At 57.9% G+C, this 115,343-nt stretch carries 98 protein-coding genes, 2 tRNA genes, 1 other RNA gene and 1 pseudogene (2 of these 102 cut by a window edge); 42 read left to right on the top strand and 60 right to left on the bottom strand.

What is annotated here, in order from left to right; genetic code table 11:
- From panC to NR164_RS17100, 6 genes are all read left to right on the top strand, one after another.
- Positions 1-707 carry the 3' portion of a pantoate--beta-alanine ligase gene (gene panC, locus NR164_RS17125; protein ID WP_046382048.1) on the top strand. It extends 145 nt beyond the left edge of the window, so 707 of the gene's 852 nt are visible here — the last part of the coding sequence; its start codon lies off the left edge, out of view; it ends in the stop codon at positions 705-707.
- A gap of 213 nt (positions 708-920) precedes the next feature.
- Positions 921-2,585: a glucose-6-phosphate isomerase gene (pgi, locus tag NR164_RS17120; protein ID WP_017847431.1), complete on the top strand. Its 1,665-nt coding sequence runs from the start codon at positions 921-923 to the stop codon at positions 2,583-2,585.
- Positions 2,586-2,690: 105 nt separating this feature from the next.
- The gene (acs, locus tag NR164_RS17115) at positions 2,691-4,628 is read left to right on the top strand and encodes an acetate--CoA ligase (protein WP_198864441.1); all 1,938 of its coding nucleotides are present in this window, start codon (positions 2,691-2,693) and stop codon (positions 4,626-4,628) included.
- A 16-nt stretch (positions 4,629-4,644) separates the two neighbouring features.
- Positions 4,645-5,514: an oxygenase MpaB family protein gene (locus NR164_RS17110; RefSeq protein ID WP_046382047.1), complete on the top strand. Its 870-nt coding sequence runs from the start codon at positions 4,645-4,647 to the stop codon at positions 5,512-5,514.
- 57 nt (positions 5,515-5,571) lie between these two features.
- Positions 5,572-6,588: a class I SAM-dependent rRNA methyltransferase gene (locus tag NR164_RS17105; protein WP_256823019.1), complete on the top strand. Its 1,017-nt coding sequence runs from the start codon at positions 5,572-5,574 to the stop codon at positions 6,586-6,588.
- An 88-nt stretch (positions 6,589-6,676) separates the two neighbouring features.
- Positions 6,677-9,610, top strand: coding sequence for a DUF748 domain-containing protein (locus tag NR164_RS17100; protein WP_256823018.1), 2,934 nt, complete (start codon positions 6,677-6,679; stop codon positions 9,608-9,610).
- Between the two features lie 192 nt (positions 9,611-9,802).
- Here the strand turns inward: NR164_RS17100 and NR164_RS17095 are convergent, their stop codons facing one another.
- The 16 genes from NR164_RS17095 to rlmE form a co-directional block, all read right to left on the bottom strand.
- Entirely contained in the window at positions 9,803-10,405 is a 603-nt protein-coding gene (locus tag NR164_RS17095; protein WP_017847426.1) for a BON domain-containing protein, read from the bottom strand.
- A gap of 295 nt (positions 10,406-10,700) precedes the next feature.
- Complete coding sequence (gene pnp, locus NR164_RS17090) at positions 10,701-12,806, bottom strand: polyribonucleotide nucleotidyltransferase (RefSeq protein WP_017847425.1); 2,106 nt, start codon at positions 12,804-12,806, stop codon at positions 10,701-10,703.
- Positions 12,807-13,001: 195 nt separating this feature from the next.
- Positions 13,002-13,271: a 30S ribosomal protein S15 gene (gene rpsO, locus NR164_RS17085; protein ID WP_003176135.1), complete on the bottom strand. Its 270-nt coding sequence runs from the start codon at positions 13,269-13,271 to the stop codon at positions 13,002-13,004.
- A 159-nt stretch (positions 13,272-13,430) separates the two neighbouring features.
- Positions 13,431-14,348 carry a tRNA pseudouridine(55) synthase TruB gene (gene truB, locus NR164_RS17080; RefSeq protein ID WP_014719950.1) on the bottom strand — a complete coding sequence of 306 codons (918 nt, stop codon included), beginning with the start codon at positions 14,346-14,348 and terminating at the stop codon, positions 13,431-13,433.
- A gap of 3 nt (positions 14,349-14,351) precedes the next feature.
- Positions 14,352-14,747, bottom strand: a complete 396-nt coding sequence (gene rbfA / locus NR164_RS17075; protein ID WP_017847424.1) for a 30S ribosome-binding factor RbfA — start codon at positions 14,745-14,747, stop codon at positions 14,352-14,354.
- Positions 14,748-14,906: 159 nt separating this feature from the next.
- Positions 14,907-17,435: a translation initiation factor IF-2 gene (infB, locus tag NR164_RS17070; protein ID WP_046382043.1), complete on the bottom strand. Its 2,529-nt coding sequence runs from the start codon at positions 17,433-17,435 to the stop codon at positions 14,907-14,909.
- A 27-nt stretch (positions 17,436-17,462) separates the two neighbouring features.
- A complete protein-coding gene (nusA, locus tag NR164_RS17065; protein WP_008057419.1) occupies positions 17,463-18,944 on the bottom strand; it encodes a transcription termination factor NusA in 1,482 nt (493 codons plus the stop codon).
- A gap of 47 nt (positions 18,945-18,991) precedes the next feature.
- Complete coding sequence (gene rimP, locus NR164_RS17060) at positions 18,992-19,450, bottom strand: ribosome maturation factor RimP (protein WP_026140087.1); 459 nt, start codon at positions 19,448-19,450, stop codon at positions 18,992-18,994.
- Positions 19,451-19,591: 141 nt separating this feature from the next.
- Positions 19,592-19,668, bottom strand: a tRNA-Met gene (locus NR164_RS17055).
- Between the two features lie 96 nt (positions 19,669-19,764).
- Positions 19,765-19,850: transfer RNA gene (locus tag NR164_RS17050), tRNA-Leu, on the bottom strand.
- Positions 19,851-19,872: 22 nt separating this feature from the next.
- Complete coding sequence (secG, locus tag NR164_RS17045; protein WP_010206600.1) at positions 19,873-20,256, bottom strand: preprotein translocase subunit SecG; 384 nt, start codon at positions 20,254-20,256, stop codon at positions 19,873-19,875.
- Between the two features lie 4 nt (positions 20,257-20,260).
- On the bottom strand, positions 20,261-21,016 hold the full coding sequence (tpiA, locus tag NR164_RS17040; RefSeq protein WP_046382042.1) for a triose-phosphate isomerase: 756 nt from the start codon (positions 21,014-21,016) through the stop codon (positions 20,261-20,263).
- 66 nt (positions 21,017-21,082) lie between these two features.
- Positions 21,083-22,420, bottom strand: a complete 1,338-nt coding sequence (glmM, locus tag NR164_RS17035) for a phosphoglucosamine mutase (RefSeq protein WP_017847420.1) — start codon at positions 22,418-22,420, stop codon at positions 21,083-21,085.
- Positions 22,421-22,436: 16 nt separating this feature from the next.
- Complete coding sequence (gene folP / locus NR164_RS17030) at positions 22,437-23,288, bottom strand: dihydropteroate synthase (RefSeq protein ID WP_026140085.1); 852 nt, start codon at positions 23,286-23,288, stop codon at positions 22,437-22,439.
- Positions 23,289-23,296: 8 nt separating this feature from the next.
- Positions 23,297-25,207, bottom strand: coding sequence for an ATP-dependent zinc metalloprotease FtsH (gene ftsH, locus NR164_RS17025; RefSeq protein WP_017847418.1), 1,911 nt, complete (start codon positions 25,205-25,207; stop codon positions 23,297-23,299).
- 200 nt (positions 25,208-25,407) lie between these two features.
- A complete protein-coding gene (rlmE, locus tag NR164_RS17020) occupies positions 25,408-26,058 on the bottom strand; it encodes a 23S rRNA (uridine(2552)-2'-O)-methyltransferase RlmE (RefSeq protein ID WP_017847417.1) in 651 nt (216 codons plus the stop codon).
- A gap of 105 nt (positions 26,059-26,163) precedes the next feature.
- On the opposite strand from rlmE, the gene NR164_RS17015 reads away from it, so the two are divergent.
- Positions 26,164-26,472, top strand: a complete 309-nt coding sequence (locus NR164_RS17015; protein ID WP_017139256.1) for a YhbY family RNA-binding protein — start codon at positions 26,164-26,166, stop codon at positions 26,470-26,472.
- Between the two features lie 9 nt (positions 26,473-26,481).
- Here NR164_RS17015 and NR164_RS17010 read toward each other — a convergent pair whose 3' ends face one another.
- From NR164_RS17010 to grpE, 8 genes are all read right to left on the bottom strand, one after another.
- On the bottom strand, positions 26,482-26,886 hold the full coding sequence (locus tag NR164_RS17010) for a hypothetical protein (protein ID WP_017847416.1): 405 nt from the start codon (positions 26,884-26,886) through the stop codon (positions 26,482-26,484).
- Positions 26,887-26,914: 28 nt separating this feature from the next.
- Positions 26,915-27,391 (bottom strand): transcription elongation factor GreA, encoded by a 477-nt coding sequence (gene greA / locus NR164_RS17005; protein ID WP_017847415.1) that lies wholly within the window; start codon positions 27,389-27,391, stop codon positions 26,915-26,917.
- Positions 27,388-30,609 (bottom strand): carbamoyl-phosphate synthase large subunit, encoded by a 3,222-nt coding sequence (carB, locus tag NR164_RS17000; protein WP_017847414.1) that lies wholly within the window; start codon positions 30,607-30,609, stop codon positions 27,388-27,390. Before carB ends, greA begins: the two co-directional genes overlap by 4 nt.
- Positions 30,610-30,714: 105 nt before the next feature.
- Entirely contained in the window at positions 30,715-31,851 is a 1,137-nt protein-coding gene (gene carA / locus NR164_RS16995; protein ID WP_046382040.1) for a glutamine-hydrolyzing carbamoyl-phosphate synthase small subunit, read from the bottom strand.
- 259 nt (positions 31,852-32,110) lie between these two features.
- Entirely contained in the window at positions 32,111-32,917 is an 807-nt protein-coding gene (gene dapB, locus NR164_RS16990) for a 4-hydroxy-tetrahydrodipicolinate reductase (RefSeq protein ID WP_026140082.1), read from the bottom strand.
- Between the two features lie 10 nt (positions 32,918-32,927).
- Entirely contained in the window at positions 32,928-34,052 is a 1,125-nt protein-coding gene (gene dnaJ / locus NR164_RS16985) for a molecular chaperone DnaJ (protein ID WP_057005459.1), read from the bottom strand.
- 316 nt (positions 34,053-34,368) lie between these two features.
- A complete protein-coding gene (gene dnaK / locus NR164_RS16980; protein ID WP_017847410.1) occupies positions 34,369-36,285 on the bottom strand; it encodes a molecular chaperone DnaK in 1,917 nt (638 codons plus the stop codon).
- Between the two features lie 102 nt (positions 36,286-36,387).
- Entirely contained in the window at positions 36,388-36,948 is a 561-nt protein-coding gene (gene grpE / locus NR164_RS16975) for a nucleotide exchange factor GrpE (protein WP_256823017.1), read from the bottom strand.
- A 254-nt stretch (positions 36,949-37,202) separates the two neighbouring features.
- Between grpE and recN the strand changes: the two genes are divergently transcribed.
- Positions 37,203-38,876 carry a DNA repair protein RecN gene (gene recN / locus NR164_RS16970; protein ID WP_046382039.1) on the top strand — a complete coding sequence of 558 codons (1,674 nt, stop codon included), beginning with the start codon at positions 37,203-37,205 and terminating at the stop codon, positions 38,874-38,876.
- Positions 38,877-38,966: 90 nt separating this feature from the next.
- On the opposite strand, the gene fur is transcribed toward recN, so the two are convergent.
- On the bottom strand, positions 38,967-39,371 hold the full coding sequence (gene fur, locus NR164_RS16965; protein WP_046385174.1) for a ferric iron uptake transcriptional regulator: 405 nt from the start codon (positions 39,369-39,371) through the stop codon (positions 38,967-38,969).
- Positions 39,372-39,469: 98 nt separating this feature from the next.
- Here fur and NR164_RS16960 point away from each other — a divergent pair, with 98 nt between their 5' ends.
- Complete coding sequence (locus NR164_RS16960) at positions 39,470-39,997, top strand: outer membrane protein assembly factor BamE (RefSeq protein ID WP_017847406.1); 528 nt, start codon at positions 39,470-39,472, stop codon at positions 39,995-39,997.
- Positions 39,998-40,060: 63 nt separating this feature from the next.
- On the opposite strand, the gene NR164_RS16955 is transcribed toward NR164_RS16960, so the two are convergent.
- Together NR164_RS16955 and NR164_RS16950 are read right to left on the bottom strand one after the other, a co-directional pair.
- The gene (locus NR164_RS16955; protein ID WP_046382037.1) at positions 40,061-40,363 is read right to left on the bottom strand and encodes an RnfH family protein; all 303 of its coding nucleotides are present in this window, start codon (positions 40,361-40,363) and stop codon (positions 40,061-40,063) included.
- Complete coding sequence (locus NR164_RS16950; RefSeq protein ID WP_017847404.1) at positions 40,356-40,790, bottom strand: type II toxin-antitoxin system RatA family toxin; 435 nt, start codon at positions 40,788-40,790, stop codon at positions 40,356-40,358. Before NR164_RS16950 ends, NR164_RS16955 begins: the two co-directional genes overlap by 8 nt.
- A gap of 168 nt (positions 40,791-40,958) precedes the next feature.
- On the opposite strand from NR164_RS16950, the gene smpB reads away from it, so the two are divergent.
- Entirely contained in the window at positions 40,959-41,441 is a 483-nt protein-coding gene (smpB, locus tag NR164_RS16945; RefSeq protein WP_017847403.1) for an SsrA-binding protein SmpB, read from the top strand.
- Positions 41,442-41,479: 38 nt separating this feature from the next.
- On the opposite strand, the gene NR164_RS16940 is transcribed toward smpB, so the two are convergent.
- Positions 41,480-42,247, bottom strand: a complete 768-nt coding sequence (locus tag NR164_RS16940; RefSeq protein WP_017847402.1) for an FCD domain-containing protein — start codon at positions 42,245-42,247, stop codon at positions 41,480-41,482.
- Between the two features lie 261 nt (positions 42,248-42,508).
- Between NR164_RS16940 and NR164_RS16935 the strand changes: the two genes are divergently transcribed.
- The 11 genes from NR164_RS16935 to NR164_RS16885 all read left to right on the top strand — a co-directional run bounded on the left by NR164_RS16935 (position 42,509) and on the right by NR164_RS16885 (position 54,490).
- A complete protein-coding gene (locus NR164_RS16935; protein WP_017847401.1) occupies positions 42,509-44,203 on the top strand; it encodes a lactate permease LctP family transporter in 1,695 nt (564 codons plus the stop codon).
- 136 nt (positions 44,204-44,339) lie between these two features.
- Positions 44,340-45,164 carry a (Fe-S)-binding protein gene (locus NR164_RS16930; RefSeq protein WP_046382035.1) on the top strand — a complete coding sequence of 275 codons (825 nt, stop codon included), beginning with the start codon at positions 44,340-44,342 and terminating at the stop codon, positions 45,162-45,164.
- A complete protein-coding gene (locus NR164_RS16925; protein WP_017847399.1) occupies positions 45,161-46,612 on the top strand; it encodes a LutB/LldF family L-lactate oxidation iron-sulfur protein in 1,452 nt (483 codons plus the stop codon). The genes NR164_RS16930 and NR164_RS16925 overlap by 4 nt, the downstream gene beginning before the upstream one ends.
- Positions 46,612-47,283 carry a lactate utilization protein gene (locus tag NR164_RS16920; protein WP_046487594.1) on the top strand — a complete coding sequence of 224 codons (672 nt, stop codon included), beginning with the start codon at positions 46,612-46,614 and terminating at the stop codon, positions 47,281-47,283. Before NR164_RS16925 ends, NR164_RS16920 begins: the two co-directional genes overlap by 1 nt.
- On the top strand, positions 47,280-50,090 hold the full coding sequence (locus NR164_RS16915) for an FAD-binding and (Fe-S)-binding domain-containing protein (protein ID WP_256823016.1): 2,811 nt from the start codon (positions 47,280-47,282) through the stop codon (positions 50,088-50,090). Before NR164_RS16920 ends, NR164_RS16915 begins: the two co-directional genes overlap by 4 nt.
- Before the next feature lie 137 nt (positions 50,091-50,227).
- Positions 50,228-50,512 (top strand): hypothetical protein, encoded by a 285-nt coding sequence (locus tag NR164_RS16910; RefSeq protein ID WP_046382031.1) that lies wholly within the window; start codon positions 50,228-50,230, stop codon positions 50,510-50,512.
- 102 nt (positions 50,513-50,614) lie between these two features.
- Positions 50,615-51,008, top strand: a transfer-messenger RNA (tmRNA) gene (gene ssrA, locus NR164_RS16905).
- Positions 51,009-51,181: 173 nt separating this feature from the next.
- Complete coding sequence (locus tag NR164_RS16900; RefSeq protein WP_256823015.1) at positions 51,182-52,387, top strand: integrase arm-type DNA-binding domain-containing protein; 1,206 nt, start codon at positions 51,182-51,184, stop codon at positions 52,385-52,387.
- 462 nt (positions 52,388-52,849) lie between these two features.
- Positions 52,850-53,065, top strand: coding sequence for an AlpA family transcriptional regulator (locus NR164_RS16895; protein WP_212623003.1), 216 nt, complete (start codon positions 52,850-52,852; stop codon positions 53,063-53,065).
- Positions 53,065-54,120, top strand: a complete 1,056-nt coding sequence (locus NR164_RS16890) for an AAA family ATPase (RefSeq protein ID WP_212623004.1) — start codon at positions 53,065-53,067, stop codon at positions 54,118-54,120. The genes NR164_RS16895 and NR164_RS16890 overlap by 1 nt, the downstream gene beginning before the upstream one ends.
- Before the next feature lie 148 nt (positions 54,121-54,268).
- Positions 54,269-54,490 (top strand): hypothetical protein, encoded by a 222-nt coding sequence (locus NR164_RS16885; protein ID WP_212623005.1) that lies wholly within the window; start codon positions 54,269-54,271, stop codon positions 54,488-54,490.
- 6 nt (positions 54,491-54,496) lie between these two features.
- On the opposite strand, the gene NR164_RS16880 is transcribed toward NR164_RS16885, so the two are convergent.
- The 3 genes from NR164_RS16880 to NR164_RS16870 form a co-directional block, all read right to left on the bottom strand.
- Positions 54,497-58,294: a hypothetical protein gene (locus NR164_RS16880; protein WP_212623006.1), complete on the bottom strand. Its 3,798-nt coding sequence runs from the start codon at positions 58,292-58,294 to the stop codon at positions 54,497-54,499.
- Between the two features lie 98 nt (positions 58,295-58,392).
- Positions 58,393-59,226 carry a hypothetical protein gene (locus tag NR164_RS16875; protein WP_256823014.1) on the bottom strand — a complete coding sequence of 278 codons (834 nt, stop codon included), beginning with the start codon at positions 59,224-59,226 and terminating at the stop codon, positions 58,393-58,395.
- A gap of 128 nt (positions 59,227-59,354) precedes the next feature.
- Positions 59,355-59,930, bottom strand: a complete 576-nt coding sequence (locus tag NR164_RS16870; protein ID WP_212623008.1) for a recombinase family protein — start codon at positions 59,928-59,930, stop codon at positions 59,355-59,357.
- A gap of 226 nt (positions 59,931-60,156) precedes the next feature.
- Between NR164_RS16870 and NR164_RS16865 the strand changes: the two genes are divergently transcribed.
- Complete coding sequence (locus tag NR164_RS16865; RefSeq protein WP_212623009.1) at positions 60,157-61,125, top strand: integrase; 969 nt, start codon at positions 60,157-60,159, stop codon at positions 61,123-61,125.
- Between the two features lie 541 nt (positions 61,126-61,666).
- On the top strand, positions 61,667-62,032 hold the full coding sequence (locus tag NR164_RS16860; protein WP_042926707.1) for a hypothetical protein: 366 nt from the start codon (positions 61,667-61,669) through the stop codon (positions 62,030-62,032).
- Positions 62,033-62,412: 380 nt separating this feature from the next.
- Here the strand turns inward: NR164_RS16860 and mobI are convergent, their stop codons facing one another.
- Positions 62,413-62,874 carry a conjugative transfer protein MobI(A/C) gene (gene mobI / locus NR164_RS16855; RefSeq protein ID WP_034074007.1) on the bottom strand — a complete coding sequence of 154 codons (462 nt, stop codon included), beginning with the start codon at positions 62,872-62,874 and terminating at the stop codon, positions 62,413-62,415.
- Positions 62,875-63,270: 396 nt separating this feature from the next.
- On the bottom strand, positions 63,271-64,581 hold the full coding sequence (locus tag NR164_RS16850; RefSeq protein WP_256823013.1) for a hypothetical protein: 1,311 nt from the start codon (positions 64,579-64,581) through the stop codon (positions 63,271-63,273).
- Between the two features lie 246 nt (positions 64,582-64,827).
- Between NR164_RS16850 and NR164_RS16845 the strand changes: the two genes are divergently transcribed.
- From NR164_RS16845 to NR164_RS16830, 4 genes and pseudogenes are all read left to right on the top strand, one after another.
- Positions 64,828-65,805, top strand: coding sequence for a hypothetical protein (locus NR164_RS16845; protein ID WP_212623011.1), 978 nt, complete (start codon positions 64,828-64,830; stop codon positions 65,803-65,805).
- Positions 65,802-66,929 (top strand): hypothetical protein, encoded by a 1,128-nt coding sequence (locus NR164_RS16840; protein ID WP_048512733.1) that lies wholly within the window; start codon positions 65,802-65,804, stop codon positions 66,927-66,929. The genes NR164_RS16845 and NR164_RS16840 overlap by 4 nt, the downstream gene beginning before the upstream one ends.
- Positions 66,930-67,018: 89 nt before the next feature.
- Complete coding sequence (locus tag NR164_RS16835; RefSeq protein ID WP_212623012.1) at positions 67,019-67,606, top strand: hypothetical protein; 588 nt, start codon at positions 67,019-67,021, stop codon at positions 67,604-67,606.
- Between the two features lie 425 nt (positions 67,607-68,031).
- Positions 68,032-68,151, top strand: a pseudogene (locus NR164_RS16830) (IS5/IS1182 family transposase); the annotation flags it as partial.
- Positions 68,152-68,321: 170 nt separating this feature from the next.
- Here NR164_RS16830 and NR164_RS16825 read toward each other — a convergent pair.
- The 5 genes from NR164_RS16825 to NR164_RS16805 all read right to left on the bottom strand — a co-directional run bounded on the left by NR164_RS16825 (position 68,322) and on the right by NR164_RS16805 (position 72,460).
- A complete protein-coding gene (locus NR164_RS16825) occupies positions 68,322-70,235 on the bottom strand; it encodes a caspase family protein (protein ID WP_212623013.1) in 1,914 nt (637 codons plus the stop codon).
- Between the two features lie 24 nt (positions 70,236-70,259).
- Positions 70,260-70,550, bottom strand: a complete 291-nt coding sequence (locus NR164_RS16820; RefSeq protein WP_212623014.1) for a hypothetical protein — start codon at positions 70,548-70,550, stop codon at positions 70,260-70,262.
- Complete coding sequence (locus NR164_RS16815) at positions 70,547-71,353, bottom strand: radical SAM protein (RefSeq protein ID WP_249122287.1); 807 nt, start codon at positions 71,351-71,353, stop codon at positions 70,547-70,549. Before NR164_RS16815 ends, NR164_RS16820 begins: the two co-directional genes overlap by 4 nt.
- A gap of 62 nt (positions 71,354-71,415) precedes the next feature.
- On the bottom strand, positions 71,416-72,096 hold the full coding sequence (locus NR164_RS16810; protein WP_212623016.1) for a hypothetical protein: 681 nt from the start codon (positions 72,094-72,096) through the stop codon (positions 71,416-71,418).
- Complete coding sequence (locus NR164_RS16805) at positions 72,089-72,460, bottom strand: hypothetical protein (RefSeq protein WP_256823012.1); 372 nt, start codon at positions 72,458-72,460, stop codon at positions 72,089-72,091. The genes NR164_RS16810 and NR164_RS16805 overlap by 8 nt, the downstream gene beginning before the upstream one ends.
- Before the next feature lie 1,536 nt (positions 72,461-73,996).
- Between NR164_RS16805 and NR164_RS16800 the strand changes: the two genes are divergently transcribed.
- The 6 genes from NR164_RS16800 (at position 73,997) to NR164_RS16775 (ending at position 79,458) form a co-directional block, all read left to right on the top strand.
- Entirely contained in the window at positions 73,997-75,253 is a 1,257-nt protein-coding gene (locus NR164_RS16800) for an integrase domain-containing protein (RefSeq protein WP_014336554.1), read from the top strand.
- A gap of 1,011 nt (positions 75,254-76,264) precedes the next feature.
- The gene (locus NR164_RS16795; RefSeq protein WP_014336553.1) at positions 76,265-77,665 is read left to right on the top strand and encodes a YfjI family protein; all 1,401 of its coding nucleotides are present in this window, start codon (positions 76,265-76,267) and stop codon (positions 77,663-77,665) included.
- Complete coding sequence (locus NR164_RS16790) at positions 77,649-78,008, top strand: hypothetical protein (protein ID WP_041475724.1); 360 nt, start codon at positions 77,649-77,651, stop codon at positions 78,006-78,008. The genes NR164_RS16795 and NR164_RS16790 overlap by 17 nt, the downstream gene beginning before the upstream one ends.
- Positions 77,986-78,966, top strand: a complete 981-nt coding sequence (locus tag NR164_RS16785; protein ID WP_041476248.1) for an integrase domain-containing protein — start codon at positions 77,986-77,988, stop codon at positions 78,964-78,966. Before NR164_RS16790 ends, NR164_RS16785 begins: the two co-directional genes overlap by 23 nt.
- Positions 78,963-79,280 (top strand): hypothetical protein, encoded by a 318-nt coding sequence (locus NR164_RS16780; RefSeq protein WP_041475723.1) that lies wholly within the window; start codon positions 78,963-78,965, stop codon positions 79,278-79,280. Before NR164_RS16785 ends, NR164_RS16780 begins: the two co-directional genes overlap by 4 nt.
- Complete coding sequence (locus NR164_RS16775; protein WP_148272441.1) at positions 79,249-79,458, top strand: hypothetical protein; 210 nt, start codon at positions 79,249-79,251, stop codon at positions 79,456-79,458. Before NR164_RS16780 ends, NR164_RS16775 begins: the two co-directional genes overlap by 32 nt.
- Before the next feature lie 159 nt (positions 79,459-79,617).
- Here NR164_RS16775 and NR164_RS16770 read toward each other — a convergent pair whose 3' ends face one another.
- The 13 genes from NR164_RS16770 to NR164_RS16710 all read right to left on the bottom strand — a co-directional run bounded on the left by NR164_RS16770 (position 79,618) and on the right by NR164_RS16710 (position 93,148).
- A complete protein-coding gene (locus tag NR164_RS16770; RefSeq protein ID WP_041476247.1) occupies positions 79,618-80,778 on the bottom strand; it encodes a S9 family peptidase in 1,161 nt (386 codons plus the stop codon).
- 25 nt (positions 80,779-80,803) lie between these two features.
- Positions 80,804-81,778, bottom strand: coding sequence for a VOC family protein (locus tag NR164_RS16765; protein WP_014336550.1), 975 nt, complete (start codon positions 81,776-81,778; stop codon positions 80,804-80,806).
- A 137-nt stretch (positions 81,779-81,915) separates the two neighbouring features.
- On the bottom strand, positions 81,916-82,659 hold the full coding sequence (locus tag NR164_RS16760; RefSeq protein ID WP_256823010.1) for an SDR family NAD(P)-dependent oxidoreductase: 744 nt from the start codon (positions 82,657-82,659) through the stop codon (positions 81,916-81,918).
- 14 nt (positions 82,660-82,673) lie between these two features.
- Positions 82,674-84,116, bottom strand: a complete 1,443-nt coding sequence (locus NR164_RS16755) for a carbohydrate porin (RefSeq protein ID WP_256823009.1) — start codon at positions 84,114-84,116, stop codon at positions 82,674-82,676.
- Positions 84,117-84,206: 90 nt separating this feature from the next.
- The gene (locus NR164_RS16750) at positions 84,207-85,436 is read right to left on the bottom strand and encodes an MFS transporter (RefSeq protein ID WP_256823008.1); all 1,230 of its coding nucleotides are present in this window, start codon (positions 85,434-85,436) and stop codon (positions 84,207-84,209) included.
- 127 nt (positions 85,437-85,563) lie between these two features.
- Positions 85,564-86,499, bottom strand: coding sequence for an NAD-dependent epimerase/dehydratase family protein (locus NR164_RS16745; protein ID WP_256823007.1), 936 nt, complete (start codon positions 86,497-86,499; stop codon positions 85,564-85,566).
- A gap of 1 nt (position 86,500) precedes the next feature.
- Positions 86,501-87,493: a fumarylacetoacetate hydrolase family protein gene (locus NR164_RS16740; RefSeq protein WP_256823006.1), complete on the bottom strand. Its 993-nt coding sequence runs from the start codon at positions 87,491-87,493 to the stop codon at positions 86,501-86,503.
- Entirely contained in the window at positions 87,490-87,921 is a 432-nt protein-coding gene (locus tag NR164_RS16735) for a VOC family protein (RefSeq protein WP_256823005.1), read from the bottom strand. The genes NR164_RS16740 and NR164_RS16735 overlap by 4 nt, the downstream gene beginning before the upstream one ends.
- Before the next feature lie 10 nt (positions 87,922-87,931).
- Complete coding sequence (locus tag NR164_RS16730) at positions 87,932-88,684, bottom strand: SDR family NAD(P)-dependent oxidoreductase (protein WP_256823004.1); 753 nt, start codon at positions 88,682-88,684, stop codon at positions 87,932-87,934.
- Positions 88,684-89,967, bottom strand: coding sequence for a histidinol dehydrogenase (hisD, locus tag NR164_RS16725; protein WP_256823003.1), 1,284 nt, complete (start codon positions 89,965-89,967; stop codon positions 88,684-88,686). Before hisD ends, NR164_RS16730 begins: the two co-directional genes overlap by 1 nt.
- Positions 89,968-89,995: 28 nt before the next feature.
- Positions 89,996-91,012: an SMP-30/gluconolactonase/LRE family protein gene (locus NR164_RS16720; RefSeq protein WP_014336541.1), complete on the bottom strand. Its 1,017-nt coding sequence runs from the start codon at positions 91,010-91,012 to the stop codon at positions 89,996-89,998.
- Between the two features lie 15 nt (positions 91,013-91,027).
- Entirely contained in the window at positions 91,028-92,155 is a 1,128-nt protein-coding gene (locus NR164_RS16715; RefSeq protein ID WP_256823002.1) for an FAD-dependent oxidoreductase, read from the bottom strand.
- Positions 92,156-92,368: 213 nt separating this feature from the next.
- Complete coding sequence (locus NR164_RS16710) at positions 92,369-93,148, bottom strand: SDR family NAD(P)-dependent oxidoreductase (protein ID WP_256823001.1); 780 nt, start codon at positions 93,146-93,148, stop codon at positions 92,369-92,371.
- Between the two features lie 196 nt (positions 93,149-93,344).
- Between NR164_RS16710 and NR164_RS16705 the strand changes: the two genes are divergently transcribed.
- The gene (locus tag NR164_RS16705) at positions 93,345-94,256 is read left to right on the top strand and encodes a LysR family transcriptional regulator (RefSeq protein ID WP_014336538.1); all 912 of its coding nucleotides are present in this window, start codon (positions 93,345-93,347) and stop codon (positions 94,254-94,256) included.
- A gap of 37 nt (positions 94,257-94,293) precedes the next feature.
- Here the strand turns inward: NR164_RS16705 and NR164_RS16700 are convergent, their stop codons facing one another.
- Positions 94,294-94,734, bottom strand: a complete 441-nt coding sequence (locus NR164_RS16700; RefSeq protein ID WP_014336537.1) for a helix-turn-helix domain-containing protein — start codon at positions 94,732-94,734, stop codon at positions 94,294-94,296.
- Between the two features lie 164 nt (positions 94,735-94,898).
- On the opposite strand from NR164_RS16700, the gene NR164_RS16695 reads away from it, so the two are divergent.
- Together NR164_RS16695 and NR164_RS16690 are read left to right on the top strand one after the other, a co-directional pair.
- On the top strand, positions 94,899-96,482 hold the full coding sequence (locus NR164_RS16695) for an NAD(P)/FAD-dependent oxidoreductase (RefSeq protein ID WP_256823000.1): 1,584 nt from the start codon (positions 94,899-94,901) through the stop codon (positions 96,480-96,482).
- A gap of 2 nt (positions 96,483-96,484) precedes the next feature.
- Positions 96,485-96,709, top strand: coding sequence for a hypothetical protein (locus NR164_RS16690; RefSeq protein ID WP_041475722.1), 225 nt, complete (start codon positions 96,485-96,487; stop codon positions 96,707-96,709).
- Between the two features lie 735 nt (positions 96,710-97,444).
- Here NR164_RS16690 and NR164_RS16685 read toward each other — a convergent pair.
- Positions 97,445-98,365: a LysR family transcriptional regulator gene (locus tag NR164_RS16685; RefSeq protein ID WP_256822999.1), complete on the bottom strand. Its 921-nt coding sequence runs from the start codon at positions 98,363-98,365 to the stop codon at positions 97,445-97,447.
- Positions 98,366-98,524: 159 nt separating this feature from the next.
- Here NR164_RS16685 and NR164_RS16680 point away from each other — a divergent pair, with 159 nt between their 5' ends.
- Together NR164_RS16680 and NR164_RS16675 are read left to right on the top strand one after the other, a co-directional pair.
- Entirely contained in the window at positions 98,525-99,835 is a 1,311-nt protein-coding gene (locus NR164_RS16680) for an MFS transporter (protein WP_079444731.1), read from the top strand.
- A gap of 68 nt (positions 99,836-99,903) precedes the next feature.
- Positions 99,904-101,088: a M20 aminoacylase family protein gene (locus NR164_RS16675; protein ID WP_057005087.1), complete on the top strand. Its 1,185-nt coding sequence runs from the start codon at positions 99,904-99,906 to the stop codon at positions 101,086-101,088.
- A gap of 156 nt (positions 101,089-101,244) precedes the next feature.
- Here the strand turns inward: NR164_RS16675 and NR164_RS16670 are convergent, their stop codons facing one another.
- Positions 101,245-102,450, bottom strand: a complete 1,206-nt coding sequence (locus tag NR164_RS16670; RefSeq protein WP_256822998.1) for an MFS transporter — start codon at positions 102,448-102,450, stop codon at positions 101,245-101,247.
- 110 nt (positions 102,451-102,560) lie between these two features.
- Here NR164_RS16670 and NR164_RS16665 point away from each other — a divergent pair, with 110 nt between their 5' ends.
- Complete coding sequence (locus NR164_RS16665) at positions 102,561-103,187, top strand: TetR/AcrR family transcriptional regulator (RefSeq protein WP_057005089.1); 627 nt, start codon at positions 102,561-102,563, stop codon at positions 103,185-103,187.
- Between the two features lie 65 nt (positions 103,188-103,252).
- Here the strand turns inward: NR164_RS16665 and NR164_RS16660 are convergent, their stop codons facing one another.
- Both NR164_RS16660 and NR164_RS16655 read right to left on the bottom strand, forming a co-directional pair.
- On the bottom strand, positions 103,253-104,098 hold the full coding sequence (locus NR164_RS16660; protein WP_256822997.1) for an MBL fold metallo-hydrolase: 846 nt from the start codon (positions 104,096-104,098) through the stop codon (positions 103,253-103,255).
- Positions 104,099-104,144: 46 nt separating this feature from the next.
- On the bottom strand, positions 104,145-105,338 hold the full coding sequence (locus NR164_RS16655) for an MFS transporter (protein ID WP_241561592.1): 1,194 nt from the start codon (positions 105,336-105,338) through the stop codon (positions 104,145-104,147).
- A 495-nt stretch (positions 105,339-105,833) separates the two neighbouring features.
- Here NR164_RS16655 and NR164_RS16650 point away from each other — a divergent pair, with 495 nt between their 5' ends.
- Positions 105,834-106,790, top strand: a complete 957-nt coding sequence (locus tag NR164_RS16650) for a LysR substrate-binding domain-containing protein (RefSeq protein WP_126588640.1) — start codon at positions 105,834-105,836, stop codon at positions 106,788-106,790.
- A 141-nt stretch (positions 106,791-106,931) separates the two neighbouring features.
- Here the strand turns inward: NR164_RS16650 and NR164_RS16645 are convergent, their stop codons facing one another.
- Both NR164_RS16645 and NR164_RS16640 read right to left on the bottom strand, forming a co-directional pair.
- Complete coding sequence (locus NR164_RS16645) at positions 106,932-108,296, bottom strand: glycosyltransferase family 39 protein (protein ID WP_256822996.1); 1,365 nt, start codon at positions 108,294-108,296, stop codon at positions 106,932-106,934.
- A 398-nt stretch (positions 108,297-108,694) separates the two neighbouring features.
- Positions 108,695-109,351 (bottom strand): VOC family protein, encoded by a 657-nt coding sequence (locus NR164_RS16640; RefSeq protein WP_256822995.1) that lies wholly within the window; start codon positions 109,349-109,351, stop codon positions 108,695-108,697.
- A gap of 422 nt (positions 109,352-109,773) precedes the next feature.
- Here NR164_RS16640 and NR164_RS16635 point away from each other — a divergent pair, with 422 nt between their 5' ends.
- Positions 109,774-110,613 (top strand): hypothetical protein, encoded by an 840-nt coding sequence (locus tag NR164_RS16635; protein ID WP_256822994.1) that lies wholly within the window; start codon positions 109,774-109,776, stop codon positions 110,611-110,613.
- Positions 110,614-110,941: 328 nt separating this feature from the next.
- Here NR164_RS16635 and NR164_RS16630 read toward each other — a convergent pair whose 3' ends face one another.
- On the bottom strand, positions 110,942-112,636 hold the full coding sequence (locus NR164_RS16630) for an AIPR family protein (RefSeq protein ID WP_256822993.1): 1,695 nt from the start codon (positions 112,634-112,636) through the stop codon (positions 110,942-110,944).
- An 868-nt stretch (positions 112,637-113,504) separates the two neighbouring features.
- Positions 113,505-114,422: a LysR family transcriptional regulator gene (locus NR164_RS16625; protein ID WP_256822992.1), complete on the bottom strand. Its 918-nt coding sequence runs from the start codon at positions 114,420-114,422 to the stop codon at positions 113,505-113,507.
- Between the two features lie 101 nt (positions 114,423-114,523).
- On the opposite strand from NR164_RS16625, the gene ilvD reads away from it, so the two are divergent.
- Positions 114,524-115,343, top strand: partial view of a dihydroxy-acid dehydratase gene (ilvD, locus tag NR164_RS16620; protein ID WP_046382018.1) — the start only. 1,112 nt of this gene lie beyond the right edge of the window; only the first 820 of its 1,932 coding nucleotides appear in the window; its start codon is at positions 114,524-114,526; the stop codon falls past the right edge of the window.

Genomic DNA, 115,343 nt, shown 5'->3' with positions numbered 1-115,343 from the left:
ATTTCGTGGTCGCGAGCATCTTCGTCAACCCGCTGCAATTTGGCGCCGGCGAAGACCTGGACAAGTACCCGCGCACCCTCGCCGCCGACCAGGAAAAACTCCTGCAAGCCGGCTGCAACCTGTTGTTCGCGCCAAGCGTCGAGGAAATGTACCCCAGCGGCATGACCGGCCAGACCCGCGTCAGCGTGCCGCAATTGTCCGAAGGCCTGTGCGGCGCCAGCCGTCCTGGGCACTTTGAAGGTGTGGCCACGGTGGTCAACAAGCTGTTCAACATGGTCCAGCCGGATATGGCCGTGTTTGGCCAGAAGGACTACCAGCAACTGGCCGTGATTCGCGCCATGGTCCATGACCTGAACATGCCGATCCAGATCATCGGTGAACCGACCGTGCGCGCCGAGGATGGCCTCGCGCTGTCATCGCGCAACGGTTACCTCACCGCCGAGCAGCGGGCCGTCGCGCCGACGTTGTACCGCAGCCTGAGTCAGATTGCCGCCGCCATCAAAGGCGGCGACCGCGACTTCGCCAAACTGCGTGCCGAACAGGTTCAGCAGATCGAAGCCGCCGGCATGCGCGTGGATTACCTCGAAGTGCGCCAAGGCGTCCACCTGCGCCCGGCCACGGCCGAGGATCGCGATGTAGTGATCCTGGTCGCGGCCTACCTGGGCGCGACACGCCTGATCGACAACCTGCATCTGACCCTCGACTGACCCCCTGCCCGTTACCCAGCCTGATGCGCCGGTATAAAAAAGTACCGGCCACAGCGCAGACAAAGCCAAGACATATCGACACGCTAGGTTTAATGTATTCGCCCTGCGCTATGGTTAGCGCTGTCCGGAACCCATTGCTTGATGAAAGACTGGATGTTTCGGGCTTTGAAGTGTCCTAAAGGCAGTCCCCGTAATAAAAGGAAACCCGCAGCGATGGCGTACTACCGCACCCCTCATGACGTTACCGCTCTGCCCGCCTGGCGAGCGCTCAATCAACATCGCCAAGCCATGCAGGATTTCAGCATGCGCGACGCGTTCAATGCCGATCCTCAGCGTTTTTCCCAATTCACCTTGAGCAGCTGCGGGCTTTTCCTCGATTACTCGAAAAACCTGATCACCAGCGAAACCCGCAACCTGCTCGTGGACCTGGCCAAGGAAGTCGACCTTAAAGCCGCGATCGACGCGCTGTATGCCGGCGAGCCGGTGAACTCGTCCGAGGGTCGCCCTGCCCTGCACACCGCCCTGCGCCGCCCAGTGGGCGACAAGTTGTCGGTCAACGGCGTGAACATCATGCCGGACGTACACAAGGTGTTGAACCAGATCACTGACCTCGTGGGCCGCATCCACGACGGCCTGTGGCGCGGCTACACCGAGAAGCCGATCACCGACGTGGTGAACATCGGCATCGGTGGCTCGTTCCTCGGCCCGGAGCTGGTCTCCGAAGCGTTGCTGTCCTACGCCCACAAAGGCGTGCGCTGCCACTACCTGGCGAACATCGACGGCAGCGAGTTCCACGAGCTGACCATGAAGCTGCGCGCCGAGACCACGCTGTTCATCGTCTCGTCGAAATCCTTCAACACCCTCGAAACCCTGAAAAACGCCCAGGCCGCCCGCGCCTGGTACCTGGCCCAGGGCGGCTCGGAAGCCGAGCTGTATCGCCACTTCATCGCCGTATCGAGCAACAACGCGGCCGCCGTGGCCTTCGGTATCCGCGAAGAAAACATCTTCCCGATGTGGGACTGGGTCGGCGGCCGTTACTCGCTGTGGTCGGCCATCGGCCTGCCCATCGCCCTGGCCATCGGTATGTCGAACTTCAAGGAACTGCTGTCCGGTGCCTACACCATGGACCAGCATTTCCAGAACGCGCCGTTCGAACAGAACATGCCGGTGCTGCTCGGCCTGCTGGGTGTGTGGTACGGCAACTTCTGGGGCGCGCAGAGCCATGCGATCCTGCCCTACGACCACTACCTGCGTAACATCACCAAACACTTGCAACAGCTGGACATGGAATCCAACGGCAAGAGCGTGCGCCAGGACGGTACACCGGTGTCCACCGATACCGGCCCGGTGATCTGGGGCGGCGTGGGCTGCAACGGTCAGCACGCGTACCACCAGTTGCTGCACCAGGGCACCCAACTGATCCCGGCCGACTTTATCGTGCCGATCGTCAGCTTCAACCCGGTCTCCGACCACCATCAGTGGCTGTACGCCAACTGCCTGTCCCAGAGCCAGGCGCTGATGCTCGGCAAGACCCGCAGCGAAGCCGAAGCCGAGCTGCGCGACAAGGGCCTGCCGGAAGCCGACGTGCAGAAGCTGGCCCCGCACAAGGTGATCCCGGGCAACCGTCCGAGCAACACCCTGGTGGTCGAGCGCATCAGCCCGCGGCGCCTGGGCGCACTGGTCGCGATGTATGAACACAAAGTGTTCGTGCAAAGCGTGATCTGGGGCATCAACGCCTTCGACCAATGGGGCGTGGAGCTGGGCAAGGAACTGGGCAAGGGCGTCTACAACCGCCTGACCGGCGCCGAAGAAAGCCTGGCCGACGATGCGTCGACCCAGGGCCTGATCAACTACTTCCGCGGTCGTCACCGCGGCTGAAGTCGGTCACACAGGGCCGGCGTCCATTCGGACGTCGGCCTTGAACCCGCCCCCGACTGGGTGCATCTTTATGACTTGTCGCAAAAACAAGAATAAGGATCGCTCATGTTCGATATCAGCATGTTTCCCATCGCCGATGCCGTCCGCCGGGCTGCGCAACTGAGTCAAGAGGACTATCAGCGCCTCTATCGCCAATCCATCGAACAGCCGGACACGTTCTGGGCCGAACAGGCCAGGCGCTTTCTCGACTGGACCACGCCCTGGCACACCGTCAATACCTCGGACATCCAGACCGGCGCCACCCAATGGTTTGCCGGCGGCCAATTGAACGTCAGCTACAACTGCATCGACCGCCACCTGGCGCAACGCGCCGAGCAACCGGCCTTCATCTGGGAGGGCGATGATCCGACAGCGTCTTCCACCATCACCTACCGCCAACTGCATCAAAACGTCAGCCGCCTGGCCAATGTGCTGAAAAGCCGTGGCGTGAAAAAAGGCGACCGGGTGTGCATCTACATGCCGATGATTCCGCAAGCGGCCTACGCCATGCTCGCCTGTACGCGGATTGGGGCGGTGCATTCGGTGGTGTTTGGCGGTTTTTCACCCGACGCCCTGCGCGACCGTATTCTCGACGCCGACTGCCGCACGGTGATCACCGCCGATGAAGGCGTGCGCGGCGGCAAGCCGGTGGCGTTGAAACAAAATGTCGACAAGGCCCTGGCCAGTTGCCCGAACGTCAGCACCGTGCTGGTGGTAGCGCGCACCGGGGCCGCCGTGAACTGGAGCGAAGGCCGCGACCTCAACTATCAACAGGCCGTGGATGCCGCCAGCGATGACTGCCCACCCGAGCCGATGGGCGCCGAAGACCCGCTGTTTATCCTCTACACCTCCGGCAGCACCGGCAAACCCAAGGGCGTGCTGCACACCACCGGCGGCTACCTGCTGCAAGCCGCGATGACCTTCAAGTACGTGCTCGACTACCGCGACGGCGAAGTGTTCTGGTGTACCGCCGATGTGGGTTGGGTCACCGGCCACAGCTACATCGTGTACGGCCCGCTGGCCAATGGCGCCACCTCGCTGATGTTCGAAGGCGTACCCAGCTACCCGAGCAGCTCGCGCTTCTGGCAGGTCATCGACAAGCACCAGGTCAATATCTTCTATACCGCGCCGACGGCCCTGCGCGCATTGATGCGCGAGGGCCACGCTCCGTTGGAGAACACCTCCCGCGCCAGCCTGCGCCTGCTCGGCAGCGTCGGTGAGCCGATCAATCCGGAAGCCTGGGACTGGTACTTCAACGCCGTCGGCGAACAACGCTGCCCGATTGTCGATACCTGGTGGCAGACCGAAACCGGCGGCATCATGCTCAGCCCGCTGGTCAGCGCCCAGCGCATCAAGCCCGGCTGCGCGACCCAACCGATGTTCGGCGTGCTGCCGGTGCTGCTCGATGAGCACGGCAAGGAAATCAACGGCCCGGGCAGCGGCGTGCTGGCGATCAAATCCAGCTGGCCGGGGCAGATCCGCAGTGTCTATGGCGACCCGCAGCGCATGATCGACACCTATTTCAAACCCTACCCCGGTTATTACTTCACCGGCGATGGCGCGCGGCGTGACGAAGACGGCGACTACTGGATCACCGGGCGCATCGACGATGTGATCAACGTCTCCGGCCACCGTATCGGCACCGCCGAGGTGGAAAGTGCCCTGGTGTTGCATGACTGGGTCGCCGAGGCTGCGGTGGTGGGCTATCCCCATGACGTCAAAGGCCAGGGCATCTATGCGTTCGTCACGCCGATGAATGGCGTGGAGCCCAGCGATACACTGAAAAAACATCTGCTCGAACTGGTCAGCAAGGAAATCGGCAGCTTTGCCAAACCGGAACTGATCCAATGGGCCCCGGCCTTGCCGAAAACCCGCTCGGGTAAGATCATGCGACGCATTTTGCGCAAAATAGCCTGCAACGAGTTGGACAGCCTCGGAGATACCTCCACCCTGGCCGATCCCAGCGTGGTCGCCGGCCTGATCGACAAACGCCTGAACCGATAGGAACCCGCGCGTCGCCATGGAATTTATCCGCAGCCGTATCGAAACCCAGTTGATGAGCCTCACCGGCTTGTCGCTGGGCCAGTTGGACCTGGAAAACCCCAAGGGCGACCCCGGCCTGTTCGGCCCGGACTCGGTCAGTTGGCAAGTGCATGGCGATTTCAGCAGCATGCTCATCGGCGGCATCAGCGCCTTGATGCTGCAAGCCTTGCACCCATTGGCGCTGGCTGGCGTGTGGGACCATTCGAACTTTCGCCAGGACATGCTCGGGCGCCTGCGCCGCACATCGCAGTTCATTTCCGGCACCACCTTCGGCTCGCGCAAAGACGCCGACTGGCTGATCGAGAAAGTACGCACCATTCACCTGCAGGTTGTCGGCCATGCGCCCGACGGCCGCGCCTACGCGGCCAGCGACCCGCAGTTGCTGACCTGGGTGCATGTGGCGGAGGTCAGCAGCTTCCTCGCCGCGCACGTGCGTTATCGCAACCCGCAGCTGTCGGGGCGCGATCAGGATCGTTACTACAACGAAATCGCCCTGGTCGCCGAACGCCTGGGCGCGCGGAATGTGCCGCGCTCACGCGAAGAAATTGCGGATTATCTGGCGCGTATCCGTCCACAATTGTTGTGCGACGCGCGCAGCCGCGAAGTGCTGCGCCTGCTGCTCGAAGCCCCGGCGCCCAGCACCCTGGCCAAACCCTTTGGCGCCCTGATGATGCAGGCCGGGATCGACCTGCTGCCGGCCTGGGCCGCCGACATGCTGGGGCAACACCCGAGCCCGCTGCAACGCCAGCTGGTGCGTGCCGGGGTCAAGCGCAGCGCGCCGGTGCTGCGTTGGGCGATGCGCAATGGCTCGGTGCAGCGCGCGCATCGGCGGATGGGGTTGATGTAGGCGACGCTCCATAACTGCTAAACTCCGCGCCCACATTTACCCAGCAAGGCGCGCTCCATGTCTCCCCTGAACCAGGCGCTGCGCGCCGCCCTCGATCATCGTCAAGGCCTGATCAGCGAGTTGCATGCCCAAGGTACCGACTGTTACCGGTTGTTCCACGGCAGCCAGGAAGGCGCCGGTGGCCTGACCATCGACCGCTATGGCCCGCAATTGCTGGTGCAGAGCTTCCACCAACCGCTGGAAAGCGCAGACCTGCTGGACCTGCATCAACTGATCAGCCAGTACATGGGCCTGGAATTGCTGCTGGTGTACAACGACCGTTCCCGTGGCAACTCGCGGATCGACCGCGAAGACACGGTCTACCGCGCCACACCACAAGCGCTGCAGGACCTGGTCGGCCACGAATGGGGCCTCAATTACCGCGTGCGCGGGCGCCATGCCGGGCAAGACCCGTTGCTGTTCCTCGACCTGCGCAACACCCGCGGCTGGGTCAAGACACACAGTGCCGGCAAAAGCGTACTGAACCTGTTCGCCTACACCTGTGGCGTGGGCCTGAGCGCCGCGGCCGGCGGTGCCCGTGACGTGTGCAACCTGGATTTTGCCGAAGGCAACCTGGCGGTCGGCCGCGAAAACGGCCTGCTCAACCCGCAACTGGCACCCATGACGTTCGTGCAATCCGATTATTTCCCGGCGATTCGCCAGCTGGCCGGCCTGCCGATCACCCAGCGGCGCGGGCAGAAACTGCCGAGCTATCCACGCCTGGAACCGCGTCAATATGACCTGGTGTTGCTTGACCCGCCGGCCTGGGCCAAGAGCGCCTTCGGCACCGTCGACCTGTTGCGCGACTATCAAAGCCTGCTCAAGCCGGCGCTGTTGGCAACCGCCGATGACGGCGTGCTGATCTGTTGCAACAACCTGGCAAAAGTGAGCATGGACGATTGGCGTGAGCAGGTGCTACGTTGCGCCGAGAAAGCCGGGCGTCCGGTGCACGACTGGCAAATCATGCCTCCTGGCGCCGACTTTCCGTCGCAAGACCAGCAACCTCCATTGAAGACTCTGATCCTGCAGTTATAGGAATTTTCTGAAAGAGGGTGGCTCTTCGGAACCGAAAACCCGTGCCATACTCCAAGGCACTCCTGTTCGACATAGATGGCGCCGCCCCATGCCCAAAGGATTGATTCGCGCCACTGGCGCCTTGTTGACTGCCGTTGCCCTGTACAGCTTGCTGGGCTTTTTGATTTTGCCCGGCATTGCCCTTCGCATAGCCAACCAACAGCTGGCCAACTACGCCACGGTGCCGGCCCGCATCGAGCGTATCGAGCTCAACCCGTTCAGCCTGGAAGTGACGCTGTGGGGCCTCAAGATCGGCGATCCCGGCAAGGAACAAGTGGGTTTCGAGCGGCTCTACGCCAACCTGCAGCTCGACAGCCTGTGGACCCGCGCCCTGCACCTGGCCGATGTGCAACTCGACAAACCCAAGACCGAGTTGCTGTTCGACAAGTCCGGCCAGTTGAACCTGGCGCAGTTGTTCAAACTGCCACCCAGCGAACCGACACCGGCAGACCCCAACGCCAAACCGTTCCCGTTGCGGATCGAGCGGATCAAGCTGGCGGGCGGTTATCTGCACTTTGAAGACCTGCGCCCCAGCGAGCCAATCGAGTTCCTCTACGACAAACTCGACTTCGAGCTGAAAAACCTCAGCACCCTGCCGGAAGACAATGCCGACATGACCCTGGTCGCCGCCGGCCCGGAAGGCGGGCAGATCGACTGGAAGGGTAACGTCAGCCTAGTGCCGATCACGTCCAAAGGCACCCTGAAAATCACCGATGGCAAGATGAAAGCCTGGTGGCCCTATGTGCGCGACGCCCTGCCCCTGGTCCTCGAAAACGGCGTGCTCAACTTCAGCACGGACTACACGTTCAGCCTGGCCAAAGAAACCGAACTGAACCTGACCAACACCGCCGCCAGCATCGCGCCGTTCGCCATCAAGGCGCCGGATGGCCGGCCATTGGTGCGCCTGGAGCGCCTGGACGTCAGCGAAACCACGATCGACCTGGCCAAGCAGCAGGTGGTGGTCGGCAAGATCCGCAGCAACAAGCTGGAAACCTGGGCCGCCCGCGAAGCCGATGGCCAACTGGACTGGCAGAAACTGTTCGCCAGCCAGCCGGGCAAGCCGGCCAAGGCGCCGGAAGCGGCCAGCGCGCCAGCAGCTGCCGACTCGCCCAAAGCCGCGCCCGCAGCGCCGAGCAAGCCTTGGCAAGTGCTGCTCAAGGATGTGCAACTGCGCAACTATCAGGTCCACCTGGCCGACCGCCAGGCCAAACCTGCGGTCGCGTTGGAACTCGGCCCGCTGAACGTCGATGTGCAGAACTTCGACAGCCTCAACGGCAGCCCCTTCACCCTCAAGGTCGACACCGGCCTGGGCAAGCAAGGCAAGATCCAGGCAACCGGCGAGGTCAACCTCAACCCGATCAGCGCCAAGCTGAAAGTGAACACCCAGGACATCGACCTGCGGGTCGCACAGTCCTATATCAGCCCGTTCATCCGCCTGGAACTGCGTAGCGGCATGCTCGGCAGCAACCTCGATGTGAACCTCAAAAGCACCGAGCCGCTGGCCCTACAGATCACCGGCCGGGCGCAGGTCGATCAGTTGCACACCCTCGACACCCTCAAGACCCGCGACTTCCTCAAATGGCAGCGCCTGGTGCTGGAAGGGCTGAACTACCAGCATGGCGACAGCCTGTCGATCGACAAGATCAACCTGCAACAGCCCTATGTGCGCTTCATGATCAACGATGATCGCACCACCAACGTCGACGACCTGCTGATTCCACAGCCGGCCGACAGCGGCGCCAAGTCGGCGGCCAAGCCGGCCGCAAGCAAAGAAAAGCCGCTGGGTATTCATATCGGGCAGATCGCGATCAACGACGGTTCGGCCAACTTCGCCGACTTCAGCCTCACGCCCAACTTTGCCACCGCGATCCAACAGCTCAACGGGCAGATCGGCACCATTGACAGCCGCCAGGCCAAACCGGCAGCTGTCGACATCAAGGGCAAGGTGGATCGCTATGCACCGGTGACCATCAAAGGCAGCGTGAACCCGTTTGATCCGATGGCGGCACTGGATATCGCCACCAGCTTCAAACGTGTCGAGCTGACGACCCTGACGCCCTACTCGGGTAAGTTCGCCGGTTTCCGGATTCGCAAGGGTCGCCTCAACCTCGACCTGCATTACGTGATCACCAAAGGCCAACTGAAGGCCGAGAACAAAGTGGTGGTCGAGCAACTGCAACTGGGTGAGAAAGTCGACAGTGCCGATGCGGTAGACCTGCCGATTCGCCTGGCGATCGCCCTGCTCAAGGACTCTGACGGCAAGATCTCGATTGAACTGCCCATCAGCGGCGACTTGAACAACCCGCAATTCAGCGTGATGCCGATCGTCTGGCAGACCCTGCGCAACCTGGTGGTGCGCGCGGCAACGGCGCCGTTCAAGTTTATCGGTGGGCTGGTGAGCGGCGGCGGTTCGGAAGACCTCGGCAATGTCTCGTTCGCCGCAGGCTCCAGCGAACTGAACAAAGACGCCGAGGGCGCCCTGAACACCTTGGCCAAGGCCCTCAAAGAACGCCCTACCCTGCGCCTGGAAATCGAAGGCACGGCAGCGGCCGACAGTGACGGCAAGTTCCTCGCCGAGCAGCGTCTGGAGCGCGAATACCAATATAACTATTACAAGATCCTGCAGCGCCGTGGCGACAAGGTTCCGGCCCAGGCGTCCTTGCTGCAAGTACCGGAAAAGGAAAAAGCCCCCTTGCTCGAAGGTATCTACCGCACCCGCCTGAAACAACAACCACCGGCGGAGTGGAAAAACCTGAGCGACGATGAACGCACGGCCAAACTCAAGGGCGGCGTGATCACGTTCTGGAGCAGCAGCGACGTGCTGTTGCGCCAGCTCGGTCAGGACCGCGCAAGCACCATCAAGGACTACCTGGTCGACAAAGGGCAGCTGGAAGATGACCGGGTGTACTTCGTCGACGCCAAACTGGGCCAGGCCGAGAAGGATGGCCGGGTGGTAACGCAGATGCATCTGGACGCCGAATGACCCCACGCGCCAGCGCAAGCTGGCGCCCACTTCGAAAGCATTCCTGGCCGGAATAGAACAGGCCCCGACACATGTGCCGGGGCCTGTAATGACCACATCCCTATGGTCGGTCGCATGAACCCGTGAGGTGCATTGAGTGGATATCTAACTCACTCGTTGCCGCCGCCGCCTAGTTCAGCGATTGGTTGGGCGTTACTCTGCTTTCAGGCCATCGGCCGATACAGCTTTCACGCCTTTGATTTTCTTGGTGATGTTCACCGCGGTAGTTTTCTGCGCTTCGGTCACTGCGACGGAAGAAGACAGGGAAACCACACCCTTGTTGGTTTCGACTTTGATGTCGGTACCCGGAATGCCTTTCTCGGTAACCAGGTCAGCCTTCACCTTGGTAGTGATCCAAGTGTCCGAAGCGGCTTCTTTGGATGTGTCGATGTTGTCGGCTTTTACCGCACCGCCAGCCAGCAGGCCGTCAGCGGATACAGCGGTCACACCCTTGATGCGCTTGGTGATGGCGACAGCGGTAGCTTTCTGCGAGTCAGAGATGGCAACGGTCGAAGACAGGGAAACCACACCTTTGTTGGTCTCAACCTTGATGTCCGAACCTGGAATGCCCTTTTCGGTCAGCAGGTCAGCTTTGACTTTGGTGGTGATCCAAGTGTCCGAGGTGGACTCTTTGGCTTTGGTCATTTCGCCAGCTGCCAGCGTCATCGGCGCCTGCGCGGTTTGAGCGAAGGCAACGTTGGCCATGGCCAGGGTCAGGGCGGTAGCAGTTGCGGTAGCGAGAGCGAACTTCTTCATACGAGTAACTCCTGTTTTATTAAAAGTCTGCAGTGTGTGAACCTTGATGCTGCAGCATTAACAGGACTATTGCAGGCACTGTGCCAAGTCGAACCCTTCAAATAAACCCTTTAAAAACAATGAGTTATAGATTGAGCGAATTTTCGGATTCGTGCAATTTGCATGAAGCAGAGCGTGCCTGCATGCAAGTTGCGGCTTTTGGCTGTGATTAAGCGTCTGATTTTTCGGCATTTTCCTGCACGCATAAAAAAAGGACTCCGAAGAGTCCTTTTTTCAGCGTGAAGCCTGCGGGTATTTAAGCGCCCGAAGCCTTGGCTGCTGCCACGTCTTTGATGGACAGCTTGATACGGCCGCGGTTGTCCACGTCCAGTACCAGCACTTCCACTTCCTGGCCTTCTTTCAGAATGTCGGTCACTTTCTCAACACGAGCGTCGCTCAGCATGGAGATGTGAACCAGACCGTCTTTGCCCGGCAGGATGTTGACGAATGCGCCGAAGTCGACGATGCGCTCAACTTTACCGACGTAGATCTTGCCGATCTCGGCTTCGGCAGTGATGCCCAGAACGCGCTGACGCGCCGCTTCTGCAGCTTCCTTGGTTTCGCCGAAGATCTTGATCGAGCCGTCGTCTTCGATATCGATCGAAGCCTTGGTCTCTTCACAGATCGCACGAATGGTCGCGCCGCCTTTACCGATGACATCACGGATTTTGTCGGTGTCGATTTTCATCGCGATCATGGTCGGAGCATTTTCCGACAGTTCGGTGCGGGACTGACCAATGATCTGGTTCATCTGACCGAGGATGTTCAGGCGCGCTTCCAGGGCTTGGCCCAGAGCGATTTCCATGATCTCTTCGGTGATGCCTTTGATCTTGATGTCCATCTGCAGCGCGGTAACACCTTTAGCGGTACCGGCTACTTTGAAGTCCATGTCGCCCAGGTGGTCTTCGTCACCCAGGATGTCGGTCAGGACGGCGAACTTCTCGCCTTCTTTGACCAGGCCCATAGCGATACCGGCAACCGGCGCCTTCATCGGCACACCAGCGTCCATCAGTGCCAGGGAAGCACCGCAGACCGAAGCCATGGAGCTGGAACCGTTGGACTCGGTGATTTCCGACACCACACGGATGGTGTACGGGAACACGTCGGCGGCTGGCAGCATGGCCTGAACCGAACGACGGGCCAGACGGCCGTGACCGATTTCGCGGCGACCGGCGCCACCCATGCGACCACATTCGCCCACCGAGAACGGCGGGAAGTTGTAGTGCAGCATGAACGGGTCTTTTTTCTCGCCTTCCAGGGTGTCCAGCAGCTGTGCGTCGCGGGCAGTACCCAGGGTCGCAACGACCAGGGCCTGGGTTTCGCCACGGGTGAACAGCGCGGAACCGTGAGTCTTCGGCAGAACACCGACTTCGATGTTCAGCGGACGCACGGTGCGGGTGTCGCGACCGTCGATACGTGGCTTGCCGTTAACGATGTTTTCGCGAACGGTGCGGTATTCGATTTCGCCGAATGCTGCTTTGACGTCGCTGGCAGAAGGCTGGCCTTCTTCACCGGACAACTTGGCAACGACCTGATCCTTCAGCTCGCCCAGGCGAGCGTAACGGTCGGCCTTGACGGTGATGGTGTAGGCCTGGGAGATCGCTTCGCCGAACTCGGCACGGATCGCGCCCAGCAGTTCGGTGGCTTCGGCTTGCGGAGCCCAGGCCCAGGTTGGCTTGGCGGCTTCGGCAGCGAGTTCTTTGACGGCGTTGATCACAACCTGGAACTCGTCGTGAGCGAACAGTACCGCGCCCAGCATCTGGTCTTCGGTCAGCTCTTTGGCTTCCGATTCAACCATCAGTACGGCTTCCGAGGTACCGGCAACGACCATGTCCAGGCTCGAGGCTTTCAGTTGCTCGTAAGTCGGGTTCAGCAGGTAGCCGGTGCTTTCGTGGAAAGCCACGCGCGCAGCGCCGATCGGGCCATCGAAAGGAATGCCGGAGATAGCCAGGGCAGCCGAGGTACCGATCATCGCAGCGATGTCCGGATCGGTCTTTTTGCTGGTGGAGACGACGGTGCAGACAACCTGCACTTCGTTCATGAAGCCTTCTGGGAACAGCGGACGGATCGGACGGTCGATCAGTCGGGAAGTCAGGGTTTCTTTCTCGGAAGGACGGCCTTCGCGCTTGAAGAAACCGCCAGGGATCTTACCGGCAGCGTAAGTCTTTTCCTGGTAGTGAACAGACAGAGGGAAGAAGCCTTTGCTTGGGTCTGCGGTCTTGGCGCCTACAACGGTCACCAGTACGGTAACGTCGTCGTCAACGGTAACCAGCACTGCGCCGGAGGCTTGACGGGCGATACGGCCTGTCTCGAGGGTAACGGTCGACTGACCGAACTGAAATTTTTTGATAACCGGGTTCACGGTGTCCTACCTTCTTTGTGGCTCTTGGGGAACTTGTCTTCTTGCGAAATTCTTGGGCAATGTCGGGAATCGGCCCAACCCTTGTCCAGGGGTAAAACGTGTATCCAGATAAAACTTGAGGCTGGAAGCCTGCCATGGGCCAGCGGGAATCCCACTGACACACGGCAAACAACCAACCTCTAGCGCAATCGCTTATTAGCGACGCAGACCCAGGCGACCGATCAGAGCCTGATAACGACCCAGATCCTTGCCTTTCAGGTAGTCCAGCAGCTTACGGCGCTGGTTTACCATGCGGATCAGACCACGACGGGAGTGGTGATCTTTACCGTTGGCCTTGAAGTGACCTTGCAGTTTGTTGATGTTGTGGGTCAGCAGTGCAACTTGCACTTCTGGCGAACCAGTGTCACCAACAGCTTGCTGATAGTCAGCTACGATTTGTGCTTTTTCTTGAACGTCGAGAGCCATGAGGCAATCCTTTTTTCAGGAAACCACCCAAAGGGCAGTTTCAACAGGCCAGGGACAAATCCCTGTATCTAAAAATGAGTAGTGACCGTGCCTGTTAACAGCCACCCTCGTTCCAGCTTGCGTAAAGGCTGATACGCTTTTACCACAAACTGGTTTCGGTCATTCTGACCGAATCAGTCGACGCGGCGCGATGCGCCCGTCTTCGCTCACTTCACCGATACCGATAAAGCGACCGTTATGATCCTGTACCCGCACCATGCCGAATTTCGGCGCGTCCGGGGCACGTACCGGCTGGCCGTTGAGCCAGTAGAACGCGCTGTGCTCCGAGAAGTGCAGCAATGGCCAATCGAGCAAACCGCTGTCCGATGGCATCAAGAAGCGATCGACCGCTTCATTGCCGCCTTCGGCGTGTACCGCTTCCAACTCTTCCAGCGTCACCGTCTGGGCCAGGCTGAAAGGGCCGGCCTGGGTGCGTCGCAGTTCTGCGACATACGCGCCGCAACCGAGCTTTTCACCGATATCTTCCACCAGGGTACGGATATAGGTGCCTTTGCTGCAGTCCACGGCCAGGCGTGCGGTGTCGCCTTCACAGGCGAGCAATTCCAAGCGCGCAATAGTAACAGAACGCGGTTCGCGCTCCACTACTTCACCCGCACGAGCCAGCTTGTAAAGTGGTTGCCCATCGCGCTTGAGCGCCGAGTACATCGGCGGTATCTGACTGATTTGCCCACGAAAAGCGGGTAAAGCAGCCTCGATATCAGCACGACCAACGGTCACGTCGCGAACCTGCAAAACATCACCCTCGGCATCGGCCGTGGTGGTGGTCTTGCCCAGTTGCATCAGGGTTTCGTAACCCTTGTCGGAATCGAGCAGGTATTGCGAGAACTTGGTGGCCTCGCCAAAGCACAACGGCAACACGCCGGTGGCCAGGGGGTCGAGGCTGCCGGTGTGCCCGGCTTTCTCGGCATTGAGCAGCCAGCGGACCTTCTGCAAGGCGGCATTGGAGGTAAAGCCAATGGGCTTGTCGAGCAGAATGATGCCGCTGACGTTGCGACGGATACGTTTGACCTGAGCCACCGCTTACTCCTTGGCGTCTTCAGGTGTGGACGGATGCTGATTATCCTCAGCCACGGCGCGCTCGATCAGTGCCGACAGGTGCGCGCCACGCACGACGCTTTCGTCGTAGTGGAAGTGCAACTGAGGCACGCTGCGCAGCTTCATTTCGCGGGCCAACTGCATGCGCAGGAAACCTGCGGCCGAGTTGAGCACCTTGATGCTTTGCGCGATTTCTTCGCTGCTGTCCTCACCCATCACGGTGATGAAGATTTTTGCGTGACCTACGTCACGGCTCACTTCAACGGCGGTGATGGTGACCAGGCCAACACGAGGATCTTTGACTTCGCGACGGATCAGTTGGGCCAGCTCGCGCTGCATCTGATCGCCGATACGTTGGGTACGGCTGTATTCTTTTGCCATGTCTTGTTACCTGTTACTGCCACACGGTGAAACCCGTGGGGTCTGAAAGCGGCAAACGCCCGGCCTGACAAAAGCCAGACCGGGCGTTGCGTTTAGAGTCCGGACGTTGCGCGGGGCATTTGCATGCCCACACGCGGCGTGGCTCCTGAAGTGCGCGAGTTAGAGGCTGCGAGCAACCTGAACCTTCTCGAAGACTTCGATCTTGTCGCCAACCTTGACGTCGTTGTAGCTCTTGACGCCGATACCGCATTCCATGCCGGCACGTACTTCGGAAGCGTCATCCTTGAAGCGGCGCAGGGATTCCAGCTCGCCTTCGAAGATAACGATGTCTTCACGCAGTACACGGATCGGACGGTTACGGTGAACGGTGCCTTCGATAACCATGCAGCCGGCGATCGCGCCGAATTTCGGCGAGCGGAACACGTCACGCACCTCGGCGATACCCAGGATGTTCTCCCGGACGTCGCTGCCAAGCATGCCGGTGAGGGCTTTCTTGACGTCTTCGATGATGTCGTAGATGACGTTGTAGTAACGCATGTCCAGGCCTTCCTGCTCGACGATCTTGCGAGCGCCAGCATCGGCACGCACGTTGAAGCCGAACAGTACAGCGTTGGAAGCCAGTGCCAGGTTGGCGTCGGACTCGGTGATACCACCGACACCGCCACCGACCACACGCACTTGCACTTCGTCGTTACCCAGGCCGTTCAAGGCGCCGTTCAACGCTTCAAGGGAACCACGGACGTCAGATTTGAGGACGATGTTAAGCGTCTTCTTCTCTTCCTGGCCCATGTTCTCGAAGATGTTTTCCAGCTTGCCGGCGTGAGCACGGGCCAACTTGACTTCGCGGAACTTGCCTTGACGGAACAGAGCCACTTCACGGGCTTTCTTCTCGTCGGCAACCACGCTCATCTCGTCGCCAGCGTCCGGGGTACCGTCCAGGCCGAGAATCTCGACAGGGATGGACGGACCGGCTTCCTTGATGGACTTGCCGTTCTCGTCGAGCATGGCACGTACACGGCCATAGTTCGAACCGACCAGCACCATGTCGCCTTGGCGCAGGGTACCGTCTTGAACCAGAACGGTCGCCACCGGGCCACGGCCCTTGTCGAGGCGGGACTCAACCACAACACCACGGCCAGGAGCCGATGGCGTAGCGGTCAGTTCCAGGACTTCGGCTTGCAACAGAACAGCTTCGAGCAGCTCGTCAACGCCAGTACCGACTTTCGCCGAAACCGGTACGAATGGAGTGTCGCCACCCCATTCTTCGGAAGTCACGCCGTGAACCGACAGTTCGCTACGGATGCGATCGAGATCGGCGCCCGGCTTGTCGATTTTGTTCACCGCAACCACCAACGGTACGCCAGCTGCCTTGGCATGCTGAACGGCTTCGATGGTTTGTGGCATCACGCCGTCGTCTGCTGCAACGACCAGGATCACGATGTCGGTCGCCTTGGCACCACGGGCACGCATCGCGGTAAACGCGGCGTGACCAGGGGTGTCGAGGAACGTCACCATGCCGCGATCGGTTTCAACGTGGTAGGCGCCGATGTGCTGGGTAATACCGCCAGCCTCGCCTGCCGCAACCTTGGCACGACGGATGTAGTCGAGCAGGGAAGTCTTACCGTGGTCAACGTGGCCCATTACGGTCACGACCGGCGCACGGGAAACGGCTTCACCTTCGAACTTCAGGGACTCGGCCAGGGAATCTTCCAGGGCGGTGTCGCTGACCAGGGTCACTTTGTGGCCCAGCTCTTCAGCAACCAGTTGAGCAGTTTCCTGATCCAGTACCTGGTTGATGGTGGCCGGAGTGCCCAGCTTGAACATGAACTTGATGATTTCAGCTGCCTTGACCGACATCTGCTGGGCGAGATCGCCCACAGTGATGGTCTCGCCGATCTTCACTTCACGCACGACAGGGCCGGTTGGGCTCTGGAAACCGTGGGCGTTGCGTTTTTTCAGCTTGGCCTTGCCGCGACCACCACGACGGAAGCTGTCGCTTTCTTCGTCGGTGGTACGTGGGGCAACGCGTGGCGCAGGCGCTTTCTCTTTGACCGAAGCACGATGCGGAGCGTTTTTGCGCTCACCATCACCGCCGCCACCGCGACGACTGTTATCGTCGGCACGTGGTTTGTCCGGACGACGAGGTTCGTCGCGTTTACGCGCATCAGCAGCAGGTGCTGGTGCGGCGGCCACCGGAGCGGCCTCACGCACAGCTTCTACAGGCGCGGCAGCAGGAGCAGCGACCGCATCAGTGGCAGCAGGTTGCGCAGCAGCAGGCTGGCGACGCGCTTCTTCTTCGGCGCGACGCTTGGCTTCTTCTTCAGCCTTCTGACGAGCAGCATTTTCTACTGCGCGACGTTCTTCCAGTTCGCGTTTGCGCTCGGCTTCGATTTCTTCCGGGCTGCGCTGTACGAAGACTTTCTTCTTGCGTACTTCAACGCTGATGCTCTTGCTACCAGCAACACGCAGGGTGCTGGTGGTTTTGCGCTGCAATGTAATCTTGCGCGGTTCTTCCACTTTCGCCTTGTGGCTGCTCTTCAAGTGAGTCAGCAAAGACTGCTTCTCACTATCGCTCACACCTTCATCGGCGGCGGTGTGCGGCAGACCTGCCTCACGCATCTGCTGCAACAGGCGCTCTACCGGTGTTTTGACCTCATCGGCCAGTTGTTTCACCGTGACTTGCGTCATGCACTTCTCTCCTCAGGCCGCGCCTAATTACTCGAACCAATGGGCTCGGGCGGCCATGATCAACTTGCCGGCACGATCATCGTCAATGCCGTCGATGTCGAGCAGATCGTCAATAGACTGCTCGGCCAGGTCTTCGCGGGTAATTACGCCGCGCACCGCCAGTTCCATCGCCAAATCCTTGTCCATACCCTCAAGCGAGAGCAGGTCTTCGGCCGGATGGGCGTCTGCCAGCTTTTCCTCAGTAGCGATGGCTTTAGTCAACAAACGATCCTTGGCCCGAGCGCGAAGCTCGTTGACGGTGTCTTCGTCAAAGCCATCGATGTTGAGCATTTCTTCCAACGGTACGTAGGCAATCTCTTCCAGGCTGGTGAAGCCTTCATCTACCAGCACCTGCGCCAGGTCTTCGTCGACTTCCAGCTCGTCGATGAAGTTGCGCAGGATGTCACCGGTTTCAGCTTGCTGCTTAGCCTGGATGTCCGATTCGGTCATCACGTTCAGGGTCCAGCCGGTCAGTTGGCTGGCCAGACGCACGTTCTGACCACCACGACCAATGGCCTGAGCCAGATTGTCTGCGCCAACGGCGATGTCCATGGCATGGGCATCTTCGTCAACGATAATTGCCGCCACTTCAGCCGGCGACATGGCGTTGATCACGAACTGCGCCGGGTTATCGTCCCACAGGACGATATCCACACGCTCACCGCCCAACTCGCCCGACACTGCCTGGACGCGCGAACCGCGCATACCAATGCAAGCGCCCTGCGGGTCGATGCGTTTGTCCTTGGAACGGACCGCGATCTTGGCGCGCGAACCCGGGTCGCGGGACGCAGCCATGACTTCGATCAGGCCTTCGGCGATTTCCGGCACTTCGATGCGGAACAGTTCAATCAGCATTTCCGGCGCGGTACGCGACAGGATCAACTGAGGACCGCGGTTCTCGGTGCGGATTTCCTTGAGCAGCGCACGCAGACGCACGCCGACACGGAAGGTTTCGCGAGAAATGATGTCTTCGCGGGCCAGCAACGCTTCGGCGTTGTTGCCCAGGTCGACGATCACGTTGTCGCGGGTAACTTTTTTCACGGTGCCGGAGATGATTTCACCCAGGCGCTCGCGATAGGCGTCAACGACTTGAGCGCGCTCGGCCTCGCGAACCTTCTGCACAATGACCTGCTTGGCAGTTTGTGCAGCAATACGGCCGAACTCGATCGATTCGATCTTTTCTTCGACAACATCACCGACCTTGGCGCCAGGGTGCGTTTCAGCGACCTTGCTCGGCCAGGTTTCGATGGCCGGATCATCAAGATCGGCTTCTTCAACGACCGTCCAGCGACGGAAAGTTTCATAGGCACCGGTGTGGCGGTTGATTTCCACACGCAGATCAACTTCGTCTTCAAAACGCTTTTTGGTCGCAGTGGCCAGGGCCAGCTCCAGCGCTTCAAAAATCACGTTTGCCGGTACGCCCTTTTCATTGGATACCGACTCAACAACCAGCAGTACTTCTTTGCTCATCGTACGCCTCGCCTTTCGCAAGCCATTGGATCCGCGGGATCCGCGTCTCAGTCAAAACTGGGAATAATGTTGGCCTTGTCGATCATATCGATCGGCAACAGGAACTCATGGTCTTCTACTTGCACCACGACATCCTGCTCTTCTACACCGCGCAGAAGGCCCTGAAAATTGCGTCGCCCTTCAAAGGGAGATCGCAGCTTGATTTTCACTTGTCCACCGGCAAATTTTGCAAACTGCTCGAGAGTGAACAGTGGGCGTTCCATGCCAGGCGAGGAAACTTCGAGGGTGTACTCAACGGCGATTGGATCTTCAACATCCAGGACACCACTGATCTGACGGCTGACAATGGCACAATCGTCCACCAGCACGCCGCCCTCTTTATCAATATAAACGCGCAACATTGAGTGGCGACCTTGAGCCGAAAACTCAATACCCCAGCATTCATAGCCCAGGGCCACGACCACCGGGGCCAGCAAGGCCTGCAACTCTTCTAGCTTGCTCGACACCTGAACCCCCTCGTGCATGTATGTGCATGCTGTGCAAAATAAAAAAATGGGCGAAACGCCCATCCTTGAAACGCCGTCGAATAGCGGCGTTGAAAGTGTCCAGCTAACAAAAAGCCCCTTAATAAGGGGCTCCGCTAAAACTGGTTGCGGGGGCCGGATTTGAACCGACGACCTTCGGGTTATGAGCCCGACGAGCTACCAGACTGCTCCACCCCGCGACAAAGCTGGGGCGGAAGTATACGACCGATCCCTTACAGGGTCAATGTAACCTTCCACCTACAAGAAAGCCCGCAACAGCGGGCTCTCCTGATAATTGGTACCGAGAAGGGGACTCGAACCCCTACACCCTATGGGCACAACCACCTCAAGGTTGCGTGTCTACCAATTCCACCACCTCGGCAATACAGCGTTTACAACCCTTCTTACTTCTGCTCTTGAGCTGGAGGCACGTCAGTCGCTGGAGTAGCCGACTTTTGCTCTTGAAGCACCGGGACATCATCAGAAGCCGGTTTTGCTTTTGGTACTTCCAACACTGCTGGGTTTGGCAAACCTACTTGAGTCAGCACATGAGCTTTCTCTTTAGCAAAGTAACCTAACCCTAAGCTGGTTATGAAGAAACCTGCGGCAAGTATAGCAGTAAACTTACTAAGAAAGGTAGAGGAACCTTGGCTTCCGAACACAGTATTTGAAGCACCTGCACCGAAAGACGCACCAGCATCCGCACCTTTACCCTGTTGCAACAAAACCAGGGCAACTACGCCCAGGGCAGCCAACAGATGAAAAACGACTACGACTGTTTCCAGCATTTTTTCAGTTTCCCGCGGCGCGACAAATCGCACCGAACTCATCTGCATTCAGGGAAGCTCCACCAATGAGCCCCCCATCGATATCCGGCATGCCGAACAGTTCGACCGCATTGGCCGCCTTCACGCTGCCGCCGTATAGAAGCCGCACACCTTGTGCGACCTCAGAATTCTCTGCCGCCAACTGCGCGCGGATAGCTGCATGCACATCCTGCGCCTGTTGCGGTGTTGCAGTCAGCCCGGTGCCAATGGCCCAGACCGGCTCGTAAGCGATGACTGCCTTCGCAAACGCACCAACACCCAGCTCCTCGATGATGCTGCCCAGCTGACGCGAGACAACTTCAAGAGTCTTGCCCGATTCGCGCTGTTCAAGGGTCTCCCCTATGCACAACACCGGAATCAAGCCACAAGCCTGTGCCGCTGCGAACTTGCGATTGAGTGTCCCATCCCGTTCGCCCATCAACTGACGGCGCTCGGAGTGCCCGACAAGCACGTAGGAACAACCCGCATCAACCAACTGACTTGGCGAAATCTCACCTGTCAGCGCACCTTGCATGGGTTCCATTGCGCAATTTTGCGCGCCGACCTGAATCGACTTACCTTTCAAGCCATCAACCACTTGGTTGATATGCAAGCAAGATGGAAAAACCGCGACATCAACACCGCTCGGCAAGGCCAAGTGACGAAGGCCATTGATCAGCTCAGCGACACTGGCGCGGGTACCGTGCATCTTCCAGTTACCAGCTACCATAGTGCGACGCATGCTGTACCTCGTCGGTCAAAGTGGGCGCAGATGTTACCCAACCACACCATCACTGGCAAGCCGAATTCAGGAGCAAACTTCAGTTACTAGTTTTGCCAGGTCTTCGGCATGCCCGCGAACCAGGGTTTCGTCCTCACCTTCGACCATGACGCGCACCAGCGGCTCTGTGCCGGACTTGCGCAGCAACACGCGCCCACGCCCCGCCATTGCCAGGGTCACGCGCTCGCAGGCCGCTTTGACAGCCGGGTGTTCGATCGGGTTGTCGCCACCGGCAAAGCGCACATTGAGCAGCACTTGCGGGCACTTGCGCAGGGCTTGACGCGCCTGGGCCAGGCTTTCCTGGCGACGGCGCAACGCCAACAGCACCTGCAGCGCGGCGATGATCGCGTCGCCCGTGGTGGTGTGCTGGAAGCACACGACATGCCCGGAGTTCTCGCCACCGATCTGCCAATTGCGCTCCAGCAGTTCGGCAATCACATAACGATCCCCGACATTGGCACGCACAAAAGGAATGCCCAGCTCGCCCAGTGCCAACTCCAGCCCGAGATTGCTCATCAGCGTACCGACGACACCACCCTGCAAGCGGTTACGCTCATGCAGGTCGCGGGCAATGATGAACATCAAGTCATCGCCATCAACCACGGCGCCGGTGTGATCCACCATCAGCACGCGGTCACCGTCGCCATCAAAGGCAATACCCAGGTCGGCATGCTCGGCCAGGACGGCAGCCTGCAATTGCTCCATATGCGTGGAGCCGCAGTTTTCGTTGATGTTCAACCCGTTTGGCTGGGCCGACAGCACCGTCACTTCCGCACCCAGCTCCTTGAATACGCTCGGCGCCACTTTATAGGTCGCACCATGGGCACAGTCGACGACGATCTTCAGCCCGGCGAAATTGGTGCTGCTTGGCACACTGCTCTTACAGAATTCGATATAACGGCCAGAGGCGTCGTTGATCCGCGACACCTTGCCCAGCTTGCTGGACTCGACCACCGTCATCGGCGCATCCAGCAGCTCTTCGATCATCAGCTCGATCTCATCCGGCAGCTTGGTGCCCTGCCCCGAGAAGAACTTGATGCCGTTGTCATCATGAGGATTGTGCGAAGCACTGATCACAATGCCAGCTTCGGCATGGAAGGTACGCGTCAGGTAAGCGATCGCCGGGGTCGGCATCGGGCCCAGCAGCATTACATCGGCACCGGCGGCGGACAAACCGGCCTCCAGCGCAGACTCAAACATATAGCCTGAGATACGCGTGTCCTTACCCACCAGGATGCGACACGCGCCCATGCTGCGGAACGCCATGCCTGCCGCCCAACCCAGCTTGAGCATGAAATCGGGGGTAATCGGAAACTCGCCGACCCGACCACGGATACCGTCGGTGCCAAAGTATTTCTTTGTCATAAGTGCTCCATCATTCTTATTCGGCCGATTCTACTGCGGCAATCATGCGGACAACATCCACGGTCTCAGCGACATCATGCACACGCAAGATACGCGCACCCTTGGTCACAGCAAGTGCCGCCAGCGCCAACCCACCATAAAGCCGCTCGCCCACCGGGCGATTCAGCGCCAGACCTATCATGCTCTTGCGCGAAACGCCGACCAACAAAGGTCGACCCAGGGCATGCAAGGCTTCCATATGCTTGAACAGACTTAGATTGTGCTGCAGGGTCTTGGCGAAACCAAACCCCGGATCGAGGATGATCTTGTCGGCAGCGATCCCTACGGCGGCGCATTGAGCAATGCGATCAGCCAGGAACCCGCTCACTTCGCCAACCAGATCATCGTAGTGCGGATTGTCCTGCATGGTGCCGGGCTCGCCCAGCATATGCATCAGGCACACCGGCAGGCCGGTCGCCGCGGCGGCGTCCAGCGCGCCATCACGCTGCAACGAACGCACATCATTGATCAGCCCCGCACCCAGGCGCGCCGTTTCGCGCATCACCGCCGGGGTCGACGTATCCACGGAAATGATCACATCCAGCTCGCGAGCGATGCGCTCGACGATCGGCGCCACCCGCTCCAGTTCCTCCACGGGAGAAACCACGCGAGCACCAGGCCGGGTCGACTCGCCGCCGACATCGATCAAGGTCGCACCCGCCGCCACCATCGCCTCGGCGTGACGCAACGCAGCATCGAGCTGATTGAAGCGACCACCATCGGAAAAGGAATCGGGGGTTACATTAAGAATGCCCATGACATGCGTATGGGCCAAATCAAGAACCCGGCTGCCGCAAGGCAACCGGGTGGAGGACGACGCAAAAGTCATTTCAAACCTTAGTGGTCAGCTGCAGGACCGCCGATCGGGTTTTCAGGGCGTTCGTTCTGAACCACTGGCGGCGTGCCAGAGGTGCCCGAACCACCTTCCCAATCGCGAGGTTCACGCGGTGTACGGCCCGCCATGATGTCGTCGATCTGATCGGCATCAATGGTTTCGTACTTCATCAGCGCATCCGCCATGGCATCCAGCTTGTCGCGGTTGTCGGTGAGGATCTGCTTGGCCGTGCCGTAGCACTGGTCAATGATGCTGCGCACTTCGGAGTCGATCAGCTTGGCTGTCTCACCGGAGAAGCTGGCACTTTGACCGCCACCGCCACGTCCCAGGAACACTTCGCCTTCTTCCTCGGCGTACATCAAAGGACCGAGTTTTTCCGACAGACCCCACTTGGTCACCATGTTCCGCGCAATCTGGCTGGCACGCATGATGTCGTTGGAAGCACCGGTGGTGACACCGTCGAAGCCCAGGGTCATCTCTTCAGCAATCCGGCCGCCGTACAGCGAGCAGATCTGACTGATCAACGCACGCTTGGAGAGGCTGTAGCGATCCTCTTCCGGCAGGAACATGGTCACACCCAGCGCCCGACCACGAGGAATGATCGACACTTTGTAGACCGGGTCATGCTCAGGCACGACGCGCCCCACGATAGCGTGACCGGCTTCGTGATAAGCGGTGTTCTGCTTCTCTTTCTCGGACATGACCATGGATTTGCGCTCGGCGCCCATCATGATCTTGTCTTTGGCCAGTTCGAACTCTTTCATTTCCACGATGCGCTTGCCGGTACGGGCCGCAAACAGCGAAGCCTCGTTCACCAGGTTGGCCAGGTCGGCACCGGAGAAGCCAGGCGTACCGCGGGCAATCACGGCCGGAGCGACGTCGTCGCCCATAGGCACTTTACGCATGTGGACTTTCAGGATCTGTTCACGACCACGGATATCCGGCAAGCCCACCACAACCTGACGGTCGAAACGACCTGGACGCAGCAATGCAGGGTCCAACACATCCGGACGGTTGGTTGCGGCAATGACGATGATGCCGTCATTCATTTCAAAACCGTCCATCTCCACCAGCAACTGGTTGAGGGTCTGCTCACGTTCATCGTGACCACCGCCCATGCCAGCACCACGATGGCGACCAACGGCGTCGATTTCATCGATGAAGATGATGCATGGCGCGTGCTTCTTGGCCTGCTCGAACATGTCGCGAACACGGCTGGCACCGACGCCGACGAACATTTCGACGAAGTCCGAACCGGAAATGGTGAAGAACGGCACCTTGGCTTCACCGGCAATCGCCTTGGCCAGCAAGGTTTTACCGGTACCCGGCGGGCCGACCATCAGCACACCGCGTGGAATGCGGCCACCCAGGCGCTGGAACTTGCCCGGATCACGCAGGAACTCGACCAGCTCACCCACTTCTTCCTTGGCTTCGTCGCAACCGGCGACGTCAGCCAGGGTGGTCTTCACCTGGTCTTCGGAGAGCAGGCGCGCCTTGCTCTTGCCGAAACTCATCGGCCCGCCCTTGCCTCCTGCACCGCCTTGCATCTGGCGCATGAAGAACATGAACACGGCGATGATCACCAGGATCGGGAAGCTTGCCACCAGGAGTTGAGTCCAGATGCTCTGCTGCTCAGGCAGCTTGCCTTCGACAATCACGTGGTTATCCACCAGGTCGCCGATCAGACCGTTGTCCTGGATTGCCGGACGAATGGTCTTGAAGCCGTCGCCATCGTTGCGCTTGCCGGTAATCACGTAGCCATCAACCGCTACGCGCTCGACCTTGCCATCCTTAACTTGCTGGATGAAGTCGGAATAGTTGAGGGTCTGCGGCTCGTTAGGGCTGGAGAAGTTGTTCATCACCGTCACCAGGACAGCCGCGATGATCAACCACAGGATCAGATTCTTTGCCATATCGTTCAATTAACTACCCTCTGAAGCAAGCTCCGCTACTGGCGCGCGCTTCGCATGATATTCACCGGCCTAACTTACTACATTACCTACAACTCTGGCAGGCGCCGTCTGTAACCCTTTGTGAAACTTTGACTACACAATATTCGTAAAGCTTCGTGACGAAAGCGATATAAAAAAACCTATCGACTCCCCTCAAACCTTCAAAGGCGCTCATCACTCGCTGCACCTTCGATACCGCGGAACCCCCGCGCCAGCAGATATTGCTCGCGAGACCGGTCCCGTGAGGAGTCCGGTTTACGCATCTGCACCTTATCGAACAGCTTGCGGATGTTCTTGTGGTACTCGTCGAAACCTTCGCCCTGGAAGACCTTGACCAGGAAATCACCACCCGGACGCAATACCCGCCCCGCCAGATCCAGCGCCAACTCGCACAGGAACATGGCTCGCGGCATATCAACAGCCGGTAATCCACTCATATTGGGGGCCATGTCGGAAATCACAAGGTCCACCTGCGAATTTCCCACAGCCTGCAGGATCTCAGCTAACACCGCGTCCTGGGTAAAGTCACCATGGACGAAGGTCACATCCGGGATGCTGTCCATCTCCAGGATGTCGGAAGCGATCAACCGGCCTTGCCCGCCAATCAGACGACTGGCCACCTGGGACCAGCCACCCGGGGCGGCGCCCAGGTCGATCACGCTCATGCCGGGACGGAACAGTTTGTCCTTGTCCTGAAGCTCCAGCAGCTTGTAGCTGGCCCGGGAACGGTAGCCGTCCTTTTGCGCCTTTTTGACGTAAGGGTCGTTGAAATGCTCTTGCAGCCACTTAAGGCTAGTTTTGGAACGGGCCACGGGCCACCTCGAAAATAAAACGGGTCGTGATTAACTGGGCGGTCCCGGACTCGCTCGGGTAAACTGGCCGCCGCTTTTTACAAGATCAGACGCAGGGGTCAGATTATGCCGCTCACTCAAGAGCAGAAGAAACAGTACAAATCCATTGGCCACCATCTGAAACCAGTTTTGATCGTGGCCGACAACGGTTTGACTGAAGGTGTGTTAGCCGAACTTGAACGCGCATTGGGCGATCACGAACTGATCAAGATCAAGGTCAACATCCTTGACCGCGAAGCGCGCCTGGCCGCCATTGCAGAACTGTGCAAGGTTGGCAAGGCAGACCTGGTTCAGGTCATCGGCAAGATGGCACTGCTGTATCGCAAGAACTTCAGCGTCAACAAGCAACTGTCGAACGTTCATCGCTTCAAATGACAACAAGGGTCACGGGCGTGCTTCGCGCGCCCCGCCACTCCACCCAGGCGCCGGTTGCATCACCAGCACCAAGCCGGAAAACCCTAGCACAAGATAGCTGAATAGCTGCCAGCGCAACGCTTCCGGCAGCCACACATGCACGATGCAATACATTGCACATGCATACAGCGCCATCAACAGCAGTTGGCCGCGAATATCCCGCCACAAACTCCCCAAGCCTTCGGCCTTGATCAGCACCAGCGCCTGAAGCGTCACGCACGCCGCCGCAAAACCCACCAGCAGCGCACTCAGTAATCCATCGATCTCATCGATCAACAACGGCGCCAGGCCAATCAGGCCCAACGCCGGTAACACGCCAATATGCAACAACCACAGGCCGCCCACCCACAGCATCTGGGCAAACTGCCAAAGCATGGCGCCCGCACGAAGCGGGCGCCGCCTTTCAGACATGGCGAACTTCAACAATCTCGTACTCGATCACGCCACCGGGCGTTTTCACAACCACCACATCACCCTCTTCCTTGGCAATCAAGGCACGGGCGAGTGGCGAACCGACGGAGATCTTGCCGAGTTTGAAGTCAGCTTCGTCTTCACCGACGATGTGGTACACCACGCTTTCGTCGGTTTCGACATTGGCGATTTCCACCGTGGTGCCGAAAATCACTTTGCCGGTGTGCGGGATGGTCGTGACGTCGATGATGACCGCATTCTGCATACGGCCTTCGATGTCACGGATCCGCGCCTCGACCATACCCTGCTGCTCGCGGGCAGCGTGGTATTCGGCGTTTTCCTTCAAGTCACCCAGCTCGCGGGCCGTACCGATGTCCTGGCTCAGCTTTGGACGTACGACCTTGGTCAGATGGGCGTGCTCCTCTTCCAGGGCCTTGGCGCCCCGAACGGTCATTGGGTATTTGATCATGCCTTCAATCCTGCGTGTAGATCCTGCAAGCGACGCACGGTCTTTTCCGGACCGAACTTGAGCGCTTCGCAGATAGCTTCGCCAGCAGCAATGGTCGTGGTGCAGTAGATCTTGTGCTGCAAGGCATTACGACGAATGGAGTAAGAATCCGCAATCGACTGACGACCCTCAGTGGTGTTGATGATCAGAGTGACTTCGTCATTCTTGATCATATCGACCACATGCGGACGGCCTTCCGTCACCTTGTTCACGCGACGCACTTTCAGACCCGCCGCTTCAATCAGCCTGGCGGTCCCGGCGGTGGCCACGATCTCGAAGCCCAAGTTGATCAGATCACGGGCCACGCCTGCAACCAGTGGCTTGTCATCGTCGCGCACGCTGATGAAAGCAGTACCGCCGGTCGGCAGCACTTCGCTGGCGCCCATCTGGGCCTTGGCGAACGCTTCACCGAAGGTATCGCCCACGCCCATCACTTCACCGGTGGACTTCATCTCTGGGCCCAGGATCGGGTCCACGCCAGGGAATTTGGCGAATGGGAACACCGCCTCTTTCACACTGTAGAAGTTCGGAATGATTTCCTTGGTGAAGCCGATTTCCTTCAGGGTCTTACCGGCCATCACGCGGGCAGCGATCATGGCCAGGGACACACCGATGCACTTGGACACGAACGGCACGGTACGCGAGGCGCGCGGGTTGACTTCAATGACGTAGATGTCTTCGCCTTGCAGCGCCAACTGTACGTTCATCAGGCCGACCACACCCAGTTCCAGGGCCATTTTCTTGACCTGTTCGCGCATCTCGTCCTGGATGTGCAGCGGCAGCGAGTAAGGCGGCAGCGAGCACGCGGAGTCACCGGAGTGAACGCCCGCCTGTTCGATGTGCTGCATGATTGCGCCGATGACCACGTCAGTACCGTCGCAAACCGCATCCACGTCCATCTCGATGGCGCAGTTGAGGAAGTGGTCCAGCAGCACCGGGCTGTCGTTGGACACTTTCACCGCATCACGCAGGTAACGCTTGAGTTCTTCTTCTTCGTAGACGATTTCCATCGCCCGGCCGCCCAGTACGTAGGACGGACGCACCACCAGCGGGTAGCCGATCTTGCTGGCCGCACGCAGGGCTTCGTCTTCGCTGCGCACGGTAGCGTTCGGCGGCTGACGCAGGTTCAGGCGCTCGACCATTTGCTGGAAGCGCTCACGGTCTTCGGCACGGTCGATGGCGTCTGGGCTGGTGCCGATGATCGGCACGCCAGCGGCTTCCAGGGCACGGGCCAGTTTCAGCGGGGTTTGGCCGCCGTACTGGACGATCACGCCTTTAGGCTTCTCGACGCGCACGATTTCCAGCACGTCTTCCAGGGTGACCGGCTCGAAGTACAGGCGGTCGGAAGTGTCGTAGTCGGTGGAAACGGTTTCCGGGTTGCAGTTGACCATGATGGTCTCGTACCCGTCTTCGCGCAGGGCGAGGGCGGCGTGTACGCAGCAGTAGTCGAACTCGATGCCCTGGCCGATACGGTTCGGACCGCCACCCAGGATCATGATCTTGTCGCGACCCGACGGCGCAGCTTCGCACTCTTCCTCGTAGGTGGAGTACAGGTAGGCGGTGTCGGTGGAAAACTCGGCGGCGCAGGTGTCAACGCGCTTGTAGACCGGGAAGATGTCCAACTTGTGGCGATGAGTGCGCAGGTTTTTCTCAGTCACACCCAGCAACTTGGCCAGGCGCTGGTCGGAGAAACCTTTGCGCTTGAGGCGGAACATGGTGTCGCGGTCGATGCTGGCCAGACCCAGGGTCTTGACCTTCTCTTCTTCCTTGATCAGATCTTCGATCTGCACCAGGAACCACGGATCGATCATGTTCATGCCGAAGATGTCTTCGACGGTCATGCCGGCGCGGAATGCGTCAGCGACGTACCAGATACGCTCGGCACCCGGCACGGTCAGCTCGCGCTTGAGCACGCTCATGCTTTCCGGATTGCTCAGGTCGAGCTTCTCGTCCAGGCCGCAAACACCGACTTCGAGGCCGCGCAGGGCTTTCTGCAGGGATTCCTGGAAGGTCCGGCCAATGGCCATGACTTCGCCGACCGACTTCATCTGAGTGGTCAGGCGCGCGTCAGCCTTGGGGAACTTCTCGAAGGCGAAACGTGGCAGCTTGGTCACGACGTAGTCGATGGACGGCTCGAAGGACGCCGGGGTCTTGCCGCCGGTAATGTCGTTCGACAGTTCGTCCAGGGTGTAACCCACAGCCAGCTTGGCCGCGACCTTGGCGATCGGGAAACCGGTGGCTTTCGAGGCCAGGGCCGACGAACGGGACACACGCGGGTTCATCTCGATCACGACCATGCGGCCGGTGTTCGGGCAGATACCGAACTGCACGTTGGAACCGCCAGTCTCCACGCCGATCTCGCGCAGTACCGCCAGGGAGGCGTCACGCAGGATCTGGTATTCCTTGTCGGTCAGGGTCTGTGCCGGAGCAACGGTGATCGAGTCACCGGTGTGCACGCCCATCGGGTCGAAGTTCTCGATGGAGCAGACGATGATGCAGTTGTCCTTTTTATCGCGGACAACCTCCATCTCATATTCTTTCCAGCCGATCAGGGATTCGTCGATCAGCAGCTCTTTGGTCGGCGACAGGTCCAGGCCGCGGGCGCAGATTTCTTCGAACTCTTCACGGTTGTACGCAATACCGCCACCAGTGCCGCCCATGGTGAAGGACGGACGGATGATGCACGGGAAGCCCAGGGTCTCGAGGACCGCATTGGCTTCTTCCATGCTGTGGGCGATACCGGAACGCGGGCACGCCAGGCCGATGGACTTCATCGCCTTGTCGAAGCGCGAACGGTCTTCGGCCTTGTCGATGGTGTCGGCGTTGGCACCGATCATCTCAACGCCGAATTTTTCCAGGATGCCTTCGCGCTCCAGGTCGAGGGCGCAGTTCAGGGCGGTCTGGCCGCCCATGGTCGGCAGCAGTGCGTCCGGACGCTCTTTCTCGATGATCTTGGCAACGGTCTGCCACTTGATCGGCTCGATGTAGGTGGCGTCGGCCATGGCCGGGTCGGTCATGATGGTGGCCGGGTTGGAGTTCACCAGGATGACGCGGTAACCCTCCTCGCGCAGGGCTTTACAGGCCTGGGCGCCGGAGTAGTCGAATTCGCAGGCCTGGCCGATCACGATCGGGCCAGCGCCGAGAATCAGGATGCTTTTTATGTCTGTACGTTTTGGCATGGGTTTGTCACTCAAATCCGCAGGTCAGTCGGCAAGCCGTCTTGAACAATCTTTGAAGAGCCTGCGGGGGCCACCGACAGTCGGGGCCGCCCGCAGGCCGCTCAGTCAGCGTCGCTTGGCCATCTCATTGATGAAACGGTCGAACAGCGGCGCTACGTCGTTCGGGCCCGGGCTGGCTTCAGGGTGGCCCTGGAAGCTGAACGCGCTCTTGTCGGTGCGCTCGATGCCTTGCAGGGAACCGTCGAACAGCGACTTGTGGGTCGCACGGACGTTGGCCGGCAAGGTCGTTTCATCCACCGCAAAACCGTGGTTCTGGCTGGTGATCATCACTACGCCGGTGTCCAGGTCCTGTACAGGGTGGTTCGCGCCGTGGTGGCCGTGCCCCATTTTCAGGGTCTTGGCGCCGGAGGCCAGAGCGAGCAGCTGGTGGCCCAGGCAGATACCGAACACCGGGATCTCGGTCTCCAGCACGTCCTTGATCGCCTTGATGGCGTAGTCACATGGCTCAGGGTCACCCGGGCCGTTGGACAGGAACACGCCGTCCGGCTGCAACGCCAGGACGTCGCTGGCAGGGGTTTGCGCCGGCACCACGGTCACGCGGCAACCGCGCTCGACCAGCATGCGCAGGATGTTGTACTTGATGCCGTAGTCGTAAGCCACTACGTGGTAGGGCAGATCAGCGGCGTCGATGGTCTCGTGGCTGTCGGTCTTCAAGTCCCAGACAGTGGAGCGCCAATCGTACTGTTCCTGGGTGCTGACGACTTTCGCCAGGTCCATGCCCTTCAGGCCAGGGAAGCCTTGCGCCGCAGCAATTGCCGCAGCCTCGGAGATATTCTCACCGACCATGATGCAGCCGTTCTGCGAGCCTTTTTCACGCAGGATGCGTGTCAGGCGGCGCGTATCGATACCGGCGATCGCCACAACGTTGTTGGCTTTCAGGTAATCGGACAGCGACATCGTGCTACGCCAGTTGCTCGCAACCAGTGGCAGGTCACGAATCACCAGGCCCGCGGACCAGACGCGATTGGACTCGACGTCTTGCGGCGTAGTACCGGTGTTGCCGATGTGCGGATAAGTCAGGGTAACGATCTGTTGGGCGTAGGAAGGATCGGTAAGGATTTCCTGATAGCCGGTCATGGCAGTGTTAAACACCACCTCTCCAACGGTTTGACCGTCGGCTCCAATGGCTTCGCCGCGAAAAATGCTGCCATCAGCAAGGGCGAGTATGGCTGGCTTAGTCAAGAAGACCTCCCGTAAATAAAGCCTGAAAGGGCGATCGCAGGTTGTAAAAAAGCGGAGTGACGTATGGACACGTCACCCCGCTTCTTCACTGAATTATTCTGCGCGCTTTTAGTGGACACACTAAAGCTGTAGCTTACAGAAAAAGGCTGTTTTGGTCCACCGCTAATGAGCCTTAAAGGCAGGAGAATGCGACAGGACGTCGCTTAGCGGGTAAAAACGGGGCCTTAGGATAATCCCGAGGCCCCATTTTAGCTACTGATTAGTGCAGATCCAGCACATCGCGCATGTCATACAGACCCGGCGCACGCCCATCCAGCCACAGCGCGGCACGCACCGCACCCTTGGCGAATGTCATGCGGCTGGAGGCTTTGTGCGTGATTTCCAGGCGCTCGCCTTCAGTGGCGAACAGCACGGTGTGATCACCGACGACATCGCCACCACGAACGGTGGCAAAACCAATGGTGTCACGCGCACGCGCGCCGGTATGACCTTCACGCCCGTACACCGCCACCTTCGACAAGTCGCGCCCCAGGGCATCGGCGATAGCCTCACCCATGCGCAACGCGGTTCCCGACGGCGCATCGATCTTGTGGCGATGATGGGTCTCGATGATTTCGATATCCGCCTCATCGCCCAGCACGCGCGCCGCCAGATCCAGCAGCTTGAGCGACAGGTTCACGCCCACGCTGAAGTTGGCGGCAAACACGATGGGAATATCCTTGCCCGCCTCGACCAGCAACTGTTTCTGCTCAGCGCTCAAGCCGGTGGTGCCGATCACCATGGCCTTGCCCGCCTTGCGGCAGAACGCCAGGTTTTTCAGCATCACGTCCGGCAGCGTAAAGTCGATCAGCACGTCGAACTCGTCCGCCACCTGCTCCAGGTTGCCGGACAACGACACGCCGATACGCCCCAGCGAAGCCAGCTCACCGGCATCGGCGCCGATCAGCGTACTGCCTGGGCGAACGATCGCCGCGGTCAGGCCGGAGGCCGGCGAGCGCTGCTGTACCGCTTCGATCAGGGTTTTACCCATGCGCCCGGCAGCGCCCATTACGGCTATACGTCGCATACTCAATTCCTTACAAGTCGCCGAAGAAGCGCTTCACGCCATCGAAGAAGCCCGTGGTTTTCGGCGAGTGGGAGTCGTCACCCTCCAGCGAACTGCGGAACTCTTCGAGCAACTCGCGTTGGCGACGACCCAGGTTGACCGGCGTTTCCACCGTGACACGGCACATCAGGTCGCCCGCACCGCCACCACGCACCGGCGCCACGCCTTTGCCACGGATACGGAACTGCTTGCCGGTCTGCGTCCCCTCAGGGATCTTGAGCTTGACCCGACCATCCAGGGTCGGAATCTCCAGCTCGCCGCCCAGGGCCGCATCGACGAAGCTGATCGGCACTTCGCAGAACAGGTGCTTGCCGTCGCGCTGGAAGATCGAGTGCTCGCGCACATTGATCACCACATACAGGTCACCCGTCGGGCCACCCTGAGTCCCCGCCTCGCCTTCGCCCGACAGGCGAATGCGGTCACCGGTATCCACGCCCGCCGGCACTTTGACCGACAGGGTTTTGTACTCTTCGACACGCCCTTCACCGTGGCAGGAATCGCACGGGTCAGAAATGATCTTGCCTTGGCCTTGGCACCGCGGGCAGGTTTGCTGCACCGAGAAGAAGCCCTGCTGCATGCGGACCTGACCGATACCACCGCAGGTCGGGCAAGTGATCGGCGAGGAGCCTTTCTTGGCCCCCGAACCGTCGCACGGCTTGCAGTTGACCAGCGTCGGCACGCGGATATTGACGCTGGTGCCGCGCACGGCTTCTTCCAGGTTCAGTTCCAGGGTGTAGCGCAGGTCGCTGCCGCGCTGGGCACCGCCACGCTGACCACCGCGGCCACCACCGAAGAAGTCGCTGAACACATCGCCGAAAATATCGGAGAAGTTCTGGCCGCCGAAGCCGGCACCGCCGCCACCCATGCTCGGGTCGACGCCGGCGTGACCGTACTGGTCGTAGGCCGCACGCTTGTTGGGATCACACAGGCATTCGTAGGCCTCGTTGGCCTCTTTGAACATTTCTTCGGATTCTTTGTTATCCGGATTACGGTCCGGGTGGTGCTTCATCGCCAGGCGACGGTAAGCCTTCTTCAGGTCCGCCTCGCTGGAACCGCGCTCCACACCCAATACTTCGTAATAGTCACGCTTTGCCATAAGTCTTTGCACTCTTAAGGACGTTCAGCCAGACCCTCCTGAGCCTTGCCGAACTCGTTGAGCCCCAATACAGGCCCGGACCCAACTCACGTCAATTCAACGATCCTGGTCATAACAGCTTTCAGCCAGGGACCCGGCCAAAAACGCGGTGACTGTCGCCGGAAAGCAGGAGCATTCCCGATCACACCGCCAGCATCCGAGCCTTGTCGCATGCTGTAAAAATTCGCATACCCCAGACACGCCAACGCGGGAGCAAGCTCCCGCGCGGCGACATCCTACCAGTCACCGCTTGATAGCGGTCAACCGGCCAAGCAGATTACTTCTGCTCTTTGACTTCTTCGAACTCGGCATCGACAACGTCATCGTGCTTGGCTTCAGGCTCTGCCTGATGCGCGGCACCGTCAGCTGGCTGACCTTGCTCGGCGTACATTTTCTGAGCAACCGGCGCGGAGACCTTCGACAGTTCCTCAACCTTGGCTTCGATGGCCGCCTTGTCGTCGCCTTTAACTGCGGCTTCCAGGGCAACCAAGGCCGCTTCGATTGCGGTCTTCTCTTCGGCAGTCACTTTGTCGCCAGCTTCAGCGATCATTTTGCGCGTCGAGTGAACCAGTGCGTCGCCCTGGTTACGGGCAGCCGCCAACTCTTCGAACTTCTTGTCAGCCTCGGCATTGGTTTCCGCATCACGAATCATCTGCTGAATTTCTTCATCAGACAGACCGGAGTTGGCCTTGATGGTGATCTTCTGCTCTTTGCCAGTAGCCTTGTCTTTGGCGCCTACGTGCAAGATGCCGTTGGCGTCGATGTCGAAGGTCACTTCGATTTGTGGCACGCCACGTGGTGCTGGTGGAATCTCGGCCAGGTCGAACTTGCCCAGGGACTTGTTCTGCGCCGCTTGCTTACGCTCACCTTGCAGCACGTGAATGGTCACGGCGCCCTGGTTGTCATCGGCCGTCGAGAACACTTGCGATTTCTTGGTAGGAATCGTGGTGTTTTTCTCGATCAGCGCAGTCATCACGCCACCCATGGTTTCGATACCCAGGGTCAGCGGGCTGACGTCCAGCAGCAATACGTCTTTCACGTCGCCGGCCAGTACCGCACCCTGGATGGCAGCACCCATGGCAACAGCTTCGTCCGGGTTCACGTCTTTACGTGCTTCTTTGCCGAAGAACTCGGTCACCAACTTCTGAACCAGTGGCATACGGGTCTGACCGCCGACCAGGATCACGTCGTTGATCGCACTCACTTCGATGCCGGAGTCTTTCAGCGCGATGCGGCAAGGTTCGATGGTGCGCTGAACCAGGTCTTCAACCAGCGCTTCCAGCTTGGCGCGCGAAATCTTCACGTTCAAGTGCTTAGGACCGGTAGCGTCTGCAGTGATGTACGGCAGGTTAACGTCGGTCGACTGAGCCGAAGACAGCTCGATCTTGGCTTTCTCGGCAGCTTCTTTCAGACGCTGCATGGCCAGCGGGTCACCCTTGAGGTTCATGCCGCTTTCTTTCTTGAACTCGTCAACGAGGTAGTCGATCAGACGGATGTCGAAGTCTTCACCACCCAGGAAGGTGTCGCCGTTGGTGGCCAACACTTCGAACTGGTGCTCGCCGTCAACTTCCGCGATTTCGATCACGGACACGTCGAAGGTACCGCCACCCAGGTCATAAACGATGACAGTGTGGTCGCCCTTGGCTTTGTCCATGCCGTAGGCCAGAGCGGCTGCGGTTGGTTCGTTGATGATACGTTTTACGTCCAGGCCCGCGATGCGGCCGGCGTCTTTGGTCGCCTGGCGCTGGCTGTCGTTGAAGTAGGCCGGAACGGTGATCACCGCTTCAGTCACCGCTTCACCGAGGTAGTCTTCGGCGGTTTTCTTCATCTTTTTCAAGATTTCAGCCGAGATCTGTGGCGGCGACATTTTCTGGCCGTTCACTTCAACCCAGGCGTCACCGTTGTCAGCCTTGGCGATTTTGTAAGGGACCATCTTGATGTCTTTCTGTACGACTTCTTCCTCGAACTTACGCCCGATCAGACGCTTCACCGCGTACAGGGTGTTGTGCGGGTTGGTCACCGCCTGACGCTTGGCCGACTGACCGACGAGGATTTCGCCGTCGTTGGCGTAAGCAATGATCGACGGCGTAGTACGCGCGCCTTCGGCGTTTTCGATGACTTTTGCAACGCCGTTTTCCAGCACGGAGACGCAGGAGTTGGTGGTCCCCAGGTCGATACCGATAATTTTGCCCATGATTTACTCTCCCGAAACTTGAATTTGGATGCCGCAGCAGTGGTGGCTAACTGCGGTAGCACTTAAACGCTTGACTTATAAATGGGGGCCTTGCGGCGTATTTCAAGCCTGCTCATCAATCGAAGGTGAAACCGGTGCAGGCGCCTTGCTGACCACGACCATTGCTGGACGCAGCAGGCGACCGTTGAGCTGGTATCCCTTCTGGAATACTTTCAACACGCTGTTTGGCTCAAGGTCATGACTTTCCTGCATCGCCATGGCCTGGTGATGCTCGGCATTGAACGGCTCGCCGCCTTGCGGATCGACAGCCTCCAACTGATAACGCTTCAGGGTGTCCTGGAACATTTTCAGGGTCAGCTCGATACCTTCACGCATCGGGCGGATGTTTTCGTCGTCCGGGTTGGACAACTCAAGGCCGCGCTCCAGGCTGTCGATGATCGGCAAAAGATCACCGGCGAATTTTTCCAGCGCGAACTTGTGGGCCTTTTCTACATCCTGCTCGGCACGGCGGCGGACGTTCTGCAGATCGGCGGCAACACGCAAAGATTGATCCTGCGCAGCGGCCAATTGCTCTTCGAGCACTTGCACACGAGTCGCCGGCTCATCACCGGCAGCCGAATTGGCGTCTGGAGTTTGCGTATCCTGCGTCTGTTCGTCAGCCATAGATTTCTCCTTTCAAAATCATGCGCGAACTCAACTCGCGCTTCTGTTCCGGTATATGGGGCCACAATTTCCAGGTTCAAGGGTGCGGGCGTCACCAAAAGTCTTTCATCTGATCCAGATCAATTCCGACCCATTCATTCCTCTTCGCACTAAAAAAAACATCGAAGCAAGCAAATCGAGCTAAGCGCCAGGATTGTCAGCCCGGAACAAAACACTGTATAAATAACCAGACCTAAAGCCTGGGAGCGGCCGTCATGCTCGTGCACCTGTCCGTACATAACTACGCCATCGTTGAACATCTGGATCTCGAACTGGATCGCGGGATGAGCGTAATCACAGGCGAAACCGGCGCCGGCAAGTCGATCATGCTCGACGCCCTCGGCCTGACCCTGGGCGACCGCGCCGACAGTGGCGTGGTACGCCCCGGCGCAGACAAGGCCGACATCCTGGCGACCTTCGACCTGGCGGACATCCCCGAAGCCGAAGCCTGGCTTGCCGAGCGCGACCTTAATAATGAAGGGCCGTGCATCCTGCGCCGGGTCATCACCGCCGAAGGCCGCTCCCGTGGCTACATCAACGGCACGCCCTGCCCGCTGGGTGACTTGAAGGCCCTGGGCGAGCTGCTGATCGATATCCACAGCCAGCACGAACACCAATCCCTGCTCAAAACCGATACCCATCGCCGCCTGCTCGATGAATACGCCGGCGCCACCGACCTCGCCCGCCAGGTCCAGCTCGCCGCCCAACGTTGGCGCCAGACCCGCCTGGAACTGGAGCGCCTCTCCAATTCCGGCGACGAGCAACGCGCACGCCACCAATTGCTCAGCTATCAACTCGAAGAGCTCGAAAGCCTTGGCCTCGGCGAAAGCGAGCTGGAACAGCTTGAGCAGGAACACAAGAACCTCACCAACGCCGAAACCCTGCTGGGTATTTGCCGCCAGGTGGTGGAGCAATGCAGCGAGAGCGACTCGGGCAATGTGCTCAATGCACTGACCGTCAGCCTCAATCGGCTGTCCAGCGTGAACAATGCGTCCGGCTCGCTGAATGAAGCCACGACCTTGCTGACCAGTGCGCAAATCCAGGTAGAAGAAGCCGTAGGCGAACTGAACCGCTTCCTCGATCACTTCGACGCCGACCCGGCACGCCTGCAGGAAATAGAAGAACGCCTGGACACCATCTACACCCTGGCGCGCAAACATCGGATCCAGCCGACTGAAGTGGCAACGATGCAGCAGAAGCTGCTGGATGAAATCGAAACCCTGAACGCGAATGACGAGTCCATTGAGCGCCTGGGCGACGAACTGGCTTCTTTCGCCCGCCATTACCAAGAGAAGGCCCGCGAACTGAGCGATCTGCGCCATCAAGCCGCCACGAGCCTGGCCAGCGCGGTCGAGCAGGAAATCCAGCGCCTCGGCATGCCCGGCGGCCGCTTCACCATCGAACTGCACAGCAATACCAGCGCCGAACTGCAGCCCCACGGCCTGGAACAGGTAGAACTGCTGGTCAGCGCCAACCCAGGGCAGCCGCTCAAAGCGCTGGCAAAAGTCGCCTCCGGGGGCGAACTATCGCGGATCAGCCTGGCGATTCAGGTGATCACCGCCCAAACCTCACGGGTTCCGACGCTGGTCTTTGACGAGGTAGACGTTGGCATTGGTGGCCCGACCGCAGAAATTGTCGGCCAACTGCTGCGTCGCCTGGGGGATCGCGGCCAGGTGCTGACGGTTACCCACTTACCGCAAGTAGCCGCCCAAGGGCATCAGCATTTGTTTGTACACAAAGTACGCGGCAGCGATGCGACGCACACGGCGGTGTCCAAGCTGAACAAGTCGGAACGCGTGGAGGAAGTCGCGCGCATGCTCGGCGGCATCGACCTGACCAAGGAGTCCCTGGCCCACGCGAAGAAAATGGTGGTGGCAGCGAAGGCCTGACCGAACCGGCAATTTTCTCTCTTGTAGAAAGCACGAAGGCGACCCAGGGGTCGCCTTCAATCGTTCCGCAGAGCGAATCTGCGTCGATTTTTACTTTTTCTTACGTACGTAAAGAACCAAATTGTGGTCCGACAACTCGTAGCCATGCTCCTCGGCAATTGCCTTCTGCAACCGCTCGATTTCCGGGTTGGTGAATTCGATAACCTCACCAGTGTCCACGTCGACCATGTGGTCGTGATGACCACCATCAGCCAATTCGAACACTGCGTGACCGCCGTCGAAATTATGACGAACCACCAGCCCCGCGGCTTCAAACTGGGTCAGCACGCGGTAAACCGTGGCCAGGCCAACGTCCTCATTGGACTCCATCAGCGCCTTGTAAACATCCTCGGCACTCATGTGGCGCTGCTCAGCAGAATCGAGCATTTGTAGAATCTTGACGCGTGGCAGAGTCACTTTAAGACCGGCTTTGCGTAGTTCGCTATTTTCAACCATGGTTAGCTTTCTCGCGGATGCTGCTTCGCAGCTTCTCTTAATACGGGTATGATCGGCGTTTACGTTGTCCCAGCCAAGATAGTGGAAGTCGCCCACCGATGCAAAACACCAAGCTCTTGCTAACCAGTTTCACCTTTGTGGGACTGCTCGCACTCGCCGGTTGTTCATTCCCCGGGGTTTACAAAATCGACATCCAGCAGGGCAATGTCGTCACGCAGGACATGATAGACCAGTTACGCCCGGGAATGACCCGACGGCAAGTACGGTTTATTATGGGTAACCCCCTGCTGACTGACACTTTCCATGCCGATCGCTGGGATTATCTCTACAGCATCCAGCCTGGGGGCGGTGAACGCCAACAGGAACGCGTCAGCGTCATCTTTAATGGCAATGATCAACTGGTCAGTCTGTCCGGCGACTTCATGCCCGGCGTAAGCCGCGATGACGCCTTGCTGGGCAAGGATAACGGCACCAACGTGACTGCGCCTGCGCAGGAAGCCGAGAAGCCGAAATCCGAAGTACCGGCCAAGCCTGGCTCATTGCTCGACAAGATCCAGAAAGACGTCGACCGCGTACAAACAGTTCCAGTCCCGACGCCACAGCCTCTGGACACCAGCCCGCAGTAAGTTTGCGACGCTCGATAAAAAGCCCGGCATGCCGGGCTTTTTGTTGCCTGCAGATTCGCCGACCTATGAACGCTGTTGCTTGGCCAACGCCGCCTTGGCCGCACGCAGCCGCCGCACTTCTTTGGGGTCGGCCAGCAGCGGGCGGTAGATCTCGATACGATCACCTGACTGCACGGTGCAGGTATCGGGGTCGACCACTGCCTTACCGAATACCCCCAACGGGCAATCAGCAAGGTTCACCTCAGGAAAGTGCGTAGCAATCCCCGACGCCTGCACCGCAGCCCGCAGGCTCGTACCCGCTGGCACCGCGACCGCCACCAACACCTGGCGATCCACGCCGGCATACACCACTTCAATCTCAACCATGCAGTTGCTTGGCTCGCTGACAGAATGCGTCGACCAGGGTATTGGCCGCCTGATTGAACAAAGGCCCCAACGTCGCCCGCACAATGGGCCCCGCATAATCGAAGGACAGATCCAGGCTGATCTTGCAGGCTTTCTCGGTCAACGCCTTGAACACCCAGACACCATGCAATTGGGTAAACGGCCCTTCCTGCAGATTCATTTCAATGGACTTGCCCGGCACCAGGACATTGCGTGTCACAAAGTGCTGGCTGAGCCCCCCCTTGGCCACCCCGACACTGGCAACCATGTGCTCATCACCGCCTTCCAGCACCTCGGCGGTCGAGCACCAAGGCAGGAATTCCGGGTAACGCGCCACGTCGTTGACCAGGTCATAAAGCACCTGGGCCGGATAGGGCAGCAGGGCCGAACGTTGAATATGCGTCGTCATGTGAGCGTTATTTCCACAGCTGAGCGGCAAACATCGCGAAAGAACAACCCGATCCGCGAGAGAAAAAAACCAAAGAACTGCCGGTATTGTCCGGGATTCGTCCAACACGCTCAAGCACGCAGGTTGACCGTAGCCGACACGCTCGCAACGCCCTATAATGCCGCCCCTATGGCTAAACAAAAGAAACACCCCACAGGGACCATCGCGCAGAATAAAAAAGCGCGACACGATTACTTCATCGAACATCGGTTCGAGGCTGGTCTGGTCCTGGCCGGCTGGGAAGTAAAAAGTCTGCGTGCCAGCAAGCTGCAACTGGTCGACAGCTATGTGCTGCTCAAGGATGGCGAGGCATGGCTGCTCGGCAGTCATATCACCCCGCTGACCACCGCGAGCACGCACGTGATTGCCGACCCGGTACGCACACGCAAGCTGCTGCTCAATGCCCGCGAACTGGACAAGCTCGCCGCCGCCGTACAGCAGAAAGGCTATGCCTGCGTCTGCCTGTCCTGGTATTGGAGCAAGCATCTGGTCAAGTGCGAGATCGCACTGGGCAAAGGCAAGAAGGAATACGACAAGCGTGACACCGAGCGCGAGCGCGATTCCGACCGTGAACTGCATCGCGCCGTGCGCAACAAGGGCAAGGAAGAATAATCCTTGCGCCGCTGTAGCCTAGGGCGCTTCGCCCCTGGCTACATGCCCTTGCGCCGCGCCGCCCGGGCCACGCGCTGAACTTCCTGACGTACCTCCTCCAACACCTCCTGCACATACAACAGGTGACGTGTTGAGACTTCCCGCGCTTGCTCGGCCCGCCCCTCGATGATCGCCAGGTACAAGTCCCGGTGCTGACTGATCAGCATATCGCGGGTTTCCGTGCGCTGCTGGTACATGCCGCCAATGTTGGTCACCACGTTCCGCTTGAGCAGGTCGAACAACCCGCGGATGGTGTGCAACAGCACAGCATTGTGGCTGGCCTCGGCAATGGCCAAGTGAAACCGCGCATCCGCGGCCCCCTCCTCTGCGCGGCTGACCTTATCGTCGCGCGCGTAACAATCCTGTAGCGCTTCAAAGGCCGCCGTCAGCCGCTCACGGTCGACTTCGGTAGCGCGCAATGCCGCGTAATAGGCACAGGACGCTTCGAGGGTTTGGCGAAACTCCAGCAAATCACGCTGAGCCTCGGGATTGTTTTCCAGCAGGTGCAACAACGGATCGCTGAACGTCGAGCCCAACGAATCAGACACATAATTGCCACCGCCCTGGCGACTGACCAGCAACCCCTTGGCCGCCAGTTTCTGGATCGCCTCACGCAGCGAGGGGCGCGAAACGCCGAACTTTTCAGCCAACGCGCGCTCGGCCGGCAAGCGCTCGCCCGATTTCAGCGTGCCCTCAAGGATCATGCCCTCAAGCTGCTCGACAATATCGTCAGACAAACGGCGCTGACGCACCTGATCAAACCCCATAACTCTCTCTCCACGATCCCGACCACTCGCCGGGGCCTCTATTCTGGCCTATCGCAACGCTTGCAGCACCCATCAGAACATCTTCGATTGATGCGATCAGAGCGCCCGCCCTCCCGCCTAAGACCAAAGTTTCGCAGGCGGCAAATTGACACATCCCTGCCTAGGCTTTTACTCTAGCCAACAGCGGCTGTAAATTGGTATTACCAATTATCCAAGCCGACTAAAATGTGCCTGACCAACAACAATTAGGGGCCACCCCATATGCAAACCTGGCAACAGCTCTACAGCCCGCTCGGCAGCCTCGGCCTGTCCGCACTGGCCGCCGTTATTCCAATCGTATTTTTCTTCCTGGCTCTGGCCGTGTTTCGCCTTAAAGGCCACGTCGCCGGCAGCATCACGCTGGCGCTGTCGATCCTGGTGGCGATCTTTGCCTTCCAGATGCCGGTGGACATGGCACTGGCCGCTGCCGGCTATGGCTTTGCCTACGGCCTGTGGCCCATCGCCTGGATCATCGTCGCTGCGGTATTTCTCTACAAACTGACGGTCAAGAGCGGCCAGTTCGAGATCATCCGCAGCTCGGTACTGTCGATCACCGACGACCAACGCCTGCAGGTCCTGCTGATCGGCTTCTGCTTCGGCGCCTTCCTGGAAGGTGCCGCCGGCTTTGGTGCTCCCGTGGCGATTACCGCCGCGCTGCTGGTCGGCCTGGGCTTCAACCCGCTGTACGCCGCCGGCCTGTGCCTGATCGCCAACACCGCGCCCGTCGCCTTCGGTGCCCTCGGGATTCCGATCATCGTCGCCGGGCAAGTGACCGGCATCGACGCGTTCAAGATCGGCGCCATGACTGGTCGCCAATTGCCACTGCTGTCGCTGTTCGTTCCGTTCTGGCTGGTGTTCATGATGGACGGCCTGCGCGGCGTGCGCGAAACCTGGCCGGCCGCCTTGGTGGCAGGCTTGAGCTTTGCCATCACCCAATACTTCACCTCCAACTTCATCGGCCCGGAACTGCCGGACATCACCTCGGCCCTGGCCAGCCTGGTTTCCTTGACTCTGTTCCTGAAAATCTGGCAACCCAAGCGCACCGCCGGCGCGCAGATTGCCGGTGCGACCTCCAGCGCAACGATCACCGCCAGCGCCGGCGGCTTCGGCCTGCCACGCAGCACTGTCGCTTCGCCCTACAGCCTGGGGCGAATCTTCAAAGCCTGGTCGCCGTTCCTGATCCTGACCGTGCTGGTGACCATCTGGACCCTCAAGCCCTTCAAGGCGATGTTCGCCGCAGGCGGCTCGATGTACAGCTGGGTGTTCAACTTTGCGATCCCGCACCTGGACCAACTGGTGGTCAAGGTTGCGCCTATCGTGACCAACCCGACGGCCATCCCCGCGGTATTCAAACTGGACCCGATTTCAGCGACCGGCACTGCGATTTTCTTTTCCGCGCTGATCTCGATGCTGGTATTGAAGATCGACATCAAAACTGGTCTTACCACTTTAAAAGAGACCTTCTACGAACTGCGCTGGCCGATCCTGTCCATCGGCATGGTGCTGGCGTTCGCGTTCGTCACCAACTACTCGGGCATGTCCTCGACCATGGCATTGGTCCTGGCCGGCACCGGCGCAGCCTTCCCGTTCTTCTCGCCGTTCCTCGGCTGGCTGGGGGTTTTCCTGACAGGCTCCGACACCTCGTCCAACGCCCTGTTCAGCTCGTTGCAAGCCACCACCGCCCACCAGATCGGTGTCAACGACGTCCTGCTGGTCGCGGCAAACACCAGCGGCGGCGTGACCGGCAAGATGATTTCGCCGCAATCGATCGCTGTGGCCTGCGCCGCTACCGGCCTGGTCGGCAAGGAATCCGACCTGTTCCGCTTCACCCTCAAGCACAGCCTGTTTTTCGCCACCATCGTCGGGCTGATCACACTGGCCCAGGCCTACTGGTTCACCGGCATGCTGGTGCATTGAGACCACAGGTAATCACGCAATAACCGACGCCGAACCGCGATTTCGGCGTCAGCTCTCCACAACCCTTCTGCCGGGCCGCTGAACACGCTGCGGCCCTGACGGACGGACAACCGGGACCACCCGGAGAACGCGCCTGATGAGCGAGCTTTTTTACAACGCCGTGCCGAATGCCACCCGTGTCGCGCCGCCTCTGGCCGAGCCACGCGAATACCCCCACGAAAAACCGCAGAAGGTCTACCTGTTCGGCACCTGCGTGGTCGATCTGTTTTATCCCGAAGCCGGCATGGACGCGATCCACCTGCTGGAACGCGAAGGGATCTGCGTGGATTATCCCCAAGGGCAAAGCTGCTGCGGGCAACCGGCCTACACCTCGGGCTATACCGACCAGGCCCGACAAGTGGCACGCGCGCAACTGGCGCTGTTCGCCGGTGACTACCCGGTGGTGGTGCCATCCGGCTCCTGTGCCGGCATGTTACGTGAGCACTACGCCGACCTCTTCAAGGACGAACCCGACACCCTCAAACAAGTGCAGGCCCTCGCGGCCCGGACTTATGAGTTGGCGGAGTTCCTGTTGTTCGTGTGCAAGGTGCAACTCAACGACAGCGGGGCGCCGGTCAAGGTCGCTCTGCACACGTCGTGCTCCGCGCGTCGGGAAATGAACACCCACCTTCACGGCCGCGAACTGCTGGCCCAATTGCGCAATGTCGAACGCGTCGACCACAGCCACGAAAGCGAATGCTGTGGCTTTGGTGGGACGTTCAGCGTGCGTATGCCGGACATTTCCGGCGCAATGGTGGCCGACAAGACCCGAGCCTTGCAGGACTCCGGCGCCCATCAAGTACTGAGTGCTGATTGCGGTTGCCTGATGAACATCAATGGCGCTCTGGAGAAACAACAGGCGGCCTTACGCGGGCAACACCTGGCCAGCTTTCTCTGGCAACGCACCGGGGGTGAACGATGAACGCCGCGCTGATTCCCACCGTCGAGGTGTCGGAAGACTTCCGCACCCGCGCCCACCAGGCACTGGGCGACGCGCAACTGCGAAACAACTTTCGCAATGCCATGGATTCCCTGATGAGCAAACGGGCGGCGTCTTTCAGCGACGCCCACGAACGCGAACACCTGCGCGCCCTCGGTAACGCGGTGCGCGCCCGCGCCCTGTCGAAGCTGCCCGACCTGCTCGAACAACTGGAAGCCAACCTGACCCGAAACGGCGTGACCGTGCATTGGGCAGAAACGGTTGAAGAGGCCAATGCGATCGTGCTGTCGATCATCCGCCGGCGCGAAGCCACGCAGGTGATCAAAGGCAAATCCATGGTCAGCGAAGAGATGGAGATGAACCACGTACTCGCCGCCCAAGGCATCGAATGCCTTGAGTCGGACATGGGTGAGTTTATTGTTCAACTCGACCATGAGAAGCCGTCCCACATCATCATGCCGGCGATCCACAAGAACGCCAGCCAGGTCGCGTCGCTGTTCCACGAAAAACTCGGCGTGGAGTACACCAAGGATGTCGACCAGTTGATTCAGATTGGTCGCCGCGTGCTGCGGGAAAAGTTCTTCGAAGCGGATATCGGCGTCTCCGGCGTCAACTTCGCCGTGGCCGAAACCGGCACGCTGCTGCTGGTGGAAAACGAAGGCAACGGGCGTATGTCGACCACAGTGCCACCCGTGCATATCGCCGTGACCGGCATCGAGAAGGTCGTGGAAAACCTGCGCGACGTGGTGCCGTTACTGTCGCTGCTGACCCGCTCCGCGCTCGGCCAGCCGATCACCACCTACGTCAATATGATCTCCGGCCCGCGCAAGGCCGATGAGCTCGACGGCCCCGAAGAAGTCCACCTGGTGCTGCTGGACAATGGACGCAGCCAGGCGTTTGCCGACAGCGAATTGCGTCAGACGCTCAACTGCATTCGCTGCGGCGCCTGTATGAATCATTGCCCGGTGTATACCCGAATCGGTGGCCACACCTACGGCGAGGTCTACCCCGGCCCAATCGGAAAAATCATCACACCGCATATGGTCGGCCTGGCAAAAGTACCGGACCATCCCAGTGCGTCTTCGTTGTGCGGTGCTTGTGGAGAAGTGTGTCCGGTAAAAATTCCGATCCCGGCCTTGCTGCGCCGTCTGCGGGAAGAGAACGTAAAAGCGCCGGATAGCCCACACCCCGTGATGCGCGGCCAAGGCAGCAAGTATTCGCGCCAGGAGCGGTTCATCTGGAACGCCTGGGCCAAGCTCCACAGCTCACCGACGCTGTACCGCCTGTTCACATTCGCCGCCACGCGCCTGCGCGCCCTCGTACCGAACAACGTCGGGCCATGGACGCAAAACCATAGCGCACCTAAACCCGCCGCCCGTTCGCTGCATGACCTGGCACGCGAGCATTTGGCCAAACAGGGAGCGCGTTGATGAGCGCCAAGCAAAATATCCTCGGCAAATTGCGCCACAGCCTGACGGGCACAACACCAGTGCCCGACAACTTCGATGAGACCCTGGTCACACAGATCTACACCTACCCGCCAGAGCAGCGCATCGCACAATTGCGCAAGCTGATGGAGGCGGTGCATACCGAGATCCACCTGACCCGCGGCGCCGAATGGCCAGCTTTACTCGCGCAGCTGCTGCAAAAACGCGAGCTGCCCAGCCTGCTCATCGCGCCGACAACCGAGCATGGGCGGCGCATCACCGAGCACTGGTCGAACCATCCGCAATTGCCGCAGCTCAAAGCCTACGACCGCCCTGTGGAAGAATGGAAAGCCGAGCTGTTTAATGACACACCGGCCAGCCTGACCACGACCCTCGGCGCCATCGCCGCCACCGGTAGCCTGATTCTGTGGCCCACGCGGGAAGAACCGCGACTGATGAGCCTGGTGCCGCCGGTACACTTTGCACTGCTCAAGGCCAGCGAGATTTACGACAACTTTTATCAGGTCCAGCAGCAATTCGCCTGGGCCCAAGGCATGCCCACCAATGCCCTGCTGGTGTCCGGCCCGTCGAAGACCGCTGACATCGAACAAGTTCTGGCTTATGGCGCCCACGGTCCGAAGGACCTGGTGGTGCTGATCCTGGAGGACCAATGAGTCTGCCTGCCGCTTTCCTTGCTGACGTCGCACAGCTGATCCCGAAAATTCGTCGCTTCGACGACCCACTTTCCACCTTGGCATTTGGCACAGACGCCAGTTTTTACCGACTGATCCCACAGCTGGTGATTCGCGTCGAGTCGGAAGACGAAGTCGTGGCGCTGCTGAAACTGGCCCAGCGCGATCATGTTCCGGTGACCTTCCGCGCAGCGGGCACCAGCTTGTCCGGGCAGGCCATCAGCGATTCGGTGCTGATCGTACTGGGGGACAACTGGAACGGCCGCGAAATTCGTGGGCAAGGCACGCAGATCCGCCTGCAACCCGGCGTGATCGGTGCCCAGGCCAACGCCTGGCTGGCGCCATTCGGGCGCAAGATCGGGCCGGATCCGGCGTCGATCAACGCCTGCAAAATCGGCGGCATCGTCGCCAACAATGCCAGCGGCATGTGCTGCGGTACGGCGCAAAACACCTACCACACCCTGGCCGGGATTCGCCTGGTGCTGGCCGACGGCAGCCGCCTGGACACCGAAGATGCCGCCAGCGTCGCGGCATTTCGTCAGCAGCACGGCGCGCTGCTTGAACGCCTGGCCACACTCGGGCGGGAGACGCGGGCAAACGCTGAACTGGCCGCCAAAATCCGCCACAAATACCGTCTGAAAAATACCACCGGCCTGTCACTCAACGCCCTGGTGGATTTCGATGAGCCGCTGGATATCCTCAGCCACCTGCTGGTGGGCTCCGAAGGCACCCTGGGCTTTATCAGCGCAGTGACTTACGACACCGTCATCGACCACCCGAACAAAGCCTCGGCGCTGATCGTATTCCCCGATGTCGAGACCTGCTGCAATGCGGTGACCGTCCTGAAAACCCAACCGGTCTCAGCGGTTGAGCTGCTCGACCGACGCAGCATGCGTTCGGTGCAGGACAAACCCGGCATGCCCGCCTTCGTACAACATCTATCGGAAAATGCCTGCGCACTGTTGATCGAATCCCGTGCGGCATCGCCCTCTTTGCTCCAGGAGCAACTGGCGCTGATCATGGCGTCCCTGGCGGCGTTCCCGGTGGAAAAACAGGTCGACTTCACCGAAGACCCGGTGGAAAACGCCCGCCTGTGGGCGATCCGCAAAGACACCTTCCCCGCCGTCGGCGCCGTGCGCAAAACCGGCACTACGGTGATCATCGAAGACGTGACGTTCCCGGTCGAGCAGTTGGCCATCGGCGTTAATCGTTTGATCGAGCTGTTCGACAAACACCACTACGACGAAGCCATCCTTTTCGGACACGCTCTGGAAGGCAATCTGCACTTTGTGTTCACCCAAGGCTTCAACAGCAGCGAAGAAGTCGCACGCTACCAAGCGTTCATGGACGACGTCGCCCAACTGGTGGCCGTAGAGTTTGGCGGCTCACTGAAAGCCGAGCATGGCACCGGCCGCAACATGGCGCCGTTCGTCGAGCTGGAATGGGGCAGCGACGCCTATCAACTGATGTGGCAACTCAAACGCCTGCTCGACCCCAACGGTATTCTCAACCCGGACGTGGTGCTCAGCGAAGATCCGCAGATCCACCTTAAACACCTCAAGCCGCTGCCTGCCGCCGACGAGCTTGTGGATAAGTGTATCGAGTGCGGTTTCTGCGAGCCGGTATGCCCGTCGAAAGGCCTGACCTTGAGCCCGCGCCAGCGCATCGTGATCTGGCGCGATATCCAGGCGAAGAAACGCGCCGGCATCGACACCACTGAACTGGAAACGGCCTACCACTACCAGGGCATCGACACCTGCGCCGCCACCGGGTTATGCGCCCAGCGCTGCCCTGTGGGAATCAACACCGGCGACTTGGTGAAAAAACTCCGGGCCCGCGACGCCGACCATACGAAAACCGCCGAATGGTTGGCCACCCACTTCGCCACTGCGCTACAAGGCGCGCGCCTTACCCTGCACGTCGCCAACGGCGCACGCATGCTGTTGGGCGCGCCGCGCCTGGCCAAGTTGTCGGCCACAGTGAGCAAGTTGTCCAAGGGACAAATCCCACAATGGACCAACGCCATGCCGCAACCGGAAAAAGCCATTCGCTTCAGTCCGGCGGTGACCGATGAGCGGCCACGCGTGGTCTACCTCGCGGCATGCGTCTCACGCGCCATGGGCCCGGCGGCTGGCGATAAAGAGCAAACGTCGCTGTACGACAAAACCCGCGGCCTGCTGGAAAAAGCCGGCTACCAAGTCGTCTTCCCCGACAACCAGGACAACCTGTGCTGCGGCCAGCCTTTCGCCTCCAAGGGCTATGCCGAACAGGCCGAACACAAACGCCAGGAACTGATCGGCGCCTTGCTCCACGCCAGCCGCGGCGGCCTCGACCCGATCTACTGCGACACCAGCCCCTGCACCCTGCGCCTGGTGCAAGACCTGGGCGAAACACGCCTGGACCTGTACGACCCGGTACGATTTATCCGCACACACCTGATGGACCGCCTCGACTTCATACCGCAGGAAGCACCGATCGCTGTACACGTCACTTGCAGCACCCAGCACCTCGGGGAAAGCCAGGCCCTGATCGACCTGGCCCGCCGCTGCGCGAAAACCGTGGTGATCCCGGAAGGCATCCACTGCTGTGGTTTTGCCGGCGACAAAGGCTTCACCACCCCGGAACTCAACGCCCACTCCCTGCGCTCACTGAAAGACGCCGTGCAATATTGCAGCGAAGGCATCTCCACCAGCCGCACCTGCGAGATCGGCCTGAGCCAGCATGGCGGCATCGATTACCACGGGCTGGTCTACCTCGTGGACCGCGTAACCCGACCGAGGGCGCACTAATCCTGCACAAAAACAGAACCCCTGCGCGGCGACGTAGTCATCTGCATAGGCCTCGGCGATCGAGGCTCATCAGTGATGTCGCTGGCAGCCCTTGAACGCCAGCAGCGTCGAGCCCTTTTTCGCAAGGAGATACCCTTATGAAGCATTCCGCTCTTGCTGGCGTGTTCATTACCGCTGCGATGCTGGCCTCACCGGCGTTTGCCGCCGGAAAAACCGACCAGCTTTGTCAGATTAATCTCGACAAAATCAACAACGGCAAAGCCCTGCTCGCCACCGACACCACTGGCAAAAGCGGCGAAATCGACACCGCCGTGTCTCAAGCCAAAGCCGCCCAAGCAGCAGGTGATGACAAGAGGTGCATAGAGATCACGTCCAAAGCCCTGCAAGACCTACAGAACAGCGACAAAGGCGCCAATCAGTAACACCTCGACGCTCATGGCCAACCTTCGGGTTGGCCTTCTGTGACCGTTTGGCGTACACTGCACAGGCTTGTCACTCACTAAGAAACAACGAGTTACAAGCACGGGGCCGTTTAGGATTCGACGCCGGTCGCGAAACTTTAGGTGCATGCCGAGTTGGTAACAGAACTCGTAAATCCACTGTTGCAACTTTCTATAGTTGCCAATGACGAAACCTACGGGGAATACGCTCTCGCTGCGTAAGCAGCCTTAGCCCTTCCCTCCTGGTACCTTCGGGTCCAGCAATCATCAGGGGATGTCTGTAAACCCAAAATGATTGTCATATAGAACAGAATCGCCGTGCAGTACGTTGTGGACGAAGCGGCTAAAACTTACACAACTCGCCCAAAGCACCCTGCCCGTCGGGTCGCTGAGGGTTAACTTAATAGACACGGCTACGCATGTAGTACCGACAGCGGAGTACTGGCGGACGGGGGTTCAAATCCCCCCGGCTCCACCATTTAGTCTTCCCAGGAAGACCCAGAAAAGCCGTAAAGCCTAGAGAAATCAAAGCTTTACGGCTTTTTTCTTGCCCGCGTTTTCCCACCTGATCCCAGGGCATCCCACAGTTGACGGGGGCATATATGGGGGCATAAAACGCTCATCAGCTCGCTCGGAGAGGATGTGCCCCCAATGCCCCTGAAAGACACCAACTGCCGCAACGCCAAGCCCCAAGACAAGCCGTACCGCTTGTATGACGAACAGGGCTTGTACCTAGAAGTACAGCCCAATGGAGGACGTTACTGGCGCTTAAAGTACCGTTTTCTGGGAAAGGAAAAACGCCTAGCTCTTGGTGTTTATCCAGAGGTCGGCTTGCAGGAGGCCCGACGCAAACGTGACGATGCTCGTGTCCAGCTTGCAGGCGGCCAAGACCCTTCGCTGCAACGGCGTATGGCCAAGGTAGTCAGCCAGCTCGATCACCAACACACCTTTGAATCGGTCGCAAAGCAATGGCTCACTATTCGCGAGTCAACCTGGGATCCGGAGTACACCCGCACGGTGCGGCAGCGCCTTGAGCTCAATGCCTACCCCTGGCTGGGAAAACTCCCGATCAGCAGCATCAGCACGCCCATGCTGGTCGAGAACCTCCAGCGCATCATCAAGCGCGGTGCTCGCGAGACGGCGCGTCGTGTAGCCCAAATCTACAAACAGATTTTCGAGTTCGCCGAAGCTGCCGGAATCACCCCACCCAACCAGATTGGTAACCTCTCTCGTACACTCCCAGCCAAGCGGGTGAAACACTTTGCCGCCGTGACCGATCCTGAAAAACTCGGTGCACTGCTCAAAGCACTGGATAGCTACACGGGAACACTGCCAGTTTGTTGTGCACTCAAACTGGCCCCGTTGCTGTTCTGCAGGCCCGGTGACCTGCGCCACATGGAGTGGTCGGAGGTCAATCTGGACGCGGGCGAGTGGTTGATTCCCGGCCACAAGATGAAAGGGCTCACTGCTACCAAACAGGATCGGCCGGATCATTTGGTTCCTCTCAGCCAACAGGCAGTCGCGGTTCTGCGCGAGCTGAAACCACTCACCGGCAGACATCGATACGCCTTCCCCTCGGCACGAGGAGGCGACCGGCCGATGTCCAACAATGCCGTACTAAGTGCGTTACGCCGCATGGACATCAGCGGCGACGAAATGACAGGGCACGGCTTTCGTGCGACAGCGAGAACCATAGGTGCGGAGGTGCTGGGGTTTCGTCCCGATCTCTTGGAGCATCAGCTTGCTCATACGGTAAAAAATCCGCTGGGACGTGCATACGATCGAACCACCTTCTTGCCGGAGCGCCATGAAATGATGCAGATCTGGGCCGACTATTTGGACTCGATAAAGAGCTGAATGCTCTGTCAACTGTGTCCTTGGTCGGGCCAGTACCTACCCAACCAAGGAGAGGAACATGCGAGTTGCTATCGAACATACTCGCATGTTAAAAATCGTCCGTCCCTAGCGATCCCTATTGATCCGCAACGGTCCGCCACGTCGCCCTGGTAACGACGTTAAAAACTTTCGCCTCGTTCGCATTCGCTGAACGGGCCGCATCAACTGCAATCGGTTGATTTGCGCATCTGGCATGAACGCCCTCAGTCCGTTCTGCCCCTAGAAGCCTCACGGCCCTAGAATTTCTGTAGCCCACAACGACCTCCGACGCTACCGAACATTAATCTCGGAAACGCGCATATACCTATGCGTGTGGCAAATGCCCGTGCTCGCTATATAGCCAGCCGATATCCGTCTTTTACCCTTTTTAGCAGTAGTGCCGGAGGGCGCTACCTCACGCTTCAGGACCTAGGACTCAAACCTATGGCAATGCACGTTAGCAACTTTGACGACGTCAGCGACGATGACAAAATTCTTCGTTTACGCGATGTCGAGTCAATCGTCGGCCTAAAACGCTCAACAATCTATCGCAAAATATCGGAGGGCCATTTCCCGCGCCAACGCCTTTTGTGCGGCTCCAGCGTCGGCTGGCGGAACAGTGAAATCCAGGCTTGGATTCGGCAAAGGGAGGCGCTGTAATGCAGCGCCGAACACCTCAACAGCCGGGCTGGATGGTAGAACTCACAGCGGCAGTAGATATTCCAGTGGAAAAAATCCAGTGGATATGGCCAGGCTGGTTGCCAAGGGCAAAGCTATCCATTCTTGCCGGCGCAGGTGGATGCGGTAAAACCACGCTTGCGATATCGCTGGCCGCCACGCTCAGTAGAGGTGGTGACTGGCCAGACGGCAGCAAATGTGAGGTCGCAGGCAACATCGTAATCTGGAGCGGCGAGGATGGTATAGCTGACACGATCATTCCTCGCCTTACGGCTGCAGATGCCGACCTAACCCGCGTGCACATCATCGAGGGGCTCAGTGATCAGCGTGGGAACAGGCGACAGTTTGATCCTGCAGCCAACTTTACCCTTTTAAATGAGGCAGCCGCACGGATTGACGGCGTTTCATTGCTGATTTTCGACCCACTGATCAATCTCATCCGTGGGGACATGCACCGAGCCAACGAAGTTCGGCAGGGACTACAGATGGTGGTGGATTTTGCCGAACAGCATTGCTGCTCCGTGCTCGGTATATCTCACCTCAGCAAAAGCGCCTCTCAGTCCTCTGTAGCTGATCGAGTCATCGGCAGCCAGGCATTCTCAGCACTTGCTCGCACGGTACTGGTGGCCGGGAAAGCTAATAACTCTGAAGCTCGGGTGCTTGTCCGGGCCAAGTCGAACGTTTCGATCGATATAGGGGGGATAGAGTATTTCGTTAAGCCCATCGTGATAGGCGAGCAGCTGGAAACAACCTGCATCCGGTGGGGAGAGGCCGTCGAAGGAAGCGCTGAAACTATTTTGGCGGATATCGAGCGAACGGGTGGAGCGAGACCAGTATCAGCGACTCAAGAAGCTTGCAGCTTTCTTGAAGCCACGCTGCAAGCAGGCCCTGTCTCGATCACTGCGCTGCAGTCTTTAGCTGAGGAGTCATGCATCTCTTGGGCATCAATACGTAGAGCGCAGAAACAGCTAGGTATCCGCTCATGCAAGGTGGGCATGCAAGGCGGATGGGTATGGGAGCTGCCCACCGCCCTCTGAAGGTGCTCACCTCCCCCCGAAGATGCTCAATACTAGTGTTGAGCACCTTCGTTTTATTGAGCGCCTTCGCCTCACGACCAGGGAAATCCTAATATGGACGCAGCCCGAGAATGCGCAGTCGTAACAAAGAGCGAAGCGGCTAGCGGTGGTGAAAGCCGCTTTGCCGAATGGGCGTAAGCAGTCGTCGTCATTGCGCATGCGGCAAACGAAGTCAGAACTCGAGATCGCGATCGCTGGCGGCGACCATGCCCTGCTGACGCTCGACGCCATTCGCGCAGAGGCGACGACGCTCAAGGCGCAGGAATATTCGATGACGCGCGCGTTCGGCGACGGAGGTGACGGCGACCTGTACAGCTTGTTCCAGTTCTGAACGACGTCACTCAAAACTTTCCTCGCCCTCGCGGTCGCGGCTGCGCTCATGATCGATACGCCGGTCTAGCTCGGGGAGGATGGCATCCACCCATTGCCGGACATCGGCATACGGGCTTTCGCGGAACGTCAACACCTGAGCCTTGCGACGGGCAAGGATGTCGGCAAGCGAGCCGCTCCAGCTCCGAGGATGGAGACGAGTCCAGAAATCGCCGAGAAAGGCGCGCTTGTCCGGCGCATAATTGAGCATATCGAGAAACAGCGGCGAGATGCCGTTATCCTCCTCGTCGTCGATCTTTCGCCTGAACATCGAGATGGCACGGCCGAGCAACGTATAGCGCGTCGCCGCATCCTGGTCCGCCCATTGGCGCAGGACCGCCGGGTCCATGTTCTCGACCGGTGTGCCGAAGCTGAAGTCCGCATCGAACAGCCGGTGGTTTCGCGATGTCATCTCAGGTAGGAGGAACATATCGAGCCCCGCAGCGGGGTGGGTCTCAAACAGCGCCTTCAGCACATGGCTCAAATCATGACGGGAAAGATAGCAGACCTCCATCGCGCCGCGGATATTTGCACAGACATCGCGAGCCGTCGCTTCACCGTCGCTCCCCGTACAGCAAACCCGAATGATCGTGTGCAGGCCATAGTCGCGCAAAGTGCCCTTCTTGCTGAAATCGGTGCGGCGCAGCAGGTTGCGGCCGAGCGCGATCAACGTCGGATTGCGCTGCCGGCCGGCTTCGCGGTCGCGATAGAAGTGCATGTGCAGGATATCGAGCGCGATCTCGACCCCGTCCGGCAGATCCGCAATATCGAGCAGCAGGAGAGCTAATGCCTCCGGCGGTGAATCGCCAACGGTGCCGTTGGCGATGCTCATGAAGTCGAAGGACTGAAGTGCCCCTTTCTCGATCGCGCGTCGCAGCCGCGCGATTCCTGCCTCGTCGATCCCAATCCGCGCCTGAAGATAAGGAAGCGAGCGGGCCAGTGCCGGGTTCTCGATCGCGGCTTCCAAGCTGGTTTCGGCAAAGCCAGTGTCACGCTGATGCGCTTCGTAGATGAACCCGCCGAGCACAGTCGCATTGCGGCTCTTAGACTCCGCCGCCTCGAAATGACCGACCAGATCGCGCCAGATCTCGGCAAGGTCACTCGCACCTTCGGCGAGGCCGCGTCCGCACTCGAGCGCGCGCTGGGCATGGGGTTCGACCATCAGCTCGGTCAGGAATTCGGCGCGCGTCTCGGAATCGTGCGCCAATTGCCGGCCGACATCCTGAGCCATTTGGGCGGCCCTGTGCCACGGCTTCATCACATCCCCATCGTCCGGCTCGCCGTCCGCAACTTCCCAGCCGCCAATGCTACGATTGAGCACGACCGCGCGCGCCTGATGGAGGAGGTCGGACGGCTTGAGCCGTTGGATGATCGCCTCGAGCCGCTTTCGCACTGGCTCGGGCATCGCGTTGCCTTCGAAGCGGAGGCAGGTGCGGAATGCGATCCAGCCCTCGATCCAGGGCTTCACCTTGACGAACGTGCTCGCCGCGCGATCCAAGGCGTCGTGGCAGGCGCCAAAATGCCAAAGGTCGCGCACACTGCCGGCAAGCGTGATACGCGCGTCATTCAGGACTGACGACAGCTCGACGGCGAGATCGATAGCGCTGTCGTACCAATCCCACACGTCCTTGTTCAGCTTCGGACGCCATCCCCAGTCGCGCGACCGTGCTCCGAAATCGAAGCTGCTCGACGAGGTGAAATTGTGCGCGGTCAGAAGCGCGTCAAGCGCGACGGATGCACAGCGGCGCTTGTCTGCATCACCGGATTTCGCCAGCAGACGCACTAACGCGCGCCGTTGCTCGGGTGGAGTCTGGGTCCCGGATAGATACAGGTGGAAGAGCTCGGCAAACGCGTCGCGGGCGGAGTTTTGATTTTGGTCGGCAGGCTCGGCGGCGAGGAAGCGGGCGAGCAGCGTCGCGGCGGTCTCGAACATGTGCTGCTCATAGCCGAGCGTCTTGATGAGGCGGATCCATTGCCACCGGGTCGGCTCGTTCGACGACAGCAATGTTGCCCCGTTGGGACCATCCAGTTCGTGTTCGATTTTCGCCAGCACCGCCTCTGGCGCAACTGGGGCGATATTGGTCAGGATCTCGAGGCCTTCTTTGCCACGCGTCACGAGGTCCCCGAGCGGCCCATCGCTTCGCAGCCAGCGCGCGACCGCTGCCTGAGCCTCTGGGCTATCATGAAGATAGCCCAGACGGCGGGAGAGCGACGTCTGCATGCGTGGCGTCAGCGAGGCGCTGAACCGTTCGAAGTCCGACGGCGGTATCCGTTGGAGCGCGAATGTGGCAAGCGGGTTCGCAATCGCGTGTGGGAGGATCGCCTTCCAGCGGCCGCGCACTTGTGCGATGCCGCGTCGGCGAAGCTCCGCAAGTGCGGCGTAAAGCGTCGCCGCGCTCACCGATCGCAGGCCGCCGATGCGCGCGAGTTCGCCATCGGATGAGGTGTCCTCGCCGTTGACCGAATAGAGCAACGACAACTCTTCCGCCGCATTCAATAAATTCTGATCGGGCTGATTGCGCTGCTGGAAGATTCGCTCGAACAGCTCGCGGCTCTTGAGCTTGCCCAGTGTCTCACCCTTACCGAGCGTTTCTGCCAGCGCGCGTGCCACGCGGAAGTTGCCATCGCTGAAGTCAGCGATGGTTCGCCGGTCGATCTCGGACACGTCCGGGAAGGATCGCTCGAGCCATTCTGCGACCAGGTCGGGCGAGGCGGACTGCAGCCGGAAGACTTCGGTTCGCTCGGGCTCGTCGTCGCGAACATCATATTCGACGGTGAGAAGGCTGACGGTGCTCGTGCTTTCCGAGCAGATGCGAGTGAGCTCGGTGTGAGTGGCCGGATTGCAATTATCGACTATAAGGATGGCTCGTTGCCCGCGCAGAACGAGCTGTCGTGCCATGTCGTGCGCGGTGGGATGGGTTTCGGCCGAATAGTCGGTATAGATTGCGAGGCTCGGATCGAGCGGCTCCTCACCAACCTCGCTCTCGAACAGCGCCTGGACCAAACGCGTCTTGCCCAAGCCGGACATGCCGATCAACCGGATACATTGCTTCGGGGTGCGAAGCGCGGCGCGAAGACCCTTGATACCTTCGGCGATCGTCAGTTGCTCGCGTTCACGCGAGCGTTCATCGGTCAGGCAAGCCTTGTCGTTGGATAGATAGGAAGTATCCTCGGCAACGTGCGTTCCGGTCCATCCCCCGATGCTGCTCCAGCCCGACAGACCGAGGCCGACGCGGTTGCGGACCCAGGCGGCGATGCCCGGATATTCGTTGACCCAGGTCGCGATGCGATCGCGGTCGTAGAAGTCGGTATGGAGATCACTGGCTTCGGGAAGATCGTGCAGCGCGGCGCGCATCGCCGAACGCCGATCTGCAAGCGGCTTATCTGCGACAGACCCCTGCGAACTGACGATGATGTAGGCGCCGGATTCTGCGGCGAGCTCGCAGATGACCTGCCGCAGCTTCCCGTCGACGCCACCCTTGGGCTTCGGCCGCATCTCGCCTTCGATGGCGCCTGCTGGCATGTCCGGCTTCTTCACCTGAAAGCCGGTGCATGACCGCGGCACGAAGTCGGGGTTTGCAATCGGCGCGGGACACTGCACGCGCACATCGAGTCCGCCATCCGCAGCGTCCTGATTGCCGCCTGCGGTGACCGCCGACAGGGGACAGCCCTGTTTTCGCAGCTCCGCCAGTGCAAGACGGGCGACGAGGGTGCGCAAATCGGCATCGCCCAGATTGGTGATATCGGCACCTGTTACTTCGAGCATTTTCCCCGGCCTTCCTAGGTAGATTCAGTCAATGATCGCGTAGATAGAGCCTGTCGTGATTTACAGGCTCACCGCCAGCCATGCAGTTCAGCTAAAAACTACTTCCCAATGAAATAGAGATTGCCGTTCTTGTTGTAAATCGCGGCAGGTCGGAAGTCCTTAGGCCAATTCCGTCCAGGATAGTATGCATACATCCATTCGGGCAGGTGGCGAGCAATACCCGCCAGCGCATCCATGCCGTCCTTATCAGCTCTGTTAGCGTCAGCAAATAGTTCGCCTGAGGGATCGGTCAGGAAAATCGGGCCGTAGGCTTTCTCGGCCGAAATGAATGCTGGCGCAACGCTCGCCGGAGCGTCGAACGGCGTAGGGTTCCCAGCAGCCAAATCTGCAAGCCTGTCGTATTTCTTGCCTGATCCGTCAGCGTACTTAGCCGGCTCATGACGCAACTTTGAGATTTTTCCACCAAAGTATTTTTCTCTCGCATCAAGCCAGGCCGACCTGACCAACGCAGATGCCTCCTTTGGGTTAGACGCGAGTTCCTCAGGCACCCACGCAGCAACCTGGTAGTGATAGACAGGGCCAGCACTGCCACCACCCAGCAAGAATAACCCGACGCCAAGAGAGGCTGCGCCTCCGCTGCTAAAACCAGTTGGAGGCGACACGTATCCCAAACCCGCCGTTGCTAAACCTCCAGAGCTTCCCGAAGATCGCGGCGCGCTCAGGTTATCTACTTCATTCCCGACCATTACCCTTGGAATATCGCGCTGACCATCGATGCGCATGGCTTCCAGAACCAACATGGCATCGGACCATTTTTCGCGAGGAACATCTTTAGGTTCTGGCAACGTGACCTTCGGGGTACTGGAGCAACCCACCAACGCAACCAACAGCAAGGTACCAACGCATCCCTTCACAGAAAAAAGCACCGACATGAAAACTCCCTATTTTTATTCAGTGGTAGTCCGGCACACGTAGAACGCCGGAGACATCCTTCACTTGCCTGCCAGGTCATAGCGCCCAAAATTATCTGAGCAACTTCAGCGGAAAATACCAGCACCACTTAAACGACCGCAGATGATTTCGGCGAACCGACGTAGCGGTAAAGCGTTGTTCGAGAAACGCCATACCGTCGGGCAACATCGGTCACCTGTATCTCAGGATCTCTGAGAAGAGCTCGTATCTCACGCACCTGACGATCATCCAGCGCAGGCTTGCGTCCACCTTTTCTCCCACGGGCACGAGCCGCAGCCAGTCCTGCACGAGTTCGTTCTCGAATGAGGTTGCGCTCAAACTCAGCCAGGGCAGCGAACACGTGAAAGATCAGCTTGCCGGCAGCGCTGGTGGTTTCGATTCGTTCGGCTATGGATTCGAAGGCCACCCCTTCCTGCTCCAAGCTACTGACAATCCCAACCAAGTCAGGCAAAGAGCGACCGAGGCGGTCCAGTCGCCAGACAACCAGAGTGTCACCGTTACGCAGAGCTTTAAGGCAATGCCCCAGCTCCGGCCTGTCCGCCGACTTGCCGCTCATGGTCTCCTCGTAGACTGTTGAGCACCCAGCCAGAGCAAGTGCATCTCGCTGCAGGTCGAGGTTCTGATCATCAGTCGACACTCGGGCATATCCAATCCGCTTTCCCATACGTTTTTCTCTCACTGATTTCGGTACGGGAAAAGTGACAGGAAAGCGGTAAATCCCAAGTCCAAAAGATCAGCTGGAATATGTGTGCCGTAAACGACCGTTTACGGGACGGATGCGCTCGTCAATTTCAGACGCTGAAAGCGACCGAAAACGAACCCCAGAATATTTTTCCTCGCTCAACATTTCCTTCAGCAGCTCAGCACCTGAGCTGAATGGAGGAATGACCATGAAGCAGAGTTTCCACGGACATTTTGATCGGGACTTGACCAAGGCCGGCTCGGCAATTCTCAGGGAGGCAGTCCGACGCGGGCTTCTCAGTCAGCACGAGGCCATGATCCACGAACAGCAATGGGCGCAGTTTAGTGTTTATGCCAACGAGTCTCATGAGGTAGATATCCTGGAATTCGTCAATAAAAAATTGGTGAGGGAGTACGGGGAAGAGCTATATATCCAGGCATACCAAGGAAATCTCCCGCTGGAAAGCGTGTCAGGCCTGCTTGAGACTGTATATGCAGTGATGGGCTTCGCAACTAATGGGCGCTGGAAAGGCGCAGCGGCTAACGTCGGTAGCCGTCTTGGCTTTCCAAGCCATGCACGGATTACCGTACCGCGCAGTCTTGACCGAACTAAGTTTGAAGCCGCGATGGTGGATATTCAGGCTCTCTACTCAGAGCAGCTAGCAACATTAATCAGGTCAGTTCGATACCTTGGCATGTCATTGCTTGAGGCTTTTTTCTTCAACGCAGAAGATGCTCACAAGGACGCCGAAGAAGAAAGCATCTTTTATGTGTTCAGCAAAGATAAACATGAGCATCGGATCATTAATATTTCTGCCCCTGAGCAAATTGTAATTTTGGAGAAGGCCGCGGCATTTCAAAAACTTCAGGGCAGCAGTCACGCGACACCAGCAGCTTGGCGTACATGGAAATTAAAGAACCTACCTGCCGCGCAAGAGCTTTTACTTTCTCACGGACTAAATATTGATGATTGTCGCGCGGCATATGCCTGCGAGCTCTACCGGCGATTGTCTGGTCACCACGCCCCGATTCTAGAGGGAAAAGCTCCCCACGATGAGGATCTGGAGGCCCGGAATCACGTCGCCTACGAGCTCGGGATTATGCGTGTCTGGGAAACTGATGCGTACGTCGGTGCCCGAGCCAACCTGAGGAAGGAAGCCGCCGGTACCAATCGCTAAGCCATCACACAGCAGATTTGGGTTTAGATCAGACGCCCTTAACCTTGGCAGACCTCGAAACAAAGGAGTCAGGGTATGGATCGTTTTGAATTGCTTGTATATGCCGTGCTTGCCGTCATCAGTGCGCTGACGATCGCAGGTGTAATTGGCTATATGGTCGCAGCGTACCTGGACAAGAAGCACAGCGACGATTGAGCCTTCAGCGGAGCGACCAGATACCTGCAACAAACTGCCCGCTGCCCCTTGGCAGCGGGCGCTTACCCAATCCATCGACAAGCCCCCTACCGCGGCGATACGCAGTATTTCCTCAAGCCTATGAGGTCATGGGATGACTTCGGAAGGGCTGTTAATCTCCGCACCAAAGCGAAAGTGACCGGAGCGCCGAGGCGTTTAGATCAGCGACATGCACGCCCTCCGTGTGGCGAGCTAGCTTGCCGAGTACGCTAAAACCCGTGCGCGGACTCATGGGCAGCATCTCATCTTGGGTTTTCCGAAAGCTACCGGAGAGTGTTTAGCGACCTCATCTAACCGGAGCAGCACCATGGAATTTCGTCACCTTGGTAACGGGCAGTACTTCCCACCTATTGCACCAAACGGTCGGATTTACGCTGTACCTCTTGGGCAGGAAACCCAGGTAGAAATTTTCTGCCTGGCCCCAGTAGGCATCATGGGCGCGGGCATCCAATTACGCTGGTCAGAAATCGTTGGTTGTTACTACGACGACGAATCATGGGAGATCATCCCGCGCAACTACTCGGGACGAGGGATGCGCTTTCGCAGAGGCCTATCCTGCATCATGGTGATCGCAGGCAACGAGGCTCTCACGACCCACATCCAGGGCTACCCCATCCCCATCTGCGTAATGAACCGTATTGCATTCGAACAGCAGCGAGGCAGCGAGGGGTAGCGCGTTACCGTCACCACCCGCTGCGCGACACAGGTACCAGTTGGAACGGCACCTACCAATGTTTATTTTATGAAAGTGAAGCCTTTCACTACTAATACAGATCAAAGCTGGCCGGCTGACTTGGTCTTAAGCGTCACTGCTAATAGCAAATACGGCCTCCGCCCCCCGCCTGCATGGGCCTGCTGGCTGACAGCGAATAGATTTAGCGCCCTACACTGCTTATAGCCCGAACCCGTCGCCTTCCCTGATCAAGCGCAGCAATATATCTCGCCGTAGTTCACTGCTGATACGAAAAAGCCCCGCCAGACCAAGCTGCACGGGGCTTTCGGGATTTACAATCGGGTCAAATCTGTTCGGCACTGCTTATAGGTACTCAGCCGCTACCCTGCCGAATAGAGGTCGCCATGATTAAGCGCTTGGTATCTAGACAGCTTCTTCTCATAAGCGACCAACGTCCGACGTAGCTGACGATTCTCGCTCGCAACGCGGCGAATCTCCGCAAGCCGCCCCTCAACTTGCAGAACGAGGTGACGGTATGGATATTCAACAAACTCAAACGAGGAAGCCGGGTATTTATGTTTGCCATTCCCCTTGGCAATAGTCAGGGGCGCGAATTTGTTTTTTTGTCCTTGCAGCGGCACCAGCTTGCACCAGTAGATCGAATACGCATTCGGGCTCACCTGCTTGATTGATACGCCGGCCACAACAGATTTGACCCCGGTCTTTTTGTACAGCTTCATGGACGCATCCACATAGCTTGCTACCAGGCATCTCGCGTCCGTAAGCAACTGCTCGTACTGCTGATCCAGCAGGGTGACTATCGCTTGTGCTTCTTTGCTCATGACGAAGGCTCTCTTCTTTGTAAGAGCCAAATGGTGACGGATCGCTGAGCACCCGGAATTCGATTTCAGACGGTTTTATCGTCGGAAACTTACGGAAGCGGAGTTGGTAATGCACCGCTGCCGCTCTGCCGCGTGTTAGATGATGACATTGCAGACGTACAGCAACATTACGCGCAAAGGATGCATAACAGACGACGACGGATGCTCTGGCTCAAAATTGAACGGAATCAACGAATGTCAAAGTGACGATAGGCAGGTAATGGCCAAGAGCTGGTCCTTCTGATCGACGGCTTCCGCCCCACGTCGGATCTTTGCAGCTCGCACTTCGAACATTACCCTGTTGGTTCGCAAACATTCCCAACCACAAGCAGAATGGCAGTTGCGCAGAAAAAACGGTTATGACCCGCCTTTCCCAACTGGCGAAGGCAAAGTCGTAGGCAGCGCACGGGTAGCACGGAGTTCTTCCGCGATAATGGTCGCCTGCTGCAGAGCGGCACTGTCAAGAAACGAAGCGTTCAGATCGAACGTGATGGCATCGTCGTCGGAGCTTTCCTTTATCGCATAGGGCCCGAAGAGGATGTCGCTGCTTCCCTCAACATGGGGCTGGAAACGTGACAGAGGATTACGACTGTCGTTCCCATTGTGTATCGCTATCGCGGAACCATTGTCGCTGTACATGGCACGCAGAACGGAGGGATCGCGCTTACCACTAATCCATTGCCCGGGCGTGACAGGAGCGCCGTCCATTACTAGGGGCACGCGCAAGAGGTAAATTACCTCGTCTGCGTCCTCGATCCTGCTGAACGCAGCCTCATAGTCCGGCTGCCTACCCAAGATGCAGTCGACGTCCACCTGTATATCGAAGAAGGCCACTTTGCCGGCATTCGCTCTTACGTCATAAAGGAGATCCAGAAGTTTTGGGCTACCTTGGTCAGCCGAGGTTGGACAGAACGTGTACCAGCCGGAAATGACGGGCATCTCAACACCTATCACTGCTGGCGTAATAGCTGGCTCTGTCTGGCGCGGAATTGCTTTCTGGGAACTGTTTGCTGCCGGGGATGCCACAGAGCCTGACACTTCTGATCCAGAAGGAGGGGCGCTGTCAACTGCAGGCCCATCATGCAACAAAGCCCATAACCTAGGCACGGTGTAGCCTGATAACGTCGCCACCATACTCGGCAGATTAAGCAACGCGGTTACCGTGGTAAGGACGACAAAAATGCCTGCTATGATCCTCCGGCCCCACGACGGCTTGGCGCAGATCAGCTTCGTACCACCGGGGAAGCGGCCGCGAAAACAGAGCGCCCAGCTTCGAAATTTGAGCCACCGCATTCGCAACCGATCGGAAGGATAAGCCGTCTGGTCTACGATGCTGGATGCGCGGCAGCAACGGGCGAAGTCATGCACTGCGCGATCGAGCCATTTACCTGCGATGGCATCCGTCGGACTGTCGAAGAAGCCCCAGAAAATTGGCTTCCCTGCGCCTAGGGACGTTTCGTAGGGATAGATTAAGGCCGCGACGTGGCCAAACTGGATGTCCTGTGACAACACGAGCGCCGCACCGCCTTCCGTCAGGGGACTTCCGTCATCGTTCGCCGATATCGGGTGGTTGCCGGCGAACAGCTGGATCGTCCGTCGACTATCGTCACGATGTACGTACAGATACTCAAAATAGTCGTGTCGTGCCTCTTCGGCGGCCGCGCGCATGTGCCGCTCAATGGCCGGGGCGTACTGGGACCAGATTCGCAGACGGGTCTGTGGCGTTTGCTGTCCAACAAAGATACTCATCGAGTCCCCGATTTTTTGTGTCGGATTGATCCTGCGCAGAGGCGTGATACCAAGCGAACAGGTAATCACCTTGTACTCGGCTTATCCATCGTGTTCACTGCGCTATTATAAGTGCCATCACGGTGCTAGCGCCGCTTTGACCAACATTAAAGAGCCCAGGGAATTATGGCCGAGACGATAAACATCGCGAAGATGGCAGAAAAGCTATCGAAGGGAATTTTCAACGAGTTTCTCTGGGGTCGCATGGAGCACACCAATATCAATTGGCCGTGCGAGCATCAAGAAACCCACGAGGTCAAGACCCATCCCTCCGATGTCGTCTTTTGGTATAACGAGCCGTACTCCCAGTCTCGCACCTATGTGAACTGCGACCTCAAGAGTTACGCGAAGGGCACCATCAAAACACAGGCCATCCGGGAGGCAATCGAGAGCCTAGCCAGGAGCCTGCGGTGCGCCGAGATCAGCCAGGAGTTCAGCGACACCTACATCCATCCGGATGTATCGGCGAATATCCAGGGACTGCTTTTCGTCTACAACCACGATAACGAGTATGACAAGGACTTCGCCAAGATCCTTGAAAAGGTGAAATGCGAAGACTTGGATATCCCAAAGGGCTCCAAGATCGTTGTGATGGGCCCTGAGGATATTTACTGGCTGAACAACGTTCACCACGAGATCATCCATCTGCGCGGCGGTGCCGGTCTACTACCAGAGCGGGATTACTGTAAGTTCTATTATCCCCATCTGGTTCGCAGGAAGAACGTCCAGCTCGAACACGCCAAAGCTGCGACGCTAGATATGCTGACCGCGCCTTGGATTATTTTGTCCTACGTGAACCCAAAAAAGGGAAGCAAGCAGGGCTTCGTGATCTTCATGCGTAAGAGGGGAATCACGACCGATGAGTTTCTTTACCTCATTGAGTACCTGATGCACTACCAAGTAATCAAGGCCGAAACAGAGGTCACGATCCGCCTGGTTGACCCACACCAAAACGCTTCTGCTAATTTCGCCAAGGCAAAAGACCAGTACATAACTGACTATCAAGGCGGGGACGATCTCAGGCAAATACTGGATGCTATTGACTTCGGCAAACTTGAACACGTACGCACCACTTTCTGTGAACTGGAGCTCTCCCGCCAATGATCAAAAATGCGCTTCAGTACTGTGCGACGGACAAGGAAATTCACGACGCTTTGATGTCGGCCAAGCAGAAAATCAATGAAAAGGTTCTGCTTGAACTGGCAAAGGACAGGGGGATTTTCTACTCCGCCAAAGACAGCCGGGACGACCTGGTCAGCGCCATCTCTCTCCTCCCTCATGACTATCATGATCTGAACACCCTATTGGAACAGCGAGAGCACTCCGGCCGACAGGAAAAGCTCACCTCCGTGACGCTGCCAACTGCGCTGACCGTGGAAGGAATCCGGGAAGTGCTCCGCGAATACATTGAGGAGTCTCCCGAGGACGAGAAGGTTACTCAGCAAATAAAGGACGGCAACCAAGTCGTCGCCAACATTAAGTACTCCGACGTCGACTATGGCAAAACACGGCTTGTCCAGCGCACCCCCAAAGAGGCCTCGATCGAGTTTCACGTCTCAGCAGACAAGACGGTCATTCGGATGCCTGCCAATGATCGTGTGAAAACCATCTACTCCAAGCTCAAGCACAAGCTGGATACCAAGGCCAAAGCTGAAATCCCCGCCATCCGCATCGAGCTCGGCGAGTTCCAGTCCCCTGCCCTGCGTACAGAGTTCTTTACATCCCTGATCAGCAATCTAGCGGGCTTCTCATTGAAGAACGTAACCAGCGTGAAGGTGGAGCGCCTGCCTCAGGAACCAGAGGAGGACGAGCTCGACCTAGACGATGACCAAGAAGCGGAGGTGGCCAAAGAAGAGGCATTGGCGCTGGTCAAGAACGTAGCGCTAAAAGGCGAGACGCTACTAGCGTCCGAGGAGTACCAGAGCCTGACCAAGAAGGGTTTCTTCATCACCTCGATTATCTGGCGCTCCGTGCTGCACAAGGCACCACAGCCAATGGTTGAATTTGAGGCAGCGTTTGAGGAACCGATGCAAGGAAAAGGTTTCAAGTACTTCGTCCGAGGTGCCTACCGGCTGGTAGAACTCGAGTACACCAAGACGATCCGGCCGGTCACCGCCGGAGACAAAGAAACCTATCTGGGCATCATCGAAGAAACCGCTGCGAAGGTTATCAAGGAACTCAGAGTGCAAGCTCAAGCAGGTACTGAAATGCAAGGAGAGCTAGCATGAACAGGGTGAGGTGGCTGAATGCCCAATGGCCTTCATCGATTCGATCAGTAGGGAAGAAGCTCATCGATATGCCATTCACGGAGGAGAGCATGGATGGCTTCGCTATCGAGCGAATCAGGGATGACTTCATCGAGGGGCGTTACATCGAAAAGTACAGTTACCAGGAGGTGATATCGACCCCTTTTGGGAGTGAGGAGGTACTTGATCGAATAGGGTATCGGACGACGGAGTTCACGCTTTTCGATTCGCCTCCCCACATTGAGCTCAGAAATTACCCGCGCAGTCTCAAGGAACTGATCAGCCGCTTGCTTGAAGCCTGCAATTTCAACCTGATAGTGACGCCTCCTTCGGTAAACCTGATCGAATGGGTCTCGGCTCTGCAGGACGCGGTAGATCAGACAGTCACCGTCGACTCGCTCCAAGTCTCCGGTGTCGAAATAGATGAAGGGGTGACAGGGAAAATTTTGCTCAAAGGGGTAAAAGATGTGCGCGATGCCACCGATATTCTTCTGGCCGGCCGCAAACATGTGCTGGAAAAAGTCCAAGTAAAATTCTCGGACTTTAACAAAACCGTTGCCATTCAGCTGTCCAACAAAGGCACCGCGAAGCTACCTTCAGCGCTACCGAGCGATCTTCTACGTCATCTACGAACGTCCTTTCCTCGCAACATCAGTTGAGCAGTCGCCAGATATCGCTATAGAAGAGGGATACCGGCCCGCTAGAGCATAAATTGCAGTCCAGCAAACCTACGCAAGTAATCGAGGATTGTTTATGGCCGGTTCCTACCCGGCGTTCTGAGCGGGAATGATTAGTCAGAAATCTATGTTGGGTCAGTTTTTCAATCAGCGCCGACATTTACTCATGACCAAGGCTCTCTTTGCTGTAAGAACCAAAATGGTGACCGACTGTTTACCACCCCGAATTCGATTTCAGACGGTTTTATCGCCGGAAATCTACCGAAAGTGGGAGGTCTCGCTCACGATATCACCTTGCCTTGCATCAGATGGTCGACAGATGACGACATATCAGACGCAGAAAAACATGAGATGAAAAGGATGCACAGTAGATGACGACGGATGCCTTGATTCTGGGCAACAATGTGAAGGCTCGCTTCCGTGGTCAGGCTAAGAATACCGCGCAACTGGTGACGCTGTTCGCGCTGTCAAATCTGTGGATGACACGTAGACATTTACTTACGAATACGGGAGAGGTGCGCCCGTAATATGGGCAATAGCCGCCGCGAGGTGCTCGCGGCGATTAGAAACATAGAAATCAGCGAGTGATCTGATCGTTTTTGATCGATTTACCGCTTTCAAAATCAGTGGGTGCTGAAGTCGGCCAGGAATGCAAGGCCACTTCAGAGGGTCCCTAGAAAGCCAGAAAAGGAAGCTCTTAGAATACAACGCCCTCGTTCTTTAACGCTTGGCTTATGAACTCCTGCTCATTAGCCGGCAGCCCCTCTATACACTTTCTCAACGCTTGCGCTGCTGTGCTGGTAAGGGGTTGATAACGTAAAGTTATGGCCACCTGCAATAAAAGGTCAACTTGACCTGGATACTGGTCGCGATTGACGTCCAATATTTCCGTCCAGTTCAGCTCATTGACCTGTCTCTGCCACTGCTCAAAGTCATGACGGCATAGGTATTCTAAAAATGCCCGGCGCACCCAAGGATGAGGGTCAATGGCAGCCCAACACAAGTGATCCAAATCACCAACGCCTGGCCCCCCCCCTTCAAAAACAGCCATGCGATGAGGGACGCTGGGCACCAACTTGGGTATAGCAGCTAAAAATTCATGCCTATCAGACAACTTCATATGCCCGAGGAGATCGCGCCCGATATCAAGACTAATCGCCTGACGCCAAGCTCCATATAGTTTCGAGCGCAACCACTTCCGAGATCCGAACGCACTGGTCGTACCTCGAGGTTTACTAGAGTGCAGCTTCCACGCAGCCTTCAGAAGAGGAAGTTTCGTTATGCCGCTATAATTTTTGAGCACGTTCAGACCGACTTTTTCATCCTGAGCTTGGTCTAATTCGCTCATAAAGAGCAGATAGGCGACTGGATCACTTTGATGCGTGGCATTCTGCCTGGAATGTGTCACGACCTCTGAGGGAACGGTGAGCTTTAGGACTCGAGTTAATTCGTAGAGTCCCCAACCTGAATCGCGAAAGCCATCTGACAACGCTGAGTCCCAATCAACGCGATATTCAGGATCCACATCATTTAGATATAAGGCGGCGAGCCATTTTATATCCATGGGCATGTCAGAGTTAAGTAAATCGATACAATGCTCTATGGTTATCGACGCTTCAAAAACTCGCTTAGCGGCATTCAACCCAACAGCTACGTTCATCCACAAACCAGATCTAATTAGGTTCATCACATGCCGCCGGGACTGCTCCCGTAAGTATTTTACAGTACTCAGTGAACTGCCCATTGCACGACGCACTAGCCAACTGGGCTCCAAGTACCGGTCACGCTCGATGCGGGAAAAAATTTCAAGAGTGAGTTTTTCTGGCTCATCGCTCAATGCAAACCATAGCGTCTCTCGTTCTGACTGCCGTCCCGTTACGATACGCTGATATGTGGTTTCGATCAGTCTAACAAAGTCATCGTCTTGAACTTGAGCTTTTGCAATGTTCAAGTCTAAGACGCCATCTACTCTATGATGCTGCAACTCAGTGCTGCCGGTTGTTAGTCGATTTACATTTTGTACCAACCGATTAACCGTCACCGGCTCGTTTTGGTTAACTAAGGTACCAAGAGCTTGCCGTAGTGCATGGGCAAAAGGACTGCCATCCTCTGCATCCTCTGCCAATTCATAGGCCGCCGTGGGAGTCAACAGTTCCACATTAATCAGCCACCCGGCAGACGAGTTTTTGAATATAGCTGTTGCTGCAGTGGCGGAATAGCAGCAATCAAGTAGTAACAAAATTTTTGGACGATTGGCCAAACGATGAGTATCAAGCAGTCGATCGATTGAGCATCGCCCTTGAAATGCAGGGTCATCGATCAAGAGTAGTTCAAGTTGACCCAACTTTATCTCAGCATGCCCACTGAAATACAAAATAAGTAAATCATTGGGTAGGCAACTTCCCATCGCGGACTCAATGGTAGCGATAAACTGCGCGCCGGTCGGGTCAAGCACCACAATGCTGCGTTCTTCAAGAAAAGTAGACGCTGCGGCAAGACGAAGCGCTTCATAGAGCAAAAAAGGGTCTTTAATGGGACCAGATAAAGGCGCCCTGGATCGGTAATTTGAGACACCAAACCCGATAAAAATGATCCGCGTAGGAAAACTCACGAAACGCTCCTCGCCAAATAGCAATTACTCCTCATGCTCCTCAGTCGTGATCTCAGGCAGTGTCTGACCGCGAGCTTCAGCAGCCTGTTTCGCATTGCTGATCAACATTTTGATTAGATCGTATACGGCATTGGAGGTGACATTTAGCGCCAGCCCAATGATGATACTTGACACCAAATCACCTTTACTATTCGCAACGCTGTTGGACTCGCTTTTGACCTCGCCCCAACCGCGCTGAGCAATGCTTGCCGAAATTTCGTCCAACAATGCACTGCTCACAGGAGTGACCGCATCGGGCTTTACAACTATTTTCATTTTTCCTCCAATGGCGCACTTGCGCCAGACGATAAGATTACGGCCGTGATGTCTTCAATATCATTTAGTGCTACATCTATCCCAACACCATCGACCGCGCCAGTGGTGTGCTTTTGTAGAAGCCCCGAAGGATGTAAAACCCAGTAATCACTGTAGAGGCTAGACTTGCGCACAATCAGCGCGACCTCTGATTCTAAAAGCTGCCTGGCACGCTGAACCACGGCCTCGAATTGGCGCTCACTGAGGTGGTAGTCTTTGTAGGTTTCTTTCTGATTGGCTGGGTGAGGTTGAATCAAGCACCACTCTCGGACACCAGACTGATCAACCCATTTTGCTAACTGCTCAAAAGTCGACTCAAACTCGAAGGAACTGGTTGCCACTGTGTTTATACGCAGTTTTTGCCGACGTGTTGTCTCATCAAGTTGCCGCACAATATCATTGACATTTTTCCAGGCGTTGATATTCCCCCTTAACCGGTCATGAGCTCCACCATATGCATCCAGACTCATGATTAACCTTGTGAGATGCGGGGCTAACGAGGGAAGGAACTCAAGGTTGTCTCTTCGCCCCACACCGCTGGTAGTGAGGGTACAACATATCCCTTGTGCCCGGATTTTTTCGATGAGCATCGGCAAATGTTGATAAACCAAAGGCTCACCACCGCCGATATCAATTTTTTGAACTCCCAGTTGTTCAAAAATAGTCAAGATACGATCTATCGCCTCAGGGAGCACGGTTTGCTCTGTTTTTGGCGAAAAGCAGTACGGGCAGCTTAGCGGACACACATCTGTTATGTGCCACATAACATGAGGTAGGACGCAATCCGAGTCGCCAGGGTAAAAAACGTTACGCTCTGAATCGTAGATCAAAGCAATGATCTCTTGATTAGTATCTCGCGCACCGAATTTAGAATGACTGTTTTTTCAAGCAATTGACCCTGCTCGCCCTCGCATTGCACCAGTGCCGCGTCTGCTCTATCCCTACACAACTCATGGTAGAGCCTCCAAGAACGCACTTGAAGGTCTGGATCGCCTTCGTATACATCAAGCTCGCTGGCGGTGTATTCGCGCACACCTTTCTTCTGCATGTTCGAGGCCGACGATTTGGGGGAAACGTCAAACACAAGAAACAAATCAGGTCGCGGGATGCCCAGCTCCTCAAATTCTAGTTGCTCGATCCAGTTGAGCATGTGCTCTGGATCCGCAGCCCGCAGCGACTGGTAAACCATACTAGAGAGTGTGGAACGATTGAGTAACACATAGTCAGAAGCCAACCACTGCTCGGAGGTCCGATCATAGTCGCTGCGTCGATCAAGTGCGTACCAAAGCGCCATAGACTTGGGATCTAAGGTGCTGGCAGAGCGTCCTAGGTCCTGCCCGGATAGAAGCTTGCCAATCTCTCGGCCGAAAAATTGATCATACCGAGGATAATCAGCGATCCAAACGCGCTTGCCGTGCGCCCTCAAGTGCTCTGCTAAGAGCTTGCACTGCGTCTCTTTGCCACTACCGTCGATGCCTTCAAATGCAATGATGCTTGGCTTAGGCATGACCTTCCTCTGCCTCTAGGCGATAGGCAGTGCAGATCAGCGAGGACAAGATCGAAGGATCGACAGAAAACTCATTGGCCGTCCGCTGATATTCAAGAGCACGCGCTTCACGCGAGGCAGTATCCAGCTCAGCGGTACCGAACACACTCCAAGCAGCCAGCTGAATTAACGTAGGAGTGGGCTGCTCTGCTGGCTGAAAGCCGTGCTTGCGCAGAGCCGCGTTATACCAGTCCAGCAATAGCTGCTCCTGAGAGTGAGTCAACGTTAATGATTCTTTTTCACTAACGTTCTGCCCCCCCAGCTGTGACCATTGGGACAGTAGCTTTTTCCTAAGACTCATAGAGGAGTCGGGGGCTGAATTCATGTGCTGAACCTCTTTCGGCTGTCTTTGTACTGGTTTGTCACGGATAGCTTATTCACACACGACTAATGTGTAAGGCTCGCTGTCCACGACACAGCGTAGCCTTCCAGTTTAGATATCTGAGAGAAAGCGATCCACCGCTTTTTCACCTTCACCATCTGACTCATAGCACCCACTACGCACCTGACCGTCGGCAGACATCACCCGATGGCCGCTTTGTGGTTATTCGAGCACAGTGCGAGAGTGTTTTTCTGTGAATCGTCCCGTCGTCGCTCCTCCCACGACATGCTTGGCAGCTGTCTGGCTTGCTGAGGGGCCGCGCCCGCTTGCTGTCGCTTTCGAATCGTATCCGAGCAGCGAGATTCAGTGTCGCCTTAAGGCTGCTATGTAGCCCTAGGAACGAACGTAACCTTGATTGATCTTGCCCAGCGAGTGGACACGGCTTTAAGCACTCAACCGAGCCTCACAGGCTTGCGGGCTGATGTGCCACAGCGTGCTATGACGCCGCTGACAGCAACTGAAAGTTGCGATAAGCCTGCCCCGTGACAGCGGATGACGCCAAGGAGCTAGCTACTAAGAATGGGAGAACAACCTGGAGATCTCTGCAACAGCCACTTTTGGCCGATTACCGCCTTCCACAGCATTATCACTGGTTGTCAGCAATCTACAAACCAGTTGTAAAAATGGTAACCCGAGCTAACCGACACAGCACATGTGCCCAGCGTCAATAGAGGCCACTGTCCTTCGACACCAAGCCACCACTGCACCTTGAACAAAAGAGCTCCCACCAACACGCAGGCCAGAACACCAAGAGCCAGGCCAACCAAAGCGAACAGCCGAGCCCCTAACCCTGGGTTTCCGCCGTGCCAGTTCTCACTCAGGCAAAAGGGGCAATGATTGGACGAAGGCGAATACCCCCAGAAACCACGGCTATATGACGCCCTCGGAACCATCGCTTTGCCACAGTTGTGGCAGGTAACCATCGAGTGTCTCATACAGCACCTCAGCTCAAATCGTCCTAGATGAGCCCATGGTGCGCTACCGCGGAAAAAACCCAACCGCGTGACCTGACATCTACCCAGCACCCGGTCTGAGCTGGACATCAAACCCTCCTGGCCAGGCAACCAAGGTTATGCTGTACACGAACGATTCTATTGAATGCTCCCCTGTGGTTGATTGGCCTCGCCCAGTCGCAAAACGAGAATTCAGGACGCCAGTTCAACTCCTCAAATAGCCGCTCATCGGAAATATGTGCACGGGGGCACTTATGGGGGCACCTAATAATAAACTTGTAACTAAATTAATAAAAAACAATAGGTTATGCATAGATTTTAAATCCCCCCGGCTCCACCACTTCATCATCTAAAGACGTCCACGGACGTCTTTTTTTGTGCCTTGAATCCAGTAAATACGCGGCTTCCAGAGCTTCTGGGGACTTTTGAGGATTCCTGAGTTCCAGGCGCTTTGGTATCCCAGGTGGTATCCCGGGCTGCCAAGTGCTACTTTCAGGATACCAAAACGGTGCTGGAGGTAGCCCCCATGCCTACTAACGCAACCCGCCTCTCCGATCGCCAGCTCAAGGCAGTCAAGGCAACTGGTAAAGACTTCGTCCTCAGCGACGGCGACGGCCTGCAGCTTCGAGTACGCGCCAGCGGCTCGATGATGTGGAATTTCAATTATCGCGAGCCGTTGACCAGAAGCCGTCTTAATATGGCGCTCGGTCCATACCCCGACCTCTCATTAGCGAATGCTCGGAAGAAAGCAGTCGAGGCGCGAGAGCTACTTGCTCAAGGCATTGATCCCAAAGCCCAGCGCGATGAGCAAAGGCAAGCCAGATTGGCCGAGACCGAACACACCTTCGAGAAGATAGCCACCGCCTGGTTCGAACTGAAGAAAGACTCAGTGACGCCAGCGTATGCCGAGGACATTTGGCGTTCACTCACGTTGCATGTTTTTCCGAGCATGAAATCGACGCCGCTTTCTGAAGTTAGTGCTCCTATGGTGATCAAGCTCCTTCGCCCGATTGAGGCCAAAGGCAGCCTCGAAACAGTGAAGCGGCTGAGCCAACGACTCAACGAGATCATGACCTACGGGGTCAATTCAGGACTGATCTTTGCGAACCCCCTCAGTGGCATTCGGGCGGTGTTCAAGAAACCCAGGAAAGAGAACATGGCCGCGCTACGACCTGACGAGCTTCCGGAGCTCATGATGGAAATCGCGAATGCCAGCATCAAGCGAGTCACGCGCTGTCTGATCGAATGGCAGTTGCACACGATGACCCGTCCTGTCGAGGCAGCCACCACTCGGTGGGCAGACATCGATTTCGACAAACGCATTTGGACCATCCCACCGGAGCGCATGAAAAAGCGTCGCCCGCATACCATCCCGCTGACTGAACAGGCACTCGCGTTACTGGAGACACTCAAGCCCCATAGCGGCCACAGAGAATACGTGTTCCCGGCAGATAGAAACCCGCGTACCCACGCTAATAGCCAGACCGCCAACATGGCATTGAAACGCATGGGCTTTCAGGACCGCTTGGTCAGCCACGGCATGCGCTCCATGGCCAGCACCATCCTGAACGAGCATGGGTGGGATCCGGAGCTGATCGAAGTCGCGCTGGCGCATATCGACAAGGACGAAGTCCGAAGCGCTTACAACCGAGCGGACTACATCGAGCGCCGGCGTCCGATGATGGTTTGGTGGAGTGAGCACATCCAGAAAGCGGCCACTGGCAACCTGTCGGCATCTGCGATCAATCAAACCAGGGACCACAACGTCGCGCCGATACGGTGAGCGCTCACCGGACGCCGCCAGTAACCGAGAATGACTCCCCAGATGGAGTGGTGCTTGATTTGGCGACAACCCGCGTAATACCTTGTCTGCAGCAAGGCGACAGAAGTGGCGACTGTCGCCGTTAAAAGTCTCGCTCATGGGGCTTTCTCGGCCAAGCCCACGCGAGCGGGAAGGCTCCGCATTCCCACTCGCATGGGCTCACATTAAAAACCGACGAACGACCACCCGGCCACGGAAAACCACCGGCCTCCAAGGTCTTCCAGCGCTACCGATTGGCGCAACAGTGGTCCCCAAAATACGGTTGACCGCGAGCAGAGCGAGCGTTACACCAGAGCCTTACAAGCGCTGTCCTCGACAGCACCCAGGTAGCCAGAACCTTTGAGGCTACGCCACACCGTGGTGGTTCTCCCTAAGTGCGATTAGCGTCCGGCGGCTCGCACGGTCACAGCGATGTGATGGATGCCACTTCTTCCAGAATGCCCACTGCGGCAACTCATGCCCCCTCTTGGCTGCTCTGCAGCAAATTATCCGCTTGGCTATTTCTTGCGCCAACCTTTTGCCCGTCTCTTTGCCCCCTAAAGAGACGGGCGCATCTCACATTGCTGCAGCCCCGCTCGCATGGGGCTTTGCGGCTTTCCCCCTCGTGACAATCGGCGTGACAAACACCGAATGCTCACTCACCACAGCGATGCCGATGATGGTGCCGCAGCCCATGAAATGGACTGCACCTGACTGACAGTCAGGCATGCCCCGGTCATCACCTCGCTGCCTTCACCTGACTCAGGATCTCGCGGCATTGGTCTCGTCAGCCAGTGCAGCCTCCACCCGCCCACTTCTTCGGAGGTGTTCAGGAGGCCGGATCATGAGATGCCCAAGCTCCCGGTCGTAAGGAGCCGTCAGTCCCGCGTGAGTGGACAACCTCACAGGTCGCAGGGGCCTTGATCCCTGATAACACTCAACAACCGTGGCGGGATGAGTGAGGACGAAGTCGATAATTTCAGGAGAGTTGGGATGCAACTGTGCGAAGCGTTCGAGCCACCACAACCATTGCTGGAATATCAGCAGGCGCCACTGCCCTACCCGGTCGAAGCACTCGGGGATCTGTTGGGCCCTGCGGTCGAACGACTGGCCGAGGTGATCGGCGTGCCCTGCGCCATGGCTGCACAATCGGTGCTGGCCAGCGCGGCCCTAGTGAGCCAGGGTCATGCCAATGTCCAACTCGACGGCCGAACCTATCCGCTGTCCCTCTACCTACTGACGGTGGCGTCCTCGGGTGATCGCAAAAGCGCGGTGGACCATCTGGCACTGAAGGCGGCGCGCGACTGGGAACGGCAGCAGTGGGCCCTGTATGCGGAAAAGCTCAAAACCTATCGCGCCGCTACCACCATCATGGCCAAACCCAAAACCTCAAAGAAACCCTCGGAGGCGGAAGGCGGCGAAGTATCCGAGCCGGTACCGCCGAGACTGATCATTGCCGAGCCCACTATCGAGGCCCTGGTCAAAAGTCTGTGCCATGGTTTGCCCAGCATGGGCTTGTTCAATGATGAAGGTGGCCAGTTCTTGGGCAGCAGCACCATGAGCAAAGAGAATCTGCTCAAGGCAATCACCACCTTGTCGACACTGTGGGATGGCAGTCCCATCGACCGGGCGCGCTCCATGGCTGGGGAAAGCCTGCGTGCCTATGACCGCCGCCTCAGCCTGCATCTGATGCTGCAACCCTACCTCGCCAACCAGCTGTTCAAAGACCCGGTGATCAATGGCCAAGGCATCCTTGGCCGTTGCCTGATCAGTTGGCCCGAGCGCCTGGCCGGCCAGCGTCTCTACAAGGCAATCGACCTGACCCGAGATGCCAAAGTCCAGCGCTACCAACAGCGAATCACCGCCCTGCTGCAAAAGCCCTGGTCACTCCACAAGGATGGCTCACTCAATCCTGCCACGCTCGAGCTGACCGCCCGTGCCCGCCGGGCCTGGATTGATATTCACGACACCATCGAGTGCCAGTCTGGCGAGTTCGGCGAGCTGGCCGGCGTCCAGCCTGTCGCGAGCAAGGCGGCGGCAAACGTACTGCGTATCGCGGGCGTACTGGCCATGGTTGAAGAGGTCAATCAGTTGGATGAAGCACACATCCAGCGCGCCTCCACGTTGATGGATTACTACCTGGCCGAGATTCAGCGCCTGACCGAACAGGAGCCAGTCAATAGCCGATACGAAGAGGCGGATCGGCTGCTGCGCTGGTTGGTACAGAAAGGCTGGACCCACTTCAGCATCCGAGACGTCAATCGCAACGGCCCTCGTTTTGCCCGCAAGAGCGCTGACCATACCGCCTCTTTATTGGTCGTACTGATCACTCATCGCTGGCTGAGCAGTCGCGATGGAAGAACCTTCGAGGTACGCCATGTTCCGCCTCAATGACGCGGTGCGCCGCTACCAAGCGCAACATCAACCGCAGCCAGAATCGCGGCGTGTCGCCACCTCTGTCGCCACCCTGTCGCCGCGCCCCAGGCCAGAAACGACGCGGGTTGTCGCCACTGTCGCCGCTGTCGCCACACCACCACTTGATCCTGCCTACCTCGTCCTGCTGATTGAGCAACTACGTGAAGAAGGGGCAATGCTGCAACACCACGAGAACACCCTCCTGATCCGCCCAACACACTGGCAACAGGTAGACAGACTCAGCCGCCACTGGAAAGCCCTGCTGCGCTTTCTGCAAGAAAACGAAAACGGTGATGATGATGGCCTTGGTTGGTCGGCGTGATGGTCGCAACTTTGGCTATGGCCGCCAGCTGAGCTACGCCGGCCCACAAGCGCTAAAGGATCTGTTTGCCGGCGGCCACTTCGCCACGGTCAAAGCGCATAGCGATCGCTGGCAAGCGTTCGTGCGTTGGTGTCGGTCAGAGGACGGCCCCGGTTACAACGATGCGCGCCAGATCGACCGACAGACGCTGCAGGACTACGCCGATTACCTGCGTCATCAGATAAAGCAAGGTGAACTCTGCATCGCCACCGCGCAGAACCGCCTGAGCAGCGTTAACCGAACCCTCGCTGCGCTGCGCGGTGATCAGGACGTGAGGATCGCCAGCCCGAGTCAGGCGTTGGGACAGCAGCGCTCCACGGTACGCACCCGCGCGCCGGATGGCCAAGACCTCCAACTGGTTCAGCGATTGGTTGAGGCGCTTGGCGAAGAGCAACACGACCGCGTGGCCGCGATTGTCATGTTGGCCCGAACAACCGGTATGCGCCTGCGCGAAGCGATCCTGGCTGACCTGCCACGCTTGCACCGTGAAGCCGAGCATTTGGGCCGCATCAATATCCAGGACGGTACCAAAGGCGGTCGCTCAGGGGCTTCAGCACAGCGGTGGGTTGTGGCAAATGAAGCGGTGAAGGCGGCGCTGCAGTTGGCTCGTCATGCCTCGCCGCCCCGTAGCCGCAACTTGCTGGCCCGAGACGAAAGCTACGCCGCGTTCCTGCAACAGACCGTGCTCCCCGCCCGCGAAACTCTGCATGAACACGGACTGAAGGGCTTTCATGAATTGCGTGCGGCCTACGCCTGCGAGCGTTACGAGCAGCTCACGGGCCACGCCGCACCAGTCAATGGTGGTCACTGCTATCGTATCGACCGTGAACTGGATCGGCAGGCACGTCAGCAGATCAGCCTTGAGCTCGGGCATAACCGGATTGATGTGGTTTCGGCCTACATTGGAGGCCGAGTGTGACCAAGCCCTTCGATATGGCACTGTTCCTGACCGGAGTACTGAGCGGCTCGAAGGTCACGCAGCAACGCCACCTACGGCAAGCCCGACTCATGCAAGCGGCCATTCAACAACGATGGCAACGCGATAATCCCTGGACCTGGCAGGTCAAGCATGTGCGTTGGTTTCTCACTCAGTACCTGAAAGAGCATTCCGACGCCACCGGGTATTACTATCGGCTTACCGCTCTATTGGTCTGGAAACGATTAGGGAACGACCGGCAATTGCTGATCGGTCGCTCAGACCGTGAGTCGACTCGGCAAATACTTCACCGTTAGGGCAGAAGCCAATGGTTCAATCGTTCGTGGAATCGGTGACACCGTCGCACTTTGCACGCCGCTGATCATCAGCGAATCGGAAGTTGATTTGCTGCTTGCACGGCTCAAGCTTTCCCTGGAGCAAACTCAAGCTTGGGAACTTGAACTGGCTGTACCGGCGCAGATCGCGCCTCCGTAACAATAGAGAAAGACCATTGCGCCTCGCTCCCAGCAGACCACAGTACTAGACATTTTTTAGCCACCAATCCACCAATAATTTCGCCCCCCACCCCGCTTGCCAGATCAAAACTCCGACTCATTGGATCCAGGCCTTCGTCTGGATCCATCCCTGCGGACTTTACCTTACAGTGCCACCCAATCGTTCCGCGACCCAATCCGCAATCCACGCACCGGCGTTCGCGGTGTTGTCCAGGCTGCTGTGGTGGATGCCGCCCTCGCGTGGGGTAAAGATCTTCAACTCGCGATCAGGGCTTTGGGTAAGCTGGTCGAAGGACTGGTGCGCGTACTCTAGCGGGATCTGCCGGTCGGCCTCGCCATGGGTCACCAGAAACGGTACCTTGATGCGCTCCATTACGCCGTTGAGGTGTACCTGCTCGGCGAGGGCCATGAACTCGTCTATGTCGCTCGCACCCCATACCCAGCGCACGTGCTCCCAGTAATGCGGCACCGGCCGTTCGCCTTCGCGGTCCAGGCGGCGTTTTTGCATTTCGCCCCAGTTGTGGTTGGCGCCCCACACCACGCCCAGAGCGAAGCGCGGTTCGAAGGCCACAGCGCGCGGGCAGTAGTAACCGCCCAGGGACACGCCCAGCAAGCCGATACGCTGCGGGTCGATTTGCGCGCAGGTTTGCAGGTAGTCCATAAGCGGGCTGGCCCACTGCTCGGTGTTCGCCACGGCAGTCATGCCGTGCAGGCGCAGAGCTTCACCGGTGCCAGGCTGGTCGATGAACAGGCTGGCGATGCCGCGCTTGGCCAGCAGCTGGGGGAACAGTCCCGCGCGATGGACCATCTCCTTAGTACTGTCCAGGCCGTTGACGATCACCACGCACGGCGCCGCACCGGTCACGCCTTCTGCCGGAGTGAAGAGCCCTGCGATGTGGGCACCGGCGTACGGGATCTCGAAGCGTTGGGTGTTTTCGCCCGACAGCTTCACGCCCTCGGCAAAGGTTCGCAGAAACTTGGCATACAGTGCCTTGCGCGGCGCATAACCGTGGGCCTGCATGCGCTCGGCGGTGATGAAGTACACCGCGGCGCGATTGAGCTTGTCGCCAGCGCTGAGCAATCGGCCGCAGGCCTTGTCTTCTTCGGCCAGGGCCACCAGGTTATCGCCGCCCGCCTCCCATGCGGCCAAGAACGCCTGGGTGCCTTCGTCGTCACCCTGGCGGGCCACTTCCAGCAACGGCCGGCACATGGTCTCGATCTCTCCGATCTTGCCGCCCATCTCGATGGCCGCTGCCACCGCCAGGCTCCACACGTAGTTGGTTTCAAAATACTGGAACATGCTCATCAATCAATCCTTATCAAGTTCAGCGGCGCATAGCCGGATGTTCGCCCTGGTAAAAGGTAACGTCCCACGGGATGTCGTCCTGCATAAACGGCGGCGGGCTACCCATCCACTGAGCCGTGCCGAAGCGGAACTCCCACTCGCGCGGCACCCAGTTGTCGTCCAGGTAGTCGGTGTCGGCGCCGTACTCGGCTTCGCCGCCAGTGGGCGAGTTGAAATAGCAGAAGATTGCCGAGGCGATGCGGTGCCGGCCGGTGCCAAGAAAACCGTGCTGCCAGCCGCACTTGGTCATGTAGTTGGAGCCCACCATCACCTCGTCGAAGTCCTCGACGCCAAAACAGGTGTGATGGAAGCGCTGCACTCCACCCGCCCCCGGTGCCTGGTTGTTGAGCAAAAAGGTGTTGTGGTGCTCGTTGGCGCCATCGGCGCGCAGGTAGGTGCCCACACCCTTCTGGTGGTCAGAGAGGCGGAAGTTCAGGCGGTCGCGAAAGAACGCGAAACTCAGCCAGTAATCATCCACGGCAAACACCACGTGGTTGATGGTTTTCGGTCGAGCGCGGGTGCGCCACTTGCGGTGTTGGTTGAGGCGGTTAACGTTACCTGCGGCGTTGATCGGATCGGGTGCGTAAGTCACCTTCTTGCGGGTGAACACGCGCAAGCCCAGGGCCTGACCGCAGTCGCTGTGAAAGTGCCAGGCGCCGTCGTCGCCCAGGCGCACGTCGCGATCCGTGGAAAGGTCCGCCACCAGCCGCGCCAGGCTCTCGGCGTTGTCCACGCCCCAGATGGTTTCCTTCACGCCAAAGCCTTCGTAGCGCGAGACCGGGATGGAGGCGTGCTCGATGCCGCGCACGATGATGGTCGAGCCTTCATCCAGGCGGTAAAGGGTTTCCTGATCGTTGGAGCTCAGGCGCACCAGCCCGAAATCGTCGAAGAACCGCGAGGCCGTGGCCAGGTCCTCGACGCCGTACAACAAGGTGTCGATGCCGATGATCGCCATCTCAGGTCTCCTGAAAAATAAAGTTGCACTGCATTGTTGTTGTCCTTTTATAGCGGGGTTGCCCTGCCAGAGTAAGGAAGCTCGGCCCTTGCCGACCAATCGTTTGTCGGCATGGGATCTATCCATCCTGTGGATAGCTAGAAAAGGAAACCACCATCCACGTTGAATACCTGGCCGGTCATGTAGCTCGAGGCGTTGGATGCCAGGAACGCCAGCACCCCGCACAGGTCCTCGGGCTCGCCGGTGCGCTTGATCAACTGGCTGTCACGCACTGTCTCGAACAACTGCGCGGGCAAGGCAGCGGCGCTGCCAGGGTGACGGATGAGCCCCGGTGAAATGGCGTTGACGGTGATGCCGTATTCGCCCAGCTCCACCGCCAGCCCGCGGGTTAATCCGATGATCCCGCTTTTGGCAGCGATGTAGGCCAGAAAGCCCTTTTGCGGGCGCCCGGTGTTGCTCGATGCCAGGTTGATGATGCGCCCCCATCCGCGCTCGCGCATGGCGGGCGCAAAGGCCTGGCTGAGCAGGAACGGCGCGTCCAGGGTCACCGCCAGGCAGTCACTCCAGTCCAGGAAGCTGGTGTCTGCCAGGTTCTTAAGCGGGATGTAGGCAGCGTTGTTGACCAGCACGTCGCAACGGCCGAAGCGCTCCAATACCTGGCCCTGCAGGTAGGCGATCTGCTCGGGCTCGCGCAGGTCGCAGCGAAAGGCCTGCGCCACCCCGCCCTGTTGCTCGACGGCACGTACCACGTGGTAGGCATCGACGCAGTCGACCACGGCGATGCGCATCCCTTCCCTGGCCAGGCGTACGGCGAAGGCATGGCCCAAGCCACCCGCGGCACCGGTAATCAGGGCGACCGGTTGATCGTTGTGTTCAGCCATGGTGTTTCTCCAAATCAGTGGTGAGGGTTCAAACCGAGCATTTCGTCGAACTGCACGTGGAACAGCAGGCCCGCAGCGTAGCCATCTCGTGGGTTGACGCCGGTGTAGGGGTTAAGCCAACTGCTGGCGCCCCATGTACGCAGCACAAACGGACTGACGACGATGCTGTCGGTGAGGATGAAGTTGGCGTCCAGGGACACAGCGTATTCATTGCGCCCGGGGTTGTAGCTTCCGCCCCCGGAAGCGGCGTGAGCCTCTTCGAGGAAGCGCTGCTCGCGGCTGGTCAGTTGCGCCCAGTTGACGTTCACCGAATAGCTGTCGAACGGCCGGCTGCGAAACGGTGCCGAGAGGATCAGCCCGGCGTTGCCCTGGGTGCCGACGCCGTTGGTGGTGTCTTCGTCCAGGGTGTGGGTCAGGCTGGCATAGGCCGCCACGGCGGTGGGGGTGGGGTCGTTGGTTTTGCCGCCATCCTGGCGCCAGACGGTTTTCTTGGCGCCCAGGTAAAAGCCGCTTACGCCCTTGCTGGTGTCGGATTCGGCACTGGGGTCGGTGACTTTAGAGGTGCCGTTGACCGTGTAGTACGGGTCGGTCTGCTGGCCGTTGTTGTGAAAGCCCAGTACCTCGAGGGTTTGCGGATAGGCCTCCATCCGGTAGTCAGTGCGATAGGCCAGGTTGGCCAGGTACACCGTGCTCAGGGTACCACCGCTGTCACCGGCGTCGCGCTCCCAGCCGTTGGTGAACGGGTAGGCATTGTTACTGCGCCAGGCACCGACCTGGGCACGTAACGCGGAGCTGAAATCGTAGCCCACCCGCGCGCCCCAGTTGGCGTAAGGGGGCGGGTTGATACCGGCGGTGTCCTGCAAAATGGCGTTCACGCAGCCCAGCGGCACGTTGCACAGTGGTAGGCCGAAGTAGTTGCCGGCGTTGCTCTTGCCCACCTCGATGGCCAGCTTGTCATCCATAAGCTTTTGCTCATAGGTGAACAGACTCAGATGGCTGACCCGTGGAATGTAGGGCCCCGGTTTGCCGGCGATGACATCGCCCACCTGCCCGCCGTAGGTCAGGTTGCTGGTCCAGGGCACGTACAGTTGCTCGAAGTGAATGGTGCCACCGGGCAGGCTGACCAGCTTGTCCAAGTTGAAGTCGGCGCCAATAGCAAAGATGGTCAGCGCTTCGTGGTTGCCGGTGTCCAGGCCCACGCTGGGGTTGCGGAGGTAGATCTCGGTCATCGACAAGTGCGGGCTGACGCCGTGGTCGTTAAGCCACTTTCCCTGCTTTTCAAGAAGCTTGCCACTGGCCGGCGGCACGTTGGGCTCGACGTTGAGTACCCGTGGTCCAATCTTTTCGTTGGGGTATTCGGTGGCCATGGTGTCGGCCACCGGGCCGACTTCGCCTGCCAGGGTGGGGCCCGCCGACGCGATCATCAAAGCACAGCCAAGCGCTGTTCGAATGGTCATGTTCAGTCTCTTTTGTTGTTTTTTTGAGATGAGGGTGTCCGCTCCGGTGCCAGGGCACCGGAGTGTTCTATCAGTCAAAGGTCAGGCGTCTTAAAGGTGGGCGCCCATCACCCGCACGTTGCGTGCGGCCCGGCACTTGACCAGGCTAGCGACCAGGGCCAGCACCGCCACCGGCACGCAGATCCAGCCGGCCCAACCCACGGTGGTGGCCAGGCTGCCGCTGACCTTGCCGATGGCCACCACCAGGATCGGGCTACAGAACATGCCCAGGCAGTAGCTGCCATACCACATGCCGGTACCGAGCCCGCGGCGCTGCCAGGGCAGCTCACGCATGTTCCAGATGGCCAGGGTTGGCAACAGCAGGCCGCAACCCAGACCATTGACCAGCGCCACCGCCATGATGGCCTGCCAGTTGTGCATCTCCGGGATCAGCAGGAAGCTGGTGGCGATCAGGCCGAACGCCAGCGCCAGGCAATGTGGCGTGCGCAACCCCAGGCGGGTCAGCAGGTGCACGCTGAGGGTGCCCAGCACGATCATCACACTGCAGGCCGAAGCCACAAGGCCTGCTGTCTGGGGCGAATGCTCGCCGACATCACCCAGCAGGTAGGCCATCTGGATCTGCAGAATCATGAACATCACCGCGCCGATAAAGGTCACCACGCAGATACCCAGCAACACCTGTGGCCGGAACGTCACCGTCTCGCGCGCCTGCTCTTCATCCGACGCCATGTTCGCCGCCTTCGGCTCCCACAGCATGATCTTGCTCAGCAAAGCCAGAGCCAAGGGCACCGCGTACACCACGTACGGCATGCGCCAGCCGATCTCGCCCAGGGCGCCGCCAACCATGAAGAACAGGATGGCCGAGGACGAAGCGAAGGTGGTCTGCAGCGCCAGGTACTTCTGCCGTTGCGCGCCGCTGTAGTAGTCACCGATCAGCATGGTACTGATGGTCACCACCACCGCCTCCACGCAGCCCAGGGCAATACGGCTGACGATGATCGCGTAGAGCGAATCGAGGAACATCGGCATCAGGCCGAACAGGCCATAGCCGACGATGGATGCCACTAGCAACTGCTTGCGCCCGTAACGGTCAGCGAGGATGCCCACCAAGGGGCTGAGCAGCGCCACCAGGAGACCCGGTACTGTCAGGGCCACCGGAATCAGGAACTCGACGTTGGGCACGCTGGCAAAATGCGCCTGCATTTGCGGCAGACTCGGTGCTATGACAATTGCCGCCATGGGTGACAGGCAATTGATCAACAGCAGCAGGTACGTGGCGAAGGTCGCCTTGGACTGGGTGATGCTTGTGGGAGCGTTCATGGCCTCTCCGGATTGTTATTATTAAGGGTAAAACGCACGCTCTTTTTGTAGCAGCTTCTCAGGATTCGCGAGCAAGACTTGCTCCCACGGGAGAGCAAGCCCTGCTCGCAAATTTCAACGGCAACGGTTACAGGGTTCGGTTGATCAGTTGCTGGATATCGCCGTCATGGCGCAGGCCGAGTGCTTCGGCGGCCTGCGCTTGCAACGGTGGGTAACGGCCGAAATTTGCTTCCAGTTGTTCATTGGGTTGGTAAACCACTTGCGCGCGACGGTCCTCGCCGAAGCGCTGGCACAGCCCGTCAACCAACTGCGCCATGCTCAGGTGCAGCACCGGCAAGGCAAACACTCGCCGCGCCAACAGTTTCTCGGCCGGCAGCGTGGCAGCGTGTAGCAGGTTGTCGACGCAGCGCGCCGCCGACATCCACCACGCCACTGCCTGCGGCGACACAGGGCAGTCGAAGCGTTCGCCAGCCGCAAGCTTCCAGAACACCTCGCTCATGAACGCCGACAGCAGGCCCGAGGGCTGCGGCGGGCGCGCCACAATACCCGGAAGGCGCAGGCTAATACCATCAATCCAGCCATGGCGGCTGAAATCGTCGATCAGCAGTTCGCCCATCAACTTCTGGGTGGCGTAACTCAATTGCGGGCGCAGCGGCGTATGGTCGTCCACCGGCTCCGACAAGGGCGAGCCGTACACCGCGATGGTACTGGCGAACACCACCCGTGCCGGGCTGTCCTGATCCTTGAGCCCTTCGAGCAGGGCCAGAGTCGCATCCAGGTTGACCCGCCGTCCCAGAGGGTAGTCACGCTCGGCAGCGCCACCTGGGATGCTCGCCAGGTGAAAGACGATATCTACCGGCGTTTCCAGGGCGTCGGCCAGCAATGCTGTCTCGGCGATACTGCCGACCAGGCAACGCACCCGGGCATCGCGCGGTAGCTGGGGAAAACTCAGGTCCAGGAGGGTCAGTTGGCTCCAGCCCGGCAGCGCAGTGGGGTCTTCCAGCAATCGGCGCACTAGGGTGGCGCCGACAAAGCCGTTGGCGCCGGTGATCAGTACGTGCATGTCAGTTCTCCAGCACAGGCGCAGGGACAAAACGATGATCGATGGCGCCGAACAGGCTTTGCCCGTCCAAGCCGAAGATCTCGAACCGCAGACGGTCGCCGAACTTGAGGAACGGCGTGCTCGCCACGCCCTTCTCGATCACTTCCACCGCGCGGCGCTCGGCCAAGCAGGCAGAGCCGGTGACGTTGTAGTCGCGGTTAGAGAACGTGCCTGAACCCAGCACCGTGCCGGCGCGCAGGTTGCGAGTACGGGCCAGATGCATCACCAACTCCGGAAAGCTGAAGTCCATCTCGGCGCCATTGGGCTCGCCGAAACGCTGGCCGTTACACTGCACGTGCATGGGCAGCTTGACCCGGCCATCGTGCCAGGCCTCACCAAGCTCGTCCGGGGTGATCGCCACGGGGGCAAACACCGTGCTCGGCTTTGCCCGCAGCGGGCCAAAACCAATGCTCACTTCCTTGAACAGGTGCGCACGCAGGCTTACGTCGTTAAGCAGCATCAGCAACTTAATGTGCCCCGCGGCCGCGGCAGGCTGGATGCCCATGGGCACGTCATCGAGGACCACGGCCACTTCCCCCTCGAAATCAATCTGGTGCTCTTCACCCGGTACCGGGTAATCGTCGCAGGCACCGAGGAAGTCATCCCCCGCCCCCTGGTAGATGATAGGTACCGCCGGGTCTTTTTTGATGTCCAGATTGTACGCACGCTCCATCAGGCTGCCGTGGTTGAGAAACGACGACGCGTCGGCCCATTGATAGGCCCGTGGCAGCGGCGCCATGGCCTCGCGCGGCTCGAAATCAAAGGCCCGCGCCGCGTGCCCTTCATTGAGTGCGGCAGACAGTTGCTGCAAGGCAGGCTCGCAGCGCGGCCAGTCTTCCAGCGCCGCCTGCAGGGTGCCGGCGATACCACTAGCCAGCACGGCGCGGCTCAGGTCACGGCTTACCACCACCAGGCGGCCGTCGCGGCTGCCGTCCTTGAGGGTTGCGAGTTTCATCGGTGTTCTCCTTGCGCCGACCACAGGGCCGGGCATTGAATGAGTTCCAGCAAGTTGCCGCTGTTGTCGCGCATAAAGCCCATGGGCGTGCCGTCGATGACGTTCTCGAAGACGATGTTGGCGCCCTTGCCGCGCAAGACCGCAAAGGCCGCAGGGGCGTCCTGCACGGCAAAGCACAGGTGCTTGTGGCCGTGGGTCTTGAGGTCCAGGTGCGGCTCGCGGCGGTCGGCCGGCAAGGGGTGCGCCTGATCAAGTTGGAACAGTTCGATGCGGTAATCGCCGCAACGGATAAAGGCGATTTCGGCCGGAATCTGCGAGATAAACGCACGGCTCTCCAACTCGAAACCGAGCATCAGCCGGTACCAGTCAATGGACTCGTCCAGGTTCGGCACGCTGATGCCGCCGTGGTGGGGTTTGATCGCGAACATACCCACCTCCTCAGCTCAAAGACCGTCCGCCATCCACAGGGATGACAGCACCGGTTGTGAATGTCAGGTGGCAAGCCAGGGCCAGCACCGCCTGGGCGACTTCCTCGGGCAAGGCCAGGCGCCCCAGTGGAGTGCGCGCGGCTTGCTCGTCACGCCAGTCCTGCGCCAGGCCCTGGACAAACTCGGTATCGGCCAGCCCTGGTGCCACCGACACCACCCGTACCTGGGGCGCCAGGGCGCGGGCGAGGGACTGGGTCAGGTTGTCCACCGCCGCCTTGCTCGCGCAGTAGGCGATGTTGCTGCCCATGGCCGTGCGCGCAGCGATCGAACTGATGTTCACCACCAGGCCGTCGCCGCTGGCCTTGAGGAGCGGCGCCAGGGCGCGAATGCAGGCAATCGGGCCGCGCACATTGGTGGCCAGGATGCTGTCGATCAGCACATCGTCCAGGCCATCAAGGTCGACATGGGCGACAAAACGCGTGGTGCCGGCGCAGTTGACCAGGATGTCGCAGCGCCCGTAATGGGCCTGTACTTGGCGGGCCAGCCGGCCCAGCGCGGCGCTGTCGGTCACCGGCGCTGCCACGGCCAAGTGGCCGTTGGCGGTGGCCGGCAAGTCGGCAACTAGCGCATGGGCGGCATCGCTGGAGCGATTGTAGCCCGCCACCACGCTGGCCCCAGCCCGAGCTAGCGCTTCACAGATCACCGCGCCCAGCCCCCCGGTGGCACCGGTGACGACCGCGACCTTGCCTTCCAAGCGGTTCATCATAGGACCTTCTTCAGGCGACGCACGCGAATGTCGGCCTGCTCCTTGTGCCCGGAGAAATGCTCCAGGGCGCACAGCCGCGAGCAAACCTCGCCGATGGCCACGCTGGCTTCGTCGGTGAGCACCCGCTGGTAGGTGTGGGTCTTGATGAACTTGCCCACCCACAGCCCGCCGGTGTAACGCCCGGCGCCCATGGTCGGCAGGGTGTGGTTGGTGCCGATCACCTTGTCGCCGTACGACACGTTGGTGCGGTGCCCCAAAAACAGTCCGCCGTAGTTGGTCATACGCGCCAGGAACCAGTCCGGGTCGCGGGTCATCACCTGCACGTGCTCAGAACAGATTCGCTCGGACTCGACGAGCATCTCTTCGTCGGTGTCGCACAAAATGATTTCGCCATAGTCACGCCAGGCCACACTGGCCAACGGCGCGGTGTCCAGACGCGCCAGCACCTTCTCGATGGCAGCCGGCAGTTCTTCGGCAATGCGCGAACTGGTGGTCACGCAAAAGGCCGGTGAAGTCGGCCCGTGCTCGGCCTGGCCCAGCAAGTCGACGGCCACCAGCTCGGCGTCCACCGTGTCGTCGCAGATCACCATGGTTTCAGTCGGCCCGGCGAACAGGTCGATGCCCACGCGGCCGTACAGCTGGCGCTTGGCTTCGGCCACATAAGCATTGCCCGGACCGACGATCATGTCGACCTTCTCGATGTGCTCGGTGCCCAGGGCCATGGCCGCGACACCTTGCACCCCACCCATCACGTAGATTTCGTCAGCGCCGGCCATAGCCATCGCCGCGATAATTTCCGGCGACGGCTGGCCATCGAATGGCGGCGCGCAGGCGATCACTCGTTTCACGCCGGCCACTTTCGCCGTCAACACGCTCATGTGCGCCGACGCCAGCAGCGGGTACTTGCCGCCGGGGATATAGCAGCCCACTGAGTTCACCGGGATGTTCTTGTGGCCCAGCACCACGCCTGGCAGGGTCTCGACCTCCACATCACGCATCGACAGCAATTGGATCTGCGCAAAGCGGCGGATCTGCGCCTGGGCGAATTTGATGTCTTCAAGCGCTTGGGGTGACAAGCTATCGATGCAGCCTTGGATCTGTTCCTGGGTCAGCCGCAGGCTAGGTGGGTTCCAGTGGTCGAATTTTTCCGAATACTCGCGCACCGCCGCTTCGCCACGCTGTTCGATGGCCTGGATGATCTGCTCGACGGTGCCACGCACCTGGGCGTTGAGTTCGGCCTTTTGCTCGGCCGGTTTGCCTTTTTTTAGATAACGAATCATGGTCGGTTCCTGTCTTGTTATTGGGTTGTCAGCGCCAGTGGATCAGCGGCTGACCAGCCACCGGGGCCTGGAAAAACGGAATGCGGGTGCCCTGCAGGCTGCCCAGGTACACGGTCTTCAAGTCGGGCCCGCCGAAGGTCAGACTGGCCATCCAGGGTGCCAACATGCCGTGGGCGGCCTGCATGATCTGGGGGGTCAGGGTCTTGGCCTGGTAGTGCTGGTTCAGCAGTGCAGTGGCCTGGGGGTTGCCGTCGTCGAGCAGGGTCAACACCTCTCCATCCGGGGTCAGGGCGATCAGCTTGTCGCTCATCACCAGGGTCACCCACAGGTTGCCGAAGCTGTCGAAGGCAAAGCCGTCGGGAAAGCCTTCCAGCTCCGCCGGGCCGAACACTTCGCGGTCGCTCAGCGAGCCGTCGGCGTTCAGGCGCAGGCGAGAGATGCGCCGCACATTGCTTTCCACCACATACAGCCACTCTTCGCTGTCGTCGAAGCGGATCTCGTTAGTGCCGCCGAAGCCTTCGGCGACAATGCGGATACCCTGCTCGTCGATCACGCCGATGTAACCATCCAGCACGCCGGAATTGATCGAGTCGGTCCAGGGCTGCATCGTGGTAGTCACGGTAAACCAGATGCGGCCCTGACGATCGCGCAACGGGAAGTTGGTCTTGCCCATGGGCTTGCCGTCGAGCTGGTCGAACAGCACCTGAATATTGCCTTGGCGGTCGAGCTTCTCGATACGGTCCAGGCCCCAGTTGCAGATGATGAAGTCGCCCTGCTCGGTCAACGCCAGACCGTTGGGCAGGGAGGCACCTTGTGATTGCACGTAGCGCGATTCGAAGGAGGCCTCGTGCCCCGCCATATGCTTGGGCGCCAGCAAGGTTTGCTCTCCACTGGAGGCAATATGCATTACGCCGCCACGGGCGTCGGCGGCCCACAGGCTGCCGTCGGGCTGGGCGATGATGCATTCGGGGCGTTGCAGGTCGTGGCCGATGAAACTGATGGTATCGCGCTCGACCTGCCAGCCTTTGAGGGGGTTGCGTTGCATGTGCATGTCCTTGCGTCAGAGCGGCTGGGCAACTACGTCGATCATCCTTTTCATCAGGCCGGCGAAGTCGGCATCTTGCGTGGGCCGCTGTTCCCATTCACCGATCTGCACCGAGCCCTGGTTGATGAACTTGCAGCGCTCAAAGCGGCGCTGCATGAAGCCGTCGAGCACTTGGGCGAGAGTCAGCTCGGCGCCACAGAGTTCGCCCAGCACCACCGCGTCTTCCACCGCTTGCGCGGCGCCCTGGCCCATGTGCGGCGTGGTGGCGTGGGCGGCGTCGCCGATCAGCAGCACGCGGCCGCGATACCAGGGTGCCGGCATCAACAGTGCTTCCAGCGGGCGGTACACCACCTTGCTGTTGTCGGTGATCTGCGCGCTCAGTTCCGGCACCAGGCCGCCGTAGCCTTCCAGGCGCTGACGAAACTCGGCGGCCAGGGTGTCAGGGTCGAAGAACGGGTTACCCGGCTCCTCGAACACCGAGAGGATGTACAAGCTGTCTTCGGTCAGTGGCGTGTAGCCGGCCTTGCCGCCCGCCTTACCTTCGAACATGTGCGACCAGAGCAGATCCTTGGGCCGTGGCAAGTTGTAGCGCCACACGCCCTGGCCGGTGAATTGCGGTGTGTACTGCTCGCCGAACACCGTGGTGCGCACCTTGGAGTACACGCCGTCTGCGCCCACCACCAGGTCGTAGTCGCCACGGCTGCCGTCGGTGAACTGCACGCTGACGTTATCGGCGCTCTGTTCAATGTTACTGAAGGTCAGGCCCAGGCGCAGGTGCGCGCCACTGGCGGTCACAGCGTCAAGCAGCACCTGGTGCAACGCCGGGCGGGTCAGGCCGAGGTTGGCCGGGTACTGCTCACCGGCCAACCGGGCGCCGCTGAGTTCGACTTTTACCTCGCCCTGCTGGTTGCAAATGCGCAGGCCCTTGTACGGAAAACCGGCGGCCACTGCCGCATCGGCGATGCCCAATTGCGCCATGGCGCGAATGCAGTTGGCCTGCACCACAATACCCACGTGAAAAACCTTGGCCTGTGGGCTGATTTCGACGATGTCGACCGCAACGCCTGCCTTGCGCAGGGCAATGGCGGCACTGAGCCCACCGATGCCACCGCCGATGATCAGGACTTTCTTGATGTCGCTCATCAACGCGCTCCTCTTGAACGGATCTTGTTTTGGGTGTGAATCGGGGCGGCCTTCCGAGGAAATATGAGATGGGACACGGATCAGCTCTCCAAACTTATTCTTGTTATCGCCAGCCTGGTGGGGGTGCCGGCTGAACATGGCTCTACCTTAATCACCCCTCAGGTATGCCGGAAATTGTTTGTACGGATAGGTCCAATCCAGCCCGTGGATAGCTCAACAAGCAGTCGCGCCGGCATCCACTCGTAGGTCCGTGGCCGTGACCCAGCTGGACTCGTCGCTGGCCAGGTAGATTGCCGCCCAACCGATGTCTTCGGACTGGCCGATGCGCTGAGGCAGTAACTGGTGGTCCAGGGCGGCCTGGCGAAAATTCGGATCGGCCGCCAGGTGGTCACGGGTGGCGGCGGTTTCGATCAGCCCCGGGGAAATGCTGTTGGCGCGGATACCGTGGGGGCCGCCCTCCATTGCCAGCTGTCGGGTCATGGCCAGCACCCCGCCCTTGCCGGCGCAGTGGGCCAGTGCCGGTGAGCCTTTCAAACTCATCCAGGCATTGGCCGAGGCGAAGTTGATGATCGAGCCGCCGCCCCTGGCCTTGAGCACCGGCCAGGCGGCCTGGCACAGCAGGAACACCAGGTCCAGTTCACCGGCGAGGGTCTTGCGCCAGTGATGGTGGTAATCCATGTCTTCGATCCAGGCGAACGCCCCGAAGGCAGCCGCGTTGATCAGAATATCGAAGCCCTGATGCAGATCTGCCGCCCACCGCACTAAGCGTTGAGCTTCGTGGGGATCGGTCAGGTCGCACGGGTACAGGCTGTCGATGCAAAGCCCTTCGGCTAAGGCCTGCGCCACGGTGTGTTGAGCGGCGACAGCGTCCAGGTCGCAGCCCAGTACACGGGCCCCCTGACGGGCGAACATCAGGGCGCAACACCGGCCAATGCCACTGCCGATACCGGTGACGAGGGCAACTTTGCCCAGCAAACGAGATGAATGAGTCATGTGGGTTCCTGCGAAAAAAGATGGAACTCTCCAATTTAGGGAGTCCGCCCTTCATCAGGAAATTGCCAGTCTGGATGCCAGGCATCCATCTCGTGGATAGGCCATTTTTATTATCCAGGTTCAAACTTGCTCTATGCACAGGTATAACGACCACAAATGCCTGTGCCCATAATCATAAAAAACACGGAGCAAGACCATGCGTTTCCATGGTTTGGATTTGAACCTGCTGGTGGTGCTGGATGTGCTACTGGCCGAACAGAACATAACCCGCGCAGGCGAGCGCCTGCACCTCAGCCAGCCGGCCACCAGCGCAGCGCTTTCACGCTTGCGCGATTACTTCGAGGACGATCTGTTGGTGCAGATCGGCCGCAAGATGGTCCGCACGTCGATGGCCGAGACCCTGGCCCAGCCGATTCGCGACCTGCTGATCCAGATGCGCTCCACGCTGGAGAACCGCAGCCAGTTCCAACCGGAACTGGCCAGCCGCAACTTCACCCTGATGGCCTCGGACTACGTGGGCATGGTGCTGTTGCCCGAAGTCAGCCGCAAGCTCAGTGCCATTGCCCCGCAGTGCTCCATCGAACAGTACCTGCCCACCGATGAGGCGGCCCTTGAGATCGAACGCGGGCATGTTGACTTTCTGTTGCTGCCCGACAACAACATCCTCAAGGCACATCCCTCCACCGCACTGTTCAGCGATGAGTACGTGTGCGTGCTGTGCAAGAATCACTCGGCGGCCAACGGGCCGCTGTCGATGGATGACTACAAGGCATTGGGGCACGTGCTTGTGCGTTGGGGCACCGAACATCGCGCGCCGATGGCCGATGAGTGGTTTGTGCGCAGCTTCGGCTTTGAGCGCAGGGTTGAGGTGACCACCAATACTTTCAACAGCGTGCCGCCCTTCCTGATCGGTACCCAGCGCGTGGCCACCATGCACCGCCGCCTGGCCGAGCGCTGGGCGCAATACCTACCCCTGAGCGTGGTTCCCGCGCCCTGGACGGCGCCGCCGTTAACCATTGCCATGCAGTGGAACAAATACCAGCAGCATGATCCGGGGTTGGCGTGGTTGCGGCACCTGATCATCGAGACCGCAGCCTCCCTCCCCTGACCCGCTGCCTGTAGCAGCTGTCGAAGGCTGCTACAGGTTAGCCGTCGTAGGCTTTGCGGGCGGCGTTGATGGCCGGGGCCTGTTGTTCGAGCCAGGCCAGCAGCCCGTCCAACTGCTCCACGAGTGCCAACCCCAAGGGCTTGAGGCTGTATTCCACCTGCGGTGGAATGGTCGCGATCACCGTGCGTTCGAGCATGCCATCGCGCTCCAAGGCGCGTAGTTTGAGGGTCAGAATACGCTGCGAAAGCGTGCCATCGGCCATGTCATTGACCTCGCGCTGCAACTCGGTAAAGCGCAGTGTGCCATTGCGCAACACCAGCAACAGCAGCGGGCTCCAGCGATCGCCCAGGCGGGCCAGCGTTTCGCGGATCGGCCCATGGGGGTCGTTACCGCCGCGCAGCACGCGCTCTTTCAGATCGTCCAGCGCCTGGCGCTGAACCGTGTCGACCACTCGCGTCGACCCTTCGCCCTTGTGCATCCCACTCTCCACATATTGCGCCCAGGGGGTACGCACATTCAGGTAACCGACCCACATTAAAGTGCCGTCTTCCGCGTATTTACCAGCCGCTCTTAGAATCGCCCCAGCAGCGCCCGCCCCTGGCAAGGCGCTGAAAACAAAAACAACAGACGCGGAAGGTCCACATGAATCAATACGATGTTGTCGCCATCGGCGGCGGGCACAATGGCCTCGTGGCCGCGGCCTACCTGGCCAAGGCCGGCAAGAAAGTCCTGGTGCTGGAGCGCAAGGACTACGTCGGCGGCGGCGTGACAACGCGCCAGCTTAACACTCCCGGCTTCTGGCATGACGAGCACTCCAGCGTGCACATCATGATCCAGGGCAACCCCATGATCACCCAGGACGAGCTTGAGCTGTTCAGCAAGTTTGGCCTCAAGTACAACTATTCCGACGTACCCCACGCCACCGTTTTCGAGGACGGTAGTGCGCTGATCACCTACCGCGACCTGGACAAGGCCTGCGAATCCATCGCCAGCGTCTCGCCCCGCGATGCCGAAACCTATCGCAAACTGGCCACCAAGGCCGCCGGCTTGTTACCGATGTTCCTTTCCGGTTTCTACTCGCCGCCCCTGCCCATGGGCGCCATGGTCGCCATGCTCGACCAGAGCCTGGAAGGCCGCGAGATATTCGACGCCATGCAACGCAGCACCCTGGACATCATCGATAACCTGTTCGAGCACGACAAGGTCAAGATCCACCTGCTGCGGGTGATCGCCGAGAACCTACAAGCACCCGATGAGCTGGGCACCGGAATGGGCGTCTACGTGTTCGTCGGCATTATGCACACCCACGGCGTGTCGCAGCCCGTGGGCGGTAGCGGCAAGCTGTCCGAAGCCCTGGTGCGCTGTATCGAGCACCACGGAGGCGAGATCCGCTGCAACAGTGAAGTGCGCAAGGTCATCACAGAGGGTGGCCGCGCTACCGGTGTCGAGCTGGCCGATGGTGAACGCATACTGGCCCGCGACGCAGTGATCGGCGCCCTGCACCCCCATGTGATCAAGCGCTTCGTCGATGGGCTGGATCCGGGTGTGATCGCCCGTGCCGAACGCACCACCCTGGCCCCATTTAGCCTGTTCGTCAGCCACTACGATTTGCATAACAAGGCCGAGTTCTACGCCGGTGTCGATGTCGGTCGCGCCACCATGTTGACCATGATGAGCAGCGACCGCCTGAGCGACATGCTCGACGACTTCGACGAGCTGCGCCGTGGCCGCGTGTCGAAGCGCCGGCTGGTAGCCGGTGGTGACGAGAGCATCAACGATCCGACCCGCGTGCCGCCTGGCAAAGGCATGTTCCATGGCATGACCTTCGCCCCCTACAACCTGGCCGAAGGCGGCGCCGCGCGCTGGGATGACTATAAGGAGGAGTTCGGCGATCTGAGCCTCCAGGCCTACCGCAAGTTCGTCAAGAACCTCACACCCGACAACATCATTGCCCGCAAGGTGTGCTCACCGCTTGACCTGGAACGCAGCTCGCCCAACTCCATGGTCAAAGGCGACGTACACGGCGTAGCTCCTTACTTCTATCAAAACTTCGCGCACCGCCCCACGCCCGACCTTGGCCGCCTCAGCGTACCTGGGTTGGACAACCTGTACCTGGTAGGTCCCTTCATGCACCCAGGTGGTGGGGTATTTGGCGCAGGCCGTGGCACCGCCATCAAAATGTTCGATGACATGGGCATCGATTTCGAACGCGTGACGAGGAACTGAACATGAAGATTTTCGGTAGCGACAATAGTGAGTTGATGGCCGTCAGTGCCATTGAACGCAATGGAAATGAGTTGGTGCTCAAGGGCAAAATTTTCGGTGCCATGCCGATGCTTGCCAAAGTACGGCCGGAGGAAGCCCGTGCTGCATTGCGATTGCTAGATTGCAAAACGGTTATATTCCTTCTTAGTCTGTTGTTCAGACCATCTAGTAAGAAGCCAAAGAATTGATAAGCTGGGGGATGCAGCAATTTTAGATAATGTTGAGCTCAATGCAGAAGCGCAATATTTGAGCCGGCTTTTTCCTGGGCCGCCAGCTACTATCGGCCCGGGAAACACAGCGAAAGACGCATTATCTTCGACTTATAACTAATGAGCAGATTTCAACCTCAGATGCCTACATATTACCGTTGAGCTTCGAGGCCGACTGTTTCAACAGAATCGAGCATGAGCGGATGTGCATAGACAGACTCACGACCATAGAAATCGACAGAGCGGCACACGATGATAGTAAAATTTCCGAGCTGAACGGTATTCCAATTGGTATTCCAGCCAAAAACCAAAACAGATATTTATCATAAAAATCAATAAGATAAAAGCTGTGTTCAAATTACCCCGGCTCATCATCTAAAGACGTCCACAGACGTCTTTTTTTTGCACCTTAAACCCAACAAAATCAAATCCCTATAGGCCATCAGCATCCCTAGACATCCGCCCCCCCACATTACCGGGTACTCCAAATGGTACCAGTGGTCATTTTTGGAACACCAATTAACGCCATGGAACACCTCATGTGCGCCCAAGCCCCCGCCTCTCTGACCGCCAGCTCAAAGCGGTGAAACCGAAAGACACGGACTATCTCTGCGCCAAGACGCAGCGCGCGGGTGATTTGGCGACCATTAGCCCAGGGCCAGAATCTTCCATTTTTAAACTCATGCACCGGTTTTCGGGGCAGTTGGGTCAAGATTATTCAGAGACTTCAAAAACGGCCTTCTGTTTCAACATGGCCAACAACCTTTCAGCGGCAACTGACAGTTGCCGACCCGCTCGGACCATCAGGTGTGCCTCGGCACTTTCGAATACTTCGCTGCGGGTCCTGAGCGCTACAAGCGTACCTTCTGCGATTTCATTGGCTACTGCGTGCGAGGACAGGAAGGTCACCCCGAGATGGGCTTTTACATAGCTCTTGAGGGTGGCGATTGAGTTGGTGACCAGATTGGATTCGAATTGAATGCGATCGTGGAATTGCGCCAGCTTAACCAGATTGCTTAAGCCAAAGCCGTTGGACATCAAGCCCACCGGATAGGGGCAAACATCACTCAATGCCAGTGGCTGCGGCTTCTCGGTAAGGGGATGGCCGGGCCAGGTGATGACGCACATTGGCTGTTTGCGCAACATCACCGTACGCACGGCGGGATCGATAGGCGGACGGTAGGCCAAGCCGATGTGAGCCTGATCACTTGCCAGCATCCGCACGGTGTCGACGGCATTGGCGAACTCCAGCGTAACCACCAGCTTGGGGTGCTGCTGGCTGAAGTCCTGAAGCACCCAGCGGACTAATTCCTCGCGGAAACCCTCGCCCGCAACAATGTGAATCTCACCTCTCTCCAGACCCTTGAGTTCGGAAATCTGAGTCAGCAGCAATGCTTCGCTTGATCGCCGCTCACGACAATGGTTGATCACCAGTTTGGCAGCTTCCGTAGGGACGATACCCCTGCCGTGGCGCTGTAGGAGTTGCACCCCCAACTCGCTTTCCAACTGGTGGATTTGCCGGCTGACAACTGAGGGCTCGATATTCAGACGATCCGCTGCGCCTCGGATTGAGCCGGCTTCTGCGACCTCTGAAAAATAGTGAAGTCGCCGTTCATTAAGGCCGATTTTTTGCAATTAGGGCTCTCCTGTCTGTTGACTTAAAGTCAACACTCGCAAGCGAAGATCGCTATTGTTTGAAGTTTCTGCGCTCCCCATACTTTCTGTCAATTGGGCGATGCCAAGCTCATTTAATAGACACAATAAAAAAAATGCGGAACTTGTGAGGACTTCACTATGGCTCAGGCCGCAATACTGATTACACCGACCTCCCCCGATGACCTCGCCCTACGCAAGATGTATCGCAAAATCAGTTGGCGCCTATTGCCCTTTCTGTTGTTGTGCTACGTCCTCGCCTATTTAGATCGGGTCAATATCAGTTACGCCAAGATTGCGATGCAGCAGGAATTCGGTCTGACCGATGCAGCTTATGGATTGGCGGCAGGGATTTTCTTTATCGGTTATGTAATGTTCGAAGTGCCGAGCAATCTCTGGCTGGCGCGGGTAGGAATACGTAAGACGCTCAGTCGCATCATGTTGTTGTGGGGGGTGGCTTCAACCTCGATGCTGTTTGTCCATGACAGCACTACCTTTTATGTCCTGCGGTTTTTTCTAGGGGTGTTTGAGGCTGGATTTGCTCCGGGCATGATCCTCTATCTGACCTTCTGGTTTTCAGGTAAGCGTCGCGCTCAAGTAATGGCGTGCGTCCTGTTGGCAGGGCCAGTCTCGAACGTCATCGGTGGACCATTGTCGACCTGGATTATGGGGACTTTCGCCGACATTCATGGTTTGGCGGGATGGCAGTGGATGTTCATCCTCGAAGGGGCGCCTTGCATTCTTTTGGGTATCGCGGCGTTCTTCTTTTTGAGTGACTCGCCGGAACAGGCCAAATGGCTGAGCCAAGAAGAAAAACGGCTGCTGGCGAATGATCTGGAGCAGGTGCAGGCGTCAAAACAACATACTTTCGCTGCCGCCTTGAAAGACTGGCGAATTTACCTGATGGCCCTCATTTACTTCTGTCTGATCTGCGGTCTGTATACCGTCAGTTTCTGGCTGCCGAGCATACTGCGGGACGCTGGCGTAAAGAATATTTTCGAGATCGGGCTCTATTCAATGATCCCTTACAGCGCCGCCATTTTCGCGATGCTGATCAATGCTCGGAGTTCCGACCGCCTGGGCGAGCGCCGCTGGCACGGCGCAGTACCCGCCTTTCTGGGCGCAATAGGCTTAGTGCTGACCGGTTTCAGTTCCGGCAACCTGACGTTGGCGCTGTGCAGTATTACCCTCGCAACGCTATCCACATACTCGGCCTATGCCGTGTTCTGGGCTGTGCCCTCCAGCTACCTCAAAGGTACTGCCGCCGCTGGAGGCATAGCCCTGATCAACAGCATCGGTGCCTTCGGTGGCTTTGTCAGTCCTTCCATCATCGGTGCTCTGAAGACCTTCACCGGCTCGTTCGCTGCGGGGATGGCCGTAATGGCCGTCCTTTTAGTGATCGGCGGTCTTTGCACGTTGGCACTGCGTTTACCGGCCCAGGCTCAACCGTAGGAGCCGGGGATGCATCCCAACTGACGGCACTCCTGCACTCCATTATTCACCGCTAGGAACTCACTGTGATGAAGACTGAACCTCACTACTGCAAAGTCGATGATTTACGCCCTCAAACTGAGGAGCTGACACGTATTCGCCGCCATATTCACCAGCATCCGGAAATGGCCTACGAGGAGTTTCAAACCGCCAAACTCGTTGCAGAGCGCTTACGGGCCTGGGGGTTCAGCGTAACCGAAGGCGTTGGTGAGACCGGTGTGGTAGGCAGCCTGACGGTAGGCGCCGGCAAGAACATTGGCATACGAGCAGACATGGATGCTCTGCCGTTGACCGAGCAGACCGGCTTGCCTTACGCCAGTGTCCATCAGGGAAAAATGCATGCCTGCGGCCACGACGGCCATACCACCATGCTGCTTGGGGCCGCTGAATATCTGGCGCGCACACGAAACTTCCGCGGAACGGTGCACCTCTATTTTCAACCCGCGGAGGAGAAGGGCTTCGATAGCGGTGCGCAACGCATGGTAAATGATGGCTTGTTCGAACGCTTTCCCTGTGATGCCGTGTTCGGAATGCACAACCACCCCGGCGAGGCTCCAGGCACCTTCCTGTTTAGAAGCGGACCGTTCATGTCGGCGAGCGACAAGGTCGCGATTACCATTCATGGTCTCGGAGGCCATGCGGCTCGCCCACACCTTACGGTAGATCCGGTTGTGGTGGCGTCCAGCATTGTCATGTCGCTGCAGACCATTGTCGCGCGCAATATCAACCCTGTTGAACCCGCTGTAGTCACGGTCGGCTTGCTTCAGGCGGGGGTTGCTAACAATGTGATTTCCAGCAGTGCCTACCTTGAGCTGAGCATCCGCTCGTTCAGCAAGCGGGTCCGTAGCCAGTTGAAAGAGCGCATCGAAGCACTGGTCCACGCCCAAGCAAACAGCTATGGAGCAACGGCCACGATCGACTATATGGAAGGTTACCCGGTGATCGACAACGACCGAGCGCAAACCGAATTTGCTCTGCAAGTAGCACGGGAACTGGTGGGTGATGAGCATGTGATTGCCCATGCCGATCAGCTCATGTCCAGCGAGGACTTCGCTTACATGCTTGAGCAGCGGCCAGGTTGTTTTTTACGCCTGGGCAATGGCGTTGGCGAAGATGGTTGTATGGTTCATAACCCGGCCTACGATTTCAATGACAAAAACTTGCCAATCGGTGCTGCCTACTGGGCGCGCCTAGTGGAACGGTATCTAAACTAAAGCAAAAAACCAGACCCTCGTCTTGGGCGATCCAGACTCGCCCAAGCCCGGTAAATCTATAGCAAGTCGCCGCTGCGGCTTAAGTCACGTATTCATGCTGTTCACTCGTTGTAATGCGTTGGAAGCTTGAGCATGCAGCGCAATGCTGCCCACACATCAATGACCAGCGACCACTTGGCTGGACTGCCTGTCACCTTGCGCAAAGCCGTGGACCCGCGCTCTAGATGCGATGAACAGACTGAGGAGTAGCAGTATCAATAACACCCAGGGAAAGGAACCCACTCCCCACTGGCCGAGTAACACGCCACCCAAGAGTCCCCCGCCAGCGACAGCGCTGTTCCAGACGACGACGTTCATGGAGAGAGCAACATCGGCGCCCTTGCCTGCGGCGTCGGCAAGCGCGGTTTGTAGAAGCGTCGCGGCGCCACCAAAGGTCAGGCCCCAGATAAAAACACCTAGATAAATCGCCACGGCAGAGCCTGAAAACAAGCCGAAGAAAACCGAAACGGCTGCGAAGGTTGCGAGACTGGCCAACACTGTCTTGCGCAGATGCCGATCAACCAGCCGCCCCGTTATCCAGATGCCCGCCAAAGCGGCAACACCAAATACCAGCAGAACCAAACCAACCTCATCGGCCAACCCAGCCCTGGAAACAAACGGCGCGACGTAGGTATAAAGAATGTTGTGAGCCAGCATCCAGGTGAAGACGACCCCCAGCACCGAACGTACGCCAGGTGTGAAAAAGACCTGACGCAACGCCATGCGCTGTGAGGAGGATTGGCCAGGGTAGTCCGGCACCTTGATCAGCACCCAGACAATCAACAGCAAGGTCATCCCGGACATCAATCCGAACGCCATGCGCCAGCCCATGAATCCCCCCAGCCAGGTTCCCAAAGGCACGCCCAGCGACAATGCGATGGGCGCTCCCACCATCGCGACTGCCAATGCGCGTCCCTGCAATTGTGGAGCAACCATCCGTCGCGCATAGCCCGCAATGAGGCTCCAGGCCAGTCCCGCAGAAACGCCGGCAAAAAACCGCGCAATCAACGTAAGCCAATAGTGGGAAGACAGCGCCGTGAGGGTATTGAATACCAGGAAGCCGACAACTGTTAGCAGCAACACCGTCCTGCGGCGCCAGCTTTGCGTGGCAATAGTCAGCGGAATTGCTGCCAGCAATGACCCCAAGGCATAAACGGTCACCATCTGCCCAGCCAAAGATGCCGAAATACCAAGCCCGCTGCTGATCTCGGGCAACAAACCCGCGGGCAATGTCTCAGTCACAATGCAAATGAAACCTGTCATCGCCAGTGCCAGTAATGCTCCAAGCGGAAGTTTCCCGCTCTGCGGCTCATCTGTAGTCATTCGATCACTCCCACTAATATACTGATCGGTATAAATATAGGGAGCGGCCGCAGGGTAGTCAATAACTTATGTATCGATTAGTATTTAAGTAACTCTGGAGGAGATCCGACATGGCACAGATGGGACGCCCGCGCACGTTTGACCGTGACCTGGCAATTACTCAGGCACTGCATTTATTTTGGGAGCATGGATACGATGCGACATCCCTGAGTCAGCTTAAGGCTAATATTGGTGGAGGCATCACCGCGCCGAGCTTTTACGCGGCGTTTGGCTCCAAGCAAGCCTTGTTCAACGAGGTAATGGAGCGCTACCTCACTACGCACGGTCGGGTCACCGACAGCCTGTTTGATACGACCCTGCCACCCAAGGAGGCGATTGAACTCACCCTTCGCCGGTCAGCGAAAATGCAATGTGAGCCCGATCATCCCAAGGGGTGTCTGGTGTCGTTGGGCCTGATGAGCGCTTGCTCGGACGAAAGCAAGGCCATTTCAGAACCTCTCGCACAGGCCAGGCGCTTAACCCGCGCAGGCATGGTTGCCTGTATTGAACGTGCTATCGCTGAGGGCGTGCTACCGGCGACCATTACCCCAGACACCCTCGCCGCGGTGTTCGACAGTTTCCTTCTGGGCTTGTCTACATTGGCGCGCGATGGTCTTCCACATGCCACGCTGGATGCCGCAGTGACTCAAGTGATGGGGATATGGGATAGCCTGTGTATTGTTCCCGACGGTCAATGAGCCAGACTCTCAAACGTCAGGAACCTTCCATGTGGTGATGGGCAACTTCGCCTGCAACTGAACACTTAGGTTCTGCTGACCAGCTTCAATTCATAACCGCCTGCGCAACAGGTGTGGACGTGTCCAATTCCCGTTACGTGCGGTCCCGTCACCAGCATGTCCTCATGCGCGAGCCGCTCCAGCAATCGAACTCTCGTGTCGAGGGCCTGGACTGGGTCCATGTCAAAACCGATGCTCCAATGCGGATAGCGCAATTGCAAGAGTGTCGAATGTATGACATCCCCCCAGATCAGCACACGCTGGCCACCGCTCTCAATCTGGATGCCACTGTGACCTGGCGTATGCCCGTGAAGTGGGATCAAGCTGACGCCAGGAATGACGTGTGCATCGGCAGGTAGTGCCTTGATACGTGGCGCATAGGCCGTCAATGCCGAGTTTGCCAATTTGAACAGGCCAGCCTGCGACATCTGAGGATGTTTTTCAGGAGCCGTCGGGTCGGTCCAGAACGCCAACTCCTCGTGCGAAAGAAAGAGCGTCGCGTTGGGATACAACGCACTACCGTCCTCTTTGATAAGACCGCCAACATGGTCCTCATGCATATGAGAAATAATAACGCCTTGAATCTGGTCAAGCGCGTAGCCAGCAGACAGCAACGCCGCCGATGCTTTTCCGAAGCGAGGTCCCAACTCGCGACCACAACCGGCATCGATCAACCAAAGCTCGTCGTTTTTCTTCAAAAGGAATGCGTTGATCGGCTCAGGAACCGGCCCCGATGCGGGGAGACCTGCACTTTTGAATAATGCAGCCCCCTCTTCCGAGGCCGCGGCTTTAATCATGTCCGTACTGCATAGAAAAATTCCGTCCAGTAACGTGACTAGTGTGAATTCGCCGATAGTGTGCTCTTCAATCATTTCTTTATTCTCCAGATTGACCAGGGTAGGTACGCCGCAAGCGTCTTTACGCTCGCGCTCCAACCTTTGAGTGGTGGGTAAATTGCACGAGCAACGCAGCTGCGGAAGCGATCAAGGCCATGGCCATCACCGCGGTCCAGCCGCCGGACTGCCAGCCGATGCTGCCTGCGGCGGAACCGATGGCGCCGAAGGCGAATTGGGACGCCATGAAAATGGTGTTGAAGCGGCCTCGGGCGGTGCCGGCGAGTGCGAGGATTCGCGACTGGTTGTAGATAAGAGACATCTGCAAACCGGTCGTCATCAGAATGGCTCCGACGCTAAGCCCCACCAGATTCACGAACGCGATCATTACGACAAAGCTCGCCACGACAAGGCCGATACCGACGTGACCGGCGTACTGGCCAGCAAGGCGCAACCCCAGTGGGGCAAGCATCACCCCGCCGAGTGCCACCACGCCGAAGAGCCCCGCAGTCCCACTGTTCAACCCAAACCCAGGGCCTTGCAGCAGGAGCGTGAGAATTGTCCAGAACGCACTGAAGCCGAAGAAAACGAGGCTTTGCACCAGTGCGGCCTGGCGAAGTTCAGCGCCATCGCGCACGACCCCAAACAATGAAACAAGCAACTCAATGTATGAAGCGCGGGATTGCGGTTGGCTGGTTGGAAGTTTCGCCGCGAGCCCTGCAAGCATCATCAGAGAAAGCACAGCGCCCAAGAGGAACATCGCGCGCCAGCTGAAATAGGCGCCCACGAAGCCGCTGATCACCCGAGCCAGCAACACCCCAACAAGCAGCGCGCTGGTGATTGATGCGAGAACTCGTTCCCGACTGCTTGGCGGGGATAATTCAGATGCGAGCGGGATGATGTGCTGGGCAATCGTCGCGAACACCCCAATCATGACGGACGCCATTGCAAGGCTATACAGCTCGGGGGCCGCGCTCGCGCAAAGCGTCGCTACCGTGAGCCCTATGCATTGAATGAGGATGAGCCGTCGACGGTCGATCTTGTCGCCTAGTGGCACCAACAGAACCAAGCCCAACGCGTAACCAATCTGTGTCGCAATCGCGACGAGACTGACCTTGGTACCTATCCCGAAGCCGTCCGCAATCAGTCCGAGCAAAGGCTGGTTGTAATACTGGGTGCCTACTGACAAGCCGGTCGCTGCTGCAAGTAACAGTACAAGCCCCCGGCTCATGCCTGCGCCCTCAGTTTCCTGCTTGAGCTCTATAGATGGGGCGTTCATAACATGATCCTCCAGGCAGCGGGGTGCCGTTACCTGAGGTAAAACTCAGGCAAGCAAAAATTCGGGGTATGTGGTTTGTTGCGCTTACAGCCTTAGCGGCGGCTGAGAGGCATGCCGAACAAAACTCGTTTGTCCGCAGGATTTATCGATACATCATCAAGGCCCAGGTCGGTTCCGGTGCGCCACTCGCGCGGCCGCCCGTCGCACTGATCAGGACGCCCTGCCGCAACGCGGCCTGCCAATGGGTCCTGGAAGACTGTGATCGGCCCTCGCTGCGACTTCCGACCAATTCGTAGTGGACAGCGCGACGCCTTGGTAATCGTCAAGAATTGCTACTTTCATCACGTCACGTTCCTATATCCGATTTGGTCCGCAAGCACGTCTAAACCAAGGCTCCATACCAACGGCTGGGTGCGATGCGTGAGATATTGACCGATCGATACATATCTGACAAATTGCTGTTCGTGATGGCATCTATCTCTGCGAGAGATGTAAATGACAACCCTTCGGACCCTCGATCTAAATCTCCTGCATGTGTTTTCCGTGCTCATGGAGGAGAAAAGTGTCAGTAAGGCCGCTGCACGACTATTTATTGGCCAACCGGGTCTTTCGGGCGCGCTGCGACGCCTGCGAGAGACGTTGGACGATGAGTTGTTTGTACGTGTTGGACGAGGTCTGCAGCCAACGCCCAGGGCACTCGCGATTGCACCGGAGATCGCCAAGGCGTTATCTACCATCGAACACGCAGTGCGGGCGCCAGGGGTGTTCGATCCCGCCACATGGGAAGGTGAATTCCGCATTGGCATGTGTGACAACTTCGAGGTAGCACTACTTGGGGCCCTCGCGGCTCGAATCCGCGAACTCGCACCGCGCTCGCGCGTATTGGCAGTCGCTTCGACGAAGCGCGATTCGGTTCAACTTTTAGAGCAGGGCGCTTACGACGTCAGCGTTTCCGTTCACGAAAACCCACCTTCGTGGCACATGTGTGAGTTGCTATTCCAACAACGTCTTGTCTGCCTTTATGACCCCAGGCAGCTAAAACTGACATTGCCGCTGAGCATCAAAAGCTACGCGAAGGCCCAACATGTCATCGTGTCGTCGGAAGGCGACGGCGCGACAAACTTGGACAGCGTGCTCAGCGCTGCCGGGGTCAGGCGCAACATCGTCGCAGGCGTGTCGAGGCACGCGTCAATTGCGCCGTTATTGCTGTCGGTACCGGCGATTGCAACTGTTCCCGAGATCACGGCTTATTGCATGGCGCCGCTTTACGGCCTTGAGGTCACCGCCGCGCCCTTCGAACTGCCTATGGAGCAAATCTCGATGTTGTATAGGCGCACTGATCAAATGGATGGCCGCTCCATTTGGTTCCGGAATATTCTTAAAGAGGTCATATCAGAGACATTAACAATGTCGCACGACGCTGGATGCAGTCGTGCGACTGTCTTGACTTGATCGCCCCCTCTGGACGTGCAAGGACGCGTATCGCGATGTCTGAGCAATTTCTCCCTAAGCTCTTGCTCAAAGGGTTGTGATAGCTGCCAGCCATCCGGCGATGGTTGGAGAGTATCTAGAAAACCCGGGGCGATTCAGACCTCACCAAAACCAATACGGCAAAAACTTGGGTGTCGGCTCATTGGCCAACTCCAGGTGGTAAGTAACAGAGTTAAAGAAAAACATGTCCAATATAAGGAAGGCGATAGCACCAAAAGAGAAAATCACAAACTCACGATGTGGATGCACGCTGAAACGTGTCACCATCCAAGGCCTAACGGCAACAAGGGCAATCAACCCCATGGACGCACCGAGATAGTTCGGCTGAAGTGGAGTCGTCGCATACAGACCATGAATAAACGCAAGCAGTAACAGTCCAAGGCCAACCACTGGCAGGTTTAAGCAAAACCGCAGCAGTTTTTCTCGGATACTTGCAAAGAGAGCGCTGCGATCCACGAAGATGTAGGCAGCCAACAAGGAAATAGCGGGTGTAATTGAAAGTATGTAACGCGCCTTCTTGGAGCTTGGAATCGTGAACAGTACGATCACCACAAGGAGCCAGCCCGAGAGATACAAGAGCATGTTCGTGGCTGGATCAGGTGAGCGTTCAAAAAAGCACTTCCCCTTCTTGGCGATAACGCTCAAAGCGATAAGAGCTGTTACGCCATAGGTCAGCAAGCCGGCAGAGAAATAGAAGTAATAACGAGGCGCGTGGTCACTGCCAAACCGCCCCAGCCCTTGCATGATCAATACCTCTTGTAAAAACGCGTCTCCACCTTGTACGTAGGCAGCCCATGTCAGCACCGCAATGCCTGTGGCCAGGACCAAGCCTGCCAGCAAGCAAAACACAACCAGCATGCGCCATTGCTTGCTCAAAAAATAATAAGCGGCGACCACACTGGCGGGGCCGATCAGACCAATGGGGCCACGAAATGCAAAGCCCAGCGCAAGGCCTGCGAGCACAAGCAGCAAGCGGAAACGTTGTTTGTATACCTCTCCCGTGTAGGCCAGATAAAAACACACCACTGTAAAAAGCGCGGGGTATATATCCAGTGCCAAGGAGTTTACGCCGTCCAGAAATGACCAGGTGAACAGGGCAAACACAACACCATATGCGCCCCATTTTTTCTCATGCAATGCACCGAGCTTGTAAACAAACACCAGCATCAAGGCCGCGGCAACACAGAAGGGAAGGCCCATTGAAAGAATCGATACACGACCAAACGGCAAAGAAACCAGATAAACAAGGAGCGTATTGATCACCGTGTAATCGGGATATGGCCGCAGATCATCCGCAATTGGAAACAGCGTCACCCCATGCGCGAGCATATATTGAGCAAAATCGACAAAGCGCGTTGTGTAATTGAGCACAGCAGGCTTGTATTGCAGCACTGCAAACACGAGGAATGTCAATATAAAAATAAATGAGCATGGCTTTTTTACAGCCATTTCCTTTAGCACTTTCATGTGGACCTACTATCCCAAAAAACTCGCAGGCTAGCATTTTGCTTTTTGCGCCATCCAGACAAAAACAGTGAAAACTTGTTAAACACATGCGACCTATTGACTCAACTAATCAACTAGCATGCGAGTTCTGAACATCAGCTGAACACACTCTAAAAACATGCAAACAGCCCAGCGCTGGTATTGACTCTCTCACCAATAAACTCTATGGATTCGCCAATTTCGAACTATCGAGCACGGACTAGCACGTACATCGGCGTCATGTTGCATCCAGGGAAATCCCCCGCCGTCGGGTGATATTCGTCATTGCCCGTGTTGTAACCCACCGCACGGTCTATGGCAGCGCCGACCACCGTGGGCTCCAGATCATCAAGATAGAACGGGCCCTCCAGGCCAATGCATCACCAGCTCACAATCATCGGCAACCCGGGACGGAAATCGTGTGCCTGGCCGCTGGCGCCATGATCGATTTCCAGTAAGAGCAGGTGTTCATCACCCTGAACAATTTCAAATCCTTTCAGCTGGTTTGCGCAGGTGGCAGCGGTCGAAAACGCGTGGTGGTCGGGCGTGATAACGCGCAACGATGTCATCTCGCGAAAGCCGTTGGGATGTTCAAACGGCTGCGCTCGCTCAGCAGGCGCCTCATCTGGCCTCTTGGCAAACGAAAGAAAAAACCACATCGGTTCGGATATCGGCGCATGCCCTACGTCGACTTTCAGCGCGGCGGGTAAGTAAACAGGTCGATATTCCCAGACCGGAAACAGTGGCTTCTCGTCGACGCTGGAGGGTCTGAAGCAAATGCCAAAGGGCGAAGCGAGCCCATCCGTACACGTGAGGCGGTCAAAGAGTTGGGTTGGCGCGGTTAACGGACTTTGAGCTTCCAACTCATCGGTGAGATGCAAAAGCTCAATGAATGAGTTTCGCCAGAAGAACCTTCTATTGGCCGTGCCTTGGCCGGGGTGGACGTTTGGCGTCCCTTCAGCAAGCCCGAGGGCTTTCAACGCATCAGCGCCTTGGCCGTCATCATTCACACAAATAAAGATGTGATCCACTTCCATCGTTAATTCCCTTTAATCCCAGGCGTTGATTGCCCAACTATGCGGCCACAGGTTAACAACCTCACTCGCCCGCTGCATCGGTGCGTAATTGCATGGACTTGGCCACCCGTTTGCATTCGACTTAACCAGTCGTTTGCATCGAATTTGACCAGCGCACTGGGTGGCCTTGACCGGCAAAAAACGTCCAATAGCTGCCGGTGACGAGAAACTGAGCTCAAAGACATAGACTGGTCGTAGACACCGATTCCGTAACTCCGTAATGTGCGCAGAAGTCACACCCCTTTGCATCCCCGCTATATGTCGCATTGCTATGCACGACACTCACGTGGATCAAGGAGTGAAGCAAGAACAATAAGCGTCATTAGAAACAAATGACGCAAAAATTCACCCCACCTATATCGCCAATATTAGCAGTGAGCCAAATGAAAAGTTACTGGACACCCACAAAAATCATCGGCTGTTTCGGTATTGCTTTTACTGTTATGGCGGCAACTACAAGCTATGTAGGTGCAAACAACCCAATATTGACATTAAACGAGAATCAAATTCTTTATCTATTTTCAACTTCAGCGCAAGTTTTAGCTGGGGTCTATGGACTAACTCTCACAGGCTTCATATTTTTCCGCAACGAGCTAAGTCGCGAAGAGATTGAAGATGAAACTTTAGTTGAGACTGTAGAGAGCCTCAAAAGCAGATACTTCACTTTGTTGCTATTTGTAACTCTATCTTCCGTTGCTACCTTGCTACTCTCAAACTTGGCTATATCATACGAGGGCGCGGGAACATCGTTTAGTACGATAATTATAAATTCAGCTCAATCCGCTTTTATAACAACGTTGCTGGCCGTGACCTATTTTATTTTTGAAGTCATATCACCCAAACGAATTGAAAGAGAAAGCAGGAAGCTTCAGAGCCAGGTGGACCCTGCAAGAGAGGAAGCGAACAAAGGAAGTCTTGAAGAATTCTTGAAAAACTATAATCAAATTGAAGAAATCATCGCCAAGTACGGCTCAATATATCAAACAGCATCTTCAATAGGATACACCAGTCGACCTCGCCGACATATTTCCAATGCAAAACTAACCGAAATACTTTTCCGAAATGAAAAGATTAGTGAGTCGCTATATGGAGAAATCCGGGCTCTAATAACTCTCCGCAACTCGATAATTCATGGTGCAGAACCGGTTGTCAGTGATCACGTTGTGATTAACTCCTCAATTATTTTGAATGAGCTACAGAAAGAATTGGACCTAAGTATTTGACGACTAGCTGGCGTCTCTTCGTTCAATAGGGACGGCCTAAAGCCAGCCCCTTAACCAAACTTCATACAATGCCTGCAGTTGGCCGATTACTGCCTATCGCGAGGGGACTGAAGTCGGCCAAAAGCAGATGAATGTCATTTGCAGAAAAGCTGATATCGCTTATCGTCCAAGCACTATGATCAATACGATTACTTCAAAGAAAAACAGCGTGGACTGCACCGCTGGTCGCTGTGGCTGCAAAAAATGTTTTTGAGGCAGAGTAAGCAGTTGTTGATATGAGGAGTGAACAGCGAGAGCCCACCGATTTAAAGGTGAGCCCTCTCGGAGTTTACAACATGTCAGCTAATAGCTTAGAAACTGGATCCGCTTTTTTTCTTTTTACGTCTTTGATATAAGCCGCTCTAAGTTTGCTACACATATTTTTACACCATTTTTGGCTTTTTAAGTCACGCTTGTAGTCGAATCCGTCTTCATTATCGCGAAGCTCGTCTACTTCTGCGTTAAGATCAGAGACTGTAGTGTTTGCCAGCGCAGTAAAAACATCCAAAAACTCTTGTAACTTACCATTGTCAAGCACTGTTTTAATGTTGTTGAGTACGTTTTTTCCAACGGGATCGTCTTTGATTATTTCGGAGACTACATAGCCTAAGAAATACCTTGTTAAGGTATAGTTTCCGAATAGTTGATCGTCAAACGAATCAAGAGTGTCTTTAATTGCGTCAAGAGCCAAATAAAGGCCAATGATTTTAGCCCCGGTTACATCCGACCTTCCAAAAATTTTAGAGTAAGAATCATCCATAACCTTATATTTCTGGTGACAGCTCCAAGGCTCACCTAAGTCTAGCGCCAGGAGAGCGAGTCCTGCATTTTCGTTGGATATAATTGTAGAGCCTTTTAGTACAACTTCGCCCTGTTTAACCTGTAGTGAGTATTTTCCGCTTTTATCTAACGAGACTTCTTTTTTTAATCGTTGTTGTATGCCGTGATTAGATCGCATATCCCGCGCTTTAATGGCGTTTTGGTTGTTGCTGTTTTGTGTGATTTTGTCTGTTAAAACCTCATCACCACCAAGTGCTATGACTTTTACTAAAACTTTCAGGTCTGCAGATATGCTCGATTTGGCGTTGAGTAAAGAGGTTAGGCTTTGGGCGCCGTTAACCACCATATATTTCGTTACCGATAATTTATCCTCGCTTTCTGCTTCCATATGATCACATAACACAGTTATGCCATTATGGTAAAGCGGGAAATTCTTATGTTCTTTTTTGTCTTTTATACTTGAGAGCAGGCTTTTGTTGACCTTGGTATTTCCAAGCGAAAACCGTACGTTTCTACTAAAAAGACTACTGTCAGAAATACCTTTCATATGGGTTAACTGAAGCGCATTGGCAAGAAATATTTTTGCCGTGACTCCATCGCTGGTTTGATAATCAATGATTTCTGTATCTGAAGTGTTGAATTCAAAAGTGTCATTTACGCCAGCGTCTGCATCAATATCGATGAAGTCGGCTACGATTTTGTTTGCGTCATACACTGTGATGTCGCTAACATTTTTTAGATAGTCAATGCCCTCGCTGTTGAGGCTGGCATTTGTACAAAAAACACCTTCAACTGAGTATCCGGCTTCAATTTTTTCCTTCAGATTAATTCGCCGAATCGTTGCTTTAAGTCCCTCGTGAGCTTTTCCTGCAAGAAGGGTGTCAATAGTTTCAGGCGTTTGGAACTGAGCCAGTGTGCCAGTAAATTCCTTTAGGTCAGTATCGCCAAGTGTGGATTTGTCGGAATTTTTAAACTTTGACTGGAATATATATATTGTTTCAAGCGTGTCATTTATAAGTAGCGCATCCACACCCTTATCTTGTTTCATGTCTACACATGCATCGTCAGCGTCTTGAGCGTCCAATCTGAAAATATTTTCAAGAATCCATTTTAGAAACTGCATAGTCTCAGTTGGGGACCTTTTTGCATAAGGCTTTAGATGTTTGCTGGTAAGAATTTGAAATTTTAAATCATTAATATCCATATATTCCCCGCCTGATTTAAATTAAAGAAAATCACATCTTGCAGTATTGAAATTCTTAAAGTCAATAAAAATTTTGCGCTAATCAAATTTGCATTAGATGTTTCAAATATGACTTCCTAATGCGCTAATTGACGTAAGGCTAGCTGTGGGTTGTCAATGAGAAATTTCTTGAAAAGCCATAGGAAGTCAAACCTTTACAATTTTAAATTCCCTGATTCCATTCTAACGTCGTGAATATAAGATACAATTTTGCTTGCGGTCTGCGTGAATTTTTTTGAACCGACACTCACTAGCTGGCAAGTATTACTAAGCCATATTCACCTCTATTTATCGCGTCGTCACGTGAATCTGGCCGGCTATTTTCCTAGATTTCCCCTTAGACTGGCAGCAATAAAGCAGCTAGTTAGACGATAGCCTAACGCCAGTAAGACACGCAACGTCCAAAAGGCTAGAAGCAGCCGACTAAATCGGATGGTGCCCGCCAGAAGCCGTTAGTCATTTCATCACCCCAAAATTCGTAGGCACTGTGCGACCGAGATTGGCCAGATGCTGCGGTTCGCGAACGGCGGCTGAGGGTCGATTGTGTTGAAAAAGTCGGTTTTCTCAAACTGCCGAAAAATTGATCGGTGAAAGCTCCTTCTTGCACGCTGCTACGTGAATTCTCAGTTCGAATGCTTCTGCGGAAATTCTGGATTTCAATCTCAGGCGCTTATTTTTTTCCATGGAAACTAAGGCCGATTTTTTCAACAGAATCGGCCGACTTCTGCCAGTCAAGGCCCCCCAGTGTGCAGGTCAAACCCTATGCAAACGACTGGGCAAGTGGAATGCAAATGGGTGGTCAGGTGGAGTGCAATTACCCAGCATCGGATCAACTCATGTCCAGTTCGAGCAATTGACTGGCCATGCGCAGGAAGTTGGCAAGCGTCGGTGTCGTATCGTCGCGGCGGTAAACCAGGCCGGTTTCCAGATGTGGCGCATTTTCCTCCAAAGCGAGATAGCACCCCCCCGAGCGAGCGAGATGGCGCAATGACGCCGGCACCAGCGCGATGCCCATGCCTGCCGATACCAAGCTAATGATCGTCTGCATCTGAATAGCGTGCTGGGCAATATGCAGGCTACCGCCGCACGCGGCGTAGTAGCCGGTGACCAGGTCATAGAACGCCGGTGCCGCACGCCTGGGAAAGACCACCAGCGGGCAAGATATCATCGCGTCCGAAGATAACCGGCCCTCCACATCGACCAGGCGCCCGTCCGCCATCCACGCTTGCGGCACAGCGGCAATCAGTGGCTCGACGACCAAAGACCGGTAGGCCAATTGATCGGGGATCGTGGCCCACGGGTTGGCAATGACAATGCCTGCGTGCCCCTTGCCCTCGAGCAGCGCAGCGATCTGAAGATCACTGGTAGCCTCCATCAACGAAAGCTCCACCGCCGGGTACAGGCTGCGGAACCGTTGGACCAGCACGGGAAGAATGCTGTAGTCAGCGGTACTGACAAACGACAGTTCCAACCCGCCGGCATCGCCGCGAAGGATGGCTTGCGCTGTATGACCCAGCGCATCGATAGCCCCCAGCGCGGCCCGCACCTGAGGTAGCCATTGCTCGGCGAACGGGGTCAGCGCCACGCTGCGTTTGGTCCGTACAAACAGCGAGGCACCGACTTCGCGCTCCAGCGCCATGATCGACTGGCTCAACGGCGGCTGGGTCATGCACAGGCGTTGCGCTGCCAGGCTGAAATGCAAAGTCTGGGCGACAGCGACAAAATGCCTGAGCTGGCGAACATCCATTTCTTATACCTCCAGAGACTTAATAATCATTAAATAATATATTTCACAGCCTTCCAACCGATCTTTAGCCTGAGTCCATACCGTCAGCCCAGGAGGACTCAATGCCCGCTTATCGTTCGAGAACCACTACCCATGGCCGCAACATGGCCGGTGCCCGCAGCCTGTGGCGCGCCACAGGCATGACCGATGACGACTTCGGCAAACCCATCATTGCCATCGCCAACAGCTTTACGCAGTTTGTTCCAGGCCACGTACACCTCAAGGACCTCGGCCAACTGGTTGCCGGCGAAGTGATGGCGGCCGGTGGCGTGGCGAAGGAGTTCAACACCATCGCCGTCGACGACGGTATCGCCATGGGCCATGACGGCATGCTCTATTCACTGCCCTCGCGGGAACTGATCGCCGATGCCGTTGAATACATGGTCAACGCGCATTGCGCCGATGCGCTGGTGTGCATCTCCAACTGCGACAAAATCACCCCCGGCATGTTGATGGCTGCCATGCGCCTAAACATTCCGACCGTGTTCGTTTCTGGCGGGGCGATGGAGGCTGGGAAAGCGGTAATCAAAGGCACGCGCCAGTCTCTGGACCTGATCGACGCGATGGTGATCGCCGCCGACGACGCCTATAGCGACGAGGAAGTCGCGGCGGTCGAACGCGCCGCCTGCCCCACCTGCGGCTCATGCTCCGGCATGTTCACCGCCAACTCAATGAACTGCCTGACAGAAGCGCTTGGCCTGGCATTGCCCGGCAATGGTACGGTGCTGGCGACTCATGTTGAGCGTGAGGGCTTGTTTCGCCAGAGCGGGCGGCTGATCGTCGAGTTAGCCAAGCGTTGGTATGAACAGGACGACGCACGCGCGTTGCCGCGCAACATTGCCAACCGCGCGGCGTTTGCAAACGCCATGAGCCTGGACATCG

The organism is Pseudomonas sp. Pse79 (assembly GCF_024519615.1).
GTDB classification, from domain to species: domain Bacteria; phylum Pseudomonadota; class Gammaproteobacteria; order Pseudomonadales; family Pseudomonadaceae; genus Aquipseudomonas; species Aquipseudomonas veronii.
Note: the sequence above shows the minus strand (reverse complement) of the source record. Positions and strands in the feature narration are given on the sequence as shown.

Coding starts and splice junctions, on each gene's coding strand:
- pgi (WP_017847431.1), top strand. CDS start 921: ATGGCGTACTACCGCACCCCTCATGACGTTACCGCTCTGCCCGCCTGG.
- acs (WP_198864441.1), top strand. CDS start 2,691: ATGTTCGATATCAGCATGTTTCCCATCGCCGATGCCGTCCGCCGGGCT.
- NR164_RS17110 (WP_046382047.1), top strand. CDS start 4,645: ATGGAATTTATCCGCAGCCGTATCGAAACCCAGTTGATGAGCCTCACC.
- NR164_RS17105 (WP_256823019.1), top strand. CDS start 5,572: ATGTCTCCCCTGAACCAGGCGCTGCGCGCCGCCCTCGATCATCGTCAA.
- NR164_RS17100 (WP_256823018.1), top strand. CDS start 6,677: ATGCCCAAAGGATTGATTCGCGCCACTGGCGCCTTGTTGACTGCCGTT.
- NR164_RS17095 (WP_017847426.1), bottom strand. CDS start 10,405: ATGAAGAAGTTCGCTCTCGCTACCGCAACTGCTACCGCCCTGACCCTG.
- rpsO (WP_003176135.1), bottom strand. CDS start 13,271: ATGGCTCTCGACGTTCAAGAAAAAGCACAAATCGTAGCTGACTATCAG.
- rbfA (WP_017847424.1), bottom strand. CDS start 14,747: ATGGCAAAAGAATACAGCCGTACCCAACGTATCGGCGATCAGATGCAG.
- infB (WP_046382043.1), bottom strand. CDS start 17,435: ATGACGCAAGTCACGGTGAAACAACTGGCCGATGAGGTCAAAACACCG.
- nusA (WP_008057419.1), bottom strand. CDS start 18,944: ATGAGCAAAGAAGTACTGCTGGTTGTTGAGTCGGTATCCAATGAAAAG.
- secG (WP_010206600.1), bottom strand. CDS start 20,256: ATGCTGGAAACAGTCGTAGTCGTTTTTCATCTGTTGGCTGCCCTGGGC.
- tpiA (WP_046382042.1), bottom strand. CDS start 21,016: ATGCGTCGCACTATGGTAGCTGGTAACTGGAAGATGCACGGTACCCGC.
- glmM (WP_017847420.1), bottom strand. CDS start 22,420: ATGACAAAGAAATACTTTGGCACCGACGGTATCCGTGGTCGGGTCGGC.
- folP (WP_026140085.1), bottom strand. CDS start 23,288: ATGACTTTTGCGTCGTCCTCCACCCGGTTGCCTTGCGGCAGCCGGGTT.
- ftsH (WP_017847418.1), bottom strand. CDS start 25,207: ATGGCAAAGAATCTGATCCTGTGGTTGATCATCGCGGCTGTCCTGGTG.
- NR164_RS17015 (WP_017139256.1), top strand. CDS start 26,164: ATGCCGCTCACTCAAGAGCAGAAGAAACAGTACAAATCCATTGGCCAC.
- NR164_RS17010 (WP_017847416.1), bottom strand. CDS start 26,886: ATGCTTTGGCAGTTTGCCCAGATGCTGTGGGTGGGCGGCCTGTGGTTG.
- greA (WP_017847415.1), bottom strand. CDS start 27,391: ATGATCAAATACCCAATGACCGTTCGGGGCGCCAAGGCCCTGGAAGAG.
- carB (WP_017847414.1), bottom strand. CDS start 30,609: ATGCCAAAACGTACAGACATAAAAAGCATCCTGATTCTCGGCGCTGGC.
- dapB (WP_026140082.1), bottom strand. CDS start 32,917: ATGCGACGTATAGCCGTAATGGGCGCTGCCGGGCGCATGGGTAAAACC.
- dnaJ (WP_057005459.1), bottom strand. CDS start 34,052: ATGGCAAAGCGTGACTATTACGAAGTATTGGGTGTGGAGCGCGGTTCC.
- dnaK (WP_017847410.1), bottom strand. CDS start 36,285: ATGGGCAAAATTATCGGTATCGACCTGGGGACCACCAACTCCTGCGTC.
- grpE (WP_256823017.1), bottom strand. CDS start 36,948: ATGGCTGACGAACAGACGCAGGATACGCAAACTCCAGACGCCAATTCG.
- recN (WP_046382039.1), top strand. CDS start 37,203: ATGCTCGTGCACCTGTCCGTACATAACTACGCCATCGTTGAACATCTG.
- fur (WP_046385174.1), bottom strand. CDS start 39,371: ATGGTTGAAAATAGCGAACTACGCAAAGCCGGTCTTAAAGTGACTCTG.
- NR164_RS16960 (WP_017847406.1), top strand. CDS start 39,470: ATGCAAAACACCAAGCTCTTGCTAACCAGTTTCACCTTTGTGGGACTG.
- NR164_RS16955 (WP_046382037.1), bottom strand. CDS start 40,363: ATGGTTGAGATTGAAGTGGTGTATGCCGGCGTGGATCGCCAGGTGTTG.
- NR164_RS16950 (WP_017847404.1), bottom strand. CDS start 40,790: ATGACGACGCATATTCAACGTTCGGCCCTGCTGCCCTATCCGGCCCAG.
- smpB (WP_017847403.1), top strand. CDS start 40,959: ATGGCTAAACAAAAGAAACACCCCACAGGGACCATCGCGCAGAATAAA.
- NR164_RS16940 (WP_017847402.1), bottom strand. CDS start 42,247: ATGGGGTTTGATCAGGTGCGTCAGCGCCGTTTGTCTGACGATATTGTC.
- NR164_RS16935 (WP_017847401.1), top strand. CDS start 42,509: ATGCAAACCTGGCAACAGCTCTACAGCCCGCTCGGCAGCCTCGGCCTG.
- NR164_RS16930 (WP_046382035.1), top strand. CDS start 44,340: ATGAGCGAGCTTTTTTACAACGCCGTGCCGAATGCCACCCGTGTCGCG.
- NR164_RS16925 (WP_017847399.1), top strand. CDS start 45,161: ATGAACGCCGCGCTGATTCCCACCGTCGAGGTGTCGGAAGACTTCCGC.
- NR164_RS16920 (WP_046487594.1), top strand. CDS start 46,612: ATGAGCGCCAAGCAAAATATCCTCGGCAAATTGCGCCACAGCCTGACG.
- NR164_RS16915 (WP_256823016.1), top strand. CDS start 47,280: ATGAGTCTGCCTGCCGCTTTCCTTGCTGACGTCGCACAGCTGATCCCG.
- NR164_RS16910 (WP_046382031.1), top strand. CDS start 50,228: ATGAAGCATTCCGCTCTTGCTGGCGTGTTCATTACCGCTGCGATGCTG.
- NR164_RS16900 (WP_256823015.1), top strand. CDS start 51,182: ATGCCCCTGAAAGACACCAACTGCCGCAACGCCAAGCCCCAAGACAAG.
- NR164_RS16895 (WP_212623003.1), top strand. CDS start 52,850: ATGGCAATGCACGTTAGCAACTTTGACGACGTCAGCGACGATGACAAA.
- NR164_RS16890 (WP_212623004.1), top strand. CDS start 53,065: ATGCAGCGCCGAACACCTCAACAGCCGGGCTGGATGGTAGAACTCACA.
- NR164_RS16880 (WP_212623006.1), bottom strand. CDS start 58,294: ATGCTCGAAGTAACAGGTGCCGATATCACCAATCTGGGCGATGCCGAT.
- NR164_RS16875 (WP_256823014.1), bottom strand. CDS start 59,226: ATGTCGGTGCTTTTTTCTGTGAAGGGATGCGTTGGTACCTTGCTGTTG.
- NR164_RS16870 (WP_212623008.1), bottom strand. CDS start 59,930: ATGGGAAAGCGGATTGGATATGCCCGAGTGTCGACTGATGATCAGAAC.
- NR164_RS16865 (WP_212623009.1), top strand. CDS start 60,157: ATGAAGCAGAGTTTCCACGGACATTTTGATCGGGACTTGACCAAGGCC.
- NR164_RS16860 (WP_042926707.1), top strand. CDS start 61,667: ATGGAATTTCGTCACCTTGGTAACGGGCAGTACTTCCCACCTATTGCA.
- mobI (WP_034074007.1), bottom strand. CDS start 62,874: ATGAGCAAAGAAGCACAAGCGATAGTCACCCTGCTGGATCAGCAGTAC.
- NR164_RS16850 (WP_256823013.1), bottom strand. CDS start 64,581: ATGCGCGCGGCCGCCGAAGAGGCACGACACGACTATTTTGAGTATCTG.
- NR164_RS16845 (WP_212623011.1), top strand. CDS start 64,828: ATGGCCGAGACGATAAACATCGCGAAGATGGCAGAAAAGCTATCGAAG.
- NR164_RS16840 (WP_048512733.1), top strand. CDS start 65,802: ATGATCAAAAATGCGCTTCAGTACTGTGCGACGGACAAGGAAATTCAC.
- NR164_RS16835 (WP_212623012.1), top strand. CDS start 67,019: ATGGATGGCTTCGCTATCGAGCGAATCAGGGATGACTTCATCGAGGGG.
- NR164_RS16820 (WP_212623014.1), bottom strand. CDS start 70,550: ATGAAAATAGTTGTAAAGCCCGATGCGGTCACTCCTGTGAGCAGTGCA.
- NR164_RS16815 (WP_249122287.1), bottom strand. CDS start 71,353: ATGTGGCACATAACAGATGTGTGTCCGCTAAGCTGCCCGTACTGCTTT.
- NR164_RS16810 (WP_212623016.1), bottom strand. CDS start 72,096: ATGCCTAAGCCAAGCATCATTGCATTTGAAGGCATCGACGGTAGTGGC.
- NR164_RS16805 (WP_256823012.1), bottom strand. CDS start 72,460: ATGAATTCAGCCCCCGACTCCTCTATGAGTCTTAGGAAAAAGCTACTG.
- NR164_RS16800 (WP_014336554.1), top strand. CDS start 73,997: ATGCCTACTAACGCAACCCGCCTCTCCGATCGCCAGCTCAAGGCAGTC.
- NR164_RS16795 (WP_014336553.1), top strand. CDS start 76,265: ATGCAACTGTGCGAAGCGTTCGAGCCACCACAACCATTGCTGGAATAT.
- NR164_RS16790 (WP_041475724.1), top strand. CDS start 77,649: ATGTTCCGCCTCAATGACGCGGTGCGCCGCTACCAAGCGCAACATCAA.
- NR164_RS16785 (WP_041476248.1), top strand. CDS start 77,986: ATGGCCTTGGTTGGTCGGCGTGATGGTCGCAACTTTGGCTATGGCCGC.
- NR164_RS16770 (WP_041476247.1), bottom strand. CDS start 80,778: ATGTTCCAGTATTTTGAAACCAACTACGTGTGGAGCCTGGCGGTGGCA.
- NR164_RS16765 (WP_014336550.1), bottom strand. CDS start 81,778: ATGGCGATCATCGGCATCGACACCTTGTTGTACGGCGTCGAGGACCTG.
- NR164_RS16760 (WP_256823010.1), bottom strand. CDS start 82,659: ATGGCTGAACACAACGATCAACCGGTCGCCCTGATTACCGGTGCCGCG.
- NR164_RS16755 (WP_256823009.1), bottom strand. CDS start 84,116: ATGACCATTCGAACAGCGCTTGGCTGTGCTTTGATGATCGCGTCGGCG.
- NR164_RS16750 (WP_256823008.1), bottom strand. CDS start 85,436: ATGAACGCTCCCACAAGCATCACCCAGTCCAAGGCGACCTTCGCCACG.
- NR164_RS16745 (WP_256823007.1), bottom strand. CDS start 86,499: ATGCACGTACTGATCACCGGCGCCAACGGCTTTGTCGGCGCCACCCTA.
- NR164_RS16740 (WP_256823006.1), bottom strand. CDS start 87,493: ATGAAACTCGCAACCCTCAAGGACGGCAGCCGCGACGGCCGCCTGGTG.
- NR164_RS16735 (WP_256823005.1), bottom strand. CDS start 87,921: ATGTTCGCGATCAAACCCCACCACGGCGGCATCAGCGTGCCGAACCTG.
- NR164_RS16730 (WP_256823004.1), bottom strand. CDS start 88,684: ATGAACCGCTTGGAAGGCAAGGTCGCGGTCGTCACCGGTGCCACCGGG.
- hisD (WP_256823003.1), bottom strand. CDS start 89,967: ATGATTCGTTATCTAAAAAAAGGCAAACCGGCCGAGCAAAAGGCCGAA.
- NR164_RS16720 (WP_014336541.1), bottom strand. CDS start 91,012: ATGCAACGCAACCCCCTCAAAGGCTGGCAGGTCGAGCGCGATACCATC.
- NR164_RS16715 (WP_256823002.1), bottom strand. CDS start 92,155: ATGAGCGACATCAAGAAAGTCCTGATCATCGGCGGTGGCATCGGTGGG.
- NR164_RS16710 (WP_256823001.1), bottom strand. CDS start 93,148: ATGACTCATTCATCTCGTTTGCTGGGCAAAGTTGCCCTCGTCACCGGT.
- NR164_RS16705 (WP_014336538.1), top strand. CDS start 93,345: ATGCGTTTCCATGGTTTGGATTTGAACCTGCTGGTGGTGCTGGATGTG.
- NR164_RS16700 (WP_014336537.1), bottom strand. CDS start 94,734: ATGCACAAGGGCGAAGGGTCGACGCGAGTGGTCGACACGGTTCAGCGC.
- NR164_RS16695 (WP_256823000.1), top strand. CDS start 94,899: ATGAATCAATACGATGTTGTCGCCATCGGCGGCGGGCACAATGGCCTC.
- NR164_RS16690 (WP_041475722.1), top strand. CDS start 96,485: ATGAAGATTTTCGGTAGCGACAATAGTGAGTTGATGGCCGTCAGTGCC.
- NR164_RS16680 (WP_079444731.1), top strand. CDS start 98,525: ATGGCTCAGGCCGCAATACTGATTACACCGACCTCCCCCGATGACCTC.
- NR164_RS16675 (WP_057005087.1), top strand. CDS start 99,904: ATGAAGACTGAACCTCACTACTGCAAAGTCGATGATTTACGCCCTCAA.
- NR164_RS16670 (WP_256822998.1), bottom strand. CDS start 102,450: ATGACTACAGATGAGCCGCAGAGCGGGAAACTTCCGCTTGGAGCATTA.
- NR164_RS16665 (WP_057005089.1), top strand. CDS start 102,561: ATGGCACAGATGGGACGCCCGCGCACGTTTGACCGTGACCTGGCAATT.
- NR164_RS16660 (WP_256822997.1), bottom strand. CDS start 104,098: ATGATTGAAGAGCACACTATCGGCGAATTCACACTAGTCACGTTACTG.
- NR164_RS16655 (WP_241561592.1), bottom strand. CDS start 105,338: ATGAACGCCCCATCTATAGAGCTCAAGCAGGAAACTGAGGGCGCAGGC.
- NR164_RS16650 (WP_126588640.1), top strand. CDS start 105,834: ATGACAACCCTTCGGACCCTCGATCTAAATCTCCTGCATGTGTTTTCC.
- NR164_RS16645 (WP_256822996.1), bottom strand. CDS start 108,296: ATGAAAGTGCTAAAGGAAATGGCTGTAAAAAAGCCATGCTCATTTATT.
- NR164_RS16640 (WP_256822995.1), bottom strand. CDS start 109,351: ATGGAAGTGGATCACATCTTTATTTGTGTGAATGATGACGGCCAAGGC.
- NR164_RS16635 (WP_256822994.1), top strand. CDS start 109,774: ATGAAAAGTTACTGGACACCCACAAAAATCATCGGCTGTTTCGGTATT.
- NR164_RS16630 (WP_256822993.1), bottom strand. CDS start 112,636: ATGGATATTAATGATTTAAAATTTCAAATTCTTACCAGCAAACATCTA.
- NR164_RS16625 (WP_256822992.1), bottom strand. CDS start 114,422: ATGGATGTTCGCCAGCTCAGGCATTTTGTCGCTGTCGCCCAGACTTTG.